The sequence below is a fragment of the Pseudoduganella ginsengisoli genome (genome assembly GCF_009720865.1).
Lineage (GTDB): Bacteria > Pseudomonadota > Gammaproteobacteria > Burkholderiales > Burkholderiaceae_D > Rugamonas > Rugamonas ginsengisoli.
Genome location: NZ_WNLA01000022.1, coordinates 1 through 99,252 on the forward strand (window position 1 = coordinate 1; position 99,252 = coordinate 99,252).

The 99,252-nt window shown below is 62.4% G+C and carries 87 protein-coding genes; 36 read left to right on the forward strand and 51 right to left on the reverse strand.

All coding sequences use genetic code 11. The features are described 5' to 3' along the window. A partial coding sequence (locus GM668_RS24380; protein WP_155441576.1) for a response regulator occupies positions 1 to 510 on the forward strand: 510 nt, incomplete at its 5' end. A gap of 19 nt (positions 511 to 529) precedes the next feature. Here the strand turns inward: GM668_RS24380 and GM668_RS24385 are convergent. The 5 genes from GM668_RS24385 to GM668_RS24405 form a co-directional block, all read right to left on the reverse strand. Further along, a complete protein-coding gene (locus tag GM668_RS24385) occupies positions 530 to 883 on the reverse strand; it encodes a hypothetical protein (protein ID WP_155441577.1) in 354 nt (117 codons plus the stop codon). 56 nt (positions 884 to 939) lie between these two features. Further along, the gene (locus GM668_RS24390; protein ID WP_155441578.1) at positions 940 to 1,752 is read right to left on the reverse strand and encodes an isocitrate lyase/PEP mutase family protein; all 813 of its coding nucleotides are present in this window, start codon (positions 1,750 to 1,752) and stop codon (positions 940 to 942) included. Positions 1,753 to 1,933: 181 nt separating this feature from the next. Further along, positions 1,934 to 2,188 (reverse strand): NHLP-related RiPP peptide, encoded by a 255-nt coding sequence (locus tag GM668_RS24395; protein ID WP_155441579.1) that lies wholly within the window; start codon positions 2,186 to 2,188, stop codon positions 1,934 to 1,936. 54 nt (positions 2,189 to 2,242) lie between these two features. Continuing rightward, on the reverse strand, positions 2,243 to 6,865 hold the full coding sequence (locus tag GM668_RS24400) for a hybrid sensor histidine kinase/response regulator (RefSeq protein WP_155441580.1): 4,623 nt from the start codon (positions 6,863 to 6,865) through the stop codon (positions 2,243 to 2,245). A gap of 107 nt (positions 6,866 to 6,972) precedes the next feature. Further along, entirely contained in the window at positions 6,973 to 7,869 is an 897-nt protein-coding gene (locus tag GM668_RS24405; protein WP_155441581.1) for a LysR family transcriptional regulator, read from the reverse strand. A 102-nt stretch (positions 7,870 to 7,971) separates the two neighbouring features. On the opposite strand from GM668_RS24405, the gene GM668_RS24410 reads away from it, so the two are divergent. Further along, positions 7,972 to 8,808 (forward strand): type 1 glutamine amidotransferase domain-containing protein, encoded by an 837-nt coding sequence (locus GM668_RS24410; protein WP_155441582.1) that lies wholly within the window; start codon positions 7,972 to 7,974, stop codon positions 8,806 to 8,808. 493 nt (positions 8,809 to 9,301) lie between these two features. Here the strand turns inward: GM668_RS24410 and GM668_RS24415 are convergent, their stop codons facing one another. Continuing rightward, the gene (locus GM668_RS24415) at positions 9,302 to 10,645 is read right to left on the reverse strand and encodes an MFS transporter (protein ID WP_155441583.1); all 1,344 of its coding nucleotides are present in this window, start codon (positions 10,643 to 10,645) and stop codon (positions 9,302 to 9,304) included. Positions 10,646 to 10,791: 146 nt separating this feature from the next. Here GM668_RS24415 and cyoA point away from each other — a divergent pair, with 146 nt between their 5' ends. The 7 genes from cyoA to GM668_RS24450 are packed head-to-tail and all read left to right on the forward strand — an operon-like array spanning position 10,792 to position 17,563. Further along, positions 10,792 to 11,775, forward strand: coding sequence for a ubiquinol oxidase subunit II (cyoA, locus tag GM668_RS24420; RefSeq protein ID WP_155441584.1), 984 nt, complete (start codon positions 10,792 to 10,794; stop codon positions 11,773 to 11,775). Further along, complete coding sequence (gene cyoB, locus GM668_RS24425) at positions 11,775 to 13,781, forward strand: cytochrome o ubiquinol oxidase subunit I (protein ID WP_155441585.1); 2,007 nt, start codon at positions 11,775 to 11,777, stop codon at positions 13,779 to 13,781. Before cyoA ends, cyoB begins: the two co-directional genes overlap by 1 nt. A gap of 13 nt (positions 13,782 to 13,794) precedes the next feature. Next, positions 13,795 to 14,400: a cytochrome o ubiquinol oxidase subunit III gene (cyoC, locus tag GM668_RS24430; RefSeq protein WP_229499840.1), complete on the forward strand. Its 606-nt coding sequence runs from the start codon at positions 13,795 to 13,797 to the stop codon at positions 14,398 to 14,400. Then, complete coding sequence (gene cyoD / locus GM668_RS24435; RefSeq protein WP_155441587.1) at positions 14,400 to 14,801, forward strand: cytochrome o ubiquinol oxidase subunit IV; 402 nt, start codon at positions 14,400 to 14,402, stop codon at positions 14,799 to 14,801. The genes cyoC and cyoD overlap by 1 nt, the downstream gene beginning before the upstream one ends. A 27-nt stretch (positions 14,802 to 14,828) precedes the next feature. Next, complete coding sequence (locus GM668_RS24440) at positions 14,829 to 15,632, forward strand: SURF1 family protein (RefSeq protein WP_155441588.1); 804 nt, start codon at positions 14,829 to 14,831, stop codon at positions 15,630 to 15,632. A 43-nt stretch (positions 15,633 to 15,675) separates the two neighbouring features. Next, positions 15,676 to 17,019, forward strand: a complete 1,344-nt coding sequence (locus GM668_RS24445) for an ATP-binding protein (protein WP_155441589.1) — start codon at positions 15,676 to 15,678, stop codon at positions 17,017 to 17,019. A 1-nt stretch (position 17,020) separates the two neighbouring features. Next, positions 17,021 to 17,563, forward strand: coding sequence for a response regulator transcription factor (locus GM668_RS24450; protein ID WP_155441590.1), 543 nt, complete (start codon positions 17,021 to 17,023; stop codon positions 17,561 to 17,563). A gap of 30 nt (positions 17,564 to 17,593) precedes the next feature. Here GM668_RS24450 and GM668_RS24455 read toward each other — a convergent pair whose 3' ends face one another. Beyond that, positions 17,594 to 18,388, reverse strand: a complete 795-nt coding sequence (locus tag GM668_RS24455) for a substrate-binding periplasmic protein (protein ID WP_155441591.1) — start codon at positions 18,386 to 18,388, stop codon at positions 17,594 to 17,596. Positions 18,389 to 18,562: 174 nt separating this feature from the next. On the opposite strand from GM668_RS24455, the gene GM668_RS24460 reads away from it, so the two are divergent. Then, positions 18,563 to 19,384: an arylamine N-acetyltransferase family protein gene (locus tag GM668_RS24460; RefSeq protein ID WP_155441592.1), complete on the forward strand. Its 822-nt coding sequence runs from the start codon at positions 18,563 to 18,565 to the stop codon at positions 19,382 to 19,384. Here the strand turns inward: GM668_RS24460 and GM668_RS24465 are convergent. The 19 genes from GM668_RS24465 to GM668_RS24550 all read right to left on the reverse strand — a co-directional run bounded on the left by GM668_RS24465 (position 19,381) and on the right by GM668_RS24550 (position 44,081). Further along, the gene (locus GM668_RS24465; protein ID WP_155441593.1) at positions 19,381 to 20,898 is read right to left on the reverse strand and encodes an ATP-binding response regulator; all 1,518 of its coding nucleotides are present in this window, start codon (positions 20,896 to 20,898) and stop codon (positions 19,381 to 19,383) included. The two genes, GM668_RS24460 and GM668_RS24465, sit on opposite strands and share 4 nt — an antisense overlap. Then, on the reverse strand, positions 20,895 to 22,688 hold the full coding sequence (locus GM668_RS24470; protein WP_155441594.1) for an ATP-binding protein: 1,794 nt from the start codon (positions 22,686 to 22,688) through the stop codon (positions 20,895 to 20,897). The genes GM668_RS24465 and GM668_RS24470 overlap by 4 nt, the downstream gene beginning before the upstream one ends. Then, positions 22,688 to 23,719: an anti-sigma regulatory factor gene (locus GM668_RS24475; protein WP_155441595.1), complete on the reverse strand. Its 1,032-nt coding sequence runs from the start codon at positions 23,717 to 23,719 to the stop codon at positions 22,688 to 22,690. The genes GM668_RS24470 and GM668_RS24475 overlap by 1 nt, the downstream gene beginning before the upstream one ends. Then, the gene (locus GM668_RS24480) at positions 23,719 to 24,135 is read right to left on the reverse strand and encodes an anti-sigma regulatory factor (protein ID WP_155441596.1); all 417 of its coding nucleotides are present in this window, start codon (positions 24,133 to 24,135) and stop codon (positions 23,719 to 23,721) included. Before GM668_RS24480 ends, GM668_RS24475 begins: the two co-directional genes overlap by 1 nt. Then, the gene (locus tag GM668_RS24485) at positions 24,132 to 24,488 is read right to left on the reverse strand and encodes an STAS domain-containing protein (RefSeq protein ID WP_155441597.1); all 357 of its coding nucleotides are present in this window, start codon (positions 24,486 to 24,488) and stop codon (positions 24,132 to 24,134) included. The genes GM668_RS24480 and GM668_RS24485 overlap by 4 nt, the downstream gene beginning before the upstream one ends. Before the next feature lie 5 nt (positions 24,489 to 24,493). Beyond that, positions 24,494 to 25,357, reverse strand: a complete 864-nt coding sequence (locus GM668_RS24490) for an STAS domain-containing protein (RefSeq protein WP_155441598.1) — start codon at positions 25,355 to 25,357, stop codon at positions 24,494 to 24,496. Positions 25,358 to 25,516: 159 nt separating this feature from the next. Then, on the reverse strand, positions 25,517 to 26,347 hold the full coding sequence (locus GM668_RS24495; protein ID WP_155441599.1) for an SGNH/GDSL hydrolase family protein: 831 nt from the start codon (positions 26,345 to 26,347) through the stop codon (positions 25,517 to 25,519). Between the two features lie 131 nt (positions 26,348 to 26,478). Then, entirely contained in the window at positions 26,479 to 28,569 is a 2,091-nt protein-coding gene (locus GM668_RS24500; protein WP_155441600.1) for a TonB-dependent receptor plug domain-containing protein, read from the reverse strand. Between the two features lie 155 nt (positions 28,570 to 28,724). Continuing rightward, entirely contained in the window at positions 28,725 to 30,848 is a 2,124-nt protein-coding gene (locus GM668_RS24505) for a TonB-dependent receptor plug domain-containing protein (RefSeq protein WP_229499842.1), read from the reverse strand. A 90-nt stretch (positions 30,849 to 30,938) separates the two neighbouring features. Beyond that, the gene (locus tag GM668_RS24510; RefSeq protein ID WP_155441601.1) at positions 30,939 to 31,742 is read right to left on the reverse strand and encodes a citryl-CoA lyase; all 804 of its coding nucleotides are present in this window, start codon (positions 31,740 to 31,742) and stop codon (positions 30,939 to 30,941) included. After that, on the reverse strand, positions 31,739 to 32,401 hold the full coding sequence (locus GM668_RS24515; RefSeq protein ID WP_443094197.1) for a citrate synthase family protein: 663 nt from the start codon (positions 32,399 to 32,401) through the stop codon (positions 31,739 to 31,741). The genes GM668_RS24510 and GM668_RS24515 overlap by 4 nt, the downstream gene beginning before the upstream one ends. After that, positions 32,367 to 32,456, reverse strand: coding sequence for a hypothetical protein (locus tag GM668_RS31925; RefSeq protein ID WP_443094198.1), 90 nt, complete (start codon positions 32,454 to 32,456; stop codon positions 32,367 to 32,369). Before GM668_RS31925 ends, GM668_RS24515 begins: the two co-directional genes overlap by 35 nt. 112 nt (positions 32,457 to 32,568) lie before the next feature. Continuing rightward, entirely contained in the window at positions 32,569 to 33,327 is a 759-nt protein-coding gene (locus tag GM668_RS24520; protein ID WP_229499855.1) for an SDR family oxidoreductase, read from the reverse strand. Next, positions 33,324 to 35,117 carry a thiamine pyrophosphate-binding protein gene (locus tag GM668_RS24525; RefSeq protein ID WP_229499858.1) on the reverse strand — a complete coding sequence of 598 codons (1,794 nt, stop codon included), beginning with the start codon at positions 35,115 to 35,117 and terminating at the stop codon, positions 33,324 to 33,326. The genes GM668_RS24520 and GM668_RS24525 overlap by 4 nt, the downstream gene beginning before the upstream one ends. A 424-nt stretch (positions 35,118 to 35,541) precedes the next feature. Beyond that, complete coding sequence (locus GM668_RS24530) at positions 35,542 to 40,014, reverse strand: EAL domain-containing protein (protein ID WP_155441603.1); 4,473 nt, start codon at positions 40,012 to 40,014, stop codon at positions 35,542 to 35,544. 11 nt (positions 40,015 to 40,025) lie between these two features. Next, positions 40,026 to 41,183 (reverse strand): ABC transporter substrate-binding protein, encoded by a 1,158-nt coding sequence (locus tag GM668_RS24535; RefSeq protein ID WP_155441604.1) that lies wholly within the window; start codon positions 41,181 to 41,183, stop codon positions 40,026 to 40,028. 157 nt (positions 41,184 to 41,340) lie between these two features. Beyond that, entirely contained in the window at positions 41,341 to 42,255 is a 915-nt protein-coding gene (locus GM668_RS24540; protein ID WP_229499860.1) for an ABC transporter substrate-binding protein, read from the reverse strand. A 209-nt stretch (positions 42,256 to 42,464) separates the two neighbouring features. After that, positions 42,465 to 43,112: a hypothetical protein gene (locus GM668_RS24545; RefSeq protein ID WP_155441605.1), complete on the reverse strand. Its 648-nt coding sequence runs from the start codon at positions 43,110 to 43,112 to the stop codon at positions 42,465 to 42,467. Positions 43,113 to 43,211: 99 nt separating this feature from the next. Beyond that, on the reverse strand, positions 43,212 to 44,081 hold the full coding sequence (locus GM668_RS24550) for a DMT family transporter (RefSeq protein WP_170305807.1): 870 nt from the start codon (positions 44,079 to 44,081) through the stop codon (positions 43,212 to 43,214). Positions 44,082 to 44,263: 182 nt separating this feature from the next. Here GM668_RS24550 and msbA point away from each other — a divergent pair, with 182 nt between their 5' ends. Then, on the forward strand, positions 44,264 to 46,102 hold the full coding sequence (gene msbA / locus GM668_RS24555) for a lipid A export permease/ATP-binding protein MsbA (RefSeq protein WP_170305808.1): 1,839 nt from the start codon (positions 44,264 to 44,266) through the stop codon (positions 46,100 to 46,102). A 33-nt stretch (positions 46,103 to 46,135) separates the two neighbouring features. Here msbA and GM668_RS24560 read toward each other — a convergent pair whose 3' ends face one another. Beyond that, positions 46,136 to 46,879: a DUF481 domain-containing protein gene (locus GM668_RS24560; protein ID WP_155441608.1), complete on the reverse strand. Its 744-nt coding sequence runs from the start codon at positions 46,877 to 46,879 to the stop codon at positions 46,136 to 46,138. 148 nt (positions 46,880 to 47,027) lie between these two features. Beyond that, positions 47,028 to 47,780: an SDR family oxidoreductase gene (locus tag GM668_RS24565; protein WP_155441609.1), complete on the reverse strand. Its 753-nt coding sequence runs from the start codon at positions 47,778 to 47,780 to the stop codon at positions 47,028 to 47,030. Between the two features lie 202 nt (positions 47,781 to 47,982). On the opposite strand from GM668_RS24565, the gene GM668_RS24570 reads away from it, so the two are divergent. Further along, a complete protein-coding gene (locus GM668_RS24570; protein ID WP_155441610.1) occupies positions 47,983 to 48,915 on the forward strand; it encodes a LysR family transcriptional regulator in 933 nt (310 codons plus the stop codon). A 1-nt stretch (position 48,916) separates the two neighbouring features. Here the strand turns inward: GM668_RS24570 and GM668_RS24575 are convergent, their stop codons facing one another. Next, positions 48,917 to 49,384, reverse strand: coding sequence for an Lrp/AsnC family transcriptional regulator (locus GM668_RS24575; protein ID WP_155441611.1), 468 nt, complete (start codon positions 49,382 to 49,384; stop codon positions 48,917 to 48,919). Positions 49,385 to 49,480: 96 nt separating this feature from the next. Here GM668_RS24575 and GM668_RS24580 point away from each other — a divergent pair, with 96 nt between their 5' ends. After that, positions 49,481 to 49,780, forward strand: a complete 300-nt coding sequence (locus tag GM668_RS24580; protein ID WP_155441612.1) for a hypothetical protein — start codon at positions 49,481 to 49,483, stop codon at positions 49,778 to 49,780. A 28-nt stretch (positions 49,781 to 49,808) separates the two neighbouring features. On the opposite strand, the gene GM668_RS24585 is transcribed toward GM668_RS24580, so the two are convergent. Continuing rightward, on the reverse strand, positions 49,809 to 51,107 hold the full coding sequence (locus GM668_RS24585) for an NCS2 family permease (RefSeq protein WP_155441613.1): 1,299 nt from the start codon (positions 51,105 to 51,107) through the stop codon (positions 49,809 to 49,811). A 138-nt stretch (positions 51,108 to 51,245) separates the two neighbouring features. Between GM668_RS24585 and GM668_RS24590 the strand changes: the two genes are divergently transcribed. Next, on the forward strand, positions 51,246 to 53,108 hold the full coding sequence (locus GM668_RS24590) for a sensor histidine kinase (protein ID WP_155441614.1): 1,863 nt from the start codon (positions 51,246 to 51,248) through the stop codon (positions 53,106 to 53,108). A gap of 26 nt (positions 53,109 to 53,134) precedes the next feature. Here the strand turns inward: GM668_RS24590 and GM668_RS24595 are convergent, their stop codons facing one another. After that, complete coding sequence (locus tag GM668_RS24595; RefSeq protein WP_155441615.1) at positions 53,135 to 54,247, reverse strand: hypothetical protein; 1,113 nt, start codon at positions 54,245 to 54,247, stop codon at positions 53,135 to 53,137. A gap of 246 nt (positions 54,248 to 54,493) precedes the next feature. Here GM668_RS24595 and GM668_RS24600 point away from each other — a divergent pair, with 246 nt between their 5' ends. Genes GM668_RS24600 through GM668_RS24610 form a run of 3 tightly spaced genes read left to right on the forward strand, consistent with a single transcriptional unit; the run spans position 54,494 to position 57,952 of the window. Continuing rightward, entirely contained in the window at positions 54,494 to 54,844 is a 351-nt protein-coding gene (locus GM668_RS24600; protein WP_155441616.1) for an STAS domain-containing protein, read from the forward strand. Next, positions 54,841 to 55,821, forward strand: a complete 981-nt coding sequence (locus GM668_RS24605; protein ID WP_155441617.1) for an MBL fold metallo-hydrolase — start codon at positions 54,841 to 54,843, stop codon at positions 55,819 to 55,821. Before GM668_RS24600 ends, GM668_RS24605 begins: the two co-directional genes overlap by 4 nt. A 16-nt stretch (positions 55,822 to 55,837) precedes the next feature. After that, positions 55,838 to 57,952 (forward strand): SpoIIE family protein phosphatase, encoded by a 2,115-nt coding sequence (locus GM668_RS24610; RefSeq protein WP_229499861.1) that lies wholly within the window; start codon positions 55,838 to 55,840, stop codon positions 57,950 to 57,952. Between the two features lie 11 nt (positions 57,953 to 57,963). Here GM668_RS24610 and GM668_RS24615 read toward each other — a convergent pair whose 3' ends face one another. The 4 genes from GM668_RS24615 to GM668_RS24630 are packed head-to-tail and all read right to left on the reverse strand — an operon-like array spanning position 57,964 to position 60,696. After that, positions 57,964 to 58,713: a substrate-binding periplasmic protein gene (locus GM668_RS24615; RefSeq protein WP_155441619.1), complete on the reverse strand. Its 750-nt coding sequence runs from the start codon at positions 58,711 to 58,713 to the stop codon at positions 57,964 to 57,966. 31 nt (positions 58,714 to 58,744) lie between these two features. Next, on the reverse strand, positions 58,745 to 59,602 hold the full coding sequence (locus GM668_RS24620) for a substrate-binding periplasmic protein (protein WP_155441620.1): 858 nt from the start codon (positions 59,600 to 59,602) through the stop codon (positions 58,745 to 58,747). 15 nt (positions 59,603 to 59,617) lie between these two features. Next, positions 59,618 to 60,214 carry an OmpA family protein gene (locus GM668_RS24625; protein ID WP_155441621.1) on the reverse strand — a complete coding sequence of 199 codons (597 nt, stop codon included), beginning with the start codon at positions 60,212 to 60,214 and terminating at the stop codon, positions 59,618 to 59,620. Beyond that, the gene (locus tag GM668_RS24630) at positions 60,211 to 60,696 is read right to left on the reverse strand and encodes a FecR family protein (protein WP_229499864.1); all 486 of its coding nucleotides are present in this window, start codon (positions 60,694 to 60,696) and stop codon (positions 60,211 to 60,213) included. The genes GM668_RS24625 and GM668_RS24630 overlap by 4 nt, the downstream gene beginning before the upstream one ends. Positions 60,697 to 60,734: 38 nt before the next feature. On the opposite strand from GM668_RS24630, the gene GM668_RS24635 reads away from it, so the two are divergent. Further along, the gene (locus GM668_RS24635) at positions 60,735 to 61,172 is read left to right on the forward strand and encodes an ATP-binding protein (RefSeq protein ID WP_155441622.1); all 438 of its coding nucleotides are present in this window, start codon (positions 60,735 to 60,737) and stop codon (positions 61,170 to 61,172) included. Positions 61,173 to 61,222: 50 nt separating this feature from the next. Here the strand turns inward: GM668_RS24635 and GM668_RS24640 are convergent, their stop codons facing one another. Then, positions 61,223 to 62,710: a methyl-accepting chemotaxis protein gene (locus tag GM668_RS24640; RefSeq protein ID WP_155441623.1), complete on the reverse strand. Its 1,488-nt coding sequence runs from the start codon at positions 62,708 to 62,710 to the stop codon at positions 61,223 to 61,225. Positions 62,711 to 62,806: 96 nt separating this feature from the next. After that, a complete protein-coding gene (locus tag GM668_RS24645) occupies positions 62,807 to 65,509 on the reverse strand; it encodes a PAS domain-containing protein (RefSeq protein WP_170305809.1) in 2,703 nt (900 codons plus the stop codon). A gap of 195 nt (positions 65,510 to 65,704) precedes the next feature. On the opposite strand from GM668_RS24645, the gene GM668_RS24650 reads away from it, so the two are divergent. Beyond that, a complete protein-coding gene (locus GM668_RS24650) occupies positions 65,705 to 66,385 on the forward strand; it encodes an HAD family hydrolase (protein ID WP_229499867.1) in 681 nt (226 codons plus the stop codon). Between the two features lie 3 nt (positions 66,386 to 66,388). Beyond that, positions 66,389 to 67,564: a glycosyltransferase gene (locus tag GM668_RS24655; RefSeq protein ID WP_155441625.1), complete on the forward strand. Its 1,176-nt coding sequence runs from the start codon at positions 66,389 to 66,391 to the stop codon at positions 67,562 to 67,564. A 282-nt stretch (positions 67,565 to 67,846) separates the two neighbouring features. On the opposite strand, the gene GM668_RS24660 is transcribed toward GM668_RS24655, so the two are convergent. Continuing rightward, a complete protein-coding gene (locus GM668_RS24660) occupies positions 67,847 to 68,917 on the reverse strand; it encodes a flavodoxin family protein (RefSeq protein WP_155441626.1) in 1,071 nt (356 codons plus the stop codon). Between the two features lie 76 nt (positions 68,918 to 68,993). Continuing rightward, entirely contained in the window at positions 68,994 to 70,661 is a 1,668-nt protein-coding gene (locus tag GM668_RS31635) for a methyl-accepting chemotaxis protein (protein ID WP_155441627.1), read from the reverse strand. A 220-nt stretch (positions 70,662 to 70,881) separates the two neighbouring features. Here GM668_RS31635 and GM668_RS24670 point away from each other — a divergent pair, with 220 nt between their 5' ends. The 4 genes from GM668_RS24670 to GM668_RS24685 all read left to right on the forward strand — a co-directional run bounded on the left by GM668_RS24670 (position 70,882) and on the right by GM668_RS24685 (position 76,014). Continuing rightward, complete coding sequence (locus tag GM668_RS24670) at positions 70,882 to 72,273, forward strand: class I SAM-dependent methyltransferase (RefSeq protein ID WP_170305813.1); 1,392 nt, start codon at positions 70,882 to 70,884, stop codon at positions 72,271 to 72,273. Beyond that, entirely contained in the window at positions 72,270 to 73,631 is a 1,362-nt protein-coding gene (locus GM668_RS24675) for a sensor histidine kinase (RefSeq protein ID WP_371868775.1), read from the forward strand. The genes GM668_RS24670 and GM668_RS24675 overlap by 4 nt, the downstream gene beginning before the upstream one ends. Then, a complete protein-coding gene (locus tag GM668_RS24680; RefSeq protein WP_155441629.1) occupies positions 73,631 to 74,614 on the forward strand; it encodes a response regulator in 984 nt (327 codons plus the stop codon). The genes GM668_RS24675 and GM668_RS24680 overlap by 1 nt, the downstream gene beginning before the upstream one ends. Before the next feature lie 65 nt (positions 74,615 to 74,679). Then, a complete protein-coding gene (locus GM668_RS24685) occupies positions 74,680 to 76,014 on the forward strand; it encodes a GAF domain-containing sensor histidine kinase (RefSeq protein ID WP_155441630.1) in 1,335 nt (444 codons plus the stop codon). A 145-nt stretch (positions 76,015 to 76,159) separates the two neighbouring features. Here the strand turns inward: GM668_RS24685 and GM668_RS24690 are convergent, their stop codons facing one another. Beyond that, the gene (locus tag GM668_RS24690; protein WP_155441631.1) at positions 76,160 to 76,888 is read right to left on the reverse strand and encodes a hypothetical protein; all 729 of its coding nucleotides are present in this window, start codon (positions 76,886 to 76,888) and stop codon (positions 76,160 to 76,162) included. 67 nt (positions 76,889 to 76,955) lie between these two features. On the opposite strand from GM668_RS24690, the gene GM668_RS24695 reads away from it, so the two are divergent. Further along, entirely contained in the window at positions 76,956 to 77,168 is a 213-nt protein-coding gene (locus GM668_RS24695) for a hypothetical protein (protein ID WP_155441632.1), read from the forward strand. Between the two features lie 40 nt (positions 77,169 to 77,208). Then, positions 77,209 to 77,556 (forward strand): GFA family protein, encoded by a 348-nt coding sequence (locus GM668_RS24700; protein WP_155441633.1) that lies wholly within the window; start codon positions 77,209 to 77,211, stop codon positions 77,554 to 77,556. A 9-nt stretch (positions 77,557 to 77,565) separates the two neighbouring features. Here GM668_RS24700 and GM668_RS24705 read toward each other — a convergent pair whose 3' ends face one another. After that, entirely contained in the window at positions 77,566 to 78,252 is a 687-nt protein-coding gene (locus GM668_RS24705) for a LysE family translocator (protein WP_155441634.1), read from the reverse strand. Between the two features lie 81 nt (positions 78,253 to 78,333). Here GM668_RS24705 and GM668_RS24710 point away from each other — a divergent pair, with 81 nt between their 5' ends. Genes GM668_RS24710 through GM668_RS24720 form a run of 3 tightly spaced genes read left to right on the forward strand, consistent with a single transcriptional unit; the run spans position 78,334 to position 80,348 of the window. Then, positions 78,334 to 79,290 carry a helix-turn-helix transcriptional regulator gene (locus GM668_RS24710; RefSeq protein WP_155441635.1) on the forward strand — a complete coding sequence of 319 codons (957 nt, stop codon included), beginning with the start codon at positions 78,334 to 78,336 and terminating at the stop codon, positions 79,288 to 79,290. 1 nt (position 79,291) lies between these two features. Then, on the forward strand, positions 79,292 to 80,089 hold the full coding sequence (locus GM668_RS24715) for a DNA/RNA non-specific endonuclease (RefSeq protein WP_155441636.1): 798 nt from the start codon (positions 79,292 to 79,294) through the stop codon (positions 80,087 to 80,089). A 10-nt stretch (positions 80,090 to 80,099) separates the two neighbouring features. Continuing rightward, positions 80,100 to 80,348: a hypothetical protein gene (locus GM668_RS24720; protein WP_155441637.1), complete on the forward strand. Its 249-nt coding sequence runs from the start codon at positions 80,100 to 80,102 to the stop codon at positions 80,346 to 80,348. 484 nt (positions 80,349 to 80,832) lie between these two features. On the opposite strand, the gene bcaP is transcribed toward GM668_RS24720, so the two are convergent. Continuing rightward, positions 80,833 to 82,269, reverse strand: coding sequence for a branched-chain amino acid transporter BcaP (bcaP, locus tag GM668_RS24725; protein ID WP_170305810.1), 1,437 nt, complete (start codon positions 82,267 to 82,269; stop codon positions 80,833 to 80,835). A gap of 258 nt (positions 82,270 to 82,527) precedes the next feature. Next, positions 82,528 to 82,749 (reverse strand): hypothetical protein, encoded by a 222-nt coding sequence (locus GM668_RS24730; RefSeq protein WP_155441638.1) that lies wholly within the window; start codon positions 82,747 to 82,749, stop codon positions 82,528 to 82,530. Between the two features lie 227 nt (positions 82,750 to 82,976). Between GM668_RS24730 and GM668_RS24735 the strand changes: the two genes are divergently transcribed. Together GM668_RS24735 and GM668_RS24740 are read left to right on the forward strand one after the other, a co-directional pair. Next, a complete protein-coding gene (locus tag GM668_RS24735) occupies positions 82,977 to 83,726 on the forward strand; it encodes a Crp/Fnr family transcriptional regulator (protein WP_155441660.1) in 750 nt (249 codons plus the stop codon). 80 nt (positions 83,727 to 83,806) lie between these two features. Beyond that, positions 83,807 to 84,115, forward strand: a complete 309-nt coding sequence (locus GM668_RS24740) for a DUF5710 domain-containing protein (RefSeq protein ID WP_155441639.1) — start codon at positions 83,807 to 83,809, stop codon at positions 84,113 to 84,115. A gap of 103 nt (positions 84,116 to 84,218) precedes the next feature. Here the strand turns inward: GM668_RS24740 and GM668_RS24745 are convergent, their stop codons facing one another. Then, a complete protein-coding gene (locus tag GM668_RS24745; protein WP_155441640.1) occupies positions 84,219 to 86,114 on the reverse strand; it encodes an adenylate/guanylate cyclase domain-containing protein in 1,896 nt (631 codons plus the stop codon). A 331-nt stretch (positions 86,115 to 86,445) separates the two neighbouring features. On the opposite strand from GM668_RS24745, the gene GM668_RS24750 reads away from it, so the two are divergent. After that, positions 86,446 to 86,874: a hypothetical protein gene (locus GM668_RS24750; protein ID WP_155441641.1), complete on the forward strand. Its 429-nt coding sequence runs from the start codon at positions 86,446 to 86,448 to the stop codon at positions 86,872 to 86,874. Positions 86,875 to 86,941: 67 nt separating this feature from the next. Next, positions 86,942 to 87,562: a hypothetical protein gene (locus GM668_RS24755; RefSeq protein WP_155441642.1), complete on the forward strand. Its 621-nt coding sequence runs from the start codon at positions 86,942 to 86,944 to the stop codon at positions 87,560 to 87,562. On the opposite strand, the gene GM668_RS24760 is transcribed toward GM668_RS24755, so the two are convergent. The 3 genes from GM668_RS24760 to GM668_RS24770 all read right to left on the reverse strand — a co-directional run bounded on the left by GM668_RS24760 (position 87,563) and on the right by GM668_RS24770 (position 92,729). After that, a complete protein-coding gene (locus tag GM668_RS24760) occupies positions 87,563 to 89,443 on the reverse strand; it encodes a M6 family metalloprotease domain-containing protein (protein WP_155441643.1) in 1,881 nt (626 codons plus the stop codon). Positions 89,444 to 89,555: 112 nt separating this feature from the next. Beyond that, complete coding sequence (locus GM668_RS24765; protein WP_155441644.1) at positions 89,556 to 91,550, reverse strand: methyl-accepting chemotaxis protein; 1,995 nt, start codon at positions 91,548 to 91,550, stop codon at positions 89,556 to 89,558. 72 nt (positions 91,551 to 91,622) lie between these two features. Continuing rightward, complete coding sequence (locus tag GM668_RS24770; protein ID WP_155441645.1) at positions 91,623 to 92,729, reverse strand: porin; 1,107 nt, start codon at positions 92,727 to 92,729, stop codon at positions 91,623 to 91,625. Positions 92,730 to 92,911: 182 nt separating this feature from the next. On the opposite strand from GM668_RS24770, the gene GM668_RS24775 reads away from it, so the two are divergent. Beyond that, a complete protein-coding gene (locus tag GM668_RS24775) occupies positions 92,912 to 93,511 on the forward strand; it encodes a hypothetical protein (RefSeq protein WP_155441646.1) in 600 nt (199 codons plus the stop codon). A gap of 16 nt (positions 93,512 to 93,527) precedes the next feature. Here the strand turns inward: GM668_RS24775 and GM668_RS24780 are convergent, their stop codons facing one another. The 4 genes from GM668_RS24780 to GM668_RS24795 form a co-directional block, all read right to left on the reverse strand. Beyond that, entirely contained in the window at positions 93,528 to 94,394 is an 867-nt protein-coding gene (locus GM668_RS24780; protein ID WP_155441647.1) for a transporter substrate-binding domain-containing protein, read from the reverse strand. Positions 94,395 to 94,399: 5 nt separating this feature from the next. After that, the gene (locus tag GM668_RS24785; RefSeq protein WP_155441648.1) at positions 94,400 to 95,539 is read right to left on the reverse strand and encodes a porin; all 1,140 of its coding nucleotides are present in this window, start codon (positions 95,537 to 95,539) and stop codon (positions 94,400 to 94,402) included. A 198-nt stretch (positions 95,540 to 95,737) separates the two neighbouring features. After that, on the reverse strand, positions 95,738 to 97,084 hold the full coding sequence (locus tag GM668_RS24790; RefSeq protein WP_155441649.1) for an amino acid permease: 1,347 nt from the start codon (positions 97,082 to 97,084) through the stop codon (positions 95,738 to 95,740). Between the two features lie 107 nt (positions 97,085 to 97,191). Further along, positions 97,192 to 97,701, reverse strand: a complete 510-nt coding sequence (locus GM668_RS24795; protein ID WP_155441650.1) for a hemerythrin domain-containing protein — start codon at positions 97,699 to 97,701, stop codon at positions 97,192 to 97,194. 179 nt (positions 97,702 to 97,880) lie between these two features. On the opposite strand from GM668_RS24795, the gene GM668_RS24800 reads away from it, so the two are divergent. Both GM668_RS24800 and GM668_RS24805 read left to right on the forward strand, forming a co-directional pair. Then, positions 97,881 to 98,252, forward strand: coding sequence for a BlaI/MecI/CopY family transcriptional regulator (locus tag GM668_RS24800; RefSeq protein WP_155441651.1), 372 nt, complete (start codon positions 97,881 to 97,883; stop codon positions 98,250 to 98,252). A 2-nt stretch (positions 98,253 to 98,254) separates the two neighbouring features. Continuing rightward, positions 98,255 to 99,252 (forward strand): M56 family metallopeptidase (locus tag GM668_RS24805; RefSeq protein ID WP_170305811.1); only part of this gene is annotated, 998 nt, incomplete at its 3' end.

The window sequence follows — 99,252 nt, forward strand, 5'->3', positions numbered from 1 at the left end:
CCTGCCACCCGGCGCGGCTTGCTGGCTGCGCTGCTGGAGGCGGCGCGGACCGCGCAAAGCGCGCAGGGCAGGCAGGATGGGCAAGGCATCGAGGCCGGCGCCGCGCCTGAAGCAGTGGCGCCGGCCGGACAGGCGCTGGCCGGCATGGCGCTGCTGCTGGCGGAAGACAACGCGCTGAACCAGATCGTGGCGCAAACCATGCTGCAGGGCGCGGGCGCCACCGTGGACATCGCATCCAACGGGCAGGAAGCGCTGGACGCCATGCGGCGCGATGGCGGCCGCTACCACGTGGTCTTGATGGATGTGCAAATGCCCGTCATGGACGGCTTTACCGCCACGCGGGCCATCCGCAAGGAACTGGGGCTGCGTACCGTCATCATTGCGATGACGGCGGGCGTGACGCAGGCGGAACGGGCGGAATGCCTGGCGGCGGGCATGGATGATTTCATCGCCAAGCCGGTGGAATGCGACGACATGATTGCCGTCATCGCGCGCCACAAGCCGTTGTAGCTTTGCTGCGGGCCGCGGTTCAGGCCATCGGGTGGGCAGGCAGTTGCGCCATCACGTGCAGCAGCGCTTCATGCGCGCTGGCCACTGCGGGATGGGCGGCGCGCAGCGCATCGTATTGTGTGCGGAACACGGCGTCCGATGGCGGCTGCGGACCCAGCAAGCGTTCCGCCCGCGCGTGCAAGTCGCGTTCCACTGCCAGTGCGGGGGCTTCCTCATCGTCCAGGTATTCATCCACTTCCGCAATCAACAGCGGCAGGGGCGCCATCCACCCGGCCGCCGCGCCGCCGCACGCCTGCAGCATGGCCTGTTGCAGCGCCTGCAGTGCGCGGTCCAGGTGGTGCAAGTCGCTACGCAGGGATTTTCCTTCTATCATGGGCTGCTCCATTCACGATACGCATGCCGCCATCATACGGCATGCCGCCGTGGCCGTCAGCCGCGCCCGCTGGCCATCAGTTCATTCAGTTGCGGGTACGTCAGTGCCGGCGCACCGTGCGGGGCAATGGCGCCGCAGCGCAGGAATTCGCGCATCGCGTGCACGATATAGCTGTCTGCCATTTCTGCGATGTCGGAGCCAGCGGACAGGCGGCGCACGCCCAGCGCCTGCAAGCGTTCCGTGGACGGGAAGCCCGGGCGCACGAGGATATTGAGCGGCATGCCGCAACCCTTTGCGATGGCTTCAATGTCGGCCTCTTCGCGCACGCCTGGCGCAAACAGGCCGCTGGCGCCAGCTTCCCGGTACAGCGCCGCGCGGCGCAGCACTTCCGCCACGCGCTGTTCCGGCGCCACCAGGGGACGCAAGAAGGAATCGGTGCGGGCATTGATGTACAAGTTCACGCCTTCTTCCGTGGCGGCGCGGCGGATGCCGGCAATTTTTTCACACAGTAGCTCTGGCGCGTCGTTGCCGTCTTCGATATTGATGCCGACTGCACCGGCGCGCACCACGTCGCGGCCCAGCGCTGCCACGGCGGCGGGATCATCCGAATAGCCGTTTTCTATGTCGGCCGTCAGCGGCAAGTCCGCTACGCGCACGATGGCGCGGATGGTCGACAGCAGCAATCCGGGCGGCAATTTGCCGCCATCGGCATAGCCATGGGCCCACGCCACGGCGGCGCTGCTGGTGGCCAGCGCCTTGCTGCCCGCGTGCATGGCGAGGCGGGCCGTGCCGGCGTCCCAGCAATTGGCCAGCAACAGCAGGCCGGCGCTGTGCAGCGCGTGGAATTGTTGGTCGTGGCGTGCAGTCATGGCGTCTCCCGGTGATTGTAAAAAACACCATGTTGACACAAATTACGGGGCTGTGCAGCGTGGACCGGATGGCGTTGTCCGTTGATCCGTCATTCCCGCGCCAGCGGGAATCCAACGACCGTTGGACGACGCCGCTTGGCGCGCCTCCTCGCTTTTGCGAGGATGGCAAGCGGTTGCGTCCTTAGAGTTTACCGGACAGGAAGAATGGAATGGCTCCGGCAGCACTATCCAGTTTGGCCTTGATCGCCAGCCGGGCGGCCATCATGACTTCTTTCGATGGCAACGTGACTTTGCCGGGCAACTGGCCGGCATCAATGGCGACGCCGATGCTGGCCATGGCGGCCACCGGGTCATCGGCTACCCAGGCGCGGAATGCGTCGTCGCGCGACAGCTTATCCAGTATCGAATCAAGATCATGGGTAATGACAGTTTCCATTAAGGTTCCTTTCAATTTGGCAAGGATGACATCGTTGAGGCGAACACCACCAATCTAGGTCAAGGCGGCGGATTTCTCAAGGTAATACTGGGCGCTGTCGCCGGCTTCCGCCAGCGCCTGCAGGAAAGCATCGAGCAGTACCTGTGGCATTTCCGCACCAGAGTCCAGCAAGCCTTGCTCAAGGGCACTGGCGGCAGCCTGCAGCTGGTGCGCGGACAGGTTGGCCGCCGCGCCCTTCACGCGGTGCACCAGGCGGGCGGCCTTGCCATATTCGCCAGCCGCAATGGCTTGCCGCAGCTGCGGCAACAGCGTATCGAAGTCGCTGATAAAGACTGTCAACAGGCGCGACAGCAGGGCTGCATTGCCGCCCAGCCGGTTCAGCGCATTGGGCAAATCCAGCCCCGGCATCGGCGGCAACTCCAGCCGCAACACAGGCGCATCGGCATGATGTTCATGGCCGGGGCGGCAATGCGCTTGCAGCACGGCATACAAGGCGGCGGGGTCGATCGGCTTGGCCACGTAATCATTCATGCCACGCGACAGGCAATAATCGCGGTAGCCGGCCACCGCGTGCGCCGTGATGGCAATGATCGGCACCTGTGCACGGCCCGGCATCGCGCGGATGCGTTCCGTCACGTGGTAGCCATCCATGTCGGGCATCTGGATATCCATCAGCACGGCGTCGTAGTGCTGCTGTTCCACCATGCGCAGCGCGTCGCGGCCACTGTCCGCCAAGTCCACCGCGACGCCGGCCCGCTGCAGGATTTCGCCGCACACTTGCTGGTTGATGGTGTTGTCATCGACCACCAGCATGCGCAAGCCGCCCAATTTCGGCAAACTGCCACGGGCTGCCGCGTGGATATCCTGCGCGGCTTGCAGTGCGCTGGCCGGCGCCACTTTCAGCGCAATGGTGAAACTGAAGCGGCTGCCTTTGCCAGGTTCGGATTCCACCTGGATCGTGCCGCCCATTTTGCGCACCAGTTGCTGGGAAATCGCCAGCCCCAGCCCGGTGCCGCCATACAGCCGCGTGGTGCTGGTGTCGGCCTGCACGAATGCCTGGAACAAACGGGTTTGCTGTTCACGGCTGATGCCCAGGCCCGAATCTTCCACCAGGAAGCGCAAATGCACGAGGCCGTTTTCATCGCTGCCGTGCGCCGCGTCATCGAGTTCCACGCGCAGCCGGATGTGGCCTTTGGTGGTGAATTTCAATGCATTGGCGACGAGGTTGGTCAGCACCTGGCCCAAGCGCAAGGCGTCGCCCATCAGGTGCGGCGGCACGTCAGGCGCCGCCCACATCACCAGTTCCAATCCCTTGTCGGCCGCTTGCCATGAAAACAAATCGTGCAGCTGCGTCAAGGATTCATTGAGGTCGAACGCCACGGCTTCCAGTTCCAGCCGCCCTGATTCAATCTTGGAAAAGTCCAGCACGTCATTGATGATGCGCATCAGGCTCTGTCCCGCGCGGCCGATCTTGCGGAAGTAATCGCCCGGTTTGCCGGTCAGGCCCAGCTGGCTGCCCAGCCCTGCGAAGCCGAGGATGGCGTTCATCGGCGTGCGGATTTCATGGCTGATATTGGCCAGGAATTCACTCTTGGCGCGGGTCGCCGCTTCCGCATTGGCGCGCGCCACTTCCAGCTGGCGCATCGTGCGGGCTTTCTGGAATGCCGTGACAAACGGTTCCTTCAGCGCGATCAGCAAATCCAGGTCGCTGGTGTCGAAGGCATCGGCGGTGCGCTGGTTTTCAAACAGCAGCAAGCCTTCCGTCTGGCCATCGATGCGGATACGCACGGCCAGTACGGCCTGGGCGCCGGCCGGCTGGGGGCCGGTATGGTTCATGGCGGTGCGCACCAGGTAAATATCATCGGCGATACGGTCGGACGCACGCGCATACTGGGCTTCCGCCACGTCCAGCGGCATGCGCTGGTGCTGGTCTGTCATACCCGCGTTGCCCCATGCGGCGCGCAGCGTCAACTGGTCGGTGCCGGTCTTGCGCACCAGCGCCAGCGCGGCATCGACGCCCTTGATGACGGTGGTTTCATGCAGGATGGTGTGCAGCACGGCGTCGAAATCGATCTGTTCATTGATGGATTTGACGATGGCGTTGAGCTTTTCCAGGTGGCGCGTGCGCGAATACACGACTGCTTGCAGGCGGGCCTGGTCGCGTTCCAGGTACAGGGTGCGCCAGCGCAGCACGCCCCATGCGCCGCCCAGCAGCGCCAGCGCAAACAAGCCATACGCCCAGCCGGTCTGGTGCCACGCCGGCTGAACCAGCACCGACATGGCCAGCGGCTCATCGCTCCAGATGCCGGCGCGGTTGGCGCCTTTGAGCCGAAGCACGTACGCGCCGGGCGGCAGGTTGTTATAGGTAATAGCGCGGCGTCCCGCGTCGCCTTCGTGCCACGCGCGGTCATAGCCTTCGAGCCGCCACGCGTAACGGTTGCGCTGTGGCGCGGAATAGTCCAGCGCCGCCACCTCGACTTCAAAAGCCTTGACGCCGGGGGCGACCGTGAGCTGGGCGGCTGGCAGCACGGCTTTGCCATCGAGCGACACGGACGTGACGGCAAGCGGCGGCTTGAATTGCCACGGCTGGACAGCGTCTGGATGCACGGCCGCCAGCCCGCCAAAGGCGCCAAACAGCAAGTCCCCTTCACTGTTGCGGGCGGCGGCATTAATAAAGTAGGTGCGAAACGGCACGCCGTCGGCCCGCACCAGCGGGTGCGCTTTCAGCGTGTCGGGATCGGCGATGGCGATGCCGTCCGTGGTCGAGGCCCACATGCGGCCGTGGCTGTCCGGCGCCAGTGCGACGACGACGTCGCTGGGCATGCCTTCCTTCGCCGTGATGCGGTGGAATTTCCGGTTCTGGTCCAGCACGGCAATGCCGCCGCCATGCATGCCGATCCACAGCCTTCCTTTGCCATCCTGCGCCAGCGCCGTGATCAGCGGGTCGGGCAGGCCGGTAACCTGTTCCACTGTGCCGCTGTCCACCAGCAGGCGGTTTAATCCATTGCGGGTACCGATCCATAGCGCGCCTTTGCCATCGTCCAGGATGGCGTGGATCCGGTTGTCCGTCAGCCCGCCCGCGCTGGCGGGGCCCTGCACGTAGATCCGCGCGGTATTGGCTTGCGGGTCGTATTGCAGCAAGCCTTCGTAGGTGCCCAGCCACAGGCTGCCGGCGCGCGGCAGGATGTTGCCGACGCGGGGCGTCGGGTTGGCAACCGGCAGGGCAATGCGCTCGGCTTTCGCGCCTTGCGCGCTGGTGCGGTACAGGCCCAGCTGCGTACCTATCCAAGCTTCTTTGCCCGGCGCTTCGGCCATGGCGAGGACGACGCGGTTGGGCAGTGCGCTGTCCGGGTGTTCGGGATCCGGGCGCAGCGCGGCGGTGCGGCTGCCGTCCGGCAAGACCATGTCGATGCCCTGGTCGGCCAGGGCAACCCAGACGCGGTTGCTGCTGTCTGCCATGACTGCGGTGACGGACGATTCCAGCATGCCGACCCCGCCAAATACCGCGGCGATGGCGCGGCTGTGCGGCGCATACATATCGACCGCGCGTTCATTGCTGACCCAGACCAGGCCGCTGCGGTCGCGCAGCAGGGCGGCCGTGCGGTCGCTGGCCAGGCTGTCGAGGATGGCCGCCTGGTGCAAGATGCGGTGCGCCATGCCGGTGGCCGTATGATATTCAATGACGCCGCCGCCGTACGTTGCGGCCCATAAGGCGCCCGGCTCCGATTCCGTCAGGGCCAGCACCATGTTGGCGTGGGCGTCGGGGACGCCCTCGAGCGTGAGCAATCTGCCCGTCGTGCCGTTGACCCGGCCGATGCCGCTTTTCAGCGTGCCGAAATACAGGGCGCCGGTACTGTCCTGGTGCAGCGACAGCACGGCGTCGCGCACCGGGGCGCCAGTGGCGCCGGTGATGGCGATGGGCTGGAAGACGCCGGTTTTCGGGTCGCGCCGGGTCAATCCCGTGCCGCTGCCGATCCACAGGCTGCCATCGCGGGCGGTCAGCAGCGCGCGCACCTGGTTATCCGGCAAGGCGCCGTTGCCTTGCTGGTAATGGGTGGCGCGGCCCGTCGCCAGTTCCAGGTAATCAAGGCCAGCCGGTGTACCGGCCCACACGCCGCCCTGGGCGTCGGATGCAATGGCGTTGACGGAACCGTGGCTCACGCCATGGGCGCCGGCCGGGTAGCGGATGAAGCGCTCCGATGTCTTGTCATACATGGCCATGCCGGCCAGCGTGGTGCCGATCCACAGGCGGCCCAGTTGATCGACGTGCAGGACCTGGATGAAATCGCCGGGCAGCGACGTGGAGTCGGCCGGGTTGTTGACGAAGGTGCGCATGCGGTAGCCGTCCCAGCGCGCCAAGCCGCGCTGCGTACCCATCCAGATAAAACCGTCGCCGTCTTGCGCCAGCGCCATCGCGGTGGGGTGGGGCAAGCCTTGTTCCAGGCCCAGGTGTTCAAACAGCGGCGTGGCGAGCTGGTCCCAGCGGTTTGCCGTGGCGCCCGCTGCTGTACACAGCAGCAGGGCGAAGGCCATGGCCAGCAGGCGGGGTGCGCACCAGCGTGCCGCCCTGCCGGCTGCGGCGGTATGCCGGGCCGGGAAGACAGTAGCAGACAGGGGAAGGGGCTGCGCGGACGTGGTCACCGTTTGAGCATACGCAATTGCTATGTGAAAGTCCACGGCACGCGCAAGCGTGCGGGGGCCTTGTTGCAAGGCATGCTGTAGGGCTTAAAAAGCGTTGCGTATGGAACACAATCGTGTCTGAAGTACATTTGCTGGCGTGGCAGTCAGTGCTGCGCCAGTGCGGCAATCAATGCGCGGCTGGCGGCAGACAAGCGTTTATGAGGTGGATAGATCAGTGAAAATGGCCGGGTCCGGCCGCCGTGCTGAGGCAATACCTGCACCAGCTCACCCCGTTGCAAAGGTCCTGCGGCAACAAAGCGGTAGGTTTGGCAGATACCCAGCCCCTGCCGGGCCAGCGACACGACGCCCAGCACGTCGTCCATCACGCGCAAGCGGGGCGGCGGTTGCCATTCTGTGTCGGCGCCGTGCTCCGTCAACAGCCACGGCGGGACTTTGCCGGTGCTGGGCATGACAAAGGCCAGGCAACTGTGGCCGGCGAGTTCCGCGACCGATTGCGGCGTACCGGCCCGGGCCAGATAGGCCGGCGACGCCACCAGCATCAATTCTTCGTCGTCCAGCTTGCGGGCAGCCAGGCCGCTGTCGGGCAGGGCGCCCAGGCGGATGGCCATGTCATAGCCTTCTGACACCAGGTCCACATTGCGGTTGGCAATGCTCAGTTCGATCATGACATGCGGATGCTGTTCCATGAACGGCTGCAGCAAGGCTGGCAGCTTGTAATGGGCATACGTCGTGGGAGCGCTGATGCGGATGGTGCCTGCCAGTTCCCCGTCGGCGCCTTGCACGGCCCGTTCGGCATCGGCCAGTACGGTAAAGGCCGCGCGGGCTTGTTCCAGATACGCCTGCCCGGCATCGGTCAGGCTCAGGCGGCGCGTGGTGCGCCGGATTAACTGCGTGCCGAGGCGGGCTTCCAGCCGGGCGATCGCGCGGCTCAACACCGAGGGCGTGGTGCCCAGCGCAACGGCGGCGGCGCTGATCGTGCCTTTTTCGGCAACCGTTGTGAACACTTCGACGTCGGCAAGGTAATCAAATTGACGGGGCATTTTGTCTTCCGGAGAACAAATGATTTGGGCTGGAGGTGGTTTATTGTTTTTGTCGGCATGAATAGAGTAGCGGCTATGTTCAACCCCTACAAGGAATGTGTGATGAAACAAGTGATGAAGCAGGCGGCAATGGTGGCGGCGCTGGGTTTGGCGGCAGCGGGCGCACAGGCCGCCAATGTACTGGTGCTGCTGTCGGATGAGGCGGTGCTGGATTTAAAAGGCGGCAAGCAGTTCGCGACGGGTTTTTATGCCAACGAATTGATGCAGCCGGTAAAAAAATTCATCGATGCGGGGCATACGGTGACGTTTGCCACGCCGCTGGGCAAGGTGCCGGCGCTGGATAAGTTGTCGGTGGATAAGATGCATTTTGGTAACGACGAAGCGGCAATGCAGGTGCATCTGGCGCTGATGGAACGGTTAAAAATCACGTCGGCGGAAGCGTCGCCGGTGATCAGCCTGGCGCGGGTGGCGCAGCAGGGGTACGCGAAATATGACGCGGTATTTGTGCCGGGTGGACATGCGCCGATGCAAGACCTGGTGCGCAGTCCGCAAGTGGGGCAGTTGCTGGCGCACTTCCACGCGGCGGGCAAGCCGACGGCGCTTGTTTGCCATGGACCGGCGGCACTGGTCGCGGCGATGAACCAGCCTGGCAAATTCGTCGCAGCGCTGGAAGCGGGCGCGCCGGCCAAAGCGGAGCGGTGGGCTTATGCCGGTTACAAGATGACGGTATTGAACAATGCGGAAGAAGAGATGGCGAAGGGGATGCTGGGCGGGGAAATGAAAGTCACGCCGCAAGCTGCACTGCAAACGGCCGGTGCGGTCTATAGCAGCGGTGCGCCTTGGGCGGCGTATGTGGTGACCGACCGGGAATTGATCACAGGCCAAAATCCCGCTTCAGCGCTGGGTGTGGCGGATGCGCTGTTAGCAAAACTGAAATAACAATGGGGTCAGGCGTGCATTCATGCATTCCCGCCCACCTGGCCACTGCTGCTCCCTGCCACGTCGCGTGATGTAACAATGGGGTCAGGCGTGCAATCATGCAGTCAGCTTGGCGTGCCCGCAGTACCAGGCGCGCGGGGGATGTGCATCAATAACAATGGGGTCAGGCGTGCATTCGTGCATTCCGGCCCACCTTGCCACTGCTGCTCCCTGCCACGTCGCGTGATGTAACAATGGGGTCAGGCGTGCAATCATGCAGTCAGCCTGACGCGCCCGCAGTACCAGGCGCGCGGGGGAGATGCATCAATGCACGTCTGACCCCATTGTTAAATATCCCGGATCGTCAGGGGAAGCGGGATGGCAGCCGATACAAAATGTCTATGAATCGCGCACGAATGCACGTCTGACCCCACTTGGTTGACGGGGCAGGCAAGGCAAAGAAAAAGCCCGGCGCGTGGCCGGGCTTTGGGACGCTCTTATATATAGAGCAGATCTATTCCTTGATCTCCAGCGCCCTGTTCAAGCTCAGCGCCGCCAGCGAACCGGCTGCGCCGGACAACAGGTACAGGCTCACATAGGCCAGGCCAAAGTTCGCCGACAGTCCCAGCGCCACCAGCGGTGCAAACGCGGCGCCCACCAGCCAGGCCAGGTCCGACGTCAAGGTCGCGCCGGTATAGCGGAAGTGTGGTTCAAAGTTGGCCGTCACGGCGCCGGCAGCTTGGCCATACGACAGGCCCAGCAGCACGAAGCCCACCAGCAGGAACACGTTCTGGCCCGTATCGCCGCCATCCATCAGCATCGGTACGAAACCGGAGAACACGCCGATCAGCGTGGCTGCCGTACCCAGCGTGGTGCGGCGGCCGAAGCGGTCAGCCAGCAAGCCGGACACGATGATCCCGACTGCCGCCAGCGCAGCGCCCAGCATTTGCAGTTCCAGGAAGTCGCTGATCGAGCGGGTTGAATAAATATTAATCCACGACAGCGGGAATACCGTCACCAGGTGGAACAGCGAATACGACGCCAATGCAGCCAGTGCGCCGATCAGCACGTTGCGGCCTTGCGATTGCGCCAATTCCACGACGTTCACCGGATCGAGCTGGTGGTCGTCCAGCAGGCGGGAATACTCGGTAGTCGATACCAGGCGCAGGCGGGCAAACAGCGCCACGACGTTAATCGCGAACGCCACATAGAATGGATAGCGCCAGCCCCAGTCCAGGAAATCCAAGGTCGACAGCTGCGCCAGCAGGAACGAGAACAGGCCCGCGGCAATGATAAAGCCGACCGGTGCGCCCAGCTGGCCCAGCATCGCATACCAGCCGCGCTTGTGCTTGGGCGCCGACAGCGCCAGCAGCGACGGCAAGCCGTCCGACGCGCCGCCCTGCGCCAGGCCCTGGCCCACGCGCAGCAGCGACAGCAGTACGATCGACGCCGCCCCCAGATGCGCATATTCCGGCAAGAAGGCGATACCGGCAGTCGACATGCCCATCAAGAACAGCGCCACCGTCAATTTGGTTTCACGGCCGAAGCGCCGTTGTAATTCCATAAACAGTACGGAACCAATCGGCCGCGCAATGAAGGCGAACGCGAAAATCGTGAACGAGTACAGCGTACCGTCCAGCCGGCTTTCGAAAGGGAAAAACACTTGCGGGAACACCAGCACGGAGGCAATGGCGTAGACAAAGAAATCGAAATATTCGGAAGCTCGTCCGATCACCACCCCGACTGCGATGTCTTCAGGGTGGATTTCACCGTCGCGCGCGTTGATGTTGCGTGCACCGTGAGCGTGGCCGCGTTGAGGATATTCGGCTGGGTAATCGCCGTGGTAGGAAACTGTCATGGCCAACTCCTTTGTCTCTCGTAATATTTTTTTCAACAGCTCCCCCGGGAATTGGACGGGGGGTAGGACAAAGTGTCCAATTTCCAGAGAGCACTGTTAGACGTTACAGTAGCATGTTATTCATTTTATGTAACGTACATTACCGCATGAATCCAACGTTGATCCGACGCGGACTTGCTCTTTCTTCCGTTTTGTGGCTGGCTGGCTGCAACACGGTCGTCATGAAGCCGTCCGGAGATATCGCCGCTCAGCAGGCCAACCTTGTTGTTGTGTCCACTCTGCTGATGTTGCTGATTATCGTGCCCGTCATTGCACTGACTCTGTTCTTTGCATGGCGCTACCGTGCCAGCAATACTTCCGCCAAATACGATCCAGACTGGGATCACTCCACCAAGCTCGAACTGGTGATCTGGGGCGCACCGCTGCTCATCATCATCGTGCTGGGCCTGCTGACCTGGATCAGCACCCACAAACTGGACCCGTATCGTCCACTGGACCGCATCGACGAAACCCGTGCGATCGCGCCAGGCGTCAAGCCGCTGGAAGTGCAAGTGGTGGCGCTGGACTGGAAATGGCTGTTTATCTACCCAGACCTGGGCATCGCCACGGTGAATGAACTGGCAACGCCAGTGGATATGCCGGTGCGCTACAAAATCACCGCATCGACCGTGATGAATGCGTTCTACATTCCCGCCAAGGCCGGCATGATCTACGCGATGCCAGGCATGCAGACGGAATTGAACGCCGTGATCAACCAGGCCGGTGTTTACGACGGCTTCTCCGCCAACTACTCGGGTGCAGGCTTCTCCGGCATGCGCTTCAAGTACCACGGCCTGTCGCAAGCAGACTTCGACGCATGGGTCGCAAAAGTCAAAGCTGCCGGCAATACGCTGGACCGCACCGGTTACCAGGCGCTGGAAAAACCGAGCGAAAAAGAGCCTGTGCGCTACTTCGCCGGCGTAGCCGACGGCCTGTACGACGCGATCCTGAATCGCTGCGTCGGCGACGGCCAGACCTGCATCAACAAGATGGTGGCGGACGACATCGTGCGCGCCCGTACCGCGGCTGAACTGTGCTTCACCCCACAGGCGAAAAAAGCCGAGCCTAAACTTTCGATGAAGAACGACTAATGCAAGCCCATACCGAAGTCCAACACGACCTGATCTTCGGTCGGCTCAGCTGGGAAGCGATTCCCTACCATGAGCCGATCCTGATCGCTACCTTTGCCGGCGTATTGCTGGGCGGCGCTGGCCTGCTCGGCGCGCTGACCTATTTCCGCATGTGGGGCCCGCTGTGGCGTAACTGGATCACCAGTATCGACCACAAGAAAATCGGCATCATGTACATGATCCTCGGCCTGGTCATGTTCCTGCGCGGTTTCGCTGACGCCGCGATGATGCGTGCGCAGCAAGCCATCTCGTTTGGCGACAATGCCGGCTTCCTGCCGCCGCACCACTATGACCAGGTGTTCACGGCGCACGGCGTCATCATGATTTTCTTCGTGGCGATGCCGTTCGTCACGGGCCTGATGAACTACGTGGTGCCGCTGCAGATCGGTGCGCGCGACGTGGCGTTCCCGTTCCTGAACAACTTCTCGTTCTGGATGACCACCTTCGGCGCCGCGCTGATCATGGCGTCGCTGTTCATTGGTGAATTCGCGAAAACCGGCTGGCTGGCGTATCCGCCGCTGTCGGGCATCCTGGCCAGCCCGGACGTCGGGGTGGACTACTATATCTGGGCGCTACAGGTGGCCGGGGTCGGCACCTTGCTGTCCGGCGTCAACCTGATCGCCACCATCGTGAAGATGCGCGCGCCTGGCATGGACATGATGAAGATGCCAGTGTTCACCTGGACCGCGCTGTGCACCAACGTGCTGATCGTTGCCGTATTCCCGGTGCTGACCGCCGTATTGGCCATGCTGTCGCTGGACCGCACGTTCGGCACCCACTTCTTCACCAACGACGGCGGCGGCAACCCGATGCTGTACGTGAACCTGATCTGGATCTGGGGCCACCCTGAGGTGTACATCCTGGTGCTGCCGATCTTCGGTATCTTCTCCGAAATCGTGTCCACGTTCTCGGGCAAGCGCCTGTTCGGCTATTCGTCGATGGTGTATGCAACCGTCGTGATTACCATCCTGTCGTACCTGGTATGGCTGCACCACTTCTTCACGATGGGCTCGGGCGCATCGGTGAACTCGTTCTTCGGCATTACCACGATGATTATCTCGATCCCGACGGGCGCGAAGATCTTCAACTGGCTGTTCACCATGTACCGCGGCCGCATCAAGTTTGAACTGCCGATGATGTGGACCATCAGCTTCATGATCACGTTCGTGATCGGCGGCATGACCGGCGTGCTGCTGGCCGTGCCACCAGCGGACTTCGTGCTGCACAACTCGCTGTTCCTGATCGCCCACTTCCACAACGTGATCATTGGCGGCGTGGTGTTCGGCGTGTTCGCCGCGATCAACTACTGGTGGCCAAAAGCGTTTGGCTACAAGCTGAACACGTACTGGGGCAAATGGTCGTTCTGGCTGTGGACCATTGGTTTCTACTTCGCGTTCATGCCGCTGTATGTGCTGGGCCTGATGGGCGTAACCCGCCGCATGAGCCACTTCGACGATCCTTCGCTGCAAATCTGGTTCCAGGTTGCCGCACTGGGCGCGGCCATGATTGCCGGCGGTATCGGCGCCATGCTGCTGCAGTTCTACGTATCGTTCCGCGACCGCGCCAAGCTGCGCGACGTGACGGGCGACCCATGGGGCGGCCGTACGCTGGAATGGTCGACGTCGTCGCCACCGCCAGACTACAACTTCGCGTTCACCCCGGTCGTGCATGACAACGATGCGTGGGCCGACATGAAGAAGAATGGCTACCAGCGTCCGTTGAAGGACTTCGTGGAAATCCACATGCCTGCCAATACCTGGGCTGGTTTCGTGATCTCCGCGCTGGCTGGCGGTGTGGGCTTCTGCCTGATCTGGCAAATGTGGCTGCTGGCCGGCGTGGCGTTTGCCGCGATGCTGGGCACCATCATTGTCCACACGTTCAACTACAAGCGTGACTACTACATCCCGGTCAAGCAAGTGACCGAGACCGAAGAAGCTTTTACGCAAAAGCTGGAAGCCCACGCCTGATATGAGTGCAACTATGAAAGATACGACTGATATCAGCGCACGCTACTTCGTGCGCGAACATCACCCGGAGAACGGCACCCTGCTGGGCTTCTGGATCTACCTGATGAGCGACTGCCTGCTGTTCGCTTGCCTGTTCTCGGCTTACGCCATCCTGGGCCGCAACTATGCGGGCGGCCCGACGGGCGCCGAACTGTTCGACCTGCCGCTGGTGGCCGTCAACACGGCTTTCCTGCTGCTGTCGTCGATCACGTATGGCTTCGCCATGCTGGAATCGCAAAAGAAGAAGCTGGGCCTGACCATCTTCTGGCTGATCGTCACCGGCCTGTTCGGCCTGGCGTTCCTGTCGCTGGAACTGTATGAGTTCAACCACCTGATCCACGAAGGCGCCGGCCCTGACCGTTCGGCTTTCCTGACGTCGTTCTTCGCGCTGGTCGGCACCCACGGCCTGCACGTGACGTTCGGTATCGTATGGCTGGTGACCCTGCTGTTCCAGTTGAAAAAGCATGGCCTGACCCATGAAAACAAGCGCCGCATGATGTGCCTGTCGATGTTCTGGCACTTCCTGGACGTGGTCTGGATCGGCGTATTCACCTTTGTCTACCTGATGGGAGTCATGTAATGGCAAACCACGATCATAATCACGACCACGATCACGGCCATGGCCACCACGGCCATGACGATCACGACCACGGCAGCCTGAAGACCTACACCATCGGCTTCATCCTGTCGGTCATCCTGACCGCCATCCCGTTCTGGCTGGTGATGGGCAAAGTGCTGGCCAATCCAAGCACCACTGCGCTGATCCTGCTGGGCCTGGGCGCCGTGCAAATCGTTGTGCACATGGTGTACTTCCTGCACATGAACGCGAAGTCGGAAGGCGGCTGGAACATGCTGGCGCTGATCTTCTCGACCATCCTCGTGGTCATCGTGCTGTCCGGCTCGATCTGGGTCATGTACCACATGAACCACAACATGATGCCGGGTATGCCGGATGCGCATGACATGCGTATCCGCCCGTAAGCGTCCGTAATCCTTTAGGGTACGGACATGCAACGGCCGCACGATAGCCTGCGTTCTTCCGCATTGCGGAAGATGCTGGCCGTCTGTGCGGCCGTTGCTGTTTGCCTGCTGCTGGCACTGGGCACCTGGCAGGTGGTCCGCTTGCAGTGGAAGCTGGATTTGATTGCCAAAGTGGACACCCGCGTCCACGCAACACCGGTGGCCGTGCCGGAACCCGCGCAATGGGCGCAGGTCAATGCGGCCAATGATGAATACCGCCACGTCACCCTGACGGGCGTTTATCTCCCCGAATACACGACCCGCGTGCAGGCCACCACGGACCTGGGCAGCGGGTATTGGCTGTTGACGCCGCTCTGCTTGCAGTCCGGCCACATTGTGATCGTCAACCGTGGCTACATCGGCCAGGATGCCGCCAAACGGCTGCCTGCGCCAGCCGCCACGTCCGCTGGAAAAGCCGTTTGCGCCACCGTGGCTGACCATGCGCCCGTGACCATCAACGGGCTATTGCGCCTGCCGGAAACCGGCCGCGCCTTCCTGCGCCATAACGATCCCGCCAACAACCGCTGGTATGCGCGCGACGTGGCGGCCATCGGCAAGGCGCGCGGCTTCGATGCGTCCATGGTGGCGCCATTTTTTGTCGATGCCGGCAAGGACCAGGAACCGCCGCTTGCCGATGAAGCGTTGCGCCCCGTCGGCGGCCTTACCGTGATTTCATTCACCAACAACCATCTGGTATATGCTCTCACCTGGTATGCGCTGGCAGCGATGGCGGCCGGCGCATTCATCTGGGTGGCGCGCGATGACAAGCGCCGCAAACGTCAACATGATTAATACCGGCTGTGCGTGCCGGGATGCATATGCCGGGCCGTGAGCCATGTCTGGGACCACTGATATTTTCGCAGTACTGAAAGATCCCGCAGCCGTTACCGCGCTGGGGCAGGCCGCTGGCCACCAAAACATGCAGCAGTTGATCCAGTTGCGCTGGATCGCCGTGGTCGGCCAGATTTCCACCATTGCCATCATTGCGTGGGGCCTGGGCATCCAGTTGCCGGTCGCGTACATGCTGGAAGTGCTGGCGTGCCTGATTGCGTTCAACGTGGCCAGCCAGCTGCGCTGGCATGAAAAATGGACCGTCACCAACGGTGAACTGTTTTTATCGATGCTGGTCGACGTGGCCAGCCTGACGGCGCAGCTATATTTGAGTGGCGGTACCTCCAACCCGTTTGTTTTCCTCTACCTGCTGCAAGTGATTTTGTCGGCCGTGCTGCTCGAAGCGTGGTCGACGTGGACCATCGTTGCCATCACGAGCGGCTGCCTGGCGGGCCTGGCGCTGGTGTCGAAGCCGCTGGCGCTGCCGCTGTTCCATGAGCGCGGCTATTTCAGCCTGTACATCCAGGGCATGCTGATTTGCTTTGCCATCAATGCGTCGCTGCTGGTGGTGTTCATCACGCGCATCATGACGAACTTGCGGGCGCGCGACAGCAAGCTGGCGGAAATGCGCCAGCGCGCCGTGGAAGAAGAACACATCGTCCGTATGGGCTTGCTGGCTTCCGGCGCCGCGCATGAGCTGGGGACGCCGCTGGCCACCATGGCCGTGATTCTCGGCGACTGGAAGCGCATGCCCGCGTTCAAGAATGACCCGGACATGCTGGAAGAATTGCAGGAAATGCAGACGCAGCTGGCGCGCTGCAAATCCATCGTCAGCGGCATTCTGCTGTCGGCAGGGGAAGCGCGCGGCGAGTCGTCCACGCGCACCACGATCAATACCTTCCTCGGCGATCTGGCCGACGAATGGCGTAATAGTCGTCCCGTGCAAACGTTCGAATTTGAAAACCACCTGGTGCACGATGTACCGGTGGCGTTTGACTCGACCTTGAAGCAGACCATCTGCAACTTGCTGGACAATGCGCTGGAAGCGTCGCCGCATTTCGTGCGGCTGGAAGCAACGCGGGAAGGCGAGTCGCTGAAACTGCTGGTGACGGACCGGGGCCCGGGTTTCCAGGCTGCCGTGCTGGAACAGCTGGGCAAGCCGTACAATTCGACCAAGGAAAAACCGGGACGGGGACTGGGCTTGTTCCTCGTCGTGAACGTGGCGCGCACACTGGGCGGCACGGTGGACGCGAGCAATCTGGTGCAGGGCGGGGCGGCTGTGCTGCTGACGTTGCCGCTGGCGGCGATTGCCGTGCCCGATAACAGCGCGGACGAAGTAAAGGAATAGCATGACCACTGAAGAAGAACGCGTACTCTTGATCATCGAAGACGATGAAGCGTTTGCCCGTACGCTGAGCAAATCATTTACCCGGCGCGGCTATACGGTGCTGCATGCGCCGGGGCTGGAACAGGCCGAAGCGCTGCTGGAAGAACACTCGCCCGGCTTTGCCGTCGTGGACCTGAAACTGAACAACAATGCATCCGGTTTGCTGTGCGTGCAAATGCTACACAAATTCGATCCGGAAATGCTGATTGTCGTGCTGACGGGTTATGCCAGCATCAACACGGCGGTGGAAGCCATCAAGCTGGGCGCGTGCCAGTATTTGGCCAAGCCGTCGAATACCGACGATATCGAAGCGGCATTCAACCATGTGGCAGGCAGCGCGGACGTGGAATTGACAGGCCGCGCCACGTCGATCAAGACGCTGGAGTGGGAGCGCATCCACGAAGTGCTGGCGGAAACTGATTTCAATATTTCCGAGGCTGCGCGCCGCCTCGGCATGCACCGCCGCACACTGGCGCGCAAGCTGGAAAAGCAGCGTGTGAAGTAATGGTGACAATGTGCGGGAGCGCAGCGCACACTAATCGCCTTGCAATGCAGCCCGTTCGACGTACGCGCGCAACAAGCGTTCCACCGTGCCATCCGCGCGCCGCTGCCGCACCGCTTGCTCCAGCTGGGGCAGGTAGCGCATCAGCGGCGACGTGCGGGCGATGGCGATGTACACGCCTTCCGTGGAAATGACGCCAGGCAAGCTTACCACCTGGCCCTGATAGCCGAAGCGGCGCAGCTGAATCTCACCCCCATACAGGCTGAACGGGTAATAATCCGCGTGGCCTGCTTCCAGCTTTTTTACATTGAGCAGCGCTGACGAGACACGGCTGACGTTCAACCGTTCCGCGATGAAGCGGTCGAACTGTTCGCCATAACTTTCGCCCAGCATCGCCGTGCCATGCCGCCCGATCAAATCTTCCCAGCGGTTAAAAGGAAATTCCTTGCCGCGCATGACCCACACCACATTGGCATCTTCGGCAAACGGGGTCGCGTGGTAGGCCAGGTAGCGCAACCGGCCGGCTGTCCGGTATGCGCTGACAATCACATCGATCTTGCCATGTTCCGCCTCCGCCTGGGTGCGTTTCCAGTTGCCCTGCGCCTTGAAGTCCAGTGTGATACCGATATCGCGGAAGATGAGGTCAGCCAGTTCCGCCCCGGCGCCGACGATACGGTCGCCTTGTTGCCATGAATAGGGCGGCCAGTCCGGATGGCCGGAAGCCATGTACCGTGCTTGCGCCATGGCGGCCAGCGGCACGCATGCCCACAGCAAGCCTGCGGCGTAACAGCGCCAGAAGCGTGGCCTGGCTGGCGGGGCTGGCGGCATGGTGGGACCCGAGGCTGGTGGAGTGTGATTGATGCTACTGGCAGGAAATTGAAGAGTCAATCACCACGTTCGCGCAGGCATGCGCGCGCCGGTGTGCGGGCGCATAGGCGCCGAAAGCGGCAATTTCCGGTAAGCTGGTGGTTCTTTCTTCAACATTGACGAAGGGAACCTGGAATGGACTTACTGGATGCCTATTGTGCACGGATCGGCTATGCCGGTCCGCGCGCACCGACGCTGGACACCTTGCGCGCCATACAGCAATTGCACCCGGCCGCGATTCCGTTTGAAGCGCTCGACGTTTTGATGGACCAGGGCATTTCACTGGCGCCGCACGACATCGATGCCAAGCTGATAGAACGCCGCCGTGGCGGCTATTGCTTCGAGCAAAACCAGTTGCTGCAGCGCGTCTTGCTCGCGATGGGTTTCGACGTCGAGCCGCTGATTGCGCAAGTGCGCTGGCAGGCCGGGCCGGAAGCGGCAGAGCGTCCCCGTTCCCACATGGTGCTGCGTGTCACGCTCGATGGCGAGCGCTGGCTGTGCGACGTGGGCTTTGGCAGCTGCGTGCCGACCGCGCCGCTGCGTTTCGACAGTACCGATGCGCAGCCGACGCCGCACGAGCGCATGCGCGTGACGCCAGCCGGCAATGAACATTTGCTGGAGGCGGAATTGCACGGCGAATGGCACAGCGTGTACCTGATCTCGCCGGCGCCATGCCGCAGCGGCGATTATGCGATGGCGAATTTCTATACGGCGACATTCCCGCAATCGCACTTCCGCCATGATTTGATTGTTGCACGTTCGACACCGGAAGCCCGCTATGGCTTGCTGCGCAACCGCCTGACGGTCCGCACACCGGATGGCCGCAGTGAACGGCGCTACCTGACTGCCGATGACCTGGAACGGGCGCTGGACGAGATTTTCCAGTTGCCGGTGCAGGCTGCGTGGCGGCCCGTGCTGGAAAAGGCGGCGGCCACCGTGTGGGACGCCGCCGCCTAGGTCAGCTCGCCGATGGCGGCCCTTAACGTTTCAAGCGTGGCGGGCTTGGTCAAATGGTGGTCGAAGCCCGCCGCCAGTGCTTTTTCGCGGTCGCTTTCCTGCCCATAGCCTGACAGCGCCACCAGCCGCGTGCCGTCCAGCGCCGGCAGGCGGCGCATGGCGCTGGCCGCCTGCATGCCGCTCATGTCAGGCAAACCAATGTCGAGAAAGACGATGTCGGGCGGCGCTTCCTGCGCCAGTGCAATGGCGTCCGCGCCATTGTGCGCGGTCGTCACATGGTGGCCGGAAAATTCCAGCAGCGACGCCACCATTTCCGCCGCGTCCACGCTGTCGTCCACCACCAGGACGTGGCGTGCGGCCGCCCGCTGCGGCGGCGCGGAAGCGGCTGGCGCCACGTGCGGCGCGGCACCGAGCGGCAGCCATACTTCAAACGTGCTGCCGCAGCCCACGCCGCCGCTGCGGGCGCGCACCTGGCCGCCGTGCAGACCGATCAATGTGCGCACGAGCGACAAGCCGATACCCAGGCCGTCCTGCACGCGGTCGGGCGCATGGCCGGCCTGGGTAAACAGCTGAAAAATCGTGTCGATCTGTTCCGGCGCGATGCCGATGCCGTTATCCGTGACGCGGATCACTGCGCTGTCCATCGACTCGACGGCGCCGGCTTCGCAGACGATTTCCAGTTCCACGCGCCCGCCAGGCGGTGTGAATTTCCCTGCATTGTTGAGCAGATTGCCGATGATTTGCGCCAGCCGTACGCCGTCGCCGCACACCCACATGGGCCCGGATGGCCACACTGCCGTCACCGTGTGCCCGCGCCGTTCCAGCGCGGTGCGTGCGGATTCCAGCGCGGCGCGCGCCAGCTCGACCAGTTCCACTGGCGCCAGCCGCAACGCGATCTTGCCCTGCGAAATGCGCGAAACATCCAGCAAATCATCGACCAGCCGCACCATGTGGTCGGTCTGGCGGATAATCATTTGCCGTGCGTTTTCTTCGCCGGGCGGCGCATGGGGCGCCAGTTGGCGCAACAGTTCGACGGCATTGCGGATCGGTCCCAGCGGATTGCGCAATTCATGGGCAAGGATGGCCAGGAATTCATCCTTGCGCCGGTTCATGTCGCGCAGCGCCCGCTCCGCGTGGCCCAGGCGCAGCAGCGCGCGCACGTTGGCCACCAGTTCTTCCGGCTCGATCGGTTCAAACAGGTAATTGTCGGCGCCGATATCAAGCGCGCGCACCTTGTCCGGCTTGGCCACATACGAGGCCGACGTTTGCAGCACCAGCACCATGGCTGTATCCGGGTGTTGCTTAAGCTGCGCACAGACGTCAAAGCCGCTGATGTCCGGCAGCTTGGTATCGAGCAGCACCAGGGCCGGCCGCTGGGCCGCCGCCAGCGCCAGCGCTTCGGCGCCGCTGGCAGCCTCGATGACGCTGAAGCCGGCCCGCTGCAAGACGCGTGTCTTGGCATAGCGGGCCGCTTCCGTATCGTCCACGTTGAGTATCAGGTCGTTGGAAGTCATAGGGCCTCGCGCACGGGAAGAGATGGGCACAGCGCGTGCAATTGGGCCAGCAGCGCGTCGCGCTGGACAGGCTTGATGAAATAGGCGTCGGCGCCCAGCGTGTAAGCCTTTTGGCGGTCCGCCACGGCCGACGCGATGATGATGGGCACATGGCGGCGCCGCTCGTCATTCTTGGTTTGCGTCAGCCAGCGCCATGTGTCGCTGCCATTCAGGTACAGGTCCAGGATCACGGCGGCGGGCGCTTCGGCAGCCCATGCCTGTTCCGCTTCCCACAGGCTGGCTGCCGTGACCAGGCGGAACGGTGTATCGCGCAGGAAGCTGCGGTACAGCACCTGCGTACTGCGGTCGTCTTCGATCACCAGCACCGGAATCCCCGTCTTGCGGGCGGAGGCCGGCGCGGCATCGGCGGGCGCCACATAGGCCGGCTGCGTTGGCGGCACGTACACGCGCGGCAAGGTAACGTAAAACGTGGAGCCGGCGCCCGGTGCGCTTTGCAGCCCGACAGCCCCGCCCATCAGGGCCGCCAGGCGGCGGCACAGCGGCAAGCCCAGTCCCGTCCCCTTGACGTGCCGCTGTAAATGGCTGGGAACCTGGGAAAATTCTTCAAAAATAATGTCCTGGTATTCCGGCGCGATGCCGATGCCCGTGTCTTGCACGGCAAAGCGCACCATGGTCCCTTCCGCCGCCGGTTCCGCAGACACGCGCACGTGGCCCTGTTCCGTGAATTTCAGCGCATTGGAAATGAAGTTGCGCAGGATTTGCGACAGCTTGGCATCGTCGCCCACCATGTCCAGCTGATCGCCGGGCATGTCGAACACAAGTTCGACCCGGGGCCCCACCAGCAGCGGGCGCAGCATGCCGCGCAAGGCGCTGAACATGTCGGCCACATCGAACGGCGCAGCTTGCACTTCGATTTTGCCCGCTTCAATTTTTGCCAGGTCCAGCAAGTCGTCAACCAGTTCGGCCAGCGCATCGGCGCTTTTCAGGATATAGCCGACCTGCTTTTCCTGTTCGGGTTCCAGCTCGCCATCCGCGCGCGACAGCAGCAGCTTGGCCAGTGCACGCACGGAACTGAGCGGTGTGCGGAATTCATGGCTCATGTTCGACAGGAAGCGCGTCTTCATTTCGTCGGCGCGGCGCAAGTGGTCGGCCTGCTGGTCCAGTTCCGCATACAGCGCGACCACGCCACGGTTCGTGTCTTCCAGTTCCCGCGTCAGCTGCACCAGTTCATCCTGGCGCGCCTTGAGTTCGGCCAGCGTGGCCAGCAATTCGCGGTTTTGCTGCTGCATTTCAGACAGCGCAATCGAGTCCGCCTGGCCGCCCGGCGGGGCCTGCATATGCGCGCCCATGGCGCCGATATCGGCGGACGTCAGCAACGGGGCGTCGCCGGGCAGCAGTTTTTTCAATGTGATGGTGGTGCCCTGGCCGGGCGCCGTGACGATGTCGCACTGGTCCATCAGGCGGCGCGCGCCCAGCAGACCCACGCCCATGCCCGTGCGGGACTGATAGCGTCCGGACAAGACCAGCGCCAGGTCGGCAATGCCGGGGCCCTGGTCTTCCACGCGGATCACCAGCAATTGCGGTGCGGTACTGCCTTCCACGGAAAATTCCACTTTGCCTTTGCGCGCGTACGCATAGACGTTGCGCGCCAGTTCCGACACGGCAGTGGCAATGCGGGCCTGGTCCTGGCTGGCGAAGCCGCACAGCATGGCGACCTGGCGCGCACGCTGGCGCGACGCCACAATGTCGACTTCCGCTAAAACGTGCAGGGTTAAAATGCGCAGGCTCATTACGCCGCTCCGCGTGCGTCGCGCACCACCAGTACGGTGGCGTCATCGCGCTTGCGGCAGAAATCCCGGTACAGGATTGCCGCAATAACGGCCGGGTGGCGCGCCGCCAGGCCCGGATAATCATCGAGGTTCCAGCGCGTACCAATGCCGTCGCTGTGCAATATCAGCATGCCGCCCACCCCCCACGGCGCGTCGAACTCCTGCACTTTGCGCATGTTGCTGCCGACAATGCCGTTATGCGATACCAGTTGCCGCCGCGCGCTGCCCAGCCACGCGTGGCATGCCACGTTCCCTATGCCGGCCAGCACCAGCCGGTCTTCCAGCATGTCGATGCGCACCACGGACACGGCGGCGCCGCGCGTGTGGCGCAGCGCCAGGTGCGCATCTTCCAGCAGCACGGCGGCACGTTGCGTGGGCCGCGCCATCACGGCCGTTACGGCCGCCTGTGCGGCAATGGCGGCGTCGCCGCCATGTCCCAGGCCATCGGCCACCAGCGCAGTGGCGGACGTCGCATCGCAAGCCAAGGCCCAGCTGTCGCCGCATTCGGTTTCGCCGGGCAGCGCCTGCGACACGACCCCCAGTTCCAGCGGCGCAGGCGGGGGCGGGGCCCCGCCGCGCCACAGTTCCATGGCAAACACGGCGCCCTGGCCGGGGGCGCTCCACGCATTCAGCGAGGCGGACAGGCGCGCCATCGCGCCCAGGCCCACGCCGTAGCTGCCGGCTGTCGAGCGGCCGTCTTCCATGCTGGCCGGCAGGCTCGCCATGCCCGGGCCGCTGTCGATGGCCACCAGTTCAATGCCGGCCGTTGCGCCGCTGTGCAGCGCGCGCAGCAGGATTTCGCCGTGTCCGGCGTGCTTGAGGATATTGGTGGCCGCTTCGGTCGCAACAATGGCGGCTTCGCCGCAGCGGGTGGCGTCGAAGCCGACGCGCGCCGCCAGGTCGGTGGCGGCGCGGCGCGCGGCGGCCACGTGGCTGCTGTCTGTGACCGGGCAGCACAGTTGGACGCTATCGGCTGGTGCAAGGCGTTGCATTAATACGGTTTCCATTTGGTGATGCTGACTGTGGTGCCGGCGCCCGGTGCCGATTGAATGTCGAATTCGTCCGCCAAGCGCTTCGCGCCCGACAGGCCCAGGCCCATGCCGCCGCCTGTGGTATAGCCATCGGTCAAGGCTTGTCCGATGTCGGCAATGCCGGGTCCCTGGTCAATGAAGACCAGCTGCAACCCGCTGCGCATGCCGTTCTGCACGTGCTGTACGTGGGCTTCACCGCCACCGCCATAGCGCAGCGTGTTGCGCGCCAGTTCGCTGGCGGCCGTGACCATTTTGGTCTGGTCGATCAGCGAGAAACCCAGCGCCACCAGCTTTTCGCGCAGTTGCTGGCGCAGCCGGACCACGTCTTCGTCGCTGCGCAGCGGCAGCACGGCGGCGCAGGCGTCCAGGCTGCTCATGCGATTTGCCGCTGTAACAGCTGGACGCCTTTTTCCACGTTCAGCGCGGTTTGCACGCCGTGCAGCGTCAGGCCCAGCTCCACCAGCGTAATGGCCACCGCCGGCTGCATGCCTACCAGCACCGTATGGGCGTCGAGCACGCGCGCCATGGCCGCGGTGTTGCTGATCATGCGGCCAATGAAGGAATCAACGATATCGAGCGTGGAAATATCGATCAGCACACCGCGCGCCTGTTCGCGCACGATGCGGTCCGTCAAGTCGTCTTGCAGCGCCATGGCAAGGCGGTCATGCATATCGACCTGGATCGTGACCAGTAGCAGCTGGCCCATCTTCAAAATCGGAATGCGGTCCATCGGTGTCAGGCCGCCTGCTGGTAGACCACGGCTGCGCCCAAGCGCTTCATGGCCGTCTGGAATGCGTCAGCCAGCGTGGCTTTGGTGACAACGTCTTCCAGGTTGACGCCCAGGTGTACGATGGTTTGCGCGATTTGCGGGCGGATGCCGCTGATGATGCAGTCGGCGCCCATCAGGCGCGCCGCCGCCACGGTTTTCAGCAAATGCTGGGCCACCAGCGTATCGACAGTGGGCACGCCTGTGATGTCGATGATGGCGATGGATGCGCTCGTGTCGATGATCTTTTGCAGCAGGCTTTCCATCACGACTTGCGTACGCGCGCTGTCGAGCGTGCCGATCAGCGGCAAGGCAAGAATATCGCGCCACAATTGCACGACGGGCGTCGACAATTCCAGCAATTCCTGCTGCTGGCGCAAAATCACGCCTTCGCGCGATTTCTGGAATTGCTCAATTGTGAATAGCCCGAGGCGGTCGAACAGCGCGCCGGTTTCAATCAGCTCGGTGGTCAACGTTTTGGTATCGCCTTCCAGTTCCCTGCGCAGCAGCGCAAACAGCGGTTCTTTGAGGGAAAAGATAAAGGTCGCGGTTTCCGTCGGCGTAAAACCCTGCCGTACGCGGCTGGCCGACAATTCCGTCAGTAATTGCCGTACCTCGGTCCAGGCCGGCGTGTCGATGTCGTATCCCTGGCCTTTAACGATGGCTTCCGCCAGCATCGGCAACAGCCGCTGCGCGTGGCTGCGCACCTCCGCTTCGCCGTTCCTGTCGCGCCTTACCGTGCGCGACAGCATCCCGGCAACCCAGCCTTCCAGTAAAGTCTCGTTATTATTGGTCACGATATCGGCCAGGTGGCCGGTGGACTGATTGCTCATGCGGGCTCCGCTAGACGTTAAAAAAAAAAGAAAACCAAGCCTAGCAGGAAAGGCTATTTACCTGAGTTTGATTGAAATGTTGCCAAATAAATTGTTGTTTATTTGTGAGCAATAGTGCGGCAGGCTGCCGCGGTGCGCGGCAGCGATCAGGACGGCAGGTCAGTTGTCCAGCTGGCGCAGGTGCGTGGCCAGCAGGTGGGCCGCCTTGCGGGTGGTGGCAGGATCCGGGTGCAGGCCGTCGCCAATGTGGTTGAACTCTTTCCACACGTTCAGCTGGATCCCGTCAGGCAAGTCGGCAGCGAGGCGGGTTTCCACGATGTTGCGCAACGTGTTGTAGCCCTGTTCGTCAATGACCCACGCCACATTGGAGCTGGCGCGGAATTTTTCCATGTCCAGGTCTTCAAATTTTGGATAGCCGGTAAAGATCGGCGTCAGCCCCTTCGTCAGCGCGAAATTGCCCAGCGCAACCAGGCGGTCGGCCGTGGCGTGCATGTCGGCTTCCGTGCACTGCGGCGCGGTCGGCTGTGGCACGCCCATGCCGCCTGCGTGCAGGCAGTCGTTCGGGATCGTGATCACCACGTATTTTGCGTTGTAGCCGGTGGCAGGTGCCGGCTTGGCGACGCGGGGCAGCGCGCGCTGCAATTGCACTTGATAGCTGTCCCACACGGCGGCGCTGCACGTGGCCGCGCCCGGCGGGCACTGGAAGCGGGTAAAGGTGCCGGCGCCGGCTTGCGCTTCATTGATGACGTAGCCTGGCAATTGCTGGTCGCGGGTCAGCGCCGCGCCCAGGCTCAGGTACAGGCCCTGGTTGACCGAACGGCCGCCTTGCGGCGCGATGCCGTTGTTGAAAGGCGTCTTGGCTTCCGAATACGATGCGCCGATCACGATCAGCGCTTGCTGCGACGGCCGTTGATCCAGTTCATGCTGCGCGGACGCGGCGTGCATGGCCAATACACTGATGGCAGCGGCCGTCCATTTCTTCAATTGCATAGCAAACTATTCCCATATGGTGTGATTGTAGCGGCATGAATGTTGCCGAAACATAACTAAAGTTATGCAAAAGAATAATATCACACTGGAAATATAAGTTTACAACTTGCAATATTAAAGTTGCTATTTTTTTATAGTTTACAGGTGGCTTGCAGGGACAGGGCGCGCGGGGCCATCGGTAAATCGTGGGGAATTTGCAAGCCTGGCGCGGCGCTCGGTTCCCGTACGTCGGCATTGAACAAATTGCGCACGGTTGCCGAGAAATGCCATCTTTCTGTGCCGAGGCGGGTGGAAAAGGCCACGTCGATGACACGGTAATCCGCCACGGGCGGCCGCGTATCGCCGGCAGGGCGCCGGCGTCCTGCTACCCACGTCAATTGCGGGCTCACCAATACATCGCCGGCTAATTCCCAGTCTGCCCGCGCATATAAATGGTGGTGGGGCGCATAGCCTGCATCGGTCTGCGTGGCAAGGTCGATTGAACGTTGCCACGCATAGTTTCCAGTGAACCGTATGGTGCGCTCCGGCGCCCACGCGGCCTCAAACTCTGCACCGTGTCCGGTTTGCCTGCCCGTGTTGTTGTACCGTTGGCCGGCAAGGCCGTTTGTTTGCGGCACCAGGCGAATAATGTTATCCATCGCATAGCGGTACAGCGTTGCGTTCAATTGCACGTCAGTCCTGGGCTGCCACGACGCTACCGCTTCCAGCGTCCCATTGGTCTCTGGCGCCAGGCCGGGATTGCCCAGTGTGACAGGGTTGGTAATACTGTACGCCTCGTTATAAGACGGTGCCCGGAAGGCCCGGCCATATAACAGCTTGGTGGTCAGGTCGAACGTTGCGTCCCACACCAGCGCTATGCGTGGATTGACGGTGCTGCCAAAGTCGGAATAGCGGTCGCGCCGAACGCCCGCTGTCAAATTCCAGTCTTTCGCCAGGCGCCATTCATCCTGCACAAAGATGTAGTCGATGCGCCGCCGGTGCGGACGCAGGAACGGGTCAGTGTCGCCATACTCGGTCAGGCCGGCAGCAGGAATCGGCGTGCCGTTGGGCGCATACGTAAAGTTGCGCAATTCGCGCGTGCGGTACATGTCCAGGTCGTCGTGGCCGGCGCCCAGCCGCCAGTGATGGCCGGCCAGGCCGCTATAGTCGGCTACAGCCGCCAGGCGGATATTGCGCTCCCATGTTGCTGGCGCACCGATCATGCCGTTCGTGAAGGTGCCGGTGGGGAAGCGTACGCCGGGCGGCAGCAAGACGTAGGGTACAGGAATGGTCTGCGAATAAGACTGGGCGTTGACGCTGATGCTGAGGCCCCAGTCGGGCGTCCATTGCGGATCAGTCCAGGCGAGATTGGTAATGGCGCGTGTGCTGCGCGCACGGCCCACTGGATCCAGGGCCGAGGCAATCCCGGCGCCGGTGCCGACTTCGCGCTGTTTTAAATTCACGCGGCCACGCCACTGTCCATAGCTGGCGTCCAGATTGGCGTCGAGTGCCTCGTTGCCAGTATTGACCGGCCCGGGCGCCAGCGATGCCCGCGTACCCAGCAAGCGATCGTTGCGGGTCTGCGCATCGGCGTCAATGACTCGGTGAAAGCCATCCGTGCGGCCGGCCCGGATGTAAGCGGAAAAACTGACGGGCCCCAGTTTGCCGCCATGCTGTGCCCATGCGTCGCGTGTTGCAAAGGATCCCGCGTGCAGGCCAAATTCCGTTCCATTGGCTTCGACCGGGCCTTTGGTAATGATGTTGATCACGCCGGAAAATGCGTCGGAGCCATACAGCGCCGAGCCGGGGCCGCGGATGATTTCCAGCCGCGAAATCAATTCAACGGGGTAGTCGCCCCACATATTGCCCTTGTTGCTCTGGAATAGCGTCGTGATCGGAACGCCATTTTGCAGTACCAGTACTTGCGGCCCCTGGAAACTGTAGACACCGCGCACTACATAAATGGGCGCCCAGCTGTTGGCTGCGCGCGCCACATGGATGCCGGCGACTGTCTCCAGCAAGTCATCCATGCCCCGCACCCCCATGTTGGCGATTTCGGCGGCCGTGATGACGGAAGCCACGGCAGGCGCCCGGCGCAGGGCTTGCGGATTACCTGTCGCAATGGTGACACTGGCCGCGTCGCCATAGAGCAGGGTCAAGTCTTCTTCATCGGATGGCGACTGCGCGCAGGCGACAGCCGCAGGGATGGCCAGCAATACTGCGAGGCGGGGACGGGACAGCATAACCTTCAAGGCACTTTTCAGATTCGACGCGCATGATTATAAATTGCTATCAAGCGCCGCAGGCCAGGAAGTTTTAATTTGAAAGTGACATCGGCCACAATTGTGGCGGATTATCCACCAGCGGCGCTTCAGGTGCGCGCCGCTGGCGGGGATGCTTACAGCTTATAGGCCGCGGTCAGCGAAATGGCGCGTGGCGCCATCGGTAAATCATGCGGGATTTGCAGGCCAGGCGCCGCGCTCGGCTCACGTACGTCAGCGTTGAACAAATTGCGTACCGCTGCAGTAAAGTTCCAGCTGTTTTTGCCGCGGCGCGTCGAAAGCGACAAGTCCACCGTATGGTAGTCGGCAACCGGTGCACGCAAATCGCCGACGGGACGTTTGCGGTCAGCCACCCACGTCAATTGAGGGCTCAGCATCAACCCGCTGCTGAATTGCCAGTCGGCCCGGGCGTACAGGTGATGATGCGGCGCATAGCCGGCATCCTTGTTGGTTGCTTTGTCGATTGACCGCTGCCAGGCGTAATTGCCCACCAGGCGCAGATCGCGGTCAACTGTCCAGGCGGATTCGAGTTCCACGCCGCGTCCAGTCTGGTTGCCCGTATTGTTATAGACTTGTCCCAACGCGCCAGCCGGGCGAGGCGTCAGCCGAATGATGCTGGCCATCGAGTAGCGGTACAGGGTAGCGTTGAGCTGCAAGTCCGCTTTTGCCTGCCACGACGCCACAGCTTCCAGCGTGCCATTGGTCTCGGGCTTCAAATTAGGATTGCCCAGTGCGACAGGATTGGTGATGCTGTATGCCTCATTGAATGAAGGGGCGCGGAATGCCCGGCCATACAGCAGTTTGGTGGTGACGTCATAGGTAGCGTCCCACACCAGCGCAATCCGGGGGTTCGTGGTGCCGCCGAAATCCGAATACTTGTCGTGACGCACACCTGCCGTCAAATTCCAGTCCTTGGCCAGCCGCCATTCATCCTGAATGAACACGTAGTCGATGCGGCGGCGGTGCGGGCGCAGGAAAACATCCGTATTGGAAAAGTCAGTCAGCCCGGCAGCCGTCGGGATCGGCGTGCCGTTGGGGGCGTAGGTGAAGTTGCGCAATTCCCGCGTGCGGAACAGATGCAAATCTTCATGGCCGGCGCCAACGCGGAAGTGGTGATCTTCCAATCCGCTGTAATCGGCAACGACACTCAGCCGGACGTTGCGTTCCCACGTTTCAGGTGCGCCGATCATGCCGTTCGGGAAAGGACCAGTGGGAAAACGCGTGCCGGCCGGCAGCAAGATATACGGAACAGGTATCTCTTGATCGAATTCCTGGGAATTGAGGCTGGCCGTCAATCCCCAGTCCTTGGTCAGTTGCGGATTAGACCAGATCAAGTTGCCGATAATGCGGGTGCTGCGCCCTTTGCCGACCGGATCGAGTGCGGAAGCGATACCGGCGCCGGAACCTTGTTCGCGCTGCTTGTAATTGAAACGCGCACGGAATTGGCCGTAACCGGCTTCCAGGTTGACGTCCGCAGCCTTGTTGTCCACATTCACAGAGCCGGGCGCCAGTGAGGCATGGGTGCCGAGCAGCGTATCGTTACGGGTTTGCGCATCGGCATCGACAGTGCGGTGGAAGCCATCGGTATCGCCTACGCGCACGTACGCCGCAATATCAACGGGGCCGAGCTTGCCGCCATGCAGCACCCACGCATCCCGGGAAGAGAACGAGCCGGCACGGGCGCCGAACTCGGTCCCAGCCAGCTCAGCCGAACCCTTGGTAATGATATTGATGACGCCGGCGAAGGCATCCGAACCATACAGCGCGGAGCCCGGGCCACGAATAATTTCCAGACGCGAAATCAATTCAACCGGATAGTTGCCCCACAGGTTGCCTTTATTGCCCTGGACAAGGGTGGTAATGGGGACACCGTTTTGCAGCACAAGCACCTGCGGTCCTTGCGAGCTGTACACCCCGCGCACCATATACAGTGGCGCAAGCGTGTTCGCGCTGTGCGCAATATGGATGCCGGCGACGGTTTCCAGGACTTCATCCATGCCGGGCAAGCCCATGTTCGCGATATCGGCGGCAGTCAGAACAACTGCAACGGCGGGCGCGCGCCGCAGCGTTTGCAGGTTGCCGGTAGCCAGGCTAATGCTATCGCTGTCGCCATAGACCAGGCTGAGTTCGTCTTCTTCGCTGGTGGTTTGGGCCGATGCCGCCATGGCTTGCATGGCGAGGAACACGGCCACACTAATGCGTGACAAGGCGGACGTGCGGGATAAGCGTGCAGGCTTCAATGGCTATCTCCAGATGTAACATTTTGGCCATTGTAGCGTGACGATTAATACTTATGGGCAAAAAATCCCGCGACTGTTGCTTGCGTGCTGCTATTGGTGAGGCCAGGCCCGTGGGGCCGGCCCCTGATACGCCACCGCTGCACAAGGTGTAGGGAACAGCGTGCCTTCATCTTTCTCGGCTGCCTCGGCCACGCATGGCACCATGCCGCCCAGGAAAACCGGCACGCGCAGCATCTGGTATTCGCGCACCGACAAGCCGATGTCGGATGCCAGTGCGGCATGCAACGCGGTGAAGTTCATCTTCAGGTTCGGGTAGCGCGTCAGCAGGATGCGTTCAACGTCAAAGGCCAGCGACAAGTGGGCGCCACGGTCCATCCCCAGCTTTTCAGCCAGCGCCATGATCACCGGCAGGCGCTCATCGATGGAATTGATGGGGCGGCCGTACCCATAGATTTTCTGCGTTGCCGTCTCCGCCCACACGATGGCTTCCAGCGGCTCGCCTGCGGCAACGCGTTTTACTGCCTGCTGCAAAAAGCGCATCGAGCGCAATGCCGCATTGCCGCCATAGACAGTGGCTTCGGATACCGCTACGCCGGCGATCATGGCAAGGTTGGTGCTGCTGCGCGCATTGGCCGCCAGGGCCGCGACGCGGTTGTTCCACAGGCGCGAGTCAGGATAGCTCGTGCTGACCCATAAAGCCTGTATCATTTCGGACTGCGCCGCGGTGAGCTTGCGGCCGGTTGCACCGAACGCATACAGATCAACCCAGCCCAGCTGCTGCAAGTCGCGGTGTAAATCATGGCCACGGTACACTGCGTGGCTGCCGGGGAAGGCGGCGCCCACTTTCGTGCGCAGTACGCCGGCTTCGCTGATTAATTTTTCCGGGCCGTTCATGCTGGTTCCCTTGGGTTGGTGGCGGGATCCAGATCCAGTTTATAAAACGGGAACTGTTTGAATCCGTGCTGCTGTTGTTCCAATGCATGCGCGGCGGCGCCGGGCAGGCGCAGCAACAACGCCAGCATTTCACCTTCATCTGGCGTGAAGCCAAGGTCATGCAGTACACATGCGGTGACGCCAGCCAGCGCCAGCGGGTAGCCGACGGTATTGGCGGCGGCATCCAGATGGGCTTGCAGCCAGGCGGTATTGGGGCCTGCGCCCAGTGCAGCCAGCGTCGCCACCAGTTGGCGCACAGGCAGCGGCGTGGATACGCCGTGCTTGTCGAAGCCCGGAATATGCTGGCGGTCCGGATAAATTTCCACGGGATCGCTGGCGTACGCAGCGTTGTAAGCTGCCCAGGCTGCCAAATCATTGCCGCAGCGCTGCCACATGGTCATGGCGTCATGCACGTCGCGTGCGCCGCCATTGCGGCCGGCGCCCACGGCCAGCGCCGCAATCAGCGCCGACGCGGCGGGCGAGCCGCCCACGCCGCTGCACATGGCGGCATGGACGGACGCGTCGCGCGGGCCAGGATTGGCCAGTGCGACTGCCAACGCTTCCAGCACGCGCAGTTGCGGGCCGTCAGGCAGTTCCGGCCGCATCAGCAGCCATAGCATGTCGATCCAGCCCGCCTTGCCAACCATGGCGCCAAACACGTCGTAACCGCGGCACAGCGCGGTGCGGGTGGCAAAGGGATTGTCGTTTTCCGGCAATTCCTGCCAGATCGCGGTGTGAATCAAGTCTTTCGGCGACGGCGCCGGGGCGTTTTGGCTCATGGCATTCCTCACAGCAGGCTCATGCCGCCATCAACGACGATTTCTTCGCCAACGATGTAAGAGGCGTCGCTGCAGGCCAGGAACAGGGCGGCTTTCGCCACTTCGTCGGGCTGGCCAAAGCGTTTGCTGGGCGACTTGGCGGCAATGGCTTGTTTTTTTTCCTCGGCCACTGCCGGCGGCAAACCCAGCCGGTCGAACATCGGCGTGGCGATCGGTCCCGGGCTAATGGCATTGACGCGGATCCCTCGTCCGATCAATTCCAATCCCAGTGATTTCACCATCGAGCGCAATCCTGCTTTGGCGGCGCCGTACACGGTGAAATTGGGCGAGCCGAGCTGATTGGTAATCGACGTCGTCACAATAATACTGCCGCCCGCCTTCATCAGCGGCAACGCTTTCTGGATGGTGAAGAACACGCCCTTCAGGTTGATGCCGACTTGTTCGTCAAACGACGCTTCGGTCACGTGTTCGATCGGGGCGGGGTTCGCCGCGCCGGCATTGATAAACAAGACGTCGAGTTTGCCAAAATTGGTTTTGATGCGCTCCATGGTGGCGTCGATTCCCGCCATGTCGCCCGCATCCGCCTGGATCAGCAGCACTTCGTTATGTAGTGCAGCACCCGCTTCATCGAGCGTCTGGCGGTTGCGGCCACTGATGGCGACCAGGGCGCCGTGCTGCTGGAACAGCGCTGCGCTGGCCAGGCCGATGCCGCTGCTGCCGCCAGTGATCAGGGCAGTCTTGCCTTGCAATTTTTTGTCAGCCATCATTGGCCCTCGTCCAGCAACACACGCAGACGGCTGCCCATCGGCGGAACCTGTTCCGGATCGATGTATACATCCAGCAGTGTCGGGCCAGGGTAATTGCAGATGGACTTGATGTCGAGCGCCTGCAAGTCGGCCGCGCTGCGGATCGTGTAGCCGCGGCCACCCTGCGCGCGCGACATGGCCGCGAAGTCGGTCGGCGGCAACGCGTAGCCGATTTGTTCGGCGCCGCCGAGGCGCTGGCCGTGCTTCACCATGCCCAGTGCGCGGTCGTTCAGTACGACAAAAATCACGCACTGCTGTTCGGCCACGGCGACAGACAATTCTTGTCCGCTCATCAGGAAAGAACCGTCGCCCGTGATGCACACGACCGGCGCCGAAGGGTTGCCGGCGGCAGTGCCGATCGCGGCGCCGATCGCCCAGCCCATCGGCGCAAAGTGCGTGGTCAGGCGCAGCCAGCCGCCGGCGCTCTGGCGCTTGCCCATCTCGCGGGGGCGGTCGCCGCCGCCAAAGCGGCGCTCGCCCATGCGGCGGCACTGCGGCTGCAGATAGTGCGTCGCCCAGGCCACGCTGTTGCCGGCATCGGCCAGGTAACGGGTACTGTGCGGGAACAGTTCGCCCAGTTCTTTCATCAGGCGCTGCGGCGTCAGCGGATTGGCGTCGCTGTGGAAGGCTTCCGGCGCATCCAGCATGTCTTCCGGATTCCAGTGCTTGGCGGCCTTGTCGCGTGCCATGCGGCGGCGTTCCACGGTGGGATCCGTATGCGATCCCGCCTGGTGGATGCGGTCGATCAGACGGTCAAAGATGGCGCGCAGGCTGCCGCGCAAGTGGTAGCGGGCCATCGGCGTGCGGGCCAGGTGTTCTTCCGATTCGTCAATGTGCACCAGGCGGTCGTTGAGCAGGCTGGCGTTCCAGCCGCCGGTATTCCATTCGCCCATGCTGGTGCCGACGGCGACGATCAAGTCCACCGATGGATCATTTAGCGCCGCTTCCGCGGAAGCATGGCCGCCAAAGCCGAATACGCCACGGTACAGCGGGTGTTGCGGGCTGACTAAGCCTTTGCCATCCGGCGTGGTCACAAAGGTTGCGCCTTTGAGCTTGGCGAACTGCAAAATCGAATGGATGGAGTCGCCGCAGCCGCCGCCGACGAGGATCACGACATTGCGCGCCCCGCTCAGCATGTCGCGCAGGTTTTCAATGGCGCCGCTGTCCACCAGCGATGCCGGACGCAGCAGCGAACCCATATCGTAGTTGGGTTTGCTCTGCGTGCTTGGCGCGCGGAACACGTCGACCGGTACGGACAGGTGCACGGGACCGGCAGGCGAGCGGGTGGCGTGCTGCAGCGCCGTGATCAGTTTCCATTCCAGTTGCTGCGGGTGCGACACCAGCGAGTTATAACGGGTGCAGTGGCGGAACATGCCCAGCACGTCGATGCCGGTGCAGGCGGATTCTTGCAGCGTGTGCTTGCCAAACGAAGGCAGGGCAGGCTGGCCGGTGATGACCAGCATCGGCACGTTGTTGCCATAAGCGGTGGCCACCGCTGTCAGCATGTTGGTGGCGCCAGGGCCGGACGTGGAAATGCACACGCCGATTTTGCCCGTCTCGCGGGCATAGCCGTCAGCCATGAAGGCGGCGCCGGCTTCGTGGCGGGCCACGATGTGGTTCAGGTTGCCGCCGCGGCGCAAGTTGCGGGCGATGGCGTTATACAGGGGTTCGATGGCGCCGCCAGGGACGCCAAACACATATTCGACACCCAGTTGCTCCAGGTAGGCGACCAGCAGGTCGGCCATATCCATGCTCATTTCCGCTGGTTCTGCGGCACGTACCACGGCCGGTTGGGAGTGGTGAGTAGGTAACTGCTCGTGCTGCTCAAACTCAACGTTTTCTAACATGCGAAGCTCCTCAAATTTTGTGACATATTTGCAATGTTTATTATTCCGAGGTAATAAATGTTGCAGCGCGAAATCATAGCCTAATTTTGAGGCAGTGTGTGACAATTGGATAGATTTAGTGAAAATATTCTATTGCGCAAAAGAAATTGCTGATGAGTAATAGTTGAGTAGTGCGCGACTATTTTGGATTAAGTAAAGTGCTGCAAAAACAAATGCTTACGTCATCCCGCGAGCGCGGGGGAAATACACGGGATTTAATTCCAAGCGGAAATAAAAAATCCCGCCGAAGCGGGATTTTTGTGACATTTGCGTGAGAATTGCGTGAGATTTACAGCCGCGCCAGCGTGGCTTCGCGCTGCCGTATCAGCTGAGCAAACTGGTCCGGCGGTACGGCAGGGCTCAAGTGGTAACCCTGCAGCAAATCGCAGCGGCGCGCTTTCAGGAAGTTCAGCTGGCCTTCCGTTTCCACGCCTTCGGCCACCACTTCCAGACGCAAGCTGTGCGCCAGCGCGATGATGGCCGTGACGATGGCCGCATCGTCCGCATCTTGCGGCACGTCGCGTACGAACGAGCGGTCGATCTTGATGATGTCGACCGGGAAGCGCTTCAGGTACGACAGCGACGAATAACCGGTGCCGAAGTCGTCGATCGACAGCCGTACGCCCAGCGCCCGCAGGCGGTGCAGGGCGGTCAGCGTATCCTGCGCATTTTCCATCAGCGTGCTTTCCGTGATTTCCAGCTCCAGCAAGTGCGCCGGCAAGCCGGTGTCGGCCAGCACGGTTTCCACCGACGTCGTGAAATCTTTTTGCAGCAGCTGGCGCACGGACAGGTTGACGGCAACGCGCAGTTGCGGCAAGCCTTGCTGCATCCACGCTTTCAGCTGGGCGCACGCGGTGCGCAAGACCCAGTCGCCCAGTGGAATAATGAGGCCGGTTTCCTCCGCCAGTGGAATGAATTCAGCCGGCGACACCATGCCGCGCACCGGATGCCGCCATCGCACCAGCGCTTCCATGCCAATCACGCGGCCATCTTCCAGCGTCGCCTGCGGCTGGTAAAACACTTCCAGCTGGTGCTGTTCCAGTGCGCGGCGCAAATCGCTTTCCAGGCGCACGTGCTCGGAAATCGAATGTTCCATCGACGCTTCATAGAACTGGAAGCCGGTATTGGTTTTCTTGGCGCGGTACATCGCGCTGTCCGCATGCTTGACCAGGGTGGCCACGTCGTCGCCGTCGTGCGGGTACATGGCGATGCCGACACTGCTGGTGACAAAGATGTCGTGGCCATCGATCTGGAATGGCGCCGACAGCACGCGGCAAATGTTATGCGCCGCCGTGGCGGCCGAGGCCGGGCTGTCCAGCTCGCCCAGTACCACGGTGAATTCATCGCCGCCCAAGCGCGCCACCGTATCGACATTGCGCACGCTGTGGCGCACGCGCTGGGCGACCGCCACCAGCAGGCGGTCGCCGACGTCGTGGCCCAGGTTATCGTTGACGTACTTGAAGCGGTCCAGGTCCATGAACAGCACGGCCAGGTGGTTGCCATTGTTCTTGGCCTGCTCGATGCCCTGGCCCAGCAATTCAAAGAACAGCGTACGGTTCGGCAGTCCCGTCAGGATGTCGTTGTAAGCCAGGTGGCGGATGCGTTTTTCCGCGCGGTTGGCTTCGATGATGCGGCGCACGCGCTGCGACAGCACGGCATAGTGGATCGGCTTGGGAATGTAATCCGAGGCGCCGGCGGCAAATGCGCGTTCGACGGATGAATTGTCTTGCAGCGCCGTGATCATCAGCACGGGAATCGAGCTGCCGCCCGGCATTTCCTGCAAGCGGGCGCACGCCGTAAAGCCATCCATGTGCGGCATGACGGCGTCCATCAGGATCACGTCCGGCTGGAAGCGCTTCAGCATGGCCAGCGCTTCTTCGCCATCGGACGCTTCTTCCACCTGGAAGCCGTCGCGCTGCAGCGTATAGCGCAACGTGCTGCGCGTGCTGCGGTCATCGTCGACCACCAGCACTTGCGCCATGTCTTCCTGCTCCGGATGGCTGTCGTGGCCGCCGGCATTGACTTCGGCGTCGAGGAATGCCGCCACCTGGCTGTATTCCGCTCTCAGGCCAGGCAACAGTGGCGGGATCTGGTCCAGGCGGCGGGCAATCGCCAGTTCTTCAATCTTTTGCGCCTGCGACGACAGGTCCGTCGCGCCCAGGTTGCCGGACGAGCCTTTCAGCGCGTGGGCGCGGGAGCGGGCGGTTTCCGCATCGTTGGCGTACACCGCCTGTTCCAGTTCATTCAGGTAGACGGGCGAATCTTCCAGGAAGGGCGATACCGCGTGCGGCAGGGCGGCGCCCAGGATTTCACGCAGCTTGTCGAATACGGCGCGGTCCAGCGGCGTGCCTTGCGGCGTGTCGCCATGGCGTTCCTGCGGGGTTTCCGTCGGCACCGGCGGGGTCGCGCCGCCATGGCCCGGCAGCCATTTTTGCAGCTTGTGGCGCAGTTCCAGCAAGGTGATCGGCTTGGCCAGGTAATCGTCCATGCCGGCCGCCATGCATTTTTCCGCATCGCCGCGCTGCGTGTTGGCCGTCATTGCCACCAGCGGCGTACGCAGGCCGAGGGTTTCTTCATAGGTGCGGATATGGGCGGTGGCTTCATAGCCATCCATTTCCGGCATGCTGCAATCCATCAGGATCATGTCGAAGCGGGCGCGCTTGGCGGCTTCCACCGCTTCGCGGCCGTTCGATGCGAATTCGCACACGCAATTATTCATGGCCAGCATGCCTGCCGCCACCATCTGGTTGGTGCGGTTATCTTCGGCCACCAGCACGCGGAACTGGCGCGACGCCGGCGCCGGCGTTGGCAGGGCTGGCGCCTGGCCAGGTGCGGCCGGTTTGGCCTGCTGTTCCGGCTGGGCGGCGTGGCCCCGGCCTGCCAGCAATTCGTGCAGCGCATTGATCACGCGGCCCATGCGCAGCGGCTTCGGCACGGTGGCGTGCGTTGCGGCGCCGGCCATGCTGCCGCCGCCGTGGCGGTCCATCAGCAGCAGTTCCGGCGACAGGCCGGCGGCGCTAATGCGGCTGGCGATATCCATGCCGTGCTCGTCCACCAGATTCACGTCCATCATGACGATGCGGTAAGGCTGGCCATTGTCGGATGCGGCTTTCAGCTCGTTCATGGCCTTGCCGCCGCCATCGGCGAGGAAGTGCTGCATGCGGTGCTGTTCGAACATCTGGCCCAGCAGCGAACGCACGGTGGCGCTGGCGTCGATCACCATCACGCGCAATTGCGCCAGCTGCGGGTCGGCTTCCAGCGACAGCTGCGTGACGGAAGGCTTGCACTGCACGGTGAATTCAAACGTGGTGCCGGCGCCGGGCGTGCTGGAAACGCTGATTTCGCCGCTCATCAAGCCGACCAGCTGGCGGCAGATGGCCAGGCCCAGTCCCGTGCCGCCATAGCGGCGCGTGGTCGACGGGTCGGGCTGCACATATGATTCAAACAAGTGGCTTTGCACGTCGGGGCTCATGCCGATGCCTGTGTCGCGCACAATGAAACGCAGGCCGAATGGTTCGCTGCCGGACACTTGCACGTGCAGCGACACTTCGCCCTTGTCCGTGAACTTGACGGCGTTGCCCAGCAGGTTGATGAGGATCTGGCGCAGGCGCAGCGCATCGCCCGTGACGCGTTCCGGCACGCCTTCAGCCAGCATGTACGACAATTCCAGGCTCTTTTGCTGAGCGGGGCGGGCCACCAGTTCCAGCACTTCTTCGACCAGTTTGCGCAAGTCGAAATCTGTCTCTTCCAAGGTCAGCTTGCCCGCTTCCATCTTGGAAAAGTCCAGCACGTTGTTGATCAGGTCAATCAGCGTGCGCGACGAATTCCACGCCACGTCCACGCATTCCTGCTGGCGCTGCGTCAGGCGCATTTCCTTCAGCATGTCCAGCATGCCGACCACGCCATTCAACGGCGTGCGCACTTCGTGGCTGACGGTGGCGGCAAATTGCGCCTTCATTTCCGCCATGTTGACGGCGGCGTCGCGCGATTCCTTCAATTCCGCTTCGCGCTGTTCCAGCACGTTCATCATCTTGTTGAACGCTTGCGCCATGTCGATCAGGTCGCGCGGGCCGGCCGGGGCGGCGCGCATGCCCGATTCGCCCGCTTCCGCGCGGCGCATCAGGTCGGACAAGGCGTTCAACGGGTTGATCATGTGGCGGGTCGCCAGGCGCACCAGGCCCAGCAGGATGGCGGCAAACGACAGCGTCAGCGCCAGATTGCCCAGCAATAGCGACCACGTCAGGCGGTCCAGCGTATCCTTGCCCACCTGTACGTGGACGTAGCCCAGCAACTGCGGCTGCTGTTCCTGCATGTCGAACGGCGATGCTTCCGTCTGGCCGCCGAAGACGGGCGCGGCAAACAGCCATGCATCCTTGCTTTCGCCAACCAGGCTGGCGTGCTGCGGGCTGGCCTGGGCGCCCGGCATGTCTGCCAGCTTGCCGCCGCGGTGCTGCTCCTGCAGCAGCAAGACTTTATGTTTGGCGTCGCTGATCTGCAGCCCCGTCACGTCAGGGAATGCGAGGGTCGTGCTGACGACGTCGCGGGCATTTTCCGCGGAATGGAACAGCAGCGCCAGCGTCGACTGGCGCGCCAGGTTATCGGCAATGCGCTGGCCCTGTTCCGTGAAGTGGTCGCGCATGCGGCCGCGCGCCTCCCACGAGTTCATCAGGGAAGAAAACAGGGCCAGGCCCAGAATCGACGTCGATACAATGACTGTCAGCTGGCGGCGGAAACCGGTGCGGCGCAAATAGTTACGAAACATAATGACCGTATTCAGGGCTGCGGATAAACATAATCAAAACGGTGTTGCGAAGACAGGTTCAAGCCCATGTGGTTGGCGGTTCGCACATTGACGGCAGTTTGCAAATCGCGCAGCGGGACCAGGCCACGGCGCTTGCTGTCGCCATTGATCACGCTCATCGCGGAACTGGCCAGGGCCCGGCCCAATTCCACGTTATTCGGTCCCATGGCGAACAGCGCGCCTTTTTTCACATGCAGGACATTGCTGGAAAACAGGGGAACGCCGCTGTTCCACGACTCGCGCAGCACCATCGGCAAGATGATGCTTTCTTCGACCGTGGTGGAATCATGCGGCAGCCAGACGGCGTCGCGGCGGCTGTCGGCATTGGCAAACAATTGCGGATACAGTTGCGCGGCCTTGCCCAGTTCCGTTGCCACGTGGGTTTGCAATTCCAGGCCCTGGGCGCGGGCCGCGTCGCGCGCCAGGCGGATCAGCCAATCGCTTTTTTGCGGGTCATACACGACGATGACGCGCCGTAGCTCCGGCAGCAGCGTGCGCAGGCGGGAAAACAGCAGGGCCGGATCGGGCGTCAGGCTGATGCCGGCCACGTTTTCCGCGTCGGACAGCAGCAGCACGCCGCCCGCCAGCACCGTGATTTCGCGGTCCAGCCCCGCCGTGGCGTTCAAGCCCTGGCGGCCCAATGCAATCACCACGCGGGTATTGTTATGTTTGAGGGTGGTGTTCAATTCCGCCGTATCGACTTTGGGGTCGACCGGGTAGCTGCGCACGCGCAGCCGCGTACGTTCTTCGATGCCCTGGATGATGCTGGTAAAGGCGGCACGGAAGGGCGCTTCCACGTTCGGGTACAGTACGGCAATGGACCCTTTGCCGATCGATGCCTGCACGTCCGGACGGCGCAGCTGGTCTTCCAGCTGCGCCAGGGTAATGGGGCGGACATAGTCGGAACGTGGGTTATCGCTCCGGATGACCGGCATGGTCACGGAGGATGCATTGCCCGACTCGATGCGTTCCATAATGGCGCCGACACTATTGCGTGCCGCAGCGCCCGCGCCAGGCAGGTCGATTGAAGGTTTCAGTCCTTGCGAAGCGGCGGGGGACACAGCCAGCGACAACGACAGGACCACGCCGGCGCCAATTCTGCGCACGACGCTGGTTATCATTTTAATCATTATACTGTCCGATGGGGCCCGGTAGCGGACATATATCCTGTCTGCAATATCTGGGGGGCCGTCACACCCGGTAGTATATGCTAGTTACTTGGTTTATAAGAAAGAAATTTACTTCCACACGGCACTAATTTACATGGTGCAATGTTTCTGCCCGCGTTTAAGGCTCTGGATAAACGAAGTCGAACGTACGTTGTTGTCCGCTGGCGACGTTAATGCCGATGTGGCTGGCGGTACGTGTATTGAATGCCGTACGGACTGCCCGCAGCGGAGCGACGCCCGCGCGGCCGCTGTCGCCATTGAGCATGCCGAGCGCGATGGTGGCCAGTTCCTTGCCCAATTCAAAGTTGTTAGGAAATAAAGCAAACAGCGCGCCTTTTTTCACGTGCAGGATGCTGCTGGAAAAGATCGGCACGTTGCGGTTCCATGATTCTTTCAACACCAGCGGCAGCACCGTGGTTTCTTCCACGGTGACGGGATCTTGCGGCAGCCACAGCGCGTCCGTGCGGCCATCGGCGCCGGCCAGCGCGCTTTCATAGCGGCGCACAGCCGTGGCCAGGTCGGCAGCCTCCAGCGGCACCAGTTCCAGCCCCTGCGCGCGGGCCGCATCGCGGGCGGTCTTCAGCATGGACTGGCTGTATTGCGGGCTGTAGACCACGATGACGCGCTTGACGGTCGGCACCAGGCTTTTTAAGTGGGAAAACAGCAGGGCGGGATCGGGCGTCAGGCTGATGCCGCGCAGCTTATCGGCGTCCGGCACCGAGCTGACGCCGCCGACGACAACGCTGACGGACGGGTCAAACGCGGCGGCGGCCTGGAGTCCCTGGCGGCCCAGTGCAATGACGACTTTACCGCCGTTTTTCTTCAACGTGGCTTGCAATTCGCTGAAATCCGCGTTCGAGGCGACTGGATAGCCCTTGACGCGGGTGCGTGCCTGTTCCTCGATGCCATCGATAATTTCAGTAAAGACCTTGCGGTATGGCTGGCCGATGTCCGGATACACGACAGCCAGCGCTTCCGGCCCGGCTGCCGCCACGTACCCGTACGCCGTCGCGGCATACAGGGCCGGCAGCAAGATCAGCAGCTTTCTACGTTGATTACACAAATCGGGGACGTCGGGATAAATATTAATTAATTGCAGGAAAGAGTTTATCCGGCCCGCGCTGCTTGTACACAAAAAAGTGCCAACTATAGCGCGGAGAGTGCGATTGTTGTTGCTTTTTTAGCCAGAGGGCCGTGCAACCCCCGGTTAACTAGACCAGCTTATCCATTGGTCCCATGCCGTCACCACTTGCAGCCATGGTCTTTTTTATCGGTGAGTACGCGGGCTGCAATGACCAGCGGCGCCAGCAGGCCGGCGCCGGCGCCCGACATCAGGCAGTCGGGCCGGGCGCCCTGTTTGATGCCTTTGCCCAGTTCGTTTTCACCGGCCACGTCGTTAATGGGTTTGTCGCGCAGCTGGGCCACGGCGGGATCGTCTTTCCCGGCCTTGGCAACGGCAAGCTTGCGCGCGGACTGTAGTGCTGCCGCCGTGTCAAACGTCCCGGAACCTTTGGCTGTCGGCGCGGCAAATGGATCAGGCGGCTCGTTGGGGCTGGCGGGAATGACCGTGATGGCAGCTTGCTGTTTCTGGTTGTCTTCCTTGTCACGCTGGCGCGCCGCGGTCATGGCCGGCGCGTGGGCAATGGCGGCGGGCTTGTTATGCGGCGATACTGGCTGGCGGCGTGGTTCCACCAGGGGCGGCGGGGGTTCCGGTGCGGGTTTTGGCGCGGGAGTGGGTAAGATACTCACCGTCAGCCAGCGGGCGGGTTGGCTAGTACGCTGCACTGGTGGGCGCTGGGACAGCAGCAGGGCGCCCAGTCCCGCGTGGATCAGCAGCGAGATCACGATGCCGGGCGCCAGCGACCGGCTGCGGTACGGTACAGTTTTCACAGCATCCCTGCTACAGCGAAAAGGCCAGTGTAGCACTGGGAATTGTCAATATAGTAAGCTGTTACATTTGCTGACAAGCGGCAATTTTGAGGGTGCAAATTACGTGTGCTGGCGGGCCGGCTGCAGGCTTGCCAGCAGCACTGCGCCGATAATCAATGCCCCGCCCAGCACCACTTGCGGCCCCGGCACCGCATTAAACGCCAGCCACGCCAGCGCTATCGCATACACCGGTTCCATGCTGATGACGACTGCCACGGTTTGCGCCTTCACCACGTCCAGCGCCTGCAGGAAGATTGTATAAGCGAGCCCGGTGCAAACGGCGCCCAGTAGCGCCAGCAGCAGCCAGTCGCGCGCATCCAGCCCGGCCATGGCTGCGGGGCTGAACGGGGCAATGACGATGCACGCGGCCAGGCACTGCCACCAGCATGACTGCGCGCTGGTGGCGGCAGGGGCGCGGTAGCGGTTAAAGACGGCGATGCCCGCGTAAATCGCACCGGAGAGGATGCCCCACAGCAACCCGGCGGTGCCGGTATCGGCCAGGGAAAAGCGCGGCGTGATCAGCGCCATCCCGGCTGTTACCAGCAACAGCACCAGCACGTCACGGGCGGGCGGCCTGGCCCGCAAGATCACGGCTTCCAGCAGCGCGACAAATACAGGGAAGGATGCGAAACCCAGCGTGGCCAGCGCAACGCCGCCATATTGCACCGCCATGAAAAACGTCACCCAGTGCAGCGCCAGCATGGCGCCCAGCACGCACAGCGCCGCGATGCCTTTGTCAGCCAATCCCTTCCATGGCGGGTTGCGGCCCCACGCAGCCACCAGCGACAGCGCCAGCACGGCAAACACGGTGCGTCCGAATACGATGGCGATCGGCCCGGCCTGCACGGCTTCGCCGAACAGCGCCGTGCTGCCAAACAGGATGGCGGAGAAATGCAGCCGCAACAGGGCGCTGGTGCGAGAGATGGCCATCAGCGGACCCGGTTGGAACCAGCGTGGAGCGGCATGAAGCGGTACGAATGTTGCAAACTTCCCCCAAGAAATGTTTAAAAAAGTAAAACATGCCTTTTGCGCAAGGTCAAGCCATGGCATGCCATGTTCTGCCAATGGGAAGGCGGGTACAATGCACACTTTCGTTCCAAACAAGATTCACAGTGCAGACCCGCCAACTCTATTTCCGCCTGCTGGGCGAGTTTCGCCCCTACCTGGGCGCCCTGATCGCCACGCTGGCCGCGGTTGGCATTGCTTCCGCCACGGACGTGCTGCTGATCCGGCAGTTGCAAAATGTCGTCAATGCGCTGGGCGCCGGCGCCGGCGGAAAAACTGCGCTGGGTGTGTCGGCCCTGCCGGCAGCCAGCATGATGGCCACGGTGCAGGGCTGGATCGACCAGCTGCTGCCTGGCGATCCGGCAAAGGCGGCGCTGTGGAGCATTCCGGTGGTGATCATGGCGCTGGCGCTGTTGCGCATGGTGTCGACGTTTTCCGGCGACTATGGCGCGTCTTGGCTGAGCAACCGGGTCCAGGCAAATTTGCGGGAAGCCATGTTTATCCGCTTGCTGCGCTTGCCGAACCGCTATTTTGACCAGGCATCGACTGGCGCCACGCTGTCGCGCGTGACCTACGATACCACGCAGGTGGCGCAGGGATTCCTGACGGTGATGAATGTGTTCGTGCGTGATTCGGTGCTGGCAATCGGCTACCTGATCACGCTGTTCACCACTGACTGGCAACTGGCGAGTTTTTGCATGGGCTTGCTGCCACTGGTGGCGGCCGTGGTGACGGTGGCGGGGCGCCGCATGCGCCGCCTGGCCGAAGATACGCAGGCAGCCGTGGGGGAATTGACGCGCGTGCTCGATGAAAGTATCGGCGGCCAGCGGGTGGTGAAAATCTTTGGCGGCCAGCGCTACGAACAGCAGCGGTTCCACGAAGTCGTCAAGCACAACCGGCATTTGGCCGTCAAACACTCGGCCACGGCGGCGCTGAACTCCGGCATCATCATGATGCTGGTCGGGATGACGCTGTCGGCCGTGATTTACTTTGCGCTGCTGCGCGCGCAGGCCGGCGCGCTGACGCCAGGCTCGTTCGTGGCGTTCATGGTGGCGCTGATGGCGATGCAGTCGCCGATCAAAAACCTGACCAAGATGAACGAGCCGTTGCAGCGCGCACTGGCTTCCGCGAAATCCGTATTCGGCCTGATCGATACGCCTGCCGAAGCCGATAGCGGCGCGCTGGCGCTGCAGCGCGCGCAGGGCCGCATTGCCGTGCAGGGCGTCAGCTTCCGCTACAACCCGGACGACCCGGATGCCGCGCCTGCGCTGCGCGACGTGTCGCTCGACATCGCGGCCGGCGAAACCGTGGCGCTGGTCGGCGGTTCGGGCAGCGGCAAGACCACGCTGGCCGGCTTGCTGCCGCGCTTTTATGACGTGGGCGATGGCCGCATCCTGCTCGACGGCCACGACTTGCGCGACTATAAGCTGGCGGATTTGCGTGCGCAAATTGCGCTGGTCAGCCAGGACGTGGTGCTGTTCAACGATACGCTGTCAGCCAATATCGCGTATGGCGACCCGGCGCCGGACCAGACCCGCATCGAAGCGGCGGCGCGCGCTGCCTATGCGCATGACTTCATCATGAAGCAGCCGCAGGGCTATGCGACGCAGGTGGGCGAAAATGGCTTGCGCCTGTCCGGCGGCCAGCGCCAGCGGCTGGCCATTGCGCGGGCGCTGTATAAGGATGCGCCTATCCTGATTCTCGATGAAGCCACCAGTGCGCTCGATACGGAATCGGAACGCCAGGTGCAGGCCGCGCTGGAAGTGCTGATGCGGGGCCGCACCACGGTGGTGATCGCGCACCGCCTGTCGACCATTGAAAAAGCCGACCGCATCGTGGTCATGGAATCGGGCCGGATTGCCGAAGCGGGCCCGCACGATGCACTGCTGGCCAAGGGCGGCCACTATGCGCGGCTGTACCAGACGCAAAAGCAGGTGACCGCCTAGCATGCATGGGGCGGACTGCGCGCCCTGCTGGGATCAGAATGAATACACGAGCGTCAGCGACGTTTGCGTATCGGTGCTCTTCTTGTCGGCCGGTGCATTGGTGTCGTTGCGCGCCGCGAACGCCGCCTTCATTTGCATGGTGCCGTTGATTTTCGTGCTGAGCGCGGTTTCCGCCTGCGAGTGCATGTTGGACGTGCCTTTTTCCACGCTGAGGTTTTGCGTGAACAGGGCGGTCGGGCTGACTTGCCAGCGGTAGACTGCCGCGCCGCGCACGGTCAAGCCATTTTCCACGTCGCCATTGGCGCGCTTGCCGACAAAGTAGCCAGGACCGAGTTCGATGTCCAGCGTCTTGTCGCGCGAGCGGAACCAGCGTGCGCTGTGGCCGACGGACAGCGAACTGTATCGGGTGAAGGCGCCAAACTGGTCATTGACGTGCGAACCCAGCACGAACAGTTTTTTGTCGCGGTCTTCCAGGTGGTAGGCCGCCTTGGCGGACGTTTCAAAACGCTCGGCGGAGCGGGTGCGGTGCTTGTCGCCGAAGGCATCGACCGTGCGGTCTTCCTTGAAAAATCCGGAAAAGATGTACTGGTTGCTCCAGTCTTCCAGTTCCTGCCGTGCGTCGATCTTGCCCGTCACGGACGTGCCGGACGTATTGCCGGTGGTGGTAATGGCGCCCAGTTCGGCGGCGGTGGACCAGGTTTTGTCCATGTTGTCGTCGGCGCAGGCAGCGCCTTGCGCGGCGGCCAGAGCCAGCGCGATCAGGAATTTGAGTGTCATCAGCGGAGGGGCGGCGCGGGCGGGGCCGGCCGGCAGTTATAAACCGAGGGAGCGGCGATTGTACCTGACGGTGTTTTATCGCGCCGGGGCCGTTACACACTGTAACTGTCTGCAACAGTGTGCACCGGTCCGCTCCGTCCGCTGCCGCTCAGGCGGCAAAACCCCCGTCGATATTCAGGCTGGCGCCCGTCACGAACGCCGCGTCGGGGCTGGCCACGTAAGCGACCATGGCGGCGATTTCCGCCGCCGTGCCGTGGCGGCCGATGGCCATCAAGCCGTGCAGCTGGGCGGCAAAATCGCCGGTGCCGGGGTTGAGGTCGGTATCGACCGGGCCTGGCTGGATATTGTTGATGGTGATGCCGCGGGGCCCCAGGTCGCGCGCCATGCCTTGCACCAGGCCCAGCAGCGCGGACTTGCTCATTGCGTACGTGGCGCCGCCGGCGAACGGCATGCGGTGCGCATTGGTGCTGCCGATGTTGATGATGCGGGCGCCGGCAGCCATAAAGGGCAGCGCCGCCTGGATGCCGACAAATACGGCGCGCACATTGACGGCCCAGGTTTCATCGAACGCCGCCAGGTCGAACGTGGCGACGTCGCCCAGGCGCAGGATGCCGGCATTGTTGACGAGGATATCGATCTTGCCGAATTCACGGCCGATGCGCCCGATCGCGCCGCGCAGCGCTTCCGCGTCGGCCGCGTCGGCACGGATGGGCAGCGCGCGGCCGCCTTGCGCTGCGATGTCCGCTGCCAGCGCATTGGCGGCATCGGCGTTGTGCTGGTAAGTGAAGGCGACGGTGGCGCCGTCATGCGCCAGGCGGCGCACGATGCCGGCGCCGATGCCGCGCGAACCGCCGGTGACGAAAGCGATTTTGCCTGCGAAAGCTGGGGTGGTGGTGGTCATGCTGTTCTCCTTGAGTGAGGTGATGTGCGAGGCGACTACGGGTGGTTGATGGAGTCCAGTATGGTTGTTCGATTGGTGCTGCGGTAGCTGGTAATTGGTCGATGCACTTTCAACCGTTGGTATAAAATGGGGCCTGGCCCCTTTAGCACTATTGTGCTTAGGGCGAACGATAGTGCTAAAGGGGCCAGGCCCTAATTAATTAATGGAACCACTGAACTATCTCGCGTCTTTTATCCAGTCCGCCGAGACGGGCAGCTTTTCCGCCGCGGCGCGGCGCCTGGGGCTGACGCCGGCCGCCGTCAGCAAGAACGTGGCCCGGCTGGAATCGTCGCTGGGCGTGCGGCTGTTCCAGCGCAGTACGCGCAGCTTGACGTTGACCAGCGGCGGCGAACGGTTTCTCGAACAGGTGGGCAGTCCGTTTTCCAGCGTGCTGGAAGCGATCGATGGCGTGGCCAAGGATGACGGGCAGCCTTCCGGCGTGCTGAAAGTCGGCATGGCGCCGGCGTTTGGCCGCGAATACCTGTTGCCGCTGCTCGATGATTTCCTGGTCCGCAATCCGGCTGTCTTGCCGGACTGGCATTTCGATAACCGCGCCGTGGACTTGATTGGCGATGGTTATGATGCGGCGGTGGGCGGCGGCATCCCGCTGACGCAAGGGGTGATTGCGCGCGAATTGCTGCGCGCCGACGTGGTGGCGGTAGCGTCGCCCGCGTATTTGCAGCGCAGGGAAGTGCCGCGCCATCCGGCCGACCTGGCGCACCATGACGGCATCGTGCGGCGCTCGGTGGCGACCGGCCGCGCCAAGGTCTGGACCTTGCGCCATGACAGCGGAGAAGAAGGCCAGGCGGTGCTGCGTCCCCGCGTGATTTTCGACGATCCGGAAGCCATGGCCCATGCCGCCATGCGCCACCTGGGCGTGGCGCTGCTGCCCATGCCCCATGCCGCGCCATGGCTGCACAAAGGTTTGCTCAAGCGCGTGCTGCCCGGCTGGCGCAGCGACGCCGGGCCAGTGTCGGTCTATTACCCCAGCAAAAAGCTGCTGCCCGCGAAAACCCGCGCCTTCGTTGACCACGTGACGGCGCACTTCCGCCGCCCGGACGTGGCCGCATGGTTCGACAGCGCCCGCTATCCGTAAATTACGGTTCCACCGAGTGCGCCCGCTTCATGCAGCGCAAGATAAAAGTTGAACGGCTGTGGCGCAAACCCGGTAATTTATACAGTTTCCGGCGCAGGAATTCTTCATAGCCTGCGGTCCCGGCCACCGCCACCTTGATCAGGTAATCGTATTCGCCCGTCAGCAGATATGCCTCCATCACTTCCGGCAATTCCGCCAGCGCCTGGCCGAATTTTTCCAGCATTTCATCGTCGTGCCGTTCCAGCGTGACTTCAATGAGGACGGTATCCGGCAAGCCCAGCGCCTTCTGGTTCAGCAGCGCCGTATAGCCTTCGATGACACCGGATTCTTCCAGCGCCTTGACCCGGTTCCAGCACGGCGTAGTGGACAGGCCCACTTGCTCCGCCAGTTTGGTATTGGACAGCCGGCCGTCGCGCCGCAGCGCCCGCAAAATGCGGCGGTCCATTTCGTCTAAGGTAAGATCATCCATGATATTTAGAAAATGAAGAAGAGTATTCTTCATTCTAGTGCATAGTGGGTAATCTTTGGATGCCTATTCCGGGACGGGACGCGCATACTGTTTTACATGAACACGACATCCTTACCCCATCAAAAAACCCTGCGCTTCGCGATCGAGACGGAGGCAGCCCTGTCCACCCTTGAAAACGCGCTGGCGATTATTCGCCGTACGGGGATTACGCTGGACGGCATGCGCATTGCGCCGGGCGCCGATGGCATGGACGTGTGGATGCGGCTGGGTGCGGAGGAAGACGATGCGCTGACCTTGTGCCGCATGCGGCTGCATAACGTGGTGGGGATCCTGGCGATCCGGGAATTTCCCCGTCCCGCCGCCATGGAAACGGCCGCGCAGCTGGCGGCTGCCTGACGGCAGCGGTGAGGCTATCCTGGCAAGGCTATCCTGGCAAATAAGCGTATTTGAACGCAAACACGATGGCGATCACCCACACGACGGGTTTGACTTCCCGCGCACGGCCGGTCGCCAGCTTCAGCACCGCGTAGGTAATGAAGCCGAACGCGATGCCGTGCGCAATCGAATACGTGAAAGGAATCAGCATGGCGGTAATGGCGGCAGGGACGCTTTCCGTCGTCTCGCCCCATTCCAGGTCCGCCAGGTCGCGCAGCATCAGGCACGCGACAAACAGCAGCGCGGGCGCCGTCGCGTACGCCGGCACGACGCCGGCCAGCGGTGCGATGAACAGGCACGCGAGGAACAGGCACGCCACCGTCAGCGCCGTCAAGCCCGTGCGCCCGCCTGCCTGCACGCCCGCCGCGCTTTCCACATACGCCGTCGTGCTGGACGTGCCCAGCAGCGAACCGGCAACGATTGCGCAGCTGTCGGCCAGCAGCGCTTTATTCAAGCGTTCCATTTTGCCCGGCACCAGCAGGCCGGCGCGGTTGGCCACGCCCATCAGTGTCCCGGTGGCGTCAAACAATTCAACCAGGAAGAACACCAGCACCACATTGACGATGCCGACCCCGAGTGCGCCGCCCACGTCAAGTTTCAGCAGCGTGGGGTCGAGCGACGGCGGCGCCGACACCAGGCCGTTGAATTTATTGCCGCCAAAGGCAAAACTCATCAGCGTCACCACGACGATGCCGATCAGGATCGCGCCTTTAACCCGGAGGCGGTCCAGCGCGACGATCAGCATGAAGCCGAAAATCGCCATCAGTGCGGGCGGCTTGTGTAAATCGCCGGCAGAAATCATGGTAGCGGGATTGGCTGCAACGATGCCCGCGCTTTTCAAGGCAATCAGCCCGAGGAACAAGCCCAGGCCCACTGTGATGGCGGTGCGCAGCGAGTGCGGGATGCCGTTGACGATCATGCCGCGCAGCCCCAGCAGGCTGACAATGATGAACAGGCAGCCGGAAATGAACACGGCGCCCAGCGCCGATTGCCACGGCACGTGCATGCCCATGACGACGGCGTAAGCAAAATACGCGTTCAAGCCCATGCCGGGCGCCATGCCGATCGGGTAATTCGCATACAGCGCCATGATGACCGTCCCCAGCGCGGCGGCCAGGCAGGTGGCGACAAACACGGCTTCCTTCGGGACACCGGCGTCGCCCAGGATGGCGGGGTTGACGAAGATGATGTAGGCCATGGTGAGGAAGGTCGTGATGCCTGCCACCACTTCCGTGCGGACGTCGGTGCCGTTTTCCTTCAGCTTGAACAGGTTCTCAGTGATGGACATGGTTTCCCCCGAGGTTTTCTTGCCAGCATATCACTTTCGGCATATATCGCAGCGATTTTCACCCGCTTTCAGGCCCGGATGATCTTGCATTAGCGGCAACACGCGGTAAAATGAGCCCTCTGTATCGATCTGCGGGCGATGAAACTACGTACCCATTACTGGCTGCTGGCGTTTTGCATAGTGTTGCCGATCGCCGTCTTTTTCAGCATCGCCCTGGATATGCTGCTGACGTCGCAGCGCGAAGTGGCCATGCGCCACATCGAGGAAAGCGCCCGTTCCGCGCGCCAGGAACTGGATGCGGAAATCCGCCGCGCCCAGTCGGTGCTGCGCGCGCTGGCGTATTCGCAGTCGCTCGACAGCGCCGACTATGCCCGCTTTTACCGCGAAGCGCTGGCCGCCAATGCGGGCCTGGGCGCTTGGATCATTTTGTACGATGAAAACGGCCAGCAGCTGGTCAATACGCGGGTGGCCTATGGCGATCCGTTGCCGCAGCGGCCCGATACCACCGTCGTCAAGGACATGATTTCAACCGGTAAAGGACTGGTTACCAGCGTGAAATGGGGACCGGCCTTGAAACAGCACTTCGTGGCGGTGGAGCAGCCGATCGCCACGGCGTCGGGCCGCCACCTGGTGCTGTCGCAAGCGTTCACTCCGTCGTATTTCACCCGCACCTATGCGGGGCGCGTGATCCCTGAATCGTGGCCGGTGTGGGTCATCGATGGCAAAGGCACGATGATTTCGCGCCGCGACGCCGGCGAGGCCAAGACCGGCAACCCGGTCCAGGCGGATGTGCTGACGGCCATCCGCGCGGCGCCGTCCGGCCGCTTGCGCCACACGTCGGTGGAAGGGACGGAAATCGATGGCTATTTCGTGCATTCGGCGCTGTCCGACTGGGCTGTCGTGGTCGGCGCCCCTGTGGCCGAAATCAATGCATCCGTGATCCGCGGCATGTCGGTGGCCGTGGCGGGCTTTTTGCTGGCTATCGCGGCAGCGGTCGGACTGGGCGTCCATACCGGCAAGCGGCTGGTGCGCTTTGTGTCAAATGCATCGCGGGCGGCGCGTGCGCTGGGCCGCGAATCGGCCGTGACGGTGTTGAAGAAGTCGAATATCGGTGAAATGGAAGCGCTCAACGACGCGATCCGCGAAGCCGATGCGAGGCTGCGGCAGGAAATGGATTCGCGCGCACAGGCCGAACGCGAACGCAATGAATTGCTGGCGCGCGAGCGGGCCGCGCGTACCCACGCGGAAGAACAGAATGCCGCCAAGGATGAATTCCTTGCCATGCTGGGCCACGAATTGCGCAATCCGCTGGGCGCCATCACCAGCGCGGTGGCCGTGCTCGACCACGCGTGCCTGCCCGGCATGCCGGCCGAAGCATCGAACCGGGCGCGCGACGTGCTGCGCCGCCAGTCGGCGCATTTGCGGTCGCTGGTCGATGACTTGCTGGAAGTGAACCGCGCACTGATGGGCAAGCTGGCGCTGAACCGCCAGCGTATGGATCTCGGCGAAGCCGTGCGCAGCTGCGTCGACATGCTGCAATCGTCCGGCAAGCTGAAAACGCACCACGTGGAAACATCGCTGGCTTGCGTGCCGGTCATGGCCGACGGCACGCGGCTGGCGCAGGTGATCGACAATATCCTGGACAATGCCGTCAAATACAGCCCGCCAGGCACGCGCATTGCCATTGCTGTGCGGCGTGAGGGCGATGAAGCCGTTATGTCGGTGCGCGACGAAGGCGTCGGCATCACGCCGGATTTGCTGCCGCACGTGTTTAAAGTGTTCGTTCAGGGCAAGCAGACATTGCAGCGCGTGCAGGGTGGCCTGGGCATAGGCTTGACGCTGGTGCGGCGGCTGGTGGAAATGCATGGCGGCGTGATTGCCGTGACCAGCGAAGGCGCCAACCAGGGCGCCACCGTGACCGTGCGGCTTCCGCTGGCCGACGCGGCGCCCAAGGCGCTGCCCGTGATGTCGGGCGAGGATGCTGGGGCGTGGTGGCGCTGAACGCCGCCACGGCCATGACATTGCTATTACAGGCGGAACAGCTGGCTGAAAATCCGCGCCGCCATCAAACCCACTTGCGTGTGCTGCTCGCCCGGCGTCATCAGCCGCGCAAGGATTTGCATGGCTTCTTCCTTGCTCTCCGAGCTGGCCAGCCGCGCCTCCAGCAGGCGCAATTCGCTGCCGATGGCTTCCCACGCATGTTCATCTTCCGGGAACGGATGGCGGATCAGCGGGCGTTCGGGCTGCCGCAGCGGCGCCGGCGCATAACTGGCGCGGCGCTGCGGCGGCGCATCGAGCGTGTCGCGCGGCGGCATGATGGCTTGCGGGCCGGGCGTCGCCGCAGGCAGTTCGATACGGCCGGCCAGCCTGTACAGCCGGTAGCCATTGTCGACGCGGCGGTAAAACGCGCCCGGATCCGATACGCGGGCCATGACGCCGCGCAACGTAAACAGTGCGGACGGCGCGCTGCCCGCCGCATCGGCCGGGGCCGCGAACGCATCGGCTTCCGCACCCAGTTCATTGAGTTCATAGCGCGCCGCCAGCAGGGCGGCGGACGGCTGCTGGCGGCCCAGGTTATAACCGATCAGCTCTGCCAAATGCACATCGGCGTGACGCGCCAGCGCCAGTTCCACGGCAGCGCTGCGGCATGCCGCACCTTCCTGCGGCTGCAGCGGCACAGCGCCATTGGCTTCCAATAACGCCCGGTATTGCAGGTACTGGTTATGGCTGGGGATGCCGTGGCCTGTGTAATCGAGATAACTGGCCACCATGGGCTGGAAATCTTCATCTTCCCAGCGCGACAGCACGCCATACAGCGACGCGCCCGCCGTCAGCCGTGCCGGCGCGGCGCTGGCAAGGAATTGCCGCATTTGCGCCATGTTGGCAAAGTGGCGGCGCGGGCCGCCGGCGGCCCTTTCCTGCTGATAGGCGTGGTAAGCGGCCAACGCCTGTTCGGCCTCCTGGTGCAGCCAGTTTCCCAACAAATCGTAATGGGGCGGCAATCCTTCCGGCTGGCTGATGGCCAGGTCCAGTTGCAGGCGCAGATACTGTTCAGCGTCGTCTGGCCAGGCCAGGTGGTCCGACAGCGTGGCAAAAATGCGGCAAGTCATGTCTTGCGCAGGCGCGGCGGAAGTTAACATGGGTCTCCTCTCCCTATCATTTTTTGCCAGTATGCAATTTCAACAACAAAATGCGTAGCGGATTGTGGCGCACGATGGTGTAAGAGTACGCTTACAGAATTGAAAAATCATGTAAAAAGGTTATTCAATGATGCGGCGGTGGTACACTGTCATGATCACAGTCAATATTCGTAATTCGAATTCAATGCCGTGAATTCCATACCGTGAATTCAATACTGCAATTCGACCAACGTTTCAGGTGTCATCATGGATCTTCAGCCACTTGCCGTACCCGGCGCCACCGTATTACGTCCCGAGGGACGCATAGACCACTCGCATGCCGATGCATTCAAGGCAGCCCTCGAGTCGCACCTGGGGGCTTGTACGGCGGGCGGACCGATGCTGGTGCTGGATTTTGCCCAGGTCAGCTACATTTCCAGTATCGGCCTGCGCGCGCTGATGCTGGCAATTAAACAGGTGAAGGCCCAGAAGGGGCGCATGGTGCTGGCAGGCTTGTCGCCGCTGGTCATGGAAGTATTCAAGATCAGCCGCTTTGACATGCTGTTCGAGATTTTTGCGGACCGCGAAGCGGCACTGGCTGCGCTGGCGGCCGCATGAAGGCCATCATCTGGGGCGCACGCGGTTCACTGCCGGTGGCGCTGACCCACAAGCAGATCCGCGCCAAGCTGGTGGCAGCGCTGGAAGGCGCCATCGGCCGCAACCTCGATACCAGCGGCAAGATCGCATCCTACATCGACAATGACCTGGGTTTTGACGTGCGCGGCACGTTTGGCGGCCACTCCAGCTGCGTGGAAGTGCAGTGCTGGGACCAGGCCACGACGGCTGAACACGTGATCCTCGACATGGGCAGCGGCCTGCGTCCGCTGGGCGGCTCGAAAATGGCGAAGTATGGCTTTGCCAAGCCGCAGACGTACCACATCTTCATGTCGCACCTGCACTGGGACCACATCATGGGGTTCCCGTTCTTCACGCCCGCTTACATTCCGGGCAACCGCATCATCATTTATGGCTGCCACGAACAGCTGGAAACCGCGTTCCGCCGCCAGCAGGAACCGATCAGCTTCCCGGTCACGTTCGACCAGCTGGGCGCTGCCATTGAATTCCGCCACATGACGCCGGGCCAGCCGATCGAAGTCAACGGCTTGAAGGTGACGGCCAAGCTGCAGCTGCACGCGGGCGATTCGTATGGCTACCGCCTCGAACATGAAGGCCAGACGCTGATCTACAGCACGGATTCCGAACACAAGCTCGATAACGAACTGGAGCGCGAAGCCTTTGTCGAATTTTTCCGGGAAGCGGACCTGGTGATTTTTGACGCCATGTATTCGCTGGCCGACTCGATTTCCGTGAAGGCCGACTGGGGCCACTCCAGCAACGTGGTCGGCGTGGAACTGTGCCAGCTGGCGCGGGCGCGCCAGCTGTGCCTGTTCCACCACGAACCGATCTACGACGACGCGCAAATTGCCCGCGTGCTGGCGGAAACCCGCCGCTATGCGGAAATCACGGGCGAAGCGCCGTTGGACGTCGTGGCGGCTTACGACGGCATGGAAATCGACCTGTCCGCACCGGCCTGAGACGATGGTATCGGCCTTGTTGACCCGCTTGATGGCCGGGCTGCGCCGTCGCGGCCGTCCGACGGCCATGGCGCTGGCGCTGGGATTTGTTTTGCTGGTGCTGTGGCTGCCGGAAGGGCCGTTGCCGGGCTTGCAGCTGGCGCTGTTCGATGGCTACCAAAAAGCCATGCCGCGCGAGCGCAAAAATGCCGCCGTACAAATTGTCGCCATTGATGAAGCGTCGCTGAAGCGCTTTGGCCAGTGGCCATGGCCGCGCGACCGCCTGGCCGAATTGCTGGACAAGATGGCGGAACAGCAGCCGCTGGCCATCGGCCTCGATATTTTCATGCCGGAGGCGGACTTGACGTCGCCCGAAGCGCTGGCTGCGCGCCTGCCCGATGCGGCGCCTGCCGTCATATCCGCACTGAAGGCCATGCCGCGCCATGACGTGCAGCTGGCCAAGGCCATGCGCCGCATCCCCGTGGTGCTGGGCGCGGCTGGCTTGCGCTCGCCGATTCCCGGCTCCACGCCGGTGCTGCGCGCCTGGCCCGTGCAATCGGTGGGCGGCGACCCCCTGCCGTTCCTGCGCACTTACCCGGAAGCGCTGGCCAGTTTGCCGATGCTGCAGGGCGCGGCCAGCGGCCAGGGCTTGCTGGCGGCCGATCCTGAACACGGCGTGCTGCGGCGGGTGCCGCTGGTGGCGGCCGTGGGCGGCACCATGCTGCCGTCGCTGTCGATTGAATTGATCCGCGTGGCCGTGGGCTTGCCGGCCGTGACGGTCGAGGTGGCGCCGCAGGGCGTACGCAGCGTGGCGCTGGGCGACTTGCAGGTGCCGACGCAGCCCGGCGGCGAAGTGCTCGTGCATTTTGGCCGCCACGCCAATGACCGCTACGTGTCCGCACTGGACATCATGGAAGGCAAGGCGCCGGCGGACTTGCTGACCAACCGCATCGTCATTGTCGCGCTGACGGGCCTGGGGCTGGTTGACATGCAAACCAATGCCCGCGGCGAATTGCTGCCGGGCGCCGACGTCCACGCGCAATTGACGGAAAGCCTGTTTGACGAACGCTGGCTGCAGCGGCCTGCGCCTATGCGCTATGCGGAGGCCGGGGCGCTGGCGCTGTGTGGCCTGCTGATGATCTGGCTGCTGCCGCGCGTGAGTTTGCGCACTGGCGTGTTTGCGTGGCTGGCGTTGTCGGCGCTGCTGTTTGGCGCCGGTGTCGCGCTGTTTTCCCGAGCCGGGCTGCTGTTCGATGCCGCCACCGTGTGGCTGGGCGTGACCGCGTGCAGCCTGTCGCTGCTGGCCAGCCTGTTCGTGGTGGAAGCCAGCCAGCGGCGCCGCAGCGAACACGCGCTGCATGAAGCGCGTGAATCGGCAGCCAAGGCGGCCGGTGAACTGTCCGCTGCGCGCCGCATTCAAATGGCGACCTTGCCGGCGCCGGCCGCCGCGTTTCCGGGCGAAACCCGCTTCACGGTGGCGGCGCTGCTGGAACCGGCGCGCGAAGTGGGCGGCGACTTGTACGATTTCTACATGCTGGACCAGCGGCGCATGCTGTTCATGATCGGCGACGTGTCCGGCAAAGGCTTGCCGGCCAGCCTGTTCATGGTGGTGGCGAAGGCGCTGTCGAAAAGCGTGGCGCTGGGGATGGCGGCGCAGCCCGGTATGGCCATCGATATGGCGGCCATCATCAACCGCGCCAACAGCGAACTGGCCCGGGAAAACCCGGAAATGCTGTTCGTCACGTGCATCGCCGGCATCCTCGATGTGGACACCGGCGAAGTCACGCTGTGCAACGCAGGGCACGATGCGCCGCGCAGGGTGACGGCAGCGGGCGAACTGGAACGCATGCAGCCGGCCGACGGCCCGCCGTTGTGCGTGCTGGAAGATTTTGAATATCCGGTGCAGCATTACCAGATGGCGCCCGGCGACAGCCTGTGCCTGACCACCGATGGTATATCCGAAGCCATGAACGGGCAGGGCGAATTGTATGGCGTGGAGCGCCTCGACGCGCTGCTGGCGCACACCCACGGCCTGGGGCCGGAAGCACTGGTAGCCGCCGTGCGTGAAGACGTGCGCCGCCACGTGGGCACGGCGGAGCCGTCGGACGACTTGACGCTGCTGGTGGTGCGCTGGAACGGTAGTGCCGGTTAGGCACCGTTAATTCAAGGCAGCGGCGTCAGCACTTCCCCCAGGACCTGGCGCTGGATGCGCTCCATGACTTTTTCTTTTTGCATTTGCTGCATGGCTGCCGTCAGGCGCGGCACCAGTGCTTCGTGCTTGCGGTGCACGTAGTGGTAGACCGGGAACGACGCCAGCGCCGGGCTCAGCACTTTAATGTCTTCCATTTTCAGCGCCCTGGCGGCAGCCAGGCCGGATGCGCGGTTGCCGACCACGACGTCGGTGCGGCCCATGGCCAGTTTCTGGAACGCCTGCTGCATGGTGGGCACCGGTTCGGTGCGCATGCCCGTCGTGGACGCCTCGACAATTTTAATGCCCCGCACAAAACCAATGGTGAACGGGCGCAGGCTTTCCCATCCGTTCACGATGAAGGTCGTGTCGCGGGAAAAAATCACGATTTCATAAATCTGGATCGGCACCGGCACGATGATCAGGTTCGGGTAGTCGCGCTCCATGCCGACTTTCCGATAGAGTTCGCCATCGGTCTGGCCATCGTTGGCGCTGACCAGCGACCGTTCGCCTGGATATTTATGCACTTGCAGGTTCATGCCCAGCCGTTTATAGGCTTCTGCCACGACCAGTTCGGCAATTTGCGTGGCCGGGTCTTGTTCCAGCAGCGTGGAAACATGCATCACCCCAGCCGCGGCGGCCAATAACTCTTGCGCCAGTGCGGGACGCGGCAAGGCGGAAGCGGTGGCGGCAACTGCCGCAATGTTAAACAAGCGCCGGTCCATAGGTCCTCCGTCATGGTTGTTTGCCACGTCATCAGCGCCGCAGCTCGCGTTCGGCAATCTGCGCCAGTTCACCGCTGCGCCGCAATTCTTCCAGCGCCACGTTGAACTGGCGGATAAAATCGTCGCGGAACGTCCACCGCTCGCCGTGCAGGCGCGTAAAGCCCAGGTAGCCGTGCTCCTGGCTGACGACGGCGGTTTCCACGACCCGCGCACTGTGCTGGAACGCATTTTCCGCACGGGCGCGTAACAGTGCATGCTGGATCGCGTAGCGGTCGTTCATGTAACAGTCTATCCTGCCCAGCAATAATTTTTTCAGATTTTCATCGGTGCCGCGCGCTTCTTCCACGGCCAGCTTGCTGTTGCGCCGGGCCGCATCAAATGCGGGGCCGCCAAGCAGGAAACCGGTATTGACGCCGATGCGCAGGCCAAAATAGCCGTCCGGCCAGCGTGGCGTGCTGACGCGGGCCGCCACGGCGTCGTTGCAATACATCACGACGCTTTCCAGCATGATGGGGGCGGAATAATCCATCCACGGCCGGTCGCCGGGGCGGTAATAGGGCGGGGCCAGCGCAAAGCCTTCGCCTTGCTCCAGCATGCGCAAGCCCCGCTTCCATGGCACGGGCTGCAGGTCGACCTTGTAGGCCGGCATGGCGGTAAAAATGCGCGCCAGTATCGCAGGATAGACGCCGAGCGGCGTGCCGTTCACGGCATAGGAATAGGGGGGATAAGCGTCGTCAACGTAAATCGTCACCGCTTGTTGCTGGCCGGCCGCGGGGCTTGGCGGCAGGGCGGGCGTGGAGGGCGTGGAGGGCGTTGCGGCTGCGGCAGGCGGCGCTGCCGCCAGGACACTCAACGCGGCCAGCAAGACGGGGATGGCCGCGTAGTGCATGGTGCAGCGCGCCCGCTAGCGGACGCGGATCTCCACGCGGCGGTTGCGCAATTCCGCCTTGCCATCGCCGGTGGCGACAGCCGGTTCCCGTTCGCCGCGTCCGGCCACGCTGATGCTGTCGGCCGGGATGCCCGCTTCGAGCAGCAATTGCCTGACGCGTTCCGCCCGTTTCAGCGACAGCGCATCGTTGTACTCGGCCGTACCAGCGCGGTCCGTATGGCCGATCACGACGACTTCCGGCGCCGGGCGCTGCGCCAGCTCATCGCGGATTTGCGCAAAGCGGGCCGCCGATTCCGGCACCAGGTTTTCCGTATCGGTTTCGAAATACACGGTAAAGACAGCGGCCCCTTTCGGGAGTTGCGCCAGCAAGGGTGCATAGCGGGCGCGGATTGCACTTTCCTGTTCCGTCACGGTGGCGACACTGGCATTGCGGGCCACGTGGGCGCTGCGGTAGGGCTGGTCCAGCACGGTTTCACCGCCGGCCGTCGCCACCACCACGGCGCTGGGTTTGCCATCCTGGTTCGGCAGCAGCGTAATGCGTTCACGGGGCGCCGAATTTTGCTGGCTGATGGCAGCCACCAGGCACGCAATGAAAATCAGCGGGCCGATCATTCGCCGCTGCCTTCCACGTCAATGACGAATTCCGTGCCGCGTACGCCGAGCACGGATGAGGGCGTGGAGAATTTCACGGCGGCCGGAGATTGCTTGGCGATTTTGCCGGACACGACTGCCAGCGTGCCGCGCCGCACGCTGGCGCCCAGTTTGCCTTCGTGCGTGGTGGAATTGAACGCGAACTGTTCCATTTCCAGTGCGGTATTCGGGCCCAGCGCCATCCGCGTTTCATCGCGCAGCGTGATCCCCGCGCCGCCGTCCGCGCCCGTGACGATGCGGTCGGACGGCATAATCACGGCGCCCGCAGTGCCGGCTGTCTTTCTTCCGGCGCGTTCTATGGTTACACTGCCAGTGGCGGTCTTGATGATGCCGGCGGCGTTGTCTGGAATGGGCGCGGCAATGGAAGTCGCCGGGACCAGGGCAGTGAACGGCGCCAGCACCAGCAGCATTGCCGCGACACTTGGCAATTTTATTAGGGTCATGTCCACCTCTATAATAGACAATCCGATAATATGCTCTAATGGAACAAAAAGGAATCAGTAGCGGCGCAGGTGGTTGCAAAACTGGCACGCGTTTCGAAGCCAGGCTCGCGCTCGTCCCTGTCGTGATGGAATTGGTGGCGGCGCAAATGCGCCACGCCGGCGCGGCGCCGGATTCCGTCATGCGGGCAGAATTGATTTTGGAAGAATTGTTCCGCAACAGCGTGTTGCACGGCTATGGCGGCGACAGCGACCGCCCGGTGTGGATTTTTGCGCAAGCGGCAGGCTTTTGCTATGAAGATGAAGCCCCGCCATTCAACCCGCTGGCGGACCGCCAAGCCCACAAGGAACCGAATCCGGATTTGGCGATTGAAGACCAGCCCATCGGGGGCGCCGGTTTGATGCTGATCCGGCAACTGGCCAAGCGTGCCGAATATGTGCGGCACGATAAGCGCAATTGCCTGCTGATCGAAGTGTGATTGCGTGGCCGCTGCCGATGATCCCCGCCGGTGCGGGGATCGCGGGACTTTCAGAAATTCGTGAACTGCTTTTCATCCACCGGGCCGGCGCTGGCTGCGTGGACGCGTACTGCGCGCAAGGATTTTGGCTTGACCAGCACCGGATGGCTGGCTGACGGTTTGGAACCGGCGCCGCCGGCCGGCGTGTCGTGGCGGGAAAAGCGCTTGAACATATCCATCAGGTGCGCCAGGTTGTCGGCTTGCGCGCTCATTTCCTCCGACGTGGCGGCCAGTTCTTCCGAGCTGGCCGCATTGAGCTGCGTGGTCTGGCTCAGCTGGCTGACGGCGCTGTTGATTTGCCGTACGCCGGCCGCCTGTTCTTCCGATGCGGCGGCAATTTCCTGCACCAGGTCAGACGTTTTGCGGATATTCGGCACCATGGCGTCCAGCAAGGAGCCGGCCTGATCGGCCAGGTCGACGCTGTTGGTGGCGACTTCTGCAATTTCCTGCGCGGCAATCTGGCTGCGTTCGGCCAGCTTGCGCACTTCCGCCGCCACGACGGCAAAGCCTTTACCGTGTTCATGGGCGCGGGCCGCCTCGATCGCGGCATTCAAGGCCAGCAAATTCGTCTGGTAGGCAATGTCATCGATGATCGACACTTTTTTGGCAATCTGGCGCATGGCCGCCGCCGTGGCTTTGACGACTTCGCCGCCTTTTGCCGCTTCGCTGGCAGCTTGCGTGGCAATCGAATCCGTTACGCGGGCATTTTCCGCATTGGTCGTGATGGACGCCGTCATTTCCTCAATCGATGCGCTGGTTTCTTCCACGCTGGCCGCCTGTTCGCTTGATGCCTGCGACAGCGAACCGGCCGTAGCCGATACTTCATTCGATGCGCTGGCCAGCGTTTGCACGACACGCTGCACATCCATGACCACCATGCTGATGGAGCGGGAAATCCAGATCGCCAATCCGCAGCCCAGCACGGCAATGGCAATGGCGAAGGTCAGGATGATTTGCTTGGCATGTTCAGTAATGCCGCGCATCGCGTCGGATTCTTCCTTGGTTTCCTTGCTGTTCAGCGCCAGCAGCCGCCTGGTGGCGGCCGTGATGGCGGCATCGGCGCCTTTGGCGGCCTTGTCCAGTTCGGGTATGGTGGCGCCTTTTTCCTTCAAGGCTTCCAGCTGCGCCAGCTGGCTGCCATATTCCTTGGTCGCGGCGTTGACTTCAGCCAGCAGCGCCTGTTCTTCGCGGTCGATGTCGCCGGTGGCCGTATAGGCGGCGACTGCCTTGTCGATGTCGGCCAGGTCGGCGCGGACTTTCGTGTGATAATCGCCGCCGCGCAAAATGAAGTTTTTGAAGTGGTGCACGGCATTGCCATTGCCGGCGACGATGGCGACGACGGCATCCTTGCGCACGATCGTGCCCGCCTCGAAGGTATTCCAGTGCGCCAGCAGGGAAGCCAGGTTGGTAAAGGCGGTGAATCCCAACAAGACCACCAGCGCCACGATACTGCCCAAACCCACGTGCAGCCGGGTCTCCATCCGCATAGTTTTCAGCATGGCAATGCCCCCTGTGATGTGAAAGCAGGACCATTCTGACGGATTTATTCCGGGCAATTCTCTCCAAAACTCACAATCCGATGACAAACCTTGTAATTACACGGACTGCGTCTCCATTTGGTAACAGTCGCGCCCCTTGCGTTTTGCCGCATACAGCGCGCGGTCGGCGCGGGCAATTAATTCTTGCTGTGATTCCTTGCTTCCTGAATAACAGGCGATGCCCAGGCTGGTCGTGATGTGCATGGCGCCGCCCGGCAGCGCCAGCGCTTCGCGCACGGCGCCGACGACCTTGGCGGCCAGTGCGGCGGCTTCCGCCGGGTGGCTGATGTTTTCAAACACGATGACAAATTCATCACCGGCCAGGCGCGCCACGGTATCGATGGCGCGCACGGTGCGCTGCAGGCGTCCGGCAAACGCTTTCAGCACTTCGTCACCGGCGCCATGGCCCAGCGTGTCGTTAATGGTTTTGAAATTGTCAATATCGAGGTAAGCCAGCGCCATCGTGCTGCGCTGGCGGCGGCACCGTTCCATGGCTTGCCACAGCACTTCATCGAATTTGCGGCGGTTGGCGATGCCTGTCAGCGTGTCGATGCGCGCCAGTTCGATCAATTGTTCTTCCACGGCTTTCACGCGCGTCATGTCATGGCTCAGCGCATACACGCCTGCCACGGAGCCGTCCGGCTGCAAGTCGGGAACAAACGTCGTGTCCAGCGTGCGGACATCGCCATGCAGCAAGGTGCGCAATTCAAACGACACGACTTCGCCACGGTAGGCGCGCGCCAGGAACGGTTCGCATTTGCTGTACTGGTGCGTGCCGATGATGTCGGCCAAATGCTGGCCCAGCACGGCTTGGGGATCAATATGCATCCAGCGCTGGTAGGTGGCATTGCCGAAGCGTAGCTTGCGCTCGTGGTCCAGGTAGGAAATCAAGACCGGCAAGTTATCGGTAATCAGGCGCAGGCGTTTTTCGCTGGCCGCCTGCGTCAATTCCGCTTCCTTGCGCTTGGTGATATCCATCGCCATCAGGTAAAAGCCCGCAACGGCGCCGTCTTCGCCGGTATCCGGCACCAGGTCCACCATCATGTGCAGCGCCTGGCCCAGTTCCGTTGAAAAGCGTTCGGCGTGCACGCGTTCGCCGTTCAAGACTTTCTTGACATGCTCGGCCCACAGGCGGTGGTACAGTTCTGCGCCGAATACTTCAGGCACGGTTTTGCCGATCATGCTGCGCGGGTCGATGCCCAGCAAATACTGGTAATGGTCGTTGGTGAACTGGTAGCGCAAGTCGCGGTCGATGTACGCGACCAGGGCAGGCATGCTGTCGGCGATCATGCGCGCCCGGCGTTCGCCTGCCGCGATCTTTTCTTCAAAGGCCACCCGCTCCGACACGTCGTGCAGGAAGGCCGTCGCCATATTGTTGTCGCCGTGGCGCAATGCGCCGATCGACAGTTCGACCGGGATTTCCCGGCCATCGCGGCGCAGCGCGTGGACGCGCACGCGGGTGTTGATCATGGGACCGCCCCCCGTTGCAGCAAAGCGCTGCATGCCCGCCGTATGGGCATTGCGCATGCCGTGCGGGATGATCAACTCGGCAATGGTGCGGCCCACGGCTTCGTCGCGGCTCCAGCCAAACGTGCGCTCGGCCTGCGCATTCCATTCAATGATGCGGCCATCCTGGTCGCTGCTGATAAAGGCATCCGGTGCATGCTGCAGGATATTGCGCACCAGCGTTTCATTGTCGCGCGCCAGGTTCAGCGCCTGCTCCCGCTCCGCGGTCAGGCTGTAGACCGCGTGGGCCAGGTCGCCGATTTCATCTTTGCGCTTCATGCGCAGCAGCGCGATGTCGGCATCGTCCTGGCGCACCTTGGACAAGCCTGTGCGCAGCCGCTGCAGCGGCGACAACAGGCGGCTGATGGCAAACCATGACAGCAATCCGGCCACGGCGGCAAATACGGAGGCGGCAATGATGGCGCGGTGGCGCAAGTTGGCCAGCGGTTCAAACGCTTCCGCAGTCGGGTAGCGGGCGCCTACGATCCAGCCCGTGCTGCGCAGCCGCTTGTACGCATAAATGCCTTCCTGGCCATCCTTGTTTTTCGCTTCCGTCCACCCCTCAAAGCCGGCCAGCGCCATTTCCGTGGCGCGGTTGTAGCCGGGGCGGGCATTGATGTGCTGTAGCAGGCGGCTTTGCGTCGGGTGGTGGATCAGGATGCCATCTGTCGTCATGATGAACATGAAGCCGGTCTTGCCGGGTTTCAGTGCATTGATAGGGCCAAAAAAGTCGGACTTTTGCAAATCAATGCTGCCGACAATGACAAACGCAACGTCGTTATTCTTATCCAGCACAGGCTGGGTCAGCACGACGACGGGGCGGCCGGACAGGCGCGACAGGAAAGGTTCCGAGATCAAGCCTTTGCGTGTGTTGACCGTGCGCTCAAAGTACGGCTGGGTATTGGCGGTAAAGCGGCTTTCATTGAAATCCGGGCGCAACGTGGCCACCAGCGTGCCGCTGCGGTCAAACACGACGATATTGAAAAACTCGCCGCGCGCAATCGGGCGCGATTCCAGCAGCTTTTGCATGGCGCCCGGCTCCGCATGGGCGCCCGGCGGCAAGCCTTCCGGTAACGTGGCGAGGATGGCGCGTTTATTGTCGAGCTGTTCATCGACATAGGCGGCTGCCGTCGACAAGACTGAAAATTGTTGCGATCCGATCACACTTTTCATGTCGCGCTCGGCCAGCAGCAGCGCGCCCAGGGTGACGATGGAAGTAGCGCCCAGCACCAGCAAGATGACGACAGACGCCATCCGGGCCTTCAAGGTTAAAGGAAACAGGCGGGCTGCAAGGCGGGAAAAAAAGCCTTCGACGGGCATGCGGAATTGTTAACAAGGTTCGGTTGCGTGGAGTATTGCATACCCAGGGCCGGGCTGGCGAGGTTCTTGTGGGCAAATTCAACAGTATTGCCGTTTTGTTAGCACATGGTGTGGGCGCCGTCGCCTACAATGGCGGTTTTGTTCGGGAGCAATGGCATGGCGCTGGCGGGCGTGTTGTGGGATAACGATGGCGTGCTGGTCGACACGGAACGCTTGTTTTACCAGGCCAACCGTGAGCTATTCCTGCGCTTTGGCGTGGACTTGTCGGAACGGCAATTCTTTGACTGGTACCTGGCGGACAATTGCGGCGCGTGGCATTTGCTCACTACTTTGCAATTAACGAACAAGCAGATGGACGACTTGCGGGGCGAGCGCAACGTGCGCTATGCGCAACTGCTGGCGGGCGCCAATGTGCAGCCGGTGGCGGGTGTGGAGCCAGTGCTGGCGGCGTGGTCTTCGCGTTTGCCGATGGCGGTGGTGACCAGCTGTAACGGCGACCACTTCCAGCAAATCCATGCGAAGCTGGGCTTGCTCAAGCATTTCCGTTTTGCGCTGACGTCGGAACACTATGTCAACAGCAAGCCTTCGCCGGAACCGTACTGCCTGGGGCTGGAACGGCTGGGCGTGGCGGCATCGGACTGCGTGGTGGTGGAAGATTCGCCCCGCGGCCTGCAGGCGGCGCTGGGCGCCGGCTTGCGGTGCATTGTGCTGCGCCATCCGCTGACGCGCCATTACGATTTTCCCGGTGCGTGGAGAGTTGTCGACCACATGGGCGAATTGCACGAAGAATTGCTGGCGCTGGGGCACTGATCCATGGCGCGCGTACACTTGTGCTGGGAACTTGGCGGCGGCCTGGGGCATGCGGGTCGCCTGAAACTGCTGGCGCAGGAATTATTGGCGGCAGGGCATGAGGTGTCGATGAGCTTGCGCGACCTGGCGCACACGCACGCGATGCTGGGGGAATTGCCTGTGCCCAAGTTGCAGGCGCCTGTGTGGTTGCACCGTACCGTGGGATTGCCGGAAAACCGGGGCAGCCTGGCCGAAGTGGTGCTGGATTACGGCTATCTGGAGCCGAACGGGCTGGCCGGGCAAGTGATGGGCTGGCGCGCGGTGTTTGAGCTGGTCAAGGCCGATGTCGTGATTGGCGACTATGCGCCAACGGCCATGCTGGCGGCGCGCAGCATGGGATTGCGGTCGGTATCGGTCGGCATTGGTTTTACGTTGCCGCCGCCGGGCAGGGCGCTGCCGCTGTTGCGGGACTGGGAAAACATTGCGCCGCAGCGCCTGGCGCAGGCGGAAGCGCGCGTGCTGGACGTGGCCAATGCCGTGCTGGCGCGCCATGGCGGCGTGCCGCTGGCGTGGGCGGCGGAATTATTCCTTGGCGATGCCACATGGATGACGGCGTGGCCGGAAATGGACCATTATGGCCGCGGTGTGGAGGCGCTCGACTGGCTGGGTCCTGTGTTTGCGCAGGGCGGCGGCATTGCGCCGAAGTGGCCGGCCGGGAGCGGGCCGAAAGTGTTCGCCTATGTGAAAACCGAGCATGGCCAGCATGCCAAGGTATTGCAGGCGCTGGCGCAAGCCGGGTGCCGCGTGCTGTGCTATTTGCCGGAAGTGGCTAACGGCATGGCGCCGCCGGTGCAAAGTCCGGCGATCCTGTACGCCCGCAAACCAGTGGATGTGACGGCGGCGCTGTCGCAGGCCGACTGGTGCGTGTGCCATGGCGGCGAAGCCACGGTAGCGCAAGCCTTGTTGGCGGGCGTGCCCTTGCTGCTGTTGCCCATGCAAGTTGAGCAATACCTGCTGTCGCGCCGCATCGCCACTGCCGGCATGGCAGTCAACATCCCCGCGCCGCCACCGGACTGGCATGCCGCGCTGCGCACCGTCCTGTCCAATGCCACGCTGGCACGGCAAGCCCGCGCCTTCGCCGCCCGCCACGCCGCTTTTTCCCCCAGCGCTGGGGTCAGACGTGCAATCGTGCACATCTAGCGTGGGGTCAGGCGTGCATTCGTGCATCCGGGCCGCCTGGTGGCGCCGGCTTGCGCAAACTGCTGGCGAGCGCCCGGCGTTGCAAGGATTCCCGTCTTCTGACTACGTTATACTCTGCACTTTTAGCGATCCAACGGGTGGAAAACCGTGCCGCTTCCGGGGCTGCGGCGGACACCGCTTCAGGCCCGCGGCCCAGCCCCGCATTGAGCGCCTGCGCGTATGCATGAATGCACGCCTGACCCCACCGGGCGGATGCATGAATGCACGCCTGGCCCCACGGTGTTACTTTGGACGCGGTGGCGTCAAGCCTTCATCGCCTTCGTGGAATGTGCCGGCCCGCAGGCGGCGGATGGTGGCAGCGACGGCGCGTGCCACGTTGCGCACCTCTTCTTGCAGCGCACGATCGCGGTCCAGCACATCATGGCTTTCCGCATACGGCTGGTAATAGCCGATAAACCGGTCCAGTTGTGCTTGGCCGCCGGACGGAATCAACCCCATCCAGTCAAGCCAGTCCGACAAATTGCGCCGCAAGCTTTCCGTGCCCGCCACGTCGCCATGCACCACCAGCCCGTAAGCCCGTCCGGCCAGATGTTTCGGATACGGCCAGCCCGCCAGCTCCAGCGCCTTGGCTTCTTCGGCATGTTTGCCATGCGTCGTGGTCGGATCAGGATTGCCGCCATCCGCGCACACCAGCCGGTCTATCATCAGTTTCAAGGGCGAAGGCGCCTGGTACCAGTACACCGGCGTTACGATAATGACGCCATGCGCCGCCACCCATTCTTCGTAAATCTCCGGCATCCAATCCTTGGCCTGTCCGTTGCCATGGTTGGGATAACAGCTGCACGGCCAGTGGCATAGCGGCATCGCCGTCGACAAGCAGCCTTTACAGGGATAAATATGCATATCATAGCCGGAGGTCAGCCAGCTCAAATCCAGCGTCCGCACATCGAACCCATCCGCGCCCAATGTTTCGTGCAGCCACTGCACCATGCGCCACGATTTCGACATTTCACCCGGGCACGAACCGTCATTGCGCGCCGCACCATTGATCAGCAGCACGCGCGGCGTCGTCGCGGGATCTTGTTGCACGCGCTGCGCTTGTTGCAACCTTTCGCTGGCGGCACGCCATTCGTCGGACAAGTCGTACGCGGGATCGGCATAGCCAGGTCCGGCAGGACGGGTTCGCGGCGCTTTGCGCCCCGCGTGGTAATTTTGCCAGGCGACTTCTTCCACCTGCGCCAGCGCATCGTGCACGGATTCAAACGCCGGATCGCTAAATGCCCGGTGAAATTGCAGGCGGAAAGTATTGCGGTCCAATGGGGCGGGCGCCTGGCCCTTGCGGATAGTCGTCATGGCAGCCTCCGGTGATTCGCGCCAGCATGCACCGGATGGCTTAACGGTTCGGTACGCTAACGTACCATCATGGCCCTTATGTGCCCGTGGCGCGGTACGTGGATGCGCTGCCTGGCGCACGGGCTGGCGCAGAGAGGCGGCGCACCGGCAGCGGCGTCACCGCCGCCGCCCGCAATGGCGCTGCCGTCCCATCGGCAAACGCGGATGCTCCCAGCCTGAATACTCCCACGGCCGCCGACAGCGCCAGCGCCTGTTCGCGCATGGCTTCTGCCGCGCCAGCCGCCTGTTCCACCAGTGCTGCATTGCGCTGCGTGCCGTCATCCATGCCGGCAATAGCGGCATTGACTTGCTCGATGCCCGCCAGCTGTTCGCCGCTGGCGCGGGCAATATCGGCAATGATGTCCGCCACCCGCGCCACGCTGGCAACGATGTGTTCCATGGTCTGGCCGGCTTGATCCGCCAGCCGGGCGCCCGCATCGGCGCGCGCGACGGAATCATCGATCAGCGCCTTGATTTCATGCGCCGCCGCCTTGGAGCGGCCCGCCAGGTTGCGCACTTCGGTGGCGACTACCGCGAAGCCGCGCCCGTGTTCACCGGCGCGCGCCGCTTCCACGGAAGCGTTCAGCGCCAGGATATTGGTCTGGAACGCAATGGAATCAATGACACCGATAATGTCGGCAATGCGGCGCGACGACGTATTAATCGACGCCATGGTCTGTACCACTTGCGCCACCACTGCGCCGCCTTCGCCGGCGATGCCGGAAGCTGTTTGCGCCAGTGCATTGGCCTGGTGCGCGCTGGCCGTATTCTGCTTGACGGTGGCGGTCAGCTGCGACATGGCCGATGCGGTTTCTTCCAGCGCTCCCGCTTGCTGCTCCGTACGCTCCGACAAGTCCGCATTACCCGCGGCAATTTCCGACGACGCACGCCGGATCGCATCCGTGCCCGCGCGCACTTCCGATACGATCCGCACCAGGCTGGTATTCATGTCGTTCAGCGCCGCCGACAGTACGCCCACTTCATCGGTGGAATGCACGTCAATGTGCGAACCGAGGTCGCCATCGGCCACGGTACGGGCGACTTTGACGGCATGGCCGATCGGTACAACGATGCCGCGCGTGATCACCCATGCCGTGAACAGGCTCAGCATGCCGCCAATGACGCCCATGGCCACCATGGCCATGCTGGCCGTGCGGGCCGTAGCGCGCGCGGCGCTGCCGGACGCGTGCATTTGCGCCACCTGGAATGCGATTAATTGTTCGATTGCATCGAACTGCGCTTGCTGCAACGATTTGACGTGTTCCGCCATCCACGCGTTGGCGCCCGCACGGTCGCCGCCCTGCAGCTTTTGCACCAGCGGCTGCAGCGCTGCCGTGTAGGCTGCGCGCGCGTCAATAATCTTGCCCAGCAAAGCCTTGGCTTCATCAGCCATGCCCAGGGCCTGTAATTTGCCGATGCAGCCATCGCCTTCGCGGCCGGTGTCGGCAATGCCGCGGATTTCCGGCGCATCCGGTTGGTCTTGCATCAGGGCATTACGGACGTCGCGCGCCTGGCGGTTTGACGCATCCTTTAAGTCGTTGAGCAGGCTGATTTTGGCGTACCGGTCATTGACGGTGACGTCGATTTCCGCGCTGACGGCGTTCAGGCGCGTGGCACCCACGGCCACTACGGCAGCCAGCAGCAGGATCGTGAGCGAAAAGGCGGCAGTCAGGCGCCGCCCGATAGGCAAGTTGGCGATTTTCATATAGGTATTTCCTGAGAGAATCGCCAGTCTACCAGTCTAACAGCGGCAGCTTTTCCAAGAGAGCTATACAGCTTATTAGAGGGTAGCCACCAAAAATGTGTCGTAAAAGTGTAAAACGTACCATGGCGAAATATTGCATATATCGCCACGCGTCTATACACTCAGCCGTGACTTGCAGTAGCAATTGCCCGCTGCGTTAAACCTGGGAGTGGTTGTAGACGTGTATCCGCAAACGCAAATAGATCCCGTAGTCAGTTTCCTCAATGCGCAAGGCGAAGCCGTGCGCGGCACCATCGTCAACCTGGAACGCCGCGCACTGGTGATGGAAGTCTACAATCCCCATTCGATCGTCCAGGTCAGCGAAGTCATGAATGAGCTGACTATCCGGCTGGGCGCCCGCAATGCCTATGTCGGCAAGGCCGTCGTCATCAGCCTCGTCAATACCGGGCTGACTGCCATCGTGTCGCTGCGCCTGATCGACGAATGGCGCGAACTGTCCATGCTGGATCTGGCGCCAGGCACCGTAGGCAAAGCCGCGCAGGATTTCGTGCGCGACTGGGACGAACGGCCGAAGATCCAGGGCGAGTACCAAATTGCAATTAACGAAACGCGTGCATTCCTCAGCGAGCTGTCACGCTGGGTCGAGCAAGTGGATTTGTCGGGTGTCTTGCCGAAAGATGACGATGGGCGGTTGCCGGCCGGCGTATTTGAGGAATTGGCGGCGCCGCTGAAAGCCCGGATCCAGCGCTACCTGGACCTGATCAATGCTGTCGCGGCAGCCGTGCCGGAAGAGCAGGCCGTGGCGCACCGCGCGTTTGCACAGGGCGCGCTGCATCCGCTGGTGCTGCGGGCGCCGTTCGTGTTCCGCGCATTCACGAAGCCGCTGGGCTATGCGGGCGACTACCAGATGGTGAACCAGATGCTGGACGACCCGCGCCAGGGGCCCAGCACGTATTTCCAGTTAGTCAATGCGGCATTCCTGGACACGCCTGTCGCGCAAGCGCACCGCAACCGCATTGATTTACTGGTGGCGTACCTGTGCCGCCACGCCGATGCCGCGCGCACCATGGGCCGCCCGTTCCGCATACTCAATGTGGGCTGCGGGCCGGCCGTGGAAATCCAGCGCTTCCTGCAAGAGTATGATGAACCGCACTGGCTGGAATTCGAACTGGTCGACTTCAGCGAAGAAACACTGAGCTGGACAAAGAGCCGGCTGGCGGCGCTCAATGCGCGGCTGCCGCGTCCTGCCGTCATTCACTACGTTAACGATTCCGTGCACCGCTTGCTGAAACGGCGTCTCGATGACGGCGCCACCACCAATGAATTCGACATGGTGTATTGCGCGGGTTTGTTTGACTACCTGTCCGACAAAGTGTGCGCCAAGCTGCTGATGTATTTTGCGTCACGCATGCGCCGCAACGGCAATGTGCTGGTCACCAATGTCCACAGCAGCAATCCCGGCCGCCACGCGATGGAGCATTTGCTGGAGTGGTACCTGATTTACCGTGACGAAGCATGCATGCGCCGCCTGCTGCCGTCCGACGCGCTGGACGTGCAGCTGTATGTGGACGCCACCGGCGTCAATGTGTTTGCCGAAGCCATGCTGCCGTGAACAGCGCCAGCGACGAATTCAGCCACAGTTATGCGGCTGTGCTGCGGGCGTACCGGCTGAAGTTCAGCCGGGGCGGCGCCTACACATGCATCGTACTGGTGATGCTGGGCGTGGGGCTCGATGCCAGCCTGTATCCGGACGATGCGCTCGATTTCGTCGAGCTGCGTGCACTGGTCTCCATATTGCTGCTGGCAGTGCCGGCTTTGCTGCGCACAGAGTGGGGCCAGCGCCATGTGCAGCGCATTACCTTTGCGTGGCTGCTGTTGCCGCAAATGATGATCAGCTGGATGATCCACGCGACGGAAGGCCCGAGTTCGATTTATTACGCCGGCTTGAACCTGGCCGTCTTTGCGTCCGGCATTGCACTGCAATTCTCCGTGCTGCAATGCCTGGCGCTGGGCGGCATCACGTACCTGATGTATTTTGTCGCGTGCTACACGCATCCGGGCGGCGCGCCGTGGCATGGACCATATGCCGTCAATTCGCTGTTCCTGCTGTTTACGGCCATTGCCAGCGCCGTGTGCGCGTTTTATAACGAACAGGCCCGTTTCATGATGCTGCAGCTGAAAGGCGAGCTGGCCGAAAAAAACCAGCAGCTGAAGATGATCAACCGCGACCTGGCTGACATCAAGGGCCAGATGCTGCAGCAGGAAAAAATGGCGGCTATCGGCACCCTGGCGGCCGGGCTGCTGCATGAAGTGAACAATCCCGTCAATTACTGCATGATGGCGATCGACCTGGGCTGCGAAGACCCGGTGGCGAAAAGCAGCCCGATGCTTATGGAATGCCTGACCGACGCCAAGGAAGGCATGCGCCGCGTGCAGTACATCGTATCGGATTTAAAGACCTTTGCTTACCGCAAGCAGGGCAGCGTTTATGAAATGGCGCCGTTCCAGTTTGGACGGGCGCTGGAATCGGCGATCCGGCTGGTCGGGCACGAAGTCAAGGATGTGCGGATCGAACGCGATTTGCCGGAAGATACGCTGGTGATGGGCGACGAGGCGGGCATTATCGGCGTGCTGATTAATTTGCTCAGCAATGCTGCGCTGGCCATGCGCCGGGGCGGCACCCGCAAGCCCCACGTATATATCGGCGCCGTGTGCGACGGCGACCGCTTGCGCATCACGGTGCGCGATAATGGCCCGGGCATCGCGCCGGAACACCTGGGCCGCGTCTTTGAACCATTTTTCACCACGCGCGAAGTAGGGCAGGGCCTGGGTTTGGGCCTGTCCATCAGCTATGGCGTGGTGCAGCGCCATGGCAGTGCGCTGGTGGCCGACAGCGTGGTCGGCGAATGGACACGATTCAGTTTCGACTTGCCGCGCGCGGCGCCTGCTTCCACCTTTGAAGGAAAATAATGAGCGAACCACAGATACCGGCAATCCTGTACGTCGATGATGAAGCGACGGCCCTGAAATACTTCCAGCGCGCACTCGATACGCTGGCGCCGGTGTTGACGGCGGATTCGGTGGACGAAGGGAAAACACTGCTGGACGCGCATGCGGACCGCATTGCCGTGCTGGTGTCGGACCAGCGCATGCCGGGTGCGTATGGCAATGAACTGCTGGCCTATGCGCGTGACCGCTACCCGCACATTGTGCGTATCCTTACGACGGCGTACTCGGAACTCGAGCACACGGTGGAAGCCGTCAACCAGGGGCAAATCCAACGCTATATCCAGAAACCGTGGGATATTGCCGCGCTGCGCATGGAATTGCGCCAGGCGCTGGATCTGGCGCGGCTGCGCGGCGAGCACGCGCACCTGCTGCGTGAAAAGCTGATGGTGCGCCAAAAGCAGGTGATTGCCGGGCGCGTGGGCATGGTGTACACGCTGTGCGCCGGGATTGCGGGCCAGGTGTCGTACCTGCCGGTGGAATCCTATCTGGCCGCTGCGCGGATCGGCGGCGTGACCCCGCCGGAACCGGACTGGCTGCTGATCGACCACGCGGATTTGACGAGCGCTGAAGCGTTCCGCAATGCCGCGTTTGCACTGGCTGTGCGTGAACACCTCGATGAAATCGACCAGCGCTATGCGGGGGCGCAGCCGGAACGCATTCTCTCCATGCTGGAAGAAAACTTTGGCGCGGACTGCCGCGTGCTGGGCGCCAACGGCGTGCATTTCCTCGATGGCAGGCTGTTGGCGGAATTCCTCGAGTCGCCCAGCGGCGACGTGATTTCATCGCAGCACGCGTTCTGGATGGCGGCGCTGCTGTGGCTGGGCCGCCATGGCTCGATGCTGCAAATGGCGCCGGGCGAGGGCGGCGGCGTACAGGGCAAACTCAGCAAAGGCGATACCATGCTGACGCCAGTTCAACTGGCGGCGTGGGTCGAGCAATTTTGATGGCTTGTAGGCGGTAGGGCGCAGGTATATATTGGACGCTGGAAATTACCCTGGAGGACGGCGTCATGGCATACCGGGCTTGCGACATTCCTGACGGCTACCTGCACAAGTGGCAAAAGACCACCGATGTGATGGCGGGCATTTTTGATGTGCCCGCCGGCCTCATCATGCGGGTCTTGCCGGAGCAAATCGAAGTCCTGGTAACCAGCCATACCGAGGGAAACCCTTATGAGGCGGATGAAAAAGCCGACCTCCATACGGGGCTGTATTGCGAAACCGTGATGGCGACGCGCCAACTGCTGCACGTGCCGCATGCGCTGGAAGATGCCGCGTGGGCCGCCAATCCCGACGTCAAGCTCAACATGATTTCCTATTTGGGCGTGCCGCTGCAGTGGCCCGACAATGAAGTGTTCGGCACCATCTGTGTGCTCGACAGCAAAAAGCGCCACTACCAGGACAAGTACGTGGAACTGCTATGGGAAATCAAGGCGGCCATCGAGCGCGACTTCGTGCACATCGAGCAGCAGGCGGCGCTGCGGCAAGCCATGCTGCGGCAGCAGGACGATGCGGCGCGGCTGGCTGCCGTTAACAGCCAGTTGCAGGAAGCGCTGCAGCGCGTGACGTCGATGCAGGATGAATTGGTGCGCAGCGAGAAAATGGCGGCGCTGGGCGCCATGGTGGTGGGGATTTCGCATGAATTGAACACGCCGATCGGCAACGGCATGCTGGCCGCCAGCACGTTGCAAAACCGGACGGCGGAATTTGCCGGACGCATGGAAAGCAGCATGACGCGCGGCGAGATGCGGCACTACGTGGACACGGTGCGGCAGGGCGCGGACATGTTGATGAACACGTTGTCGCAAGCCAGTTCGTTGGTGCGCCATTTCCGCCAGGCGGCGGCGGATGAAGCGAATGCCGGGCGGCGCGCGTTCCGGCTGTACGATTGCGTCGCGGAAGTGGCGCAGCGGCTGGCGCGGCGGCTGGAACAGGCGGGCCACCTGCTGGAATGCGCGGTACCGCCTGACATCACGATGGAAAGCTGTCCCGGCCCGCTGGCCGACGTGCTGGAAGACCTGGTGTCCAATGCCGCCACGCATGCGTATCCGCAAGGCGGCAATGGTCCGATCCGGATTGAAGCGGGATTGCACGATGACGATACCGTGTGGCTGGCGGTAGAAGACGAAGGCGCGGGCATCCCCGCGCAGCATCTTGGCCGCATTTTTGATCCCTTCTTTACCACGCGCCTGGGCCAGGGCGGCAGCGGACTGGGACTGCATATCGTGTATCAGCGCGTGACAGGGGCGCTGCAGGGACGCATCGATGTGGCCAGTTCCCTGGGCCGCGGCAGCCGTTTCATGCTGGTTCTGCCGCGCCGCCTGGCCGCCATCGAGGCGGAATGACAGCAGCGTGCGACAGTTAAAACCGTGCGCGCGTATGATCGGTTCACCGCAAACCATTGAGGAGAACTGTCATGCCCAGAGGAGCCAGCCCAAAACGGGAACGCGAGTACAAAGAACTGAAACAAGAGTTCAAGCAGGAGGGCCGCTATGGCGGCCGCGAAGATGAAGTCGCAGCCCGCATCGTCAACAAGCAGCGCCGTGAACACGGCGAGACCCAGGAGCAGAAAGGCGCGGCCAAATCGGCCAGCCGTGCCAGCGCCAGCAAACCTGCCGGCAAAGCATCCGGCAAGAGCTCATCAGCCGGCACGGTTAAACCTGCTGCGCGCAAGGCGGCCAAGCCTGCCGGCAAAGCCACCGGCGGCACGGCGGCGGCAGCAAAAACCGCCCGTAAAGCTGGTGCGAAATCTGCCGGCGCATCCGGTGGCGCGGCGGCACAATCGGGTGGCCGGGGTGCGGTGAAACCCGCGCGCAAATCCGCGGTAAAGTCCGCAACGAAGCCCGCGGCCAAATCCTCGGCAAAGTCTACGACGAAGCCCGCGGCCAAATCCGCGGAAAAGTCTACGACGAAGCCTGCAGCCAAATCTGCGGCAAAGTCCGCAACGAAGCCTGCAGCCAAATCCGCGGCAAAGTCGGCAACGAAGCCTGCGGCCAACTCCACGGCAAAGTCTACGACGAAGCCTGCAGCCAAATCCACGGCAAAGTCTACGACGAAGCCTGCAGCCAAATCCGCGGCAAAGTCGGCAACGAAACCTGCGGCCAACTCCACGGCAAAGTCTACGACGAAGCGTGCAGCAAAATCCGCAGCAAAAGCAGCGGCCGGGCATGCCGGCAAACCGGCGGCAACCTCTGCGAACGGGGCCGCAAGCAAATCCACGGCAAGGTCTTCGGCGAAGCCTGCTGCCAAATCCGCGGCAAAATCCGCATCCAGGCCCGCAGGCGGCGTGCATAAGGCAGATGGCAAAGGCCGCGACGGCATGCATCGCATGATGAACGATGGCTTGCCCATCAAGGATTATCAAAAACTGACCGTGCCGCAAATCTGCAGCCATGTCAGCGAGTTGACTGCAGCCCAGCGCAGCAAGGTGCGTGCGTTCGAGGCATCGCACAAGAACCGCAAGGGTGTGATGGAAGCATTGTCGGGGCGGTTGCACTGACATACACTGCCGGCACATCAACCAAACACTGGAGGCGTTTATGTTGTACCGGGGCAGCTGCCATTGCGGCAATGTGAAGTTTGAAGTGGAAGGCGAAATCAAAGGCGGCGTATCGTGCAATTGTTCGATCTGCCGCCGCAAGGGGACCGCACTGGCGTTTTTCCCCCGCACCAGCATGAAACTGCTGACGCCGGATGATGCGCTGGCCACCTACACCTTCAACAAGCACGTGATCAAACACCGCTTTTGCAAAACTTGCGGCATGCACCCGTTTGGCGAAGGTGTGGACCCGAAGGGCAATGAGATGGTGGCAGTGAGCTTGAATTGCCTGGATGATTTCGACGTGTCGGCAGTGCCGCTGCAGCATTACGACGGCCGCTCGCTGTAATGCACGTGGTCAGCGGGCCAGGTGTTCGCCGACCACGATGGTGACGTCAGCCGTCTGCAGCGCGGCTGATACGCCATGCCACGCCTGCGCCGCGCTGGCGCACGCGGTGGCAAGCAGCAGCACGCCCATGGCCTTGGCCGTGACGGCAGCGGCGCGCGGGTGGCTGGCAAACCAGCCAGTTGCATGGCTGGCCGCCAGCGCCAGTACGCCATAGACGCCGATTTGTGTCGCCGCCGTGATAGCGCCCAGAACGCCCGACTGCATCCACAGCGGGCCGTCGTCCGTGTGCAGGAACTGGGGAAAGATCGCCAGCATGAACAGGTAAGCCTTTGGGTTGAGCAGGCTGGTCATCATGGCGCGGCGGAAGATCACGGCAGGCGCCAGCACTTCGCGGCTGTGTGAAGGCTGGAAGACACTGTCGCTGTGCAGGAACGTCCAGCCCATCCACGCGATGTATGCCGCTCCGGCCAGCAGCAGTGTGTTGAACAGTCCTGGCCACAGTTGCAGCACCATGGCGATGCCCAGGGTCGTCATCGCCAGATGGCAAAAACCACCGGCCACGATGCCGCCAACGGCGGCCATCCCGGCCCGTCTGCCGCCCAGCAGCGAACTGGCCATGACAAAGGCCATGTCCAGGCCAGGCAAAATCACGATGCCGAAAACAACGGCGAAATACAGCCACAGGTGATGATTCATGATAGGTCTCCTTGTTGTGTCCGCTAAGTATCGTGGCTAATCAGGACAGATTTCGCCCTGATTCAATGCTAAAGTGTTGCCATGTACCATCCGACGACCCGTGTACTGGCAGTGCTGGAACTGCTGCAAACCCATGGCCGCATGAGCGGCGCCGACATGGCCGGCCGCCTGCAGGTGGACGGCCGGACGCTGCGCCGCTATATCGTGATGCTGGAGCAGATCGGCATTCCTATCCTCAGCGAGCGTGGCAGGTATGGCGGCTACGCGCTGATGCCTGGTTTTAAATTGCCGCCCATGATGTTCACGGACGATGAAGCGCTGGCCTTGTCGCTGGGATTGCTGGCCGCGCGCAGCCTGGGGCTGGCGGAAGCAGCGCCTGCGGTGGCCAGTGCGCAGGCCAAGCTGGAACGCATCATGCCCGATGGGCTGAAACGGCGCGTGGGCGCCATCGATGAAACCGTGCGGCTGGATTTACAGCGTTCACGCAACGCGGCGCCGCAAGACAACGCGGCGCTGGTGACACTGAGCGCAGCGGCTCAGCGGGGCCAGCGCGTGCACTTGCGCTACCGTGCGATGGACGTGGACAGCGAGCGCGCTTTTGACGCGTATGGCCTGGCATATTACGGCGGCTGGTGGTATGCGGTAGGTTTTTGCCACCTGCGGCAGGACATGCGCACGTTCCGGCTGGACCGGATTGTCGCGGCCGAGCCGCTGCCGCAATCATTCCTGCGCCCTGCGGGCTTTGATGCGCTGGCGCATTTGCGCACGTCGTTCGCGGCCATTCCCCGTGCGCACCCGACCGAGGTGCTGTTAAAGACGGACCTGGTGACGGCGCAGCGCTATTTGCCGGACGCGATCGGTCTGTTCGAGCAGACGCCTGACGGCGTGCTGCTGCATAGCCAGGCGGATAGCCTGGACTGGTTTGCCCGCGAATTGGCGAGTTTACCGTTTGAATTCGAGATCATTGCCCCCGATGCGCTGCGCACGGAACTGGCTGCCATCGTCACCCGTTTGTCGCGGATTGCTGCGCTCCGCTAGAATGCGGACGCAGATTGATTTGTTGTGCAAGGAACCCAAGTTGAAGAAGCTATTTATCGCCGCTGCGCTGAGCGCACTGGTTTCATCGGCAGCACTGGCTGCCTGTCCCGGCCATTATGTGGATGGCAAAGCACCGGAATTCCGCAACCAGAAGCTGGCCGTCAATACACAGGAATTGTGTTATACCGTATTCGGCATCATGCACTCGGGCGTGACCCGCACGCCGCTGTGGGCGGCGGAGCACCTGACGGCGGAAAATGTGGAATTGGCGCGCGACCTGGACCGCGAAAATTCCTTCCACCCGGAAGACCGGCTGCCGCGCCAGTACCGCGCCGAACTGTCCGACTATGCGCGCAGCGGCTTCGATCGCGGCCACATGGCGCCGAACGGTGACATGCCGGACCGTGAAACCCAGCACGAGAGTTTTACGCTGGCGAACATGGTGCCGCAAAATGGCGACAACAACCGCCACGTATGGGCTGGCATCGAGCAGGCGGTGCGCAAGCTGGCCAAGAAAGAGGGCGATTTGTATGTGATCACGGGGCCGGCGTTCATCGGCGCCGATATCCGCAAGATCGGTAACGTGCTGGTGCCCAGCCATTTGTACAAAGTCGTGTACAGCCCGCGCCAGCGTGCCGGCGGCGCATATTTTGTCGAAAACCAGGCCGATGCGCAGTATGTGACGATGACGGTGGCGGAGCTGGAGCAAAAGGTGGGCTTGAACCTGCTGCCATCGCTGACGCCGCAGCAAAAGCAGACCATGCTGAAACTGCCCGTCGCCAAACCCCGCAAACGTTGAGGAGCCGAACATGGCCAAGAAATTCATCCCTTACGCCAATGAGTCAGACGTACTGCACATTGGCGGCCTGACAGTGGAAAACCGCGTTGACCGCATTACGATTGCCGGCGACATCGACCTGACGATGGACAAAGCCGGCCTGGCCGACACCCGCGCGTTGCACAAGCTGCTGACTGACGTGCTGGCAAAACTCGAATCGGCTGATTTGCCAGACCGCCTGCCACCACCCGCCGTACAATCCGTCACCAACCCGTTCTAAAACCACAATGGGGTCAGACGTGCATTCATGCATTTCGCCCGTGGGGTCAGACGTGCATTCATGCATATGCTTCACTCTGCGGACGGGCGTTTTTGAGGCAAAAAGCACACGAGCCCAACAGTTGATCCGGGCTATGCAAATTTGCATAGAGCTTGCTGCGACAGGCCATATGCTGAAAATGAATGCATCAACGCACGTCTGACCCCACGGGGTTTATGCACTAACGCACGTCTGACCCCAGGCTGCACGGGGTTTATGCACTAACGCACGTCTGACCCCAGGCTGCACACGGGGTTTATGCACTAACGCACGTCTGACCCCAGGCTGCATGCGGACCAGGCGGCGCTGGTCAAACAGGTGGTCAATCCCGGCACAGGCACAGGCGCAGGCTTGATCCAGATTATCGATGCCGCGCAGGTATTTGCCGCCGTGTAAAAAAAGCCTGCCGTGGTCAGCGGCAGGCTTGGTTGGCAGCGGGCTTGAATTACTTTACAGCTGCCGCGCTGGCCGCCGGCATGCCGCCGGCAGTCTTGTTCAATTCCGAATTGTGGCGAGCGTAGCCGAAATACACGGCCAGGCCGATTGCCAGCCAGATGCCGAAGGCGATCCACGTGGTGGTGGTCAGGAAGGCCATCAGTGCGACGCAGAAGGCAATGGCCAGCGCCGGCACGACCGGCACGCCTGGGCAGCGGAATGCGCGGTGCAGGTCAGGGCGCTTCCTGCGCAGCACGATGACGGCAATCGACACCAGGCAGAACGCCGCCAGCGTACCGATGTTGATCAGTTCAGCCAGCACGTCCAGCGGCACCACGGAACCAATCAGGCCAAACACGATACCGACGATCCACGTGCACAGGAATGGCGTGCCGAAGCGCGGGTGGATGCTCGACAGGCGCTTTGGCAGCAAGCCGTCACGCGACATGGCGAAGATAATGCGGGTCTGGCCATACGACATCACGAGGATCACGGTGGTCATGCCGAGAATCGCGCCCAGCGACACGAAACCTGCGAACCAGTCTTGCTTGGCTTTGGTCAGCGCCAGGGCTACCGGGTGGTCCAGCGCACCGGCGAATTCACGGAATGGAACGATGCCGGTCATGATGGCCGATACGATGACGTACAGGATGGTGCAAATCACCAGCGAGCCAATGATGCCGATCGGCAGGTCGCGCGACGGGTTTTTGACTTCTTCGGCAGCCGACGTCACGGCATCGAAACCAATGAAGGCGAAGAACACGATGGCCGCCGCGCTCATGACGCCGCCCATGCCGAATGGCATGAAAGGCTGCCAGTTGGCAGTGTCCACGTGGCCGGCGCCGGTGGCGATGAACAGCACCACCACGGCAATCTTGATGACCACCATGATGCCGTTGACGCGGGTCGATTCACGCACACCCCAGCTCAGCATGGCGGTAATGAACAGCATGATGACCATGGCGGGCAAGTTGAAGTACGTTTTTACGCCTGGCAGCGCGCCTGGCGCCGCCGACAGCTCAACCGGGACATGCAAGCCAATGCCGCCAATCAAATGCTGGAAGTAGCCGGACCAGCCTACCGCCACGGCGGACGTGGCCAGGCCGTATTCCAGCAGCAAATCCCAGCCGATCATCCATGCCACCAGTTCACCCAGCGTGGCGTAGCTGTACGTATAGATCGAACCGGCCACCGGCACGGTCGACGCAAATTCCGCATAGCACATGGCGGCAAAGCCGCACGCCAGGGCCGCCACCACGAACGCCAGCGGCAAGGCGGGGCCGGCTTTCAGCGCGCCGGTGCCCGTGAGGACAAAGATACCGGTACCAACAATGGCGCCGATGCCCATCATGATCAGGTCGAACGGGCCCAGCACTTTCTTCAGGCCGCCAGGCTTGCGGCCATCGGCCAGCATCTGGTCCAGGTTCTTGGTTCTAAAAATACTCACTTCTTCTCCAATCCGTCTCTTTATTGAGTTTCTGTCTTGTTCCGGCTGGCCCTGGATAAGGAGCCGGAATGCACGTCGGCGCCGGTGTCGTTTGGCGCTGCCGGATACTAGCATACGCCGGACGCGGGGAAAGCAAAATCTGTATCAAACCCTTAACTTTCAGCGATGAAAAAAACCTGCCGAAGCAGGTTTCTTGATAGGGGTTCCAAATCCCTGGAAAGCAGCGGGACGCGCGGTCCCGTTTATTGGACAGCTTGCTCAGTGCAGCAGCATGCCGGTGCGCGGGTGCACATAGCGGCTGCCGGCGTAGGCGCTTGCGGCGGGCGCCTGGCGGTCCAGCCGCGCCTGCACCAGTTTTTGCCACGCGCTGACCCAGCGCGATGCCACCATGCATTCTTCCGTCGAGCGGGCGCCCAGCGTGCGTTCCACCGCCATTTTTTGGCGTTTCAAGGCATACAGGGCTTGAGCAAAGTTGTCCATTTTTCAGTTCGTCAGAGTGGAGGGCTTCTGCCCTTTGGAAGTTCCTATTATCCGGAATTGCTGAACGGCTGAATGTTCGTTACCTCACGTAGGACAAAGATGACACCGTATGATGCTTTTGTACTACATCAGGGGAACACCTACTCTGATACAGCCGAGTAGCGATCAGCAATAAAGTAGCAGCATGCCAAAGCAACAAGATCAGAAGAGGTGCTCACATGCTTAATATGTCAACCACGCCATCCGCTACTTCCCGCGCTCCGCTGCCAGTCAGCCTGGCCGGCGCCCAGCAAAATGAATTGTTGCGCGCCCTGGATCGCGACGAACTGGAAAGCCTGTTCCCCCACCTGGAACTTGTTCAGTTGCCTGCGGGCAAGGAACTGTACGGCTTCGGTGAGCGTCTGGAATATGCTTACCTGCCGACCAATGCGATTATTTCGCTGCAATATATCAATGAAGATGGCGCCACGACGGAAATTGCCATGATCGGCCGCGAAGGCATCGCCGGCGCCGCCATGTATCCGGACGAGCGCGCCACCAATACCGCGATCGTGCAATGTGCGGGCTATGCGTACCGTTTGCATACGGACGTGCTGCGTGCAGCGTTCCGCAATGGCGGCACCATGGCGCGGCAATTGATGCGCTATACCAGCATCATGTTTGCCCAGCTGGCGCAAAGCGTCGTCAGCAGCCGCCACAGCAGCATCGACCAGAAACTGTGCCGCTGGCTGCTGGACCGGCTGGACCGTTCGCTGTCGGCGGAATTGAAAGTCACGCAGGAATCGATTGCCAATTTGCTGGGCGTGCGGCGCGAAAGCATCACGGCCGCATGCGGCAAGCTGCAGGCCGAAGGCATGATTGAATGCCGGCGCGGCAAGATCGTCATCGTCGACCGCGAAGGGCTGGAACTGGGCGCCGGCGCCTGCTACTTTGCCGCCCGCAGCAAGACCACGCAATTCGACGCTGCCGCTGTGTAAATTCCCCGTAACACGCCATCCCTTGCGGGCGCCCGCCGCGTGGCCGATAATGCGCTGCCTAAATAACGAGACAGCTGCCTATGACCGCCACGCCGCCATTTGACCCACCCTATAAATGCCGTATTGAAGCCGATGGCGCTGAGCGCTGGGTCGATGTGCTGGCCGATGGCTCCATGGTCGAATGTGCGGCGCCCGTCATCGTGGCGCCGGCGGCAGCCGAGCGCACTGCTGCCAAACCGCAGGGCAAGGCGGTCACGCTGCTGAAAGTGCCCTACGCGGAAAAAGACGAAGCCAAGCAGCTGGGTGCGCGCTGGGACCCGAAACGCAAGAAGTGGTACGTGCCGGCCGGGGTCGATGCGGCGCCGTTTGAGCGCTGGCTGGACAGTTAGCGTTCGCCATTGCCTCGCATGGCTTGGCGTCCTGCAGGCATTCATGGCCCGCCCGCGCAAACCGCCCAGCACCTCGCTTGCGTGAGGATGGCGGCAAGCGCGGTTACTCCGTCAATCCGGCCTTGCGCCACAGTGGCATGTACTTATCGTTGTAATACGTCTTGTATGCGGCCGGGCTCGATGGCTGCGGCTTGGCAAATTCCGGGATCCGGTACTGCGGCGCCACCCGTTTCAAATCCGCCAGCGCCGCCTGCTGGCGCGGCGCGTCGCCTTTGTCGGCATACACCATCGCTAAAATCGCATAGCAGTTCGGATAGGCTGGATGCGCCTGCGTCCCTTTCAGGCACCAGTCGCGGGCCGCATCGTTGTCGCCGATTTCCATGTAGGCGCGCGCCATATTTGTGAAGATTGTTTCCGGCGGATGTTTCGGGTCCAGCGTGATGGCCTGGTTCAGGCGCGCAATGGCGTCTTTCGGCTCGGCCAGGGCAATGTGCATATTGGCCAGCCCGATATACGGCAGCAGGCTTTTCGGCCGCGCGGCCAAGTAAGCGTCGGCTGCGCTTTTCCAGCCCGGGAAATCATCATGCTTGGACGCATAAAAGCCCATCGCATACAGGATTTCCGCGTTGTTTGGATCCAGCGTGCGCACCCGCTCGCTGATCGAACGCACTTCCGCCCATTTCTTTTCCCGTTCGTCGTCCGGCATCTGGTTGCCGAAGTTGTAGGCTTGCCGGAACAGCGAGACAGCCAGGTCCGTCAGCGCATTGACATTGTCGGCTTCCAGCGCCAGCGCTTGCCGGTTCAGCGCTTCGCTTTGCTGCAGCACGGGCAGGGTTTGCGATTTCAGGCGCAGCGCGGCGGCCCGCAGCAGCAAGTCCGCCACTTTCGGGCTGCTGCCCCGTTTTTCCGCTTCGCTGGCGGCCACCACCACCATTTGGCGGCCGATGCTGTTGCCGATTTGATTGGTCACCTGGTCTTGCAGCGCGAACAAATTCGTCAAATCGCCATCGAGCGAATTGGTCCACAAGGTCGCGCCATTTTGCGCATCGGTCAGCGTGACGCTGATGCGCACCTTGTCGCCGCTGGATAAGACGTTGCCCTGCAAAATAAAGCGCACGCCGGCATCCTTGCCGATTTGCTGTGCCGAGAAATTCTTGTCGCGGTAGCTTTGCGCCGTCGCGGGCGAGCTGACGTACGCGTCGCGGATGCGGGCCAGGTCCGCCGTGATGCTGCTGGTCAGCGCATCGGCCACATAGGCTTTTTGCGCATCGCCGGTCTGGTTGGCAAACGGCAGCACGATGATGGACAGCGGCGCCGCCGAAATTGCCGCAGCGGCGGGCACGGCGGCCGGTGGCTGAATAGTACCCTTGAGCCACCAGGCGCCGCCAGCCGCCAGCACGACCAGCGCCGCGCCGGCCGCCGCCAGCGGCTTGCGCGAGCGGCCTTTCACCGGACCCTTGCGCGTGGCTGGCGCGTTGGCCAGGTTGATGCGGTAGGCGCGGATCGGGCGCGTGATGTTCTTGATGGTCAAATCGCCCATGTCTTCAAACAGCACGTCGAGGTCATTGCGCACCTGGTCGCGCACGGCGCCGGACACGCAAATGCCGTCTTGCGGCGCGTACGGCTCCAGCCGCGCCGCCACGTTGACGCCATCGCCCGAAACGTCATCGCCATCGATGATGATGTCGCCCAAATTGATACCGATGCGCATCAGCATCTTGTCGGCTTCGTCGGAAGACGCTTGCGCGGCATGGTTTTGCCGCTGCATATCGACAGCGCAATTCAAGGCGGCGCTGCCGGTGGGGAATTCAGCCAGGAAGCCGTCGCCTGTGGTTTTGATGATGCGGCCGCCGTATTGGCTGATGAACGGATTGAACAAGTTTTCACGCAAGGCGCGCACCCGCGCGAACGTACGCGATTCATCCTTTTCCATCATGGCGCTGTAGCCGACGATGTCGGCCACCATGATGGCAGCCAGTTTGCGTTCGATGTCCGCCACGGTGCCTCGCTGTATGGAGTAATGCAAACCATTATCGCACGGCTACGTTATCGAAATGCAAGTGTCGTTATTTGAGCGACAGGCAAAAAAAATGCCCGCTGGGAGGCGGGCAAAATCCAATTCTTTTGAAGAGTTGGAGGAGACAAGTGCAATGATGCGGCAAATTTCGTTGCATTGCAAATTTCCATTTGCGATATGACATATATGCGGAATTAATATCTCTGCCGTATCCAGCTGGCGCCTGATTACCTGGGACGTAATTGGCCGTCTTGTGCGGACGGGCGACACTGGCATCACTTCAACGCAACACTTAACCACCAAGGAGCATGCCATGAACTCGATCCAGACTTCCCGTTTCCTGAAAAACGCTTTCATTGCCGATGCCGCCGCCTGCAGCGCCGTGGCAGCCCTGCACCTGGCGCGGCCGCAAGCAGTGATTGGTTTGCTGAATTTGCCTGAACCGCTGCTGCAGGGCACCGGCCTGTTCCTGGTCCTGTACGTGCTGATGCTGGCGGGACTGGCGGCCAGCCGTACGTTGTGGCGCCCGCTCGTGCTGCTTGTCGTGGCCGGCAATGTGCTGTGGGCGCTGGCCAGCATCGATATCCTCGTGCTGGGCATAGTGCAGCCGTCAGTGCTGGGCGAAGCGTATGTGATTGCGCAGGCGCTTGCCACACTGGGACTGGCATGGCTGCAGTACATCGGACTGAAAAAGTCGCAGCCGGCCGGCGCCGTTACTGCAACGCTGAGCAGCGCAGTGTGAATATGTGTGACTTTTAGTGCAATGTTTCCTTGTTAATATCCGGTCCTTTACACTTGACGGGGAACCCATGCACAAGCACCTTGCCTCCATCCTGGCCGTTGCGGCGCTGGCGCTGCCAGCCGCCGCCTACAGCCAGGCGCAATTGTCGAACAACAGCAATAACAAGTATGAAAACGCGGAAGAGGGCGGCAACAGCGCTGCCGCTTACCTGAAGCAATATGCCGGCGTGGCGCAGGAAACCTCGATTGCCCAGGCTAAATTGCTGGCGGTACTGGGCATGACCGAGCAAGCCGGGACGGTGGCCGTGGTGGGCCGTGAATTGGCGCCTTCGAGTCCCCGTACGGCGCTGGAGGACGTATTGAAAAGCCAGGCAGAGACGGCGCAACTGCTGACCCGGGGTTTCGCCAGCGCCAAGCCGCTGGCTGCCGAGAGCCGGGACCGGCTGAGCGCGGACGTTGCCGCCTTCGCGCTGACGGTGGCGGGCAACGCGGCGCTGGCCAAGGACATGGCGGCCAACCGCCGGAAGCTGGCGGCCTTCGAAGGGCTGGGCGTGACGCAGGCCGTGTACCTGGCCAAGGTGTTGCCAGAGCATGTGAAGGCGCTGCGCCAGGCGTTGAAAGACGCCGCCAGCTACGCCGCAGCCAACGGCATTACGCTGCCGCCGGAAGTGGCGGCAGCGGCAGGCTGATTACTTCTGTACGGTCAGCGTGTAGTTACCCGCACCACTGTACGAATACACGGTGATACGGTAATACGCGTTGGCCGCCGTGTACGTAATCGACTCGGTGGACGTCGGCGACGTGGACGACGCGACTTGCTGCCATGCGCTGCCGTCCCATTTTTCCAGTTTCAATTCAAAGTCCGCCGTCGACGGGCCGCTCAGATTAATGCGCAGCGTGCCGCCCGCGTACAGGAAGTACGGCGACGGCTGGATCACGGACGCCTTGTCGGCCAGGTAGCCCGTGTACACGTCGCCGGTGGCGCCCACGTCAAATGAAATGGTTTGCGCAGCAGGGCTGATATTCGTCACCGACAGGCCGGACGCATAGCCATTCCACCATTTCGAGTTGGTGCCCTTGCTGGCCAATGCATTGGGCAGCGTATCGGTGAAGGCGCGCGTCGTTACGCCGTCATACAAGTCGGTCGCATCGCCGCGGTTGACGTTGTACTCCGGATCGCGGCGGCCATCGGCATGTTCCATTTGCACGTACGGGTGCCATTCATTGGAATTGTCGCCAGCCGGGTCCACGTGCCATACCGCCAAGCCCTGTCCCAGCTGGTACAGGTTCTGCCCGCTCTGGTGGATCGCTTCAATATAAAACGCTTCCTGCTGGTTGGCGGGATTGGACCAGCGGTACAGCGCGTGTGAGCCAGACGTGTGGCTCAGGCGGCCTTTCGGCGCGGACGCGTTGATGGCAGGGTTCAATTCCGTCACCGTGTCCCAGCCCACCAGGTAACGGAAGTAGCCGATCGGCGGCGTCGGGCGGAATTTGCTCTGGTTGCCGATACCGCCAAAGCCCATCAGGCAATAGCTGGCGACCGAGCCTTGCGACGAGCTGTCATAGTCATACAAGTCGGGCCAGCCCATGATCAAGTGGCCGGATTCGTGCGAGAACGTGCCGATCGCCATGCTGTTGCCCATGTTGGTGATCTGGTAGCTGCCGGTGCAGACGCCATTGGAGCAGAACTGGTTGCTGAGCCAGCCCATATGCGGCCACAAGCCTTTGGACCACGCGCTGTCCGATTCGCCCGCATAGAAGAAGTTCAGGCCGCGGATCTGTTTATTGGCATCCACCGACAAGGTGGAAAAGTCGTAGCCCGTGGTTTTCAGCCAGTTCAGCGCTTCGGAAATCAATTCCTGCGAACGCACGGACGAGCTGAGGCTGTTGTCCGTGTAATACGCCTTATTGTTTTTCGCGCGGTAGTAGCGGGTGACGGTATTCGTGTAATCCAGTTTGTTGCCGGACACAGTCTGGAAATAGCCGCGCACGGATTGCGCATTGCCGAAGCCCGTGTAGGGCACGTCGTTAAGGAAGGAACTGACTTGCGCCTGCGTGATGGTGCCGGCCAGGTCGGGGAAGTCGATAATCACCGTCAAACCCTTGACGGTGCCGGAAACCGCCGCCAATGCGGGCGCCGCAGCCATCTTGGACAAGGTGGCGGCAGCCGGCTCCGGCGCCTTGCCATGCATTTGCTGGTATTTCTCTTTCGCCTTGCGTGCGCGCGCTTCCGCACCCAAGCCTTGCTGCTGTTTGTTGGTGGTGGCGAAGCTGCGCAATTTGGCATTGGTGGCCAGCACGCCGGTCGAAACCAGGTCGTCGCCCGCCGCGTTCACCTCGGCGTAGCACAAGCCTTTCTTTTTCGCGTCATAGACCACCAGCGAACCGTCATCGGTGCGCTGCTCGGCATAGTAATCATTGCCGTCCAGGTGGACGCGCAGCTTTTCGCCGTTGGGCTGCTTGAATTCAAACACGTGGTCCTGGTACGGCATGCCTGCCTGCGCACACAGGCTGGCCAACAGCAAGGTCAAACCGGCCGCTACGCGGCGGCCGTGGTGTGCCAACTTCATGTAAGTCTCCTGGTTCTTGTTGTGGAACCGGAAAGCTTATGCAGAGTTCAACACGAAGTCTTGATGGTTTTGCACAGTGTGCGCCACCAAATCGGCACAGTGCCAGCCGCGCTTAAAACTCTTCCCATTCATCCGCCGCGGCGGGCGCCGCGGTTTTGCGCGCCGGGGCGGCAGGTTTTTTCGCCACGGGCCTGGCGCTTGCCTTGGCAGGGCGGGGCAGGGCAACGGCCGCACGCGGCGCCTGCAATGCCGGCGCGGGCGCCGCCTCCACTTGCGACATGTCCAGCTTGAACGCCGCCACGGCTTCGGCCAGCTGCGCTGCCTGGTCTTGCAGCGACTGGGCGGCGGCTGCCGCTTCTTCCACCAGCGCGGCATTTTGCTGGGTGGCGTCGTCCATCTGCGTGATGGCGTCATTGATCTGGCCAATGCCTTCGCTTTGTTCGCGGCTGGCTTCGGAAATTTCACCCATGATGTCGGCCACGCGGCGCACGGACGTGACGATGTGCTGCATGGTGTCGCCCGCGTTGTCGACCAGCTTGCCGCCGGCATCGACCTTGTTGACGGAATCGTTGATGAGTTCCTTGATTTCCTTGGCGGCTGCGGCGGAGCGCTGCGCCAGAGTGCGTACTTCCGACGCCACGACGGCAAAGCCGCGGCCCTGTTCACCGGCGCGGGCCGCTTCCACGGCGGCATTGAGCGCCAGGATATTGGTCTGGAAGGCAATCCCGTCAATCACGGCAATGATGTCGACAATCTTGTTCGAGCTGTCCTTGATGGCGGCCATGGTTTGTACTACTTCGCCCACCACGTTGCCGCCCTGTGTCGCATAGTCCGACGCGGCGGTGACCAGCTGGTTGGCCTGGCGCGCATTGTCGGCGTTCTGGCGCACGGTGGCCGTCAATTCTTCCATGGTGGACGCGGTTTCTTCCAGGCTGCCTGCTTGTGATTCCGTGCGGCCCGACAAATCCATATTGCCGGTGGCAATTTCATTGCTGGCGTGGGCAATGGTGTCGGCGCCGATGCGGATCTTGCCTATGGTCTGGTTCAACGATGACGCGAAGCGGTTGAAGGCGGTAGCCAGTGCGCCGATTTCATCGTTGGTTTCAACTTTCATGCGGCGCGTCAGGTCGCCGTTGCCGTCCGCGATTTCACCCAGCATGGCGGCAGCGCGCGCGACCGGCGCGGCAATGGCGCGGCTGACGGCATACACGACCAGCAAGCCAATGGCGACACCGGCAATGCCGGCTGCCACGGCGGCAAACGTGGAGCGGCGGATCAGCGCGCCCACGGCTTCCGATTCCGGCACTTCGGCGATCACATATAAGTCCAGTTCCGGCACGAACGATGCGGCCACGATTTGCGTGCCCTGTGCGCCATGGTAAGTGGTGCTGCTGTATTTGCCGCCTTTCAGCAATTCAGCGCTGGTTTCCTTGGTAAATCCAGGCAAGTCCGTCAAGCCATGTTTGCCGTCCACCAGGTCTTTCTGGCGGTGCGCCAGCAGCGTGCCGTCAGGGCGCACCAGGTAGACATAGCCGGAAGGGCCGACCTTGTAGCTGTTGATGCGCTCGGCCAGCGAATCGATAGACAGCGCCAGGCCGGCAATGCCTTGTTTGTCGCTGCCGCCATCGAAGCGCACGTTGATGAACAGTTTATAGCTGCCGTCCGTCACGTCGCGGTCGATGCGCAGCGTGTACGGCTTGCCTTCCCTGAGAAAATCGTTGAACCAGCCGGATGCCGGCGCGCTGCGGTCCAGCGTGCGGGCCAGCCCGGCTTCCGTAAAGTATTTGCCGGTGGCGCCGGAGACCCAGAAAATCTTGTTGGCTTTCAGGCGCGACTTCATGGAGGCGGCATATTGCTGCCACGCTTCCAGGCCGGTATCGGGCAAGCCGGCTTTTTCCCAGCCCAGCACGTAATCATTGCCGGCGATGTCTTGCGCGGACGCCAGCGGCTTGGCAATTTCGCGCAGCAAGTCATTACGGATTTCGCCCACGACGGCCGGCAATTCCTGCTGCACGACACGCTCGGCAATGCCGCCGGCCGTGACATACGTACTGAGGCCGCAGGCCACCAGCAGCGTGAAGACCAGGCATGCGGCCATGCTCAGCATGAGTTTCTTCTGTATGGACAATTGCTGGAAAAAGTTCACGATTGATCCTTGGTTTTATTTAACATGCAGTGATCAGAACAAGTGGTGGATGCCTATGCGCAGCGCGGTCTGGCGCTGCCCGGATGCGTAGCCCAGCGAATTGATTGCCGCCACCGCGCCCGCGCCATTGGCTTTCTGCATTATCGCCATCGCATACAGTTCCGTGCGGCGTGAAAGCGAATACACATAATTAACCCCTGCCTGATTCCAGTGCATGGCGCCCATGTGCGAGAACGACAGGGCCGTGTTGACGGAAGCAGCGGCGCCGATGCGCACGTTGACGCCCAGCTCTGGTGTGGTCATCGCCACGTCGCCGGCCGCCGTGCGGACGCGGGAACGGACCCACGCGCCGTGCACCAGCACGCCGTCCAGCGCGTAGCTGGCGCCCAGGCCCGTGTTGCGCACATTGTCGGCTTGCAGCGGCGTGAAGACCGGGGCCGTGCTGGTTCCCGTGATCAGCGTCTGCCCCAGCAGGCTGCGCAGGCCCAGCGACTGGCCCAGGTTCAACGCCTTGTTGTTGGCGCTGGTCCACGCGCCGCCCAGCCGGATCGGGCCATTGGCATACGTGAAATTCGTGCCCCACGCGCGGTTGCGCGAGGCGTCGCCCGGCTGTTCGCCCAGCGCATACGCGGCGCCCAGGGTCAGGCCGTTGACTTCGCGGCTGGTGAATTTGATGCCGTTGTCAAGCTGGCCCACGTTGGCGGTTTCATCAAAATTGCCCGGATGGAAAGCATAAAAACTGCCAAACTGGACCCCGTTACTGAGCTTGCCCACGGCGTCAAACATCATGTTGCTGTGGTGGCCCAGCGCCACTGTGCCGTAACGGCCGCTCAAGCCGGCAAACGCAAGGCGGTTGAACAGCACGCCATTGCGGGGCTGCACGCCGGTGCTGGTGGCAAAGCCGCCTTCCAGCTGCGCGACGGCTTGCATGCCGCCGCCGAGATCTTCCGTGGCGCGCATACCAAAGCGGTCCGCCTGCAGCACGCCGTCGTCAATCAGCGTGACGGCCGAACCGCGTACGTTCGATACCCGCGTGGGGCCCGCATCGAGGCTGCCATACATGGTTACCGATGTGGTTTGCGCAGCCGCGCCGCCCAGTTGCAATAATGCCCACCCGCCCAGCCAAAGTTGTCGCCGCATGGATCACTCCGTGACAAAAAACGGCTTAATCTAGCGCGTTTTACGGGAGTGCACGCTTCACTTTGTTTCCCCTCGCGGAAAAAACAACAGTTCCATTCCAGAGTGCCAAGTCATCTTGCTGCACTTTGACCAACACCGTTGCAGCCGATATATTGAACCGGTCCCGACACTGCTTTTTTCCTATGATGCTGAAGACAACCTTCACCCTGATGCTGGCGCTGGCTGCGCCATCGCTGTACGCCGCCGACAGCCCCCACGTTATCCAGGGTATGCGCGTCGGTGACAACAAATACAAAGTCATCAGCATTTCCAACATGAAGTGCGCCGACGCCCACAAACAGACGTTGCCTTATGAACCGCACAGCGAAGTCGATGCGATGGTGTGCACGTGGACGTCATCCGGCAAGGCGTTCATCGTGATGAATACTGTGACGCCGGAAACGCTGGTCGTGAAGTTTTATGCACCGGGCGTGCGGGTGGGGGAAATCACGGCCAATTATGCGCAGGGCGTCACGTATGACCAGTTGCGCAGTGAATTCAATGCCAAGCCGTTTTCCGAAGTGAAGCCCGGTAAAGGGCAGTTTGGCGAAGCGTACTGGATCGACGGTGAACTGTTGACACGGCTGTCGTGTACGAAAGCCACTTGCACCGTGACGTCCGGCAGCCATTATGGCAAGGCCAAACTGATGACGGACGAGCGGCTGAAGGCGGACAAGATTGCCAGGATGGCGGCAGAGTCGGCCAGCGCAAAAGCGGCCAGCGCAGCCGCCGCCGGTAAATAAGGCGCGGATAGCGCGATTACGGCAGGCGCTCGTATTCGTGGATCAGCGCTGTCAGCTGCGTGCGGCCATGGGCGGCGATCCACTGCCACATGGCGTCCACCCGCGCTGGGTGGGCCGCGTAATACTGTTTGCTGGCGGCCAGGTAGGTGCGTGAATTGCGGATCGGACGTTCCAGCCGCCGCACCTTGTTTCCATAGCGTACCCGCAAGACTTCATCGAGATCGGCCGGGGCGGTCACGGTCGCTACATAGGCGTCCACGCGGCCCATTAACAGCTTTTCAATATTGCGGTCCAGGTCCGTTGCGCCCGCGTCGACGATGTAGCCTTCCGCGCGCAACTGCGCCGCGTAGGCAATGCCCTGGATTATGCCCAGGCGCCTGCCTTTGAAATATTCAACAGTGTCGGCATTGGCGGGCACCTGGTCGTTGCCACGGACGAAAACATACGTCATGGCTTCGATGGAGCGCCGGGCGTCGAGTTTGCCGTTCTGGTCCAGCGGCATGGCGGAAATGCCGGTATCGGCCGGCGTGGCGTTCAGCGGCGCCATGTCCACGCTGCCCTCCGCCAGGGCCACGCGGATGCGGGCTACCGGCACGCGCACGAAGGCGATAGGACAGCCGGCGCTGGCCACCATTTTCCTGATCAGTTCAACAGCCGCACCGGGCTTGGCGGGGACAGTCTCGCCCGATCCGAAATAAAACGGCGGCGCGTGCCGGTCGGTATAAGCAATGCGGACCGGGGCGCAGGGTTCTGCCGCATGGGCGGCCCAGGCGGCCAGCAGGCTGAAAGCGGCAGCCGCGGCGCGCGGCGTAATGCAGCGCCGCCATGTGCCCGTTACGTCAGTGCTGTTGGCCGCGCACCGGCTGGCAGGTGAAGGTGGCATGGCTGTCAAAATGTATGCTGCAGGCCGATGGAAGCCGTGCGGCGCGTATCGGCGCCGTCCGGCGCATAGGCTGCCTGCGACGCGGCGCTGGATCCCCAGTAGCCGCGCCAGCCGCCGCTCCAGTGATTCCAGTCCACGCTGAACAGCAGCGCCGTGCGGCGCGAAAAATCGTACGACAGCACGGCATACGCTGCGCGCTGCGTGCCGCCTTCGCGGGCGGAAAACAATGTCGCATCAGGCGTGCGCGCATAAAACACGGCGCTGCGCAGCCGCCACAGCGGCGACACGGCCGTCAGCGGCAGCGTGATGCCCAGCAGTCCGAAGCGCGTGTGGCTCTCGGCGGGGGCGGGGATGCCCACGTAGCTGAAATCCATGTTGGACAGGGCCTGTCCCGCGGCGCCCACGACAAAGCCTTTTTCGCGCCGCGCCGTCAACACCGCTGCATGCACCAGCGTGCCGTCCGGCGCGAAGCGGGGCACCGTCCACGCGATGCCGGCCGTGCACGCGCTGGCTTTTAAACCCGCGCCGTCATGCGCTGCCTGGCATGACGCCATGGCCACGCGGGGCAAGTCGAGATAGCCCGCTGAGATGGCGGTCAATTGCCCCCGGTTGCCGGTGCGTTCGCCCACCGACACCATGCCGCCCGCGAACCATGGGCCCATGTCATAGCGGTAGCGCACCGCATTATCAAAGCGGGCGCCGGTCCAGATGCCGGGCCACACGGTTTCCACCTGGCCCGCGCCTTTGACGGGATCGACGCGCACCAGTGTTTCCACGGCGCCGCCGATGATTTGCAGCCGTCCCGCATCGACCGTGCCCCAGCGCCCGTCGAGTCCCACGGACGCTTCGCGGCCGAACAGGGCGCCATGGCGCGTGGCGCCCGTGTCCGTGAAAAAGCCAGCATCCAGCCGGAAGCGCGCCCGCATGCCGTCACCCAGCGCTTCTTCGCCTTTGAAGCCAATGAACTGGGCCGACGCATTGGTCGGCGTCATTTCAACCTTGCCGTGTCCGGCCGGGTCGGTGTGGGTGGAGGAGCGGATGGCGGCGGCAATGCTGCCGTGGACAGTGAGCTGGGCGTGGCAAAGGGGCGCACAGCATGCCAGCGCCAGGGCGGCAGACAAAGAGCGGAGCAGCAAAGTTTTCATGCGAAATGAAAGTTGTCCGGCGTCACATCACTGTAGCACCAGCCAGTTGCTGCTCATATGCAAGTTATGCCATCGCCGTTTGTTTTTTAACGGGCGGTGCGTACTGGCAACGTTGTGTAGTGGGGTATATAGCGTTTATACGGCATTGCCACTGCCGCGGGCTTGCCTGCCGGATGCGCTGGCCAGCCCGCGGGAAGGCTACTTCTGGGCCGGGCGCAGCTTGTAGCCTATCCCCAGCACGGCCAGCCAGGCAGGAATCAGGTACACGGAAATGCGCAAATCCGGCGTCAGGTACATGATGACGAGGATGGCGGCCAGGAAAGCCAGGCACAGGTAATTGGTCAGCGGGTAGCCCAGGCTCTGGAACGCCGTCACTTGGCCGCTGGCGGCCTTTTGCTGGCGGAAGCGCAGGTGGATCCAGCTGATCATGCCCCAGTTGATGATCAGTGCCGACACCACGAGGCCCATCAGCATGCCAAACGCTTCGCCCGGCAAGAAGTAATTGACGACGACGCAAATGCCGGTCGATGCGGCCGATACGCCCAGCGCGGCCAGCGGCACGCCGCGGCGGTTGACGGTCAGCAGCGCGCGCGGCGCATTGCCTTGCTGCGCCAGGCCAAACAGCATGCGGCTGTTGCAATACACGCCGCTGTTATACACGGACAGCGCGGCGGTCAGCACGACGATATTGAGCGCATTGGCAACGAAATTCGCATTCAGCGCGTGGAAAATCAGCACGAACGGGCTGCCGCCAGTGACGACTTTCTGCCATGGATACAGCGACAGCAGCACGCCCAGCGCGCCCACGTAAAAGATCAGGATGCGGTAAATGGCCTGGTTGGTGGCTTTTGGAATCGTCTCGGACGGATTGTCCGCTTCCGCTGCCGTGATGCCGACCAGTTCCAGCCCGCCGAATGAAAACATGATGACGGCCATGGCCATCGTCAGCCCCGACACGCCATTCGGGAAGAAGCCGCCGTGCTGCCACAGGTTGGCGACCGATGCTTCCGGGCCCGCCGCGCCGGTGGCCAGCAGGTAGCCGCCGTAGCCGATCATGCCGACAATGGCGGCCACTTTAATGATGGCAAACCAGAATTCCATTTCCCCGAACGCCTTGACGTTCAACAGGCTGATGGCATTGATGATGGCAAAGAAGGCCAGCGCCGACGCCCACGTCGGCACGCCAGGCCACCAGTACTGGACATAGATGCCCACTGCCGACAGTTCCGCCATCGAGACCAGGATGTACAGCACCCAGTAATTCCAGCCCGACATGAAGCCGGCCAGGTTGCCGCAATATTTGTCGGCAAAATACGAGAACGAACCCGCGACGGGTTCATCGACCACCATTTCACCCAGCTGGCGCATGATGAGGAAGGCAATCGCGCCTGCCACGGCATAGCCCAGCAAGACGGACGGGCCGGCCATTTTGATGGTTTGCGCGATACCGAGGAATAGCCCGGTGCCGATGGCGCCCCCCAGTGCGATCAGCTGGATATGCCGCGTCTTCAGGCCCCGCTTTAATTCGTGATTCCCGTCCTGCATCTTCAATGTGTCCTATCGTTGTTATATGTGATCTGGTGGTGCCAGCGCCCGTGATCATAAAAGAAAAAGCCCACCGGCGGTGGGCTTAGTTGTCAGGAAAGCAGGCTTCAGCCGGCGGGATCGGGAATCTGTTGTTTGCGCTCCTCCATCTGGCGCCCCAGCGCGACCAGATCCAGGCTGGATTTGCGCACTTTCGGGAACAACTCGCCTTCCTCTTCTTCCACGTGGTGGTCGATCTGTTCCGACAGCACGGTGACTTTGGCGTCAAACAGGTCGTCGCCCGCATCCATCGACAGCAGTTGCGCGATCAATTGCTTGGCCGATGCGTGCTCCACGATGGCTTCATCAATGGTGTCTTCGAATTCCTTGCCGATCGAACGGACGGCGGGATAAAACAATTCTTCCTCAATCATCGTATGTTTGGTCAGTTCATTGCAGATTTCATCGACCAGCTTCTTTTTGCTGACCATGGCGCGGTCGCCCAAGCCTTCAAATTGTTCAAACAAGTCTTTCACGTGTTCGTGGTCTTCCATCAGCATGCTGATGGCATCGGCTGGCTGCGATTCCGTGGCAATGGCTTTGGGAATGGCTTTGCTCTTGGTGGTATGGGTACGCATGGTGAAGCTCCTCGGTGGTTGGACGGTGCAGGTGCACAGTGTGGCGGCAGCGGTCCCTTGCTTCGGTGCGGCAGCTAACGGATGCCCTGTCTTGCTTTGTGCGACATATGTCGCATATCGTTATTGCAACCATGCGACAGGTGTCGTATCATGGCGTCCATAGTCGCAAAGGAGGTTTGATGACACCGTCCGTTACTGAATTGAGTTTGTTGAAGTGCCTGTGGAAACAGCAGCCGCTGAGCGCACGTGAAATCCACGAGCGTGTCGAACAGGAATTGGGCTGGTCGTATTCGTCCACCCGCAAGACGCTGGAGCGCATGCTGGAAAAAGACATGGTGGCCCAGCAAGCGATGCATGGTGTGCACGTGTACACGGCAGCACTGGACAAGGTCAGCACGCTGGCTGCATTTGCCCATGATTTCGGCAAGCGCGTGATGGAAATCGACGCACCGCTGCCCGTCAATATGTTCACCGGCAGTAAGCTGGTTGACCAGCAAGAGCTGGCGGAACTTGAACAACTGTTGCAGGACTGGCCTGCGGAAAAGGCGTGAACATGGATGCGCTGATGTCTTTCGCGCTGGCCTTCCTGCAAGCCAGTGTCACGAGCGTGGTGGCGGCAGGCGTGCTGCTTGCCGTGCTGGCCGGGGTTCGGCGGCGCTGGCCTGGCGTGGCGTCGCAGCGGCTGGTGTGGCTGCTGGCCATGGCTGCGGCAGCGGGATCCTTCATGCTGGCCCTGTGGCCGGCGCCCGCCACGCTGCGCGTGCTGCCTTCGATTGAGGTTTCGCGGCCTGCCGTGGTGGACGAAACGGCGGACGTGGCGTTTGCCGGTGCGGATGAAGGCGGGCTGGCGCTGGAGCATACGCCTGCGCCGCGCTGGCTGCTGGGCGCCGCAGCCGTGTGGCTGCTGTGTTATGGCGGCGGGCTGGCGCTGGCCGTGGTGCGGCTGCGCCGTGGCCAGGTTGCGCTGAAAGGCTTGGTGACGTCTGCGCTGCCGCTCGATGCACGTGCGCTGGCCCTGCATCCCGCGTTCGGCAACGGGGCCGGCAAGACGCCAGCCGTGCTGGAATCTGCCGCACCGATTTCCCCCATGCTGGCCGGGCTGGTGCAGCCGGTCTTGCTGTTGCCGCGCCATTTGCGCACGTTTGATCCCCACCAGCAGCGATTGATCGTGGCCCATGAACTGGCGCACTGGCAGCGGCGCGACCATCTGTGGCTGCACGCCAGCCTGCTGCTGCAAACCGTGTTCTGGTTTAATCCGGCATTGAAGGCGCTGGCGGGCGGGCTGTCCCACGCGCAGGAACTGGGCTGCGACCGCCATGTGCTGGCGCATCGTCCGGTGGCCGCACGGCGCGATTACGCGGCGGCGCTGGTGGCGCAACTGAAAGTACAGCAGGGCGCCAATCTCGGCCTGGCTGCGCCATTTGGCGGTTCGGGCGCGGCGGCGCTGGGTGAGCGCATTCGCCAGCTGCGGCTGGCGGACCTGGGTGGTTCGACCAGGCTGGCCGGCGCTGGCAAGGCAGCGCTGGGCGCATGCTGCGCGGCCGTGGTGGG

Coding starts and splice junctions, on each gene's coding strand:
- GM668_RS24385 (WP_155441577.1), bottom strand. CDS start 883: ATGATAGAAGGAAAATCCCTGCGTAGCGACTTGCACCACCTGGACCGC.
- GM668_RS24390 (WP_155441578.1), bottom strand. CDS start 1,752: ATGACTGCACGCCACGACCAACAATTCCACGCGCTGCACAGCGCCGGC.
- GM668_RS24395 (WP_155441579.1), bottom strand. CDS start 2,188: ATGGAAACTGTCATTACCCATGATCTTGATTCGATACTGGATAAGCTG.
- GM668_RS24405 (WP_155441581.1), bottom strand. CDS start 7,869: ATGCCCCGTCAATTTGATTACCTTGCCGACGTCGAAGTGTTCACAACG.
- GM668_RS24410 (WP_155441582.1), top strand. CDS start 7,972: ATGAAACAAGTGATGAAGCAGGCGGCAATGGTGGCGGCGCTGGGTTTG.
- GM668_RS24415 (WP_155441583.1), bottom strand. CDS start 10,645: ATGACAGTTTCCTACCACGGCGATTACCCAGCCGAATATCCTCAACGC.
- cyoA (WP_155441584.1), top strand. CDS start 10,792: ATGAATCCAACGTTGATCCGACGCGGACTTGCTCTTTCTTCCGTTTTG.
- cyoB (WP_155441585.1), top strand. CDS start 11,775: ATGCAAGCCCATACCGAAGTCCAACACGACCTGATCTTCGGTCGGCTC.
- cyoC (WP_229499840.1), top strand. CDS start 13,795: ATGAAAGATACGACTGATATCAGCGCACGCTACTTCGTGCGCGAACAT.
- cyoD (WP_155441587.1), top strand. CDS start 14,400: ATGGCAAACCACGATCATAATCACGACCACGATCACGGCCATGGCCAC.
- GM668_RS24440 (WP_155441588.1), top strand. CDS start 14,829: ATGCAACGGCCGCACGATAGCCTGCGTTCTTCCGCATTGCGGAAGATG.
- GM668_RS24445 (WP_155441589.1), top strand. CDS start 15,676: ATGTCTGGGACCACTGATATTTTCGCAGTACTGAAAGATCCCGCAGCC.
- GM668_RS24450 (WP_155441590.1), top strand. CDS start 17,021: ATGACCACTGAAGAAGAACGCGTACTCTTGATCATCGAAGACGATGAA.
- GM668_RS24455 (WP_155441591.1), bottom strand. CDS start 18,388: ATGCCGCCAGCCCCGCCAGCCAGGCCACGCTTCTGGCGCTGTTACGCC.
- GM668_RS24460 (WP_155441592.1), top strand. CDS start 18,563: ATGGACTTACTGGATGCCTATTGTGCACGGATCGGCTATGCCGGTCCG.
- GM668_RS24465 (WP_155441593.1), bottom strand. CDS start 20,898: ATGACTTCCAACGACCTGATACTCAACGTGGACGATACGGAAGCGGCC.
- GM668_RS24470 (WP_155441594.1), bottom strand. CDS start 22,688: ATGAGCCTGCGCATTTTAACCCTGCACGTTTTAGCGGAAGTCGACATT.
- GM668_RS24475 (WP_155441595.1), bottom strand. CDS start 23,719: ATGCAACGCCTTGCACCAGCCGATAGCGTCCAACTGTGCTGCCCGGTC.
- GM668_RS24480 (WP_155441596.1), bottom strand. CDS start 24,135: ATGAGCAGCCTGGACGCCTGCGCCGCCGTGCTGCCGCTGCGCAGCGAC.
- GM668_RS24485 (WP_155441597.1), bottom strand. CDS start 24,488: ATGGACCGCATTCCGATTTTGAAGATGGGCCAGCTGCTACTGGTCACG.
- GM668_RS24490 (WP_155441598.1), bottom strand. CDS start 25,357: ATGAGCAATCAGTCCACCGGCCACCTGGCCGATATCGTGACCAATAAT.
- GM668_RS24495 (WP_155441599.1), bottom strand. CDS start 26,347: ATGCAATTGAAGAAATGGACGGCCGCTGCCATCAGTGTATTGGCCATG.
- GM668_RS24500 (WP_155441600.1), bottom strand. CDS start 28,569: ATGCTGTCCCGTCCCCGCCTCGCAGTATTGCTGGCCATCCCTGCGGCT.
- GM668_RS24510 (WP_155441601.1), bottom strand. CDS start 31,742: ATGAACGGCCCGGAAAAATTAATCAGCGAAGCCGGCGTACTGCGCACG.
- GM668_RS24515 (WP_443094197.1), bottom strand. CDS start 32,401: ATGCTATGGCTGCTGATGCGGCCGGAACTGCCTGACGGCCCGCAACTG.
- GM668_RS24520 (WP_229499855.1), bottom strand. CDS start 33,327: ATGATGGCTGACAAAAAATTGCAAGGCAAGACTGCCCTGATCACTGGC.
- GM668_RS24525 (WP_229499858.1), bottom strand. CDS start 35,117: ATGGATATGGCCGACCTGCTGGTCGCCTACCTGGAGCAACTGGGTGTC.
- GM668_RS24530 (WP_155441603.1), bottom strand. CDS start 40,014: ATGTTTCGTAACTATTTGCGCCGCACCGGTTTCCGCCGCCAGCTGACA.
- GM668_RS24535 (WP_155441604.1), bottom strand. CDS start 41,183: ATGATTAAAATGATAACCAGCGTCGTGCGCAGAATTGGCGCCGGCGTG.
- GM668_RS24550 (WP_170305807.1), bottom strand. CDS start 44,081: ATGGCCATCTCTCGCACCAGCGCCCTGTTGCGGCTGCATTTCTCCGCC.
- GM668_RS24560 (WP_155441608.1), bottom strand. CDS start 46,879: ATGACACTCAAATTCCTGATCGCGCTGGCTCTGGCCGCCGCGCAAGGC.
- GM668_RS24565 (WP_155441609.1), bottom strand. CDS start 47,780: ATGACCACCACCACCCCAGCTTTCGCAGGCAAAATCGCTTTCGTCACC.
- GM668_RS24570 (WP_155441610.1), top strand. CDS start 47,983: ATGGAACCACTGAACTATCTCGCGTCTTTTATCCAGTCCGCCGAGACG.
- GM668_RS24575 (WP_155441611.1), bottom strand. CDS start 49,384: ATGGATGATCTTACCTTAGACGAAATGGACCGCCGCATTTTGCGGGCG.
- GM668_RS24580 (WP_155441612.1), top strand. CDS start 49,481: ATGAACACGACATCCTTACCCCATCAAAAAACCCTGCGCTTCGCGATC.
- GM668_RS24585 (WP_155441613.1), bottom strand. CDS start 51,107: ATGTCCATCACTGAGAACCTGTTCAAGCTGAAGGAAAACGGCACCGAC.
- GM668_RS24590 (WP_155441614.1), top strand. CDS start 51,246: ATGAAACTACGTACCCATTACTGGCTGCTGGCGTTTTGCATAGTGTTG.
- GM668_RS24595 (WP_155441615.1), bottom strand. CDS start 54,247: ATGTTAACTTCCGCCGCGCCTGCGCAAGACATGACTTGCCGCATTTTT.
- GM668_RS24600 (WP_155441616.1), top strand. CDS start 54,494: ATGGATCTTCAGCCACTTGCCGTACCCGGCGCCACCGTATTACGTCCC.
- GM668_RS24605 (WP_155441617.1), top strand. CDS start 54,841: ATGAAGGCCATCATCTGGGGCGCACGCGGTTCACTGCCGGTGGCGCTG.
- GM668_RS24615 (WP_155441619.1), bottom strand. CDS start 58,713: ATGGACCGGCGCTTGTTTAACATTGCGGCAGTTGCCGCCACCGCTTCC.
- GM668_RS24620 (WP_155441620.1), bottom strand. CDS start 59,602: ATGCACTACGCGGCCATCCCCGTCTTGCTGGCCGCGTTGAGTGTCCTG.
- GM668_RS24625 (WP_155441621.1), bottom strand. CDS start 60,214: ATGATCGGCCCGCTGATTTTCATTGCGTGCCTGGTGGCTGCCATCAGC.
- GM668_RS24630 (WP_229499864.1), bottom strand. CDS start 60,696: ATGACCCTAATAAAATTGCCAAGTGTCGCGGCAATGCTGCTGGTGCTG.
- GM668_RS24635 (WP_155441622.1), top strand. CDS start 60,735: ATGGAACAAAAAGGAATCAGTAGCGGCGCAGGTGGTTGCAAAACTGGC.
- GM668_RS24640 (WP_155441623.1), bottom strand. CDS start 62,710: ATGCTGAAAACTATGCGGATGGAGACCCGGCTGCACGTGGGTTTGGGC.
- GM668_RS24645 (WP_170305809.1), bottom strand. CDS start 65,509: ATGGCGTCTGTCGTCATCTTGCTGGTGCTGGGCGCTACTTCCATCGTC.
- GM668_RS24650 (WP_229499867.1), top strand. CDS start 65,705: ATGGCGGTTTTGTTCGGGAGCAATGGCATGGCGCTGGCGGGCGTGTTG.
- GM668_RS24655 (WP_155441625.1), top strand. CDS start 66,389: ATGGCGCGCGTACACTTGTGCTGGGAACTTGGCGGCGGCCTGGGGCAT.
- GM668_RS24660 (WP_155441626.1), bottom strand. CDS start 68,917: ATGACGACTATCCGCAAGGGCCAGGCGCCCGCCCCATTGGACCGCAAT.
- GM668_RS31635 (WP_155441627.1), bottom strand. CDS start 70,661: ATGAAAATCGCCAACTTGCCTATCGGGCGGCGCCTGACTGCCGCCTTT.
- GM668_RS24680 (WP_155441629.1), top strand. CDS start 73,631: ATGAGCGAACCACAGATACCGGCAATCCTGTACGTCGATGATGAAGCG.
- GM668_RS24685 (WP_155441630.1), top strand. CDS start 74,680: ATGGCATACCGGGCTTGCGACATTCCTGACGGCTACCTGCACAAGTGG.
- GM668_RS24700 (WP_155441633.1), top strand. CDS start 77,209: ATGTTGTACCGGGGCAGCTGCCATTGCGGCAATGTGAAGTTTGAAGTG.
- GM668_RS24705 (WP_155441634.1), bottom strand. CDS start 78,252: ATGAATCATCACCTGTGGCTGTATTTCGCCGTTGTTTTCGGCATCGTG.
- GM668_RS24710 (WP_155441635.1), top strand. CDS start 78,334: ATGTACCATCCGACGACCCGTGTACTGGCAGTGCTGGAACTGCTGCAA.
- GM668_RS24715 (WP_155441636.1), top strand. CDS start 79,292: ATGCGGACGCAGATTGATTTGTTGTGCAAGGAACCCAAGTTGAAGAAG.
- GM668_RS24720 (WP_155441637.1), top strand. CDS start 80,100: ATGGCCAAGAAATTCATCCCTTACGCCAATGAGTCAGACGTACTGCAC.
- GM668_RS24730 (WP_155441638.1), bottom strand. CDS start 82,749: ATGGACAACTTTGCTCAAGCCCTGTATGCCTTGAAACGCCAAAAAATG.
- GM668_RS24735 (WP_155441660.1), top strand. CDS start 82,977: ATGTCAACCACGCCATCCGCTACTTCCCGCGCTCCGCTGCCAGTCAGC.
- GM668_RS24740 (WP_155441639.1), top strand. CDS start 83,807: ATGACCGCCACGCCGCCATTTGACCCACCCTATAAATGCCGTATTGAA.
- GM668_RS24750 (WP_155441641.1), top strand. CDS start 86,446: ATGAACTCGATCCAGACTTCCCGTTTCCTGAAAAACGCTTTCATTGCC.
- GM668_RS24755 (WP_155441642.1), top strand. CDS start 86,942: ATGCACAAGCACCTTGCCTCCATCCTGGCCGTTGCGGCGCTGGCGCTG.
- GM668_RS24760 (WP_155441643.1), bottom strand. CDS start 89,443: ATGAAGTTGGCACACCACGGCCGCCGCGTAGCGGCCGGTTTGACCTTG.
- GM668_RS24765 (WP_155441644.1), bottom strand. CDS start 91,550: ATGCTGAGCATGGCCGCATGCCTGGTCTTCACGCTGCTGGTGGCCTGC.
- GM668_RS24770 (WP_155441645.1), bottom strand. CDS start 92,729: ATGCGGCGACAACTTTGGCTGGGCGGGTGGGCATTATTGCAACTGGGC.
- GM668_RS24775 (WP_155441646.1), top strand. CDS start 92,912: ATGATGCTGAAGACAACCTTCACCCTGATGCTGGCGCTGGCTGCGCCA.
- GM668_RS24780 (WP_155441647.1), bottom strand. CDS start 94,394: ATGCCACCTTCACCTGCCAGCCGGTGCGCGGCCAACAGCACTGACGTA.
- GM668_RS24785 (WP_155441648.1), bottom strand. CDS start 95,539: ATGAAAACTTTGCTGCTCCGCTCTTTGTCTGCCGCCCTGGCGCTGGCA.
- GM668_RS24790 (WP_155441649.1), bottom strand. CDS start 97,084: ATGCAGGACGGGAATCACGAATTAAAGCGGGGCCTGAAGACGCGGCAT.
- GM668_RS24795 (WP_155441650.1), bottom strand. CDS start 97,701: ATGCGTACCCATACCACCAAGAGCAAAGCCATTCCCAAAGCCATTGCC.
- GM668_RS24800 (WP_155441651.1), top strand. CDS start 97,881: ATGACACCGTCCGTTACTGAATTGAGTTTGTTGAAGTGCCTGTGGAAA.